The following is a 114,036-nucleotide window of genomic DNA, read 5'->3' as shown; positions in this document are numbered from 1 at the left end:
ATCCGCTGGTGAAAAATCTGCGCATTCGTATCTGGGAGTGCCCCGGGGGGTTCGCTTAGATAAAGATACCACACCAATCCCACGCTGACTTTTGCTCAACCGATACAGCCGGAGGGCTGGATAACAAGAAAAGGCGGTATGCGCCCCGTGGAGGGGTAGCGTACCGCCTTTTCTTGTGGGGGTTTCCAAATGGGGGCAAAGCCCCCATTTGGCACACGACTTTGCGAAGCAAAGTGTAGTGTGTTATACCTGCTGGCGTGGCTGACGGGGGAAACGGGGTGCGGTGCTTTTTGCGCCCCGTTTGCTCCGGTAGGAAAACAGGCTGACTTTTTGTGAATGGGAATGAACAAAAAATCGGGCTGGTTTCAGAGAACGGCGGCAGGTATATGAAAGCCCCCGTCCCTCGTCCTACGCTCCGACTTGTGGACAAAGTGTCCCGAAGTAGTGGCCACACTCCCGGAAAATAGCAGGACAGTGGGCAACCGTCAAGACTGAAATGAACGGGTTTGCACCCAGTCTTGACCGCCGCCCGCCGCCCCGTTGAATGGGTGGACAAGGCGGCCAATCCCTCAAAGTGCTTGGCCGCTCTCTTTCTGATTTTGGAGCGTTTCTTTTCTAAAAATTGAAATGGGCGTGAAGCCATTTTAGGGCTTTCCCGCCTTGATTACCCTTTAGCAAAGACGGGCGTGACTGGCTCGGCTGTCTTTGCTACTTGCTTGTATCAAGTATTAGCTTTTGGTTGAAGCAAGATTTTTGGCTAAATCAAAAGGAGTACAGAATGATTTTTGAGCATTCACTCTATTTCCAGCACCCCATTTTGCTAATCCAAAGTTTACATTTGCATGTTTAGCGCACTGCATGTCGTAGATACTATCGCCAATGTACAGTAACTCATTTGCTTGACATTTTGTCCATTCCATGTATTTCAAAAGCGGGTCTGGTTCTGGTTTGTGTTGTAGCGTATCATCAGCACAGACCACGGTTTCAAAGTAAGATGATATATCAAATTTCTGAAAATCGCTTCTAAATTCTTCATGGGTTTTAGAGGTAACAATTCCTATGCCTAATTTTAATTCCGAAATAGTCTCAAGCAATTCTTTTATCCCGTGAAATACAGTAATCGTGTCCCTGTATTTTTCCATGTTCTTGTCCCACATAAATAGTGCTGACGCTATATCACTCACTCCTAAACGCTGCAAAGCATTTTCGCCGGTAATTCCTAAAGCAAATGTTAATTCTTTATCGGAGATTATCTTTCCGTTTATTGCTCTTATAGTATCTTGCAAAGAATGAATGACGGCATATTCTGTATCAATCAGAGTTCCGTCTACATCAAAAACAATCTGCTTATAACCCATAGGACTGTTCCTCCTTTTCCCTCGGTCTAATCAAAAAGAGTTGACCAGTTTTTGGTTCGATATGCTTCAAAACACATTTTTACTTGCTCTTCATTATTCTTTTCCGTGGCCAGTTCCGGCAGTTCATTTTCTGAAAAATATGCAAAGCCCGTAGTTTCTATATTTTCTTTGAAGGCACCTCCGATAATGGTGCAAAGTACAAATATTTTACATACGCCATAAGCATATACTGGCAAGTTATGTTTAGAGCGGTCTTGAATTGCAATCACTTTATCAGCAGTTACATCTAAGCCTGCTTCTTCTTTGACCTCCTTAATAGTATTTTCTTTGACAGACACATTTACATCAACCCAACCTCCGGGAAGTGACCATTTTCCGCTATTCTCTTTAACAAGAAGAATTTTTCCATTTTGAAAAATAGCGGCTCTGGTATCAAGTTTTGGTGTCTGGTATCCTGTTTCATTACAGAAAAGGTCTTTCACTTTTTGAACAGGTATATCTGTCTTATATGCCATTATCTCAGCAGAAATTTCCCGTATCCTTTCATAGCGTTCTCTATCAAAAATATCTTTTCCATAGGTCAATCCTGCTTGTGCAAGACTCTGTAATTCTATTGCCCATTCCAGCCATTGTTCTTTCATGGTTATCCTCCCTTGCTACTGTGATTTTCTCTGATAAAATATCAGTCATTTTTTGGGTTCATCACTTTCTTTAACAACTTTTGGAACAAGTCGGCAGTTTCTTCATCCATCGGTGCAAGCTGTCCGATCTGTCCGGCTATCATCGCCGTTACATCGTCAATGGAAAGCGGGTTTTTCTTCTGTTCCGCCAGTGCGTCCCGCATGGCTTGGAACATAGCGGCGGTCACAGCTTCTCCCGGCTGTTCCCCGTTGTCAATATCTTTCTTAATATCCCGCAGGATAGCCAGGAACACATTTTTGATTTTTTCAATCTCTGCTTCATGTTCCCCCATCTTTTGGGTGTTTAAAAGCTGTAAATCCTGCTTTGCTTCCGCCCGGTGTTCCGGGTGTTCTTTCATCAGATCGGACAGGGAAGCCGTTGCTATCTCGATAAGCTGGTTTCTTGCTGTTATGCCCTTTGCCGCCGTGTCCTGAAAATAAATCCGTATCAAATCTATCAGCTTGGGAAAATTCCTGTGTTCCAACAGGCGGTTGAGGATTTGCACATCAACAGCACCCGTCACAAGCCCCCTCACGGCTCCCTCGGACAAGCCTAATTCAGAAATATCGTAGCTTTTACGGACGCTCACGGTAGACAAGCCCAGTATGTAGTCTGTCGATACCTTAAATTCCTTTGCCACACCTATGAGAATATCACTGCTTACCGTTCTTGTTTCGCCGCTGACAATGCGGCTCAACTGGGAAGCGGAAACGCCTATCTTCTCCGCAAGTTCCTTTTGTGTGATGTGGTTCCCATTGCATAAATCGGAAATCCGTTGTCCGGGTGTTCCGGGTAAAGCCATAAACACGCACCTCCTCCGCATACTTCCATTATACAGAATGATTGCAAAAATGCAATTTCCAAAGTGTAAACTTCATCAAAATGCAATTCTCGCAAAATTCCGGGAATTGCATTTTTTTCGTGTAGACTTAGGGTAGTTCATCGATGGACAGCACCTTGAAAACAGAATGACCGTCCGAAAAGGAATACCCCGGCTGGGGAAGCACCGCAAGGAGCCGGACTTCGGGACAAAATGTCCCGAAGTTGCGGGGAGCGTGCCAACGCCGGAACACGCCGCTATTGTCGGGGCCCCCGCAAAGCCGCATGGCTTTGTGGGGAGAGGAGGAGCAGCGGAGCGAGTGAGTTTTGCCGCTTGCGGCGAAACGAGCGATACGCAGCTTGCGACGACGAGGCAGGAAACCTTTTCGGGGAGAACGGCAACGGAAAGAAAAATGGAGGGAACGCATGAGAGATAACCCCTATAAAGACTTGCCGCCGCTGGAACGCAGGCCGAACGGTTCCCTTTACCGCATGACACCGGCGCAGAGGAAACAGGCGGCCAGCCTGATACGCCGAGAGTGCTGTAACTGTGAGGGCGGCAACTGCATTGCCCTTGACGATGGGGACACCTGCATCTGCCCGCAGACGATTTCTTTCTCGGTCTGCTGTAAGTGGTTCCGCTGGGCAGTCTTGCCGCTGGACGGGACGCTGGAAGCGGAACTTTTCCGGGATAAGGACTTGAAACGCTGTGCGGTCTGCGGCGGCGTGTTCGTCCCCAAATCCAACCGGGCAAAATACTGCCCCGGCTGTGCCGCCAGAGTTCACAGGCGGCAGAAAACAGAAAGTGAACGGAAAAGGAGGTCAGCTGTGGACAGTTAGGAGCGAAAAAAGCCTTGATTTATAAGGCTTTGCAAGCCCCAAACCGGGGCAGGTGGTATAAAGTATCGCCCGCCCCGGAAAACGGGCTTCTAACCGTCCACAAAACACGATATGACACACACGATTTACATTCACCAGCCGGAACAGGTGTTCAGCTTCACCCGGCTCCCGAATTTCCTCTTTGAAGCCCCTACCTTCAAGCCCCTGTCCAACGAGGCAAAGGTTCTGTACGCCTTTATCCTGCGCCGGACAGAGTTATCCCGCAAAAATGGGTGGGCGGATGACTGCGGACGGATTTTCCTGTATTACCCTATCTGTGAAGTGGTTGACCTGCTTCACTGTGGGCGGCAGAAAGCGGTGAACACCCTGCGGGAACTGCAATACGCCGGGCTGGTGGAGATCCAGAAGCAGGGCTGTGGAAAACCCAACCGCATTTTCCCAAAATCCCATGAAGCGGTTCCAAACACCGACTTCAAGAAATCCGGTTCTGGTACGCCGGAGGACTGAAAACCGTACCCATGAAGTACGGAAACCGCCCTCTTGAAGTACGAAAACCGAACGGTATATAGAAATACAAAGATTAAAATGATTGATTTATATTCTATCCATTCCAATCCTATCCGAGCTATTTTCTGTGGGATTTTCCCTGTGGAAAACCCCGGATAGGAAAGGAATGGGGAAAGGAGTAGAATGGCGCAACACGCAATCTTGCGGTTTGAGAAGCACAAGGGCAACCCGGCAAGGCCGCTGGAAGCCCATCACAAACGGCAGAAAGAACAATACGCCAGCAACCCCGACATTGACACCAGCCGGAGCAAGTACAACTTCCATATCGTCAAGCCGGAGGGACGCTATTACCGCTTCATTCAGAGCCGGATTGAACAGGCCGGGTGCCGAACCCGCAAGGACAGCACCCGGTTTGTCGATACGCTGATAACCGCCAGCCCGGAGTTTTTCAAGGGGAAATCCACAAAGGAGATACAGGCGTTCTTCCAAAGGGCGGCGGCTTTCCTCATTGGCCGGGTAGGACGGGAAAATATCGTGTCGGCGGTGGTACACATGGACGAGAAAACGCCCCACCTGCATTTGACCTTTGTTCCGCTGACAAAGGACAATCGCCTGTGCGCTAAGGAGATTATCGGCAACCGGGCAAACCTGACGAAGTGGCAGGACGATTTTCACGCCTATATGGTGGAGAAATATCCCGACTTGGAGCGTGGGGAGAGCGCCAGCAAGACAGGCCGGAAGCATATCCCCACCCGGCTTTTCAAACAGGCGGTTTCCCTCTCCCGGCAGGCCAGAGCCATTGAAGCCACCCTTGACGGCATCAACCCGCTGAACGCCGGGAAGAAAAAAGAGGAAGCCCTTTCCATGCTGAAAAAGTGGTTCCCGCAGATGGAGAATTTCTCCGGGCAACTGAAAAAGTACAAGGTCACAATCAATGACCTGTTGGCGGAAAATGAGAAGCTGGAAGCAAGGGCGAAGGCCAGTGAAAAAGGCAAGATAAAAGATACGATGGAACGGGCAAAGCTGAAAAGCGAATTGGACGATTTACAGCGGCTGGTTGACCGTATTCCGCCGGATATACTGGCGGAACTGAAACGGCAGCAGCGAACAAGAGAGAGGTAAACGCTATGAACAGAAATTCAAGCTGCATGATGAAAAATAATCATACGGAGGACACTGGATGGTAAAAAGCGAAAGCGACATTATTGATACAATACACACCGGGCAGGTCATTACTGACGAGAACGGCACACAGTATTTTGTATGTGGGAAAAACCGTATCAAAATCTCCGAACATTTCGCCGCTGGCGGTCGTCCGATTGGAGATCTGATCGTTGATGTAGTCCGGCACACGGCGGCAAAGGCCGCTTCTTCGTGACCCATCGTTGATACACGCCCACGCTTATGATATAATTGCCATAGAGCAAAAGTATTGTAAGCGTGGGTTGTTTCTTTAGAAGGAGGATTTTTACGGTGAAACAACCTTACAATACTACCATTCACAACACGGCTCTTTATATGCGGTTGAGCCGTGACGATGAAAGCTATGGCGACAGCGTAAGCATTGAAACGCAGCGGACAATCCTGCAACAGTACGCAAGGGAGCAGGGGCTTCATGTGGTCGGGGAATATGTGGACGATGGATGGAGTGGGACAAACTTCGAGCGTCCGAGTTTCCAGCGCATGATGGATGATGTGGAAGCCGGAAAAGTAAACTGCATTGTCACCAAAGACCTGTCCCGTTTCGGGCGGGAGCATGTGATGATGGACTACTATCTGGAATTTCTGTTCCCGGAAAAACGGGTGCGGTACATCGCCGTTGCGGAGAACGAGGACACAGAAAAGGGACTGTCCGATTTTGTGCCATTCAAAAACCTGTTCAACGAATGGTTCGCAAAGGACACCAGCCGTAAGGTAAAGACTGCTTTCAAGGCAAAGTTTGCCGCCGGACAGCGTATCAGCGCCTATGCTCCCCTCGGGTACAAGAAGCACCCGGAAATCAAGAACAAGCTGATAATCGACGAGGAAACCCGCTGGATCGTGGAGAAGATTTTTGACCTTGCTATTCACGGCAAAGGGGCGGCCAGCATTACAAGGATATTGATTGCGGAAAAAGTACCGACGCCGGGATTTATCAATTTCCAGCGTGACGGGACTTTCGCCAATATCTACGCTGGCGCACCAGAGGAAAAAGGCTACGCATGGACGATAGCGCAGGTCAAAAGCATTCTGAAAGATGAAACCTACATCGGCCATACCATCCACTACCGGGAGACCAATATTTCCTTTAAGAACAAGCGGAGGATACGCAAGCCCCAAAGTGAATGGGTGCGGGTGGAGAACACGCAGGAGCCGATTATCAGCGAACAGGTTTTCCGGCAGGTACAGGAACAGATTGCAAGCCGCCGGAGGGAGCGCAAGAATGGCACGACACAGATTTTTGCGGGACTGATAAAGTGTGCGGACTGCGGCTGGTCGCTGGCCTACGGGGAGAACAGGCAGAACAGCAAGCCCTATGGCTACTACCATTGCAGCAAGAACGGGCAAGGCACACGCCAATGCTCCATGCACTACATCCGCTATGATGTGCTTTACGCCTATGTTCTCTCCCGTCTGCAATACTGGTCGGGGCTGGTACAGCACGATGAAGAACAGCTTTTGAAGCGGCTGCTGAACGCCAATGACAAAGGACAGGCCGCCGCAAGGAAGAAGCAGGCCGCTGAACTGGAAAAAGCGGAGAAGCGGAAAGCCGAGGTCGATACCCTGTTTGCCCGGATGTATGAGGACTGGGCGGCGGGGCGTATCACGGAATACAACTTCAATATGCTGTCCGGGAAGTACCAAAGCGAACAGGCGGAACTGGAAGAAAAGATTGAACAGCTTCAATCCGCTATTGCCGCTGAAAGCCAGAGCACCGCAGACGCAGAAAAATGGATTGCCTTGATGAAAGAGTGCGTCAATCCCACGGAACTCACCGCCGAACTCTTGAACACGCTGATTGAGAAAATCCTTGTCCATGAAGCGGTCAAGAACGAGGACGGAAGCCGGGAACAGGAGGTAGAAATCTTCTACCGCTTTATCGGCAAAATTGATTGAATGACACCAATATCTTTAACTATGTGATACCGGTGTCACGCAGTTCATGACCGGGATACGAATGCAGGCATCAATATTTTGAAAAAAGCACTGCAGATGCAGTCTGCATAAAGATGAAAAGCTGTACCGTAGGGCATACGGGAACAGGATAAACATAGCTTGTGGACACTGTGTAAGACATTGCAGTACCGTAAGGTATTCGTCAATGCAGTAGTGGAAGAAACAAGAATCCCCCTGCTTTAGCTGTGGGGAGTGTCAAGAAGAATGGATGAAAAGCAATTATAACAAACCTCTTAAATAATGCAGTCCCTTTACAAATGAAGCTAGAAAACTGGTATTGGAGGCCTGGGATAAAACTCATAATGCCAGGGAAATTGCAAAATATTTTTCAGTAAATGAAAGCACCGTATACCGCCTTATAGAAGAGCGTGCACGCACTGGCAGTTATGAGACCAGAACGCAGCTGAGAGGCCGGAAAACAATTCTTACAGAAAAACAGCACCACGATATTCTGGAACTTGTACAAGAACAACCAGATATCACAATGAAGGAATTTGCGAGAAACATCAAAATGGAAGCAGAGTTTCCGAACTCGCAGAGGAATATGCTTTATCGGAAAAGAGCATTCAGCGGATCCTGCGCTGCACAGCAGCAGACGGAAAAAATACGGACTAAATACAAAAACGGAAAGACAGCCATGGAAGAACCCCCGGGCTGTCTTTTGTATTTCTGTTGCTTTTTTTCCGTTTTTCCTTGCATTTCAGAAAGATGCTGTTATAATAAGAGAAAGTGAATAAATATACATCACATGAGGAGAGAAGGAGATTATTATGAAAATGAATTTTGCAAAAAAAGCAACAGCACTTGCAATGTCCGTTTTGTTTGCTGTTTCGATGGCAGGATGCGGAAGTTCTGCATCTACCGCAAAGAAAGTAGAAGTAACATCCGTAGAGGATCTGGCAGATCTGAAGATTGGTGTACAGACCGGAACAACAGGTGATTCTCAGGCGAGCGATGCCGTTAATGCAGATTCCCAGATGCAGCGTTACAACAAAGGCGCCGATGCTATTCAGGCACTGAAAAATGGAAAGATCGACTGTGTGGTCATCGATTCCCTGCCGGCAGAAAAATTCGTTGCAGCAAACGATGATCTGAAAATTGTAGAAGGCATTTTTGATACCGAAGAGTACGCGATGTGCTTCAAAAAAGGAAATGAGTTAAGAGACGAGTTCAACACTGCATTGGCAGAGCTGAAAGAGGACGGAACTCTTGATGAGATCATGAGCAACTACATTGGTGATGAAGTCGGACAGCATCCGTATGAATCCCCGGCAGACGCAGACCACTCCAAGGGAACGCTTACCATGGCAACCAACGCAGAGTTCGAGCCGTGGGAGTACAAAGAGGGAAATGATATCGTTGGTATCGATGCCGACATTTCCAAGGCAATCTGCGACAAGCTTGGTTATGAGCTGAAAATCGAGGATATGTCATTTGAAACCATCCTTGCATCTGTCAACAGTGGAAAAGCAGATTTCGGCGCAGCCGGAATGACCGTTACTCCGGAGCGTGAGGAGAGTGTTGATTTCACCGATACTTACGCAAATGCAACGCAGGTTGTTATTGTAAGAAAGTAATCTAATAAGAGGAAAAAGAGCGGCTGTCCGCCAGGCAAAATGGTGCAGCCGCTCTTTTTGCAGGAAATGAAACCACAAAGGAGAGATGTATTCTATGGAAAATTTACAGCATCAGTTTAACCGCTACTTTGTAGACAACGGTGCTACAGAGTGGTGGCTGACCGGTCTGAAGACGACGCTGCTTGTCACGGTAATTGCACTGTGCATCGGTGTTGTGCTCGGACTTCTCATCGCGCTGATCCGTTCGACACACGAGCAGACCGGTAAATTAAAACTTCTGAACATTGTGGCACGCGTCTATCTGACGATTATCCGCGGAACGCCGTCCATGATTCAGATTCTGTTTTTCTATTCCGTTATTTTTGCAACCGTAAACCTGAACAATATCGTGATCGGCGGAATTGCATTCGGTATTAACTCCGGTGCGTACGTTGCCGAGATCTTCCGTTCCGGAATCATGTCTGTGGATAAAGGACAGACGGAAGCGGGACGAAGCCTTGGTTTAAATTCGGCACAGACCATGCGTCTGATTATCATTCCGCAGGCGTTTAAAAATGTTCTTCCGGCGCTGATCAACGAGATGATCGTGCTGTTGAAAGAGACCGCCATCATCGGCTATATTGGAACCATCGATATTACAAAAGCAGCAACTCTGGTACAGAGCCGTACGTACGATGCGCTGGTTCCGCTTCTCTCCGCAGCGATCTTTTATCTGATTCTTGTTATGATTCTGACCTATTTCATGGGCAAACTGGAAAGGAGACTGCGTAAGAGTGACCACTAACGAAAAAGTATTAATTAAAGTTGAAAATCTGCAGAAGAGCTTCGAGGATAATAAAGTTTTAGACGGAATCAGCACAGAGATCCGTCAGGGAGAAGTTGTCGCCGTTATCGGTCCTTCCGGTTCCGGAAAATCGACGTTTCTGCGCTCCTTAAACCGTCTGGAAATTCCAACCGGCGGAAAAATTTACTTCGAGGGCGTTGACATCACGGCGCCGGAAACTGACATTGACCATGTGCGTCAGAAGATCGGAATGGTATTCCAGCAGTTCAATCTGTTTCCGCACAAAACCGTTAAGGAAAATATCTTGCTCGCTCCGGTGACATTAAAACTAATGACACCGGAAGAAGCAGAGAAAAAAGCGATGGAGCTTCTGACCCGTGTCGGACTGCCGGACAAAGCAGATGCCTATCCGGGAAGCCTTTCCGGCGGACAGAAGCAGCGAATCGCCATCGCGCGCGCCCTTGCGATGAATCCGGATGTCATGCTGTTTGACGAACCGACTTCTGCACTCGATCCGGAGATGGTAGGAGAGGTTCTTGAAATTATGAAGGAACTTGCTGAATCAGGCATGACGATGGTTGTCGTAACGCATGAAATGGGTTTTGCAAGAGAAGTGGCAACCCGCGTGGTCTTTATCAACGAGGGAAATATTCAGGAGGAGAATACGCCGCAGGAATTCTTCGCAAATCCGCAGCACCCGCGCCTGAGAGAATTTTTATCGAAAGTATTATAAGGAAAAGAAATGAGAAAAACCGATGTTCTGTGAAAATAACACGCACAGAACATCGGTTTTTTGATGTTATAGAAAGAACTTATTTGGAAATTGGGCGGGTAGCTTCTTTCAGCCACTCTTTTTCGTCCCCTTCCAGATAAGGAGAAATCTTCTCATACACTTCTTTGTGGTAATTATTCAGCAGCTCGACATCTTTCTCCGTCATATACTGCGTATCGATACCGTCGAGGTCGATCGGAACCATGGTAACGAACTCAAAGCGCATGAACTGGCCATACATGTTCTTTTCTGCTTTGCGGCAGAGCATGAGGTTCTCGGTACGGATACCGTGGCTTCCTTCAATATAGATACCTGGTTCGTCGGAGGTCAGCATGCCTTCCTCGAGAACGGCATTTTCCATGCGCTCCGGAACCATTTTCCAGCGGAAACCGTTTGGACGCTCATGGACATTTAAGAGATAGCCGACGCCGTGGCCGGTTCCGTGATTGAAGTCAAGACCTCTCTCCCAGAATGCCTGTCTTGCGAGGTAATCGAGGTTGATGCCGATGCATCCATGGAGAAATTTTGCGTTTCCAAGACGCAGGGTTCCCATCGCGGTGATGGTGAAATGCTCTTTTTCTTCCTCAGTCAGCGGTCCGACAACAATGGTTCTTGTGATATCGGTTGTTCCTTCATAATACTGTCCGCCGGAATCCACGAGGTACATGCCTTTTGGCTGTAGAACGGAGAAATCTTCTTTCGTTGCCTGATAATGGCACATAGCGGCATTCGGGCCGTAAGCGGAGATGGTTCCGAAACTCGGCTCAATGTAGCCTTCCTGCTCTTTTCGGAAGGATTCCAGTTTCTCTGCAACGGAAACTTCGTCCATCGGGATTTTGCCGATGTTTTTCTTTAACCAGTAAACGAAACGGGTTACAGCAACGCCGTCTTTGACGTGGGCTTTGCGGATATTTTCCATCTCAACTGGTGTTTTCAATGCCTTTAAGGAGGAAGCCGGGTTCATCACATTGACAATCGTGTTTTCACCCATGACGCTCTGGCAGATCGTGTAGTTGACTTTGGCTTTCTCCAGAAGAATCGTTTTTCCTGTGATGCCGGCAGCGAAATCATAGACAGCATCGTATGGATGAATCGAAATACCAAGACCGGCAAGATACTGTTTTACTTCATCATTTAAAGTTGCTTCCTGAATAAACAGATGGCCTTCGGTTTCGGTCAGAATGAGGTAGGAGAGGACAACCGGATTGCACGGAATATCGTTTCCGCGGATGTTCAGCATCCAGGCGATATCGTCAAGTGCGGTCAGGATATGCACCTCGGCACCGTTCTCTTTCATCTTTTCGCGGACTTTTGCAAGACGGTCAGCAGCGGACTCGCCGGTATATTTGGAATCAAGAAGCCATACCGGTTCTGCAGAAAGTGCTGGGCGGTCGGACCAGATTTCACCGATCAGGTCACTTCGATAGGAGAGAAAACGCTCCGGAAGTGTCTTTTCCAGTGTCTCACCGAGCATCTCATTGACAACGCGGCCGTCGAAGCCGATGGTCATGCCTTCTTTTGTATTTGCCTGCAGGTATTCCTCTACGGTCGGAACACCTTCCTGGCCCATTTTCATTAAGGTAACGCCGGTTCCGGCAAGTTCTTTGGCTGCCTGTACGAAGTAGCGGCCATCGGTCCAGAGGCACGCTTCGTCCTGCGTAATTACAGCAGTTCCGGCAGAACCGGTAAAACCGGTAATATACGTTCTTGCTTTAAAGTAAGTTCCTACATATTCGGATTCATGATAATCGGCGGTCGGAACCAGATAAGCGTCCACGCCGTATGCTCTCATTTTTTCACGGAGAGCAGCTAATCTTTCTGGTATCATAGTTTTTTCCTCATCTTTCTTTTCGAAAAATAATGTCGGCATTTTTAAATGGGATGCCAACATTTTTATTCTATCACATTTTCCAAATCTGTCAAAGTGATGATTGAGAATTTGTCTCACTGTTTTCCTGTTTTTGCGAAAATTTTTGTGCATTTGGAGATTTTTCCTATTTTTCAAGAGCTTTTTTGTACCATTTTCTGCACAAAAGAAGTAAGATAGGAAGAAAGAAAAAGCGTGGTGAAACTACGCGAAGAAGCAGAAACTATGTAAGAAAGGGGGACATACTGTAATGCATACAATATGTCTGAAAGACAACTGGACCTTAACGGTCCTTGGAAAAAATGTTTACGATATTCCGGAGGCTCCAATTGAGACAAAGGTTCCGTCTACCGTTTACGGCACACTTCTGGAAAAAGGTCTGATCCCGGATCCGTTTTATCGTGACAATGAACTCGACGCACTGAAACTGATGGAGAACGATTTCGCATACGAGACAGAAATCGTGATCGGAGAGGAAGACAGAAAAGCGGATCGCCTGTTTTTACATTTCGACGGAATTGATACGATCGCGGATGTTTATCTGAACGGAGAGAAAATCGGCTCCGCAGACAACATGAACCGTGTCTGGGAGTACGATATTACCGATCTTGTTGCAGGTGATGCAGCCGATACCGTATATCAGGTAAAAGTGATTCTGCATTCTCCGACCAAATTCATTGCGGAAGAAGATACAAAATGCCCGGTTGGCGGATCCTCCGATGCAATGCCGGGATTCCCGCATATCCGTAAAGCAGCGTGCATGTACGGCTGGGACTGGGGCCCGCGTCTTCCAGATGCAGGACTGTTCCGTGAGGCTTCCGTTCTTGCTGTAAAAACAGCCCGTCTGGCACAGGTATTTGTAGGCCAGGAGCATCACGTAACCGGAAAAACGGTTCACGGAAATGTTGTTGATTCCGTGCGCCTGACGGCAGATGCCGAGATCGAGTGGATGCCGGGAGTTACCGACGGAAACGTAAAAATTGTCATGACGGTTACTTCTCCGGATGGAAAAACCGTTCTGACCGCAGAAAGCGGCAGCATCGATCCGCTGACCCATTCAGCACCATCAAAAAATCTGACCGGTCTTACATGTGAGCTTCGCAGCAACCGTGTACAGGCTTCTCTTACCGTAGAAAATCCGGAGCTGTGGTGGCCGAACGGTTACGGCGCACAGGCACTGTATCAGGTAAAGGTAGCGCTTGTTGCAGAGGATACCCTGGATACCTGGGAGAAGAAAATGGGTCTTCGCACCATCACGGTCAATACCGATCCGATGGAAGATGAAGTTTATGATGAACACATGACCGGACAGGCACCAGATTACGACGACGGCGACAACATGGTTATGACAAACGGTGAGAAGAAAGTAATTATCACCGATAAAGCAGCAAAGACGGTAAAAGGCCGCAACTTTGCATATGAAATCAACGGACTGCAGATTTTCGCGATGGGCGCGGATTACATTCCGGAGGATAATATTTTAACCCGCCAGACGAGAGAACGTACCGATCTGCTGTTAAAATCTGCACAGGAAGCAAACTTCAATTCCCTGCGTATATGGGGCGGCGGATACTTCCTCGATGACTTCTTCTATGATGTCTGCGATGAGAGAGGACTTCTGATCTGGCATGACTTCATGTTTGCCTGCGCTTCCTATGAGCTGTCAGATCATTTTGAGGAGAATATCTCCACAGAAATCCGTCAGAATGTACGCAGACTTCGTTCTCATGCAAGCATTGCTCTGTGGTGCGGAAACAATGAGATGGAGACACAGTATGAAATGCTGGCATGGCCGAAATCCAAGAAACAGTATTACGATTATATCCATCTGTATGAGTACATCATTCCGAAAATCGTCAAAGAAGAGGATCCGGAGAAATTCTACTGGCCGTCATCCCCGTCTTCAGGCGGAAATTACGAAAACAGCAATGCGGAAAATGTCGGCGATACCCATTACTGGGGCGTATGGCACGGAAGCGAGCCGTTTACCGCTTATCGTTCCCACCATTACCGTTTCCTGTCCGAGTTCGGATTCCAGTCCTTCCCGTCCCTGCAGACTGTAAAACGGTTTACGGAAGACGGCGACCGCAACATCTTCTCACGCGTTATGGAAATGCACCAGAGAAATACGGCTGCCAACGGAAAGATCCTGAACTATATCTCACAGACCTATCTGTATCCGAAGAATTTCGATGAGCTTCTTTACTGCTCACAGCTTCTTCAGGCAGATGCCATCCGTTACGGCGTAGAGCATTTCCGCCGCTTCCGTGGTACCTGCATGGGTGCTGTTGTATGGCAGCTGAACGATATCTGGCCGGTAGCATCCTGGGCAAGCGTCGATTACTACGGAAACTGGAAAGCCCTGCAGTACGCAGAGAAGAAGATGTTCGCACCGGTTCTGCTTTCCTGTGAGGAGCATGGAGAGATCGATCAGAAACCGTTTGTCAACACCCTGCCGCATCCAATCGATGTCAGTGCAGACCTTCACGTTGCGAATGAGACGGGTGAGCCGATTGTTGGAACCGTAAAATGGTCTCTGCGCCGTCCGGATTCTTCCGTAGTCAAAGAGGGAACCTTCGAGGTCAACGCACCGGCCTACGGCGGACAGTGGATGCCGCATCTTGATTTCAACGGTCAGGATCCGCTGGAAGTTCATCTGACGTATGAGCTGGTTGTCGATGGAAACGTCGTATCTTCCGGATCGACGCTGTTCTGTGCACCGAAGCATTACCATTTCGCAGATCCGAAACTTTCTGTATCGGTAGACGGCGATACCGTAACTGTAACGGCAGAGAACTTCGCAAAATCTGTCAGCGTAGAGACCGAAAACGGTGTGCTTCGCCTGGACGATAACTTCGTTGATATGGAAGCAGGAACAAAGACCTTCCGTATTCTGCCGACCGCAGACTTTACCGCCAAGGGAACCGGCGTATCGGGCGCATACCGCGTACGAAGCGTATACGAGACAGCAGAACGATAAGGCATGGAAAAAGGGCACGCAAAATGAATGCGTGCCCTTTTCTGCAAAATAACGTTATTTATTTTTTTCTGCCTGGATTTTTCTGGCCTGTTTCGGTGTGATTCCTTTTATTTTTTTATAACACCGGATGAAATAGCTGCAGTCCGGATAGCCGACTTCTCTGGCAATAAAAGAAACATCGTGACTGGAAAAAAGCAGCATGTTTTCTGCCGCATTGATTCGGGTTGCCGTAATATATTCTTTGCAGGTCATATTGTAGCGGCGGTAAAAATTCATGGAAAATGTGGAGTGCGACATGTTGCACATGGCGGCAAGTTTCTCTACGGTCAGTTCTTCAAAATAATGGGAATCAATGTATTCGGAAATCAGGTCAAAACTGATTTCGTAGGAAGGATGCACGCCGGGAGACGGAAAAGAAGTCCCGCTTTTTTGCCAGTTCCGTACAAAACGGCTGATGATTTTCCGAAGATCCGCTGTAAGAATCATGGAATAGCCAAGCTCTTTATCCCGGTATTCCTTAAGAATATCCGAAAAAAGAGGAAAAAGGTCCATTTTCCGTACCTGCTCCGGAGAAAAAATACAGGGGCAGCGGAACGTGTGGAGGCCGTGCAGAATCGAACGCAGATCCAGCTCATCCGTCTTGCAGGTGGGCAGAAGATTGGGGTCAAATTTAATCACATCATACTGCACCGGAACAGACCCTTTTGCAAGCGCGATGGAATGAACGCATTTGGGCGGAAAAAGGATCACGGATCCTTCTGTTCCGATGGATGTCACATTATCAAGGGAAACCTCAATTTCTCCTTTCAGAACGTAGAGAAGTTCTACATAATAGTGCCAGTGAGCAGGAATCGGAAGGGAGTCCCGCGTGCTGTCAAAAAGAAAAGCCTCATAAGGAGAGGCGATGGGGTCGATATATTCATATAAGTTATTCATAGATGTCTCACTTTTCGTTCGTAGTGGATGTTCCATACTGACTGTGGATGGAAACAAACTTCTTTTAGTATATAGTGATTTTATATGATTTGCAAGAAGGAATGAAGAAAGGAAAGGTTACAAGATTAACATCATGCAAAAAACAACAAATGATATGACGCAGGGCAACAGCATGAAGCTGATTTTTCAGTTTTTCCTGCCGATTCTGATCGGAAATCTTTTTCAGCAGCTTTACAGCTTTGTGGATTCCATGGTCGTTGGAAAGGGGATCGGAGATGTGGCTCTGGCAGCGGTTGGAAATACCAGTTCGGTACATTTTTTGATTCTCGGCTTTGCCATGGGGCTTACCGGAGGACTTGGGATCTGTATTTCCCACTCCTTTGGAGCGAATGATATCGAAAAACTGCGGAAAGAAATTGCGATGTCGGTTTATATCTGTCTTGCCATTGGAATTGTAATTACGGTGGGCAGTCTGTTTTGGATGCGCCGTCTGTTTGTCTTTCTCCAGACACCGGAGGATATGATGACAGACACTCTGGTTTATTTTGGAACCATTCTGGCGGGCAGTACCGTTACCATTTTTAATAACTTTGCCATGACGCTGCTCCGGTCCGTCGGAAACAGTAAAGTGCCGCTGGCTTCTATGATCGTTTCGTCGGTGGTCAATATTGTGCTGGATCTTCTATTTGTATTTCCGTTTGGCATGGGCGTGTTTGGAGCGGCGCTTGCAACGGTTCTGGCGCAGGTGGTTTCTGCCCTTTACTGTCTGGTATATATCCGGCGCGCCGCAGAACTGCTTCCGCGGAAAACAGACTGGAGGGCAGATGGTGTACTTCTTGGCGCACTCGTTGGAAAAGGCCTGCCGGTAGCTGTGATGAATTCTGTAACTGCGGTGGGCGGTATGGTCCTTCAGGTTTTTGTCAATCAGATGGGAACGGCTTATGTCGCAGCTTATGCTGCATGTATGAAGGTGTGCGGTCTGTTCGAGCAGCCGGGTATAACACTTGGACTTGCACTTCTGACTTTTACAGGACAAAATTATGGAGCCGGAAAATACGACCGGATCAAACAGGGAGTCAGGGCAGGTGTCGTGCTTTCTGTCCTTGTCAATCTTCCTTTTGCAGCACTGGAAATTTTCTGCCCGAAGTTTCTGGCATCCCTGATGCTGAATGATGCGACAGTCATTTCCTATACCTGTATCTTTCTGCCGGTTACCGGAGTTGCCCTGTTCGCCCTTGGCTGGCTGTTTGTCTTCCGAAACGCCTGCCAGGGAATGGGAAAAACAGTTCTGCCGATGGTGTCCGGGATTGTGGAGGTTGCCATGCGCGTCATGGTTGTGCTGCTTTTAGCACCGCGCCTTGCGTTCCGCGGAGTGGCATTCGCAGAAATTTCCGCATGGGTCGGAGCTGGAGTTATGCTTATGATTACCTACTTTTTTTATCAGAGGCGGCTCTCCGGGAAAACTCCAGATGTGAGAGGATAAAAGGAGAAGTTATATATAAAAACCCTGCCTGCACAGCTTTGTAACATAGTCTTTTCAAAGACTGAAAAACTGTGCGGGCAGGGTCTTTTGGTTAAACAAGCGTTCCCATATAGTAGAAGCCGCGGCATTCGTCCAGGGAAACGTTCTGCAGCGTTCCGATCATCGAAGCATCTCCCGGGAAATGAACCAGCGTATTGTTGCTCATACGGCCGGTGACAAGAGAAGCGTCCTGCTCATTGATACTTTCCACCAGAACTTCCTGTACGGTATGAAGATGTCTTGCGGTTACCTCGCGGGAAATTTCCTGGACCTCGGCAAGAAGACGGTCAAAACGGTCTTTTACAACATCCGCCGGGATCTGGTCTTCCATGGCAGCTGCCGGTGTTCCGGTTCTTCTGGAATACTGGAAGGTAAACGCGCTGTCGTAACGAACGCGGCGGACCACATCCAGTGTTTCCAGAAAATCTTCTTCGGTCTCACCAGGGAAACCAACGATAATATCTGTTGTCAGAGAAATATCCGGCACTTTTGCGCGGATTCGGTCTACCAGGTCAAGATACTGCTCTTTGGTATAACGGCGGTTCATCAGTTTTAAGATACGGCTGCTTCCGGACTGGAGCGGAAGATGAAGATGGAGGCAGACCTTCTCGCAGTCGCGCATTGCATCGATCAGTTCTTCCGAGAGATCCTTCGGATGTGAGGTCATGAAACGGATGCGTTTCAGCCCTTCAATCTGATTTGCCTTGCGCAGAAGCTGTGCAAACGTCATCGGCTCCTCGAGATTCTTTCCGTAGGAATTGACATTCTGACCAAGCAGCATAATTTCAACAACGCCGTCTGCAACGAGGCGTTTGATCTCTGCGATGATTTCCTCCGGCTTCCGGCTGCGTTCGCGGCCGCGCACATACGGTACGATACAGTAGCTGCAGAAGTTATTGCAGCCGAACATAATATTAACACCCGACTTGAACGGATATTTGCGGTCAACCGGGAGATTTTCCACGATTTTATCGGTATCTTTCCAGATATCGATCACCATGCGGTCCTCTGTCATACAGCGGACAAGATACTCGGCAAAGCGGTAGATATTATGCGTTCCGAAAATCAGGTTGACGAAATGGTAGCTTTTTTTGAGTTTTTCGACAACAAGCGGCTCCTGCATCATGCATCCGCAGAGGGAAATAATCATGCCCGGATTTTTCTTTTTGTACTTGCCAAGCTGTCCAAGACGACCGTAGACACGCAGATTTGCGTTTTCACGGACGGTACAGGTGTTGTAAACAACAAAATCGGCATCTTCGGTCTCCACAATGTGGTAGCCGACGGTTTCCAGAATTCCCTCCAGTTTTTCGGAATCACGGGCGTTCATCTGGCAGCCGAAGGTTGTGATGCAGGCAGTCAGATACTCTTTTCCGTTTTGTTTTGCACGCTCCGGTACGAGCTGCTGTTTTAAAAGTGCCATAAAGTAATACTGACGCTGCGGTTCTGTCTCCGGTGCCGGAACAGTAATGTCAACATTTGCAAGATCAATGCCGGAAACCTCGGCATCCGGAACGTTTCTGAGATCTATCTTCATAAATGAAACCCTTTCTTTTTCAATATAAAATGCTAAGTACAGTAATAATGAGACGGTATAAAATGCCGTGAAAAAAGACCCGTACAGCCGGATCTTCTTTTTATTTTAGCGTATCTGATACAAAATAGCAAGAAAAACAAGATTGAAAACAGTAAAAATCAGGATATATTTTTTGCGGCAGGAAGCGTCTGCGGCCGTAATCTGGCGATAGGAGATCAGGCTTGCCATAGATGCAATTAAAGTCCCGAGGCCGCCGAGGTTGGTTCCTACAATCAGTTCCGGGATTTCTTTTGTATATCCGGAAAGCAGCATGGCGGCAGGAACATTGCTGATGATCTGGCTTGTGAGGACGGAAAGAAGCCGTTCGTGTCCGGTAATCATCTGTTCCAGATAAATACGAAGCGCTGCCATTTGTTTCATGTTTCCAATAAAAAGAAAGAAAAACACAAAAGTGAACAAAAGAGAGTAGTCTGCTCTGCGGTAAAGGCTGCGGTTCACCAGGCAGATCCCGGCAATCGTGATCAGAAGCAGAATACTATGCGGGAGAAGTTTGGCAACCGTAAGAATACAGCAGAAAAAAAGAGCTGCAAAAACTGCGATTTGCCGCGGATGAGTAATCGCTTTTTTCTCCAGGGAAACGGAAATTTTCTTTCCGGAGAAAAACAGAAAAATGCAGATCAGAAAAAGAACTGCAGCACCCAGAGTATAAGGCAGCATCATAAGCAGAAACTGCAAAAGGGAAAGTCCGGAAAGCGAATACAGATAAAGATTCTGCGGATTGCCGATAGGAGTAAACATACTGCCAAGGTTTGCAGCCATGGTCATAAAGGTGACAAGAAGTATTTTTTTCTGCTCCATATGGCACATTCGCAGAAGCAGAATGCCAAACGGAACAAAGGTAATCAGAGCGACATCATTGGTAATCAGCATGCTGCAGAAAAAGCACAGGGAAATCAGAAGCAGAGCAACCATCCGTTCTGAGTTTACATGCCGGAGAAGACTGGTGCCAAGCCAGTCAAATACGCCACATTCCCGCAGGCCCGCGACAATCAGCATCAGACAGAACAGCAGGATCAGAGTATGAAAATCCAGATAGCCAAGATACTGTGGACCGGGAGGACAGAAAAAGCAGGAAAGCACTGCAAGAAAAAAAGAGACGGTAAGCACTGCATCTTTTTGAAAAAAGGAAATCAGTTTTTTTATCATAAAAATCATCCTTTCATGAATAAGCAGGACTGATGTTGGAAGATCGAGATGAAAAATCAGGCTGCATATTTCGGATACCGCAGATTATTATATAAAAGATATGGAAAAGATGCAAGAAAAAGGTCAGAAACCGAAAAAAATGCGGTTTTTCAAAAAATCGACAAATTTTTCCAGCCAATTCTTGACAATCAACAAAAATCGCGTTAAAATTGCTTCTGTCGTGTAAAAGCAAATTCTGAGAAAAGAAAAAGTAAATGCAGACAAATCGTTTTCAGAGAGCTGCCGGAAAGGTGCGAGACAGCAACGAATCTGGATTGAAAATCATCTTGGAGAAGGAAAGCCCAACGAATCGGCCGTGTATCGTACTATGTGCCGGAATTCCAGTAGGTTTTCACGGGAGTTTCCCGTTACAGAAACCGCGTATGCTTGTGCGTTGTATTCGTGCTTGTTTCAAAGAAGAGACAAGGGTGGTTGCGGGAAAAGAACAGTTCCGTCCCTCGTTGAGGGGCGGATTTTTTTGTTTGTCAGCTGCAAATTCACCCCGGTAATACAGCCTGGCAAAGAATAGATCCTGCTGGAACATTGTACCTGACAGCGGGAAAAGGGAGGAAACATATGAAAGTGTACAAAAAAATCATGAATGGACTGGCATTTGTTGAGAAACTGGTTCTCGTGCTGTCCACGATCCTGATTGTTGTGCTTACGGTGGGAAACGTTCTTTCCCGTAAGGTACTGCATCAGTCCTGGTCATTTACCGAAGAGCTTGTCGTTGCGGTATTTGTCCTGATTACACTTCTCGCAGCAGCGCTTGCTGCCCGTGACGGAGAACTGGTCAATCTTTCTTTGCTGCCGGACCGTCTTTCTGCGAAGGCGAGAAGAATCCTGCTGGTTGTCAACACAGCATTTAGTGTTGCCTTTACCGTAGTTCTGTTTAAATACGGCATGGACAAGGTACTGACCCAGCTTGCCAACGGAAAGAGAACGTTCGTTTTAAACTGGCCGGAATGGATTTTCTGGTCTTTCGTACCGATCGGCGCAGCCTGCATGACGCTGCACATGATCGAATATCTGATTGATACATTCGTAAAAGCAAAAGAGGAGGGACAGAAAAAATGATCAGTGCAATTCTTTTTCTTTCATTCTTTGTTTTTCTGATCCTTGGTATCCCGATTGGCATCTGCCTTGGTCTGTCTTCGATCTGCGCGATCCTGTACTCCGGTACATCCCTGACCATCGTAGCAACCAATATGTATTCCGGTATCAGTAAATTTTTGCTCCTTGCCATTCCGTTCTTTGTATTGTCCGGAAACATTATGGCAAAAGCGGGCATTTCCAAACGACTGATTCGTTTCGTCGACACCTGCGTCGGCCATAAAAAAGGCGGTATCGCCATCGTATGCGTTATTGTAGCCTGCTTCTTTGGTGCGATTTCCGGTTCCGGTCCGGCAACCGTAGCAGCACTTGGTATGGTTCTGATCCCTGCCATGATTGAGCGAAGCGGATTTTCTGCTCCGTTTTCCACGGCCCTGATGGCGACGTCAAGTTCGATTGCGATCGTCATACCGCCGAGTATTGCATTCGTTGTTTATGCATCCATCACAGGCGTATCCATTGCCGATATGTTCACAGCAGGTATCGTTCCTGGTATTCTGATGGGTGTGGCCCTTGTCATCGTTGTTCTTCTGGAGGCAAAGAAACACAACATTCAGCCGACCCAGAAAAAAGCAACAGCCAAAGAAAGATGGGATGCCTTTAAAGATGCTTTCTGGGGATTCTTAATGCCGGTCATCATACTTGGCGGTATCTATGGAAGTGTTTTCACCCCGACCGAGGCAGCTGCCGTTTCCGTTGTATACGGTCTGTTTGTCGGAATCTTTATTTATAAAGAGATCAAACTGAAAGACCTGTGGGATCTGATGGTAGATTCTGCCAAAACAACCGGTGGAATTATGCTGATCGTCGCAAGTGCTTCTCTGTTCTCCTTTGTCTGCACAAAGTTTGGTATTGCGCAGGCAGCATCGGATCTTCTTGGAAGCGTTGCTCATAACCAGTTTGTATTCCTTCTGATTGTCAATATCATTTTCCTGATTGCAGGATGCTTTATCGATGCAAACTCTGCCATGTATATTTTCATCCCGATTATGCTTCCGGTCTGCAAAGCCCTTGGCTATGACCTGATAGCATTCGGTATCGTGGCAACGGTCAACCTGGCCATCGGACAGGTAACTCCGCCGGTCGGTGTCAACCTGTTTGTCGCCATTTCCGTAAAACTGAAAAAAGGAATGGAAGTTACCATTCAGCAGATTTCCAAAGCCGTTATGCCAATGATCGCAGCATCGGTAGCAGTTCTGCTTCTGATTACGTATGTTCCGCAGATTTCCACGTTCCTTCCAAAAGCACTGGCAAAAGACGGAGCTTATACCGGAACGGTAGCTGCAGCAACGAATTCCGATACTTCCAGTGGCGATGGTTCGGATGGCAGCACAGCAGGAAATTCCTCCGGCAATGAGGATTACAATGATATCGCTGATTACAGTGACCTTGGATGGGAAGAGCAGACCTGGAACTTTACCTGCTCCACCACCGAGAACAGTACCTGGGCAGAAGGCGGACGCAAGTTCGGCGAGCTCATGGAAAAAGCAACCGGCGGCAAGATCAAAGTCAATGTATACGCCGCAGACCAGCTGACCAACGGAAACCAGTCCGAGGGAATCCAGGCACTGATGAACGGAGACCCGGTACAGATTTCGATGCACAGCAACCTGATTTACTCTGCGTTTGACCCGAGATTTAACGTCGTATCTCTTCCGTTCCTGTTTGATTCGGTAGAAGATGCGGATGCAAAACTGGACGGCGAGGCAGGCGAAAAATTAAAAGCAATCCTCGATGAGTACGGCCTGCACTGCATGGGAATCGCCGAGAACGGTTTCCGCCAGCTGACCAACAGCAAGCAGGAAGTAAAAACCGTCGATGATATGAAAAACCTGAAAATCCGTGTCGCAGGAAGTAACCTGCTGATGGAGTGTTACAAACGCTGGGGCGCCGATGCGACCAACATGAACTGGTCCGAGACCTACACAGCCCTGCAGCAAAAAACCGTAGAAGGTCAGGAGAATCCGCTGCCGGCTATCGACGCAGCCAGTGTACAGGAAGTACAGCCGTACTGCTCCATGTGGAATGCAATTTATGACTGCCTGTTCTTCTGCATTAACGGAGACATCTATAACAATCTGACTCCGGAACAGCAGAAAGTTGTCGATGAGGCCGGACAGAAAGCCGTCGATTACGAACGTGCGATCAACCGTGCCGGTGACGATGAGATCATGAACCGCTGGCAGAACGAGAACGGTGTCAAGATCACAAAATACGAAGATATGGACATCGATTCCTTCAAACAGGCCGTAGACGGTGTGGATGAGTGGTATCAGAAAGAGCTGGAAAGCCAGGGATATGATGATGCAAAAGACCTGATCGAAGTCTTTACAAAGAAAGATACTTCTTCTGCAGGTACATATGATGTAGAAGACAGAAGCGATCTCGACTGGCCAGAGCAGACCTGGAACTTCACCTGCTCCACGACAGAAACCAGTACCTGGGCAGAAGGCGGCCGGAAGTTCGGTGAGCTGATTGAAAAAGCAACCGGCGGCAAGATCAAAGTCAACGTATATGCCGCAGACCAGCTGACCAACGGAAACCAGTCCGAAGGTATCCAGGCACTGATCGATGGAGATCCGGTACAGATTTCCATGCACAGCAACCTGATTTACTCTGCATTTGATCCGAGATTTAACGTCGTATCCCTTCCGTTCCTGTTTGATTCCGTAGAAGATGCGGATGCAAAACTGGACGGCGAGGCAGGCGAAAAATTGAAAGAGATCCTTGATGAGTACGGCCTGCACTGCATGGGAATCGCTGAGAATGGTTTCCGTCAGCTGACCAACAGCAAGCAGGAAGTAAAAACCGTCGATGACATGAAAAACCTGAAAATCCGTGTGGCAGGAAGCAACCTGCTGATGGAATGCTACAAACGCTGGGGCGCCGATGCGACCAACATGAACTGGTCCGAGACCTACACGGCCCTGCAGCAGAAAACCGTAGAAGGCCAGGAAAATCCTCTTCCGGCTATCGATGCAGCAAGCGTACAGGAAGTACAGCCGTACTGCTCGATGTGGAATGCAATTTATGACTGTCTGTTCTTCTGCATCAACGGGGACATTTACGACAGTATGACTCCGGAGCAGCAGGAAGTAATCGATGAGTGCGGACGTCTGGCAACACAGTACGAGCGTGAAATCAACCGCGCCGGTGATGATGAAATCATGAACCGCTGGCAGAATGAAAATGGTGTTACCATTACCAATTATGAGGATATGGACATCGATTCCTTCAAACAGGCCGTAGACGGCGTGGACGAGTGGTATCAGAAAGAACTGGAAGGACAGGGATATGATGATGCCAAAGAGCTGATTGAGACGTTTACAAAATAGGCAGCTTCGTGAATATCTTTATAAGATTTGCTGAGTTTGCCTGAAAAAAATAATGTAACAAACTACATATTTGGTAGAAAATAAAAATCCATCCATGCCTTGGAGGTCTCCGGTGAGACTGTTTCCGGGCGTGGGTGGATTTTTTTATTTGAGTTTTCCAGGAAAACAGGTATACTGGATGGTATCAGAAAACGGGAGATTTGAATCAATGAAACAGAAAAAAGAACGGGAAAAAGAAATCAGCCAATGGCCATGGATTTCCATGCTGCCGTTTGGAATCCTGGCGGGATACTGGGGAGATAAGGAAGTGCGGATCACGGCAATTTCAGAATATGGCTTTCAGACCCGTCTTGCGGTACCGGCTACGGCGGAGCAGGAAAACGCACCGTGGGAACTGGCATTTTACGATCAGAAAACAGCATCCTACCAGCGGATTCTTCTTCGTGATGCGACTCTGCTACAGGAAAAAGAAGAGGATTTTGATACGATTTATACATTTGTGACAGACCAGGAAGACTACCGAAATGCGGTACAGCGCCTTGCCCTGCAATACAGCCAGTATATCCGGTGGAAAATGGAGGACGATGATGCCGCGCTTGCAGAAGAGATGACAGGATATCCTGCGGAGCAGGATGCGTTTCATCTGGAAAGTCTGGAAGAGCAGAAAAAGGTATGGTTTTCCGGAATTGAGAAGGAAACATTTGTGGCATTGCAAAATGGCTTTGCGGAATCCGAGCAGCCCGGGCAGCCGGTCGAGCTGGCGCTCGAACTGGACCGGCCAGAATGGTATGAGGCGTATCTTTCGATGGAAAGTGCGGTGTTTTTTGATGCTTATTTTCGGAGAAATCAGATTCCGAATCCGCCGGTTTTCCACCCGGACCGGCTCTATATAGGAAATGCTTTTTGCCCGCATCTGGCGCCGAAAGAAGAGGAACTGTTTGCACTGATGGACAAAGCCTGCCGGGAGTCATTTTCAATTACGCTTACTTTTCCATTTTTGCTGGAAGAAAATCTGACGGAAACGCAAGCACGTCTGCAGCATCTTGCCAGATGGTGTGAACAAAAGAACAAAACCATTGAGATTGTCGTAAATGACTGGGGAACGGCCCATCTGGCATCTCAGTTTCCGGTGTTTTCCCTCTGCCTTGGCGTGCTGCTCAACAAGCGAAAAAAAGATCCACGGATGGCCTATAAGCTGGGGAACCGGACGCTGTTTGAACAAAATAGCGTTCATGCGGCGTTTTACCAGGAATATTTAAAAGAAGAATTTCGGATGGAACGGTATGAATGGGAGAGCTGCGGCGATACCAGTACAAGGAAGTTTCCAGAAGGGAAAAACAGTATGCATCTTCCATTTTATCAGACCAATACCTCACAGTACTGTCCACTGTATGCAGCATGTACTAAAGGAAGCCGCGGCGCGCAGACGCCGGTGCGGAAGTGCCATAGATTCTGTGAAGAACAGGCGTTTTTGTATCCGGAGCATTTGCGGATGATGGGGAGGTATAATTCGTTGTTTGGGATTGATTTGTCGATCTTGCAGGAGCCGGAGGCGATGGGGAAAATGTATGGGCTGCGCGGGATAGACCGGATTGTAGTGAATTTGCTATAGTGACTTCTTAAGAAGGATGTTCGCAGTTCATATTTTCAACTTGATAGAGCTGCCAATTCGTGATAAGTTGAAAAACAACTGGAAGGGTGCAGACTTCTCTGAAATATTTTTGAGGAGGTGTATGCACATGGGAAAACCGGATATTGTTACCAAAGCATACATGCGAAAGAGTAACATTTTTGCAGATGCGTTCAATTATCTTATCTACAATGGAAGAAAAGTTATTAATCCAGAAAAACTGACAGAAGTTGATTCAACAGAGATTGCCATATCGTTTGGCGCAAAGAAAGAGAGAAAAGAGGCAAAAGAGATAACCGAAATGACAGAAGATCCGGTTCAGAAATATCGGGATATATTGAAAACAGCTGCGGTTATGCAGGAATCGGAAACGTATTATCTGCTTCTTGGAATCGAAAATCAGACAGACATTCATTATGCAATGCCGGTTCGAAACATGATATACGATGCTTTACAGTATGGCAAACAGGTTACAGACACTGCGGCAAGCATCATATCTTTCCGAAACATTATCTTGAAAAGATCGGGTACGATAATGACCGTGACAGAAACCAGATTGCGAACTTTACATACTTGGACTATACAACAAACATTGATATTTCCGATGAAGCTCCGGCGGAATATGTCTGCCGGTACCGAGAGAAATTAGGAGAAGAAGGATACAGGCTTGCCTGTGCTCAGAATGCATTACCTGAGAATTTTGAGCAGTTATCGTATCCTGAATTTCTGAAGCAGAGAAGATTATTGATGGCGCAGATCGTAAAAAAGGCATATAATGAACTTGACAAGTAAGTATCTATAAAATGTCTGAAGAAGTGTTTTCAGTTTAAAACAGAGAAAACAGTTTTGCACAGCACATGCTTTATATTTTCTATCAAGGAGATCATCACAATATGGAAAACCAAACAATCGCTTATTACAACCAAAACGCAGCTTCTTTCATACAAGGCACTGTTTCTGTAGATTTCCAGACGACGCAGGATAAATTTTTAAACGCTTTGCCGGGAAAGAGAGTGCTGGATTTCGGGTGTGGTTCCGGAAGAGACACGAAGTATTTTCTGGGAAACGGTCTTGTTGTTACGGCGCTGGACGGTTCAGAAGAACTGTGCAAATACGCCAGTGCCTATACCGGTATTCCGGTAAAAAACATGATATTTCAGGATTTGGATGAGATGAATCAATATGACGGCATCTGGGCGTGTTCATCGATTCTGCATTTACCGAAAAAAGAATTAAAAATGGTATTCCATAAGATGGTAACAGCGTTGGACACTAATGGGATTATTTATACCTCCTTTAAATATGGAACGTTTGAAGGCGAAAGAAGCGGCCGTTTTTTTACGGATTTCACACCGGATACTTTTTCTGATTTTATCAAGGATGTGGAGCAGATTCGAATAGAAGAAGAGTGGCTTACGGATGATGTAAGACCGGGAAGGGAGAAGGAAAAGTGGCTGAATCTGATATTGAAAAAGACAGGTTTCTAGCAGAACACGCAGATTTTAGATTTCGGGAACAGGTGTGTTATCCAAATGGCGGAATTTCCCGGTTTTATGATAATGGGATAGATATGGTTGTTATTGATGATGGTATCTGCTCTCATGAGCCAAAAGAGCCGGTTTTTCCCTATATGCTGATTACGGAGAAGCAGAATGATTATATGCATCGCTTTCAAAGGGTGTTTCGTTTTCTGGGATATGTGCGGGAAAATCTGGATTCATATCTTGCCAAAGATGGAATTGTCTTGGAAGGCGGTTATATACGAAACACAGGAGATCGGAGCGAGCAGGCCGATGCTTCTCCGCTGGAAATTCATTTCGAAGAGAATTTTTCAAGTGTTTATGGAATGAATGCGCTGAGATATCTGACGCGGGAATATGGAATCTGTGATGAAAATGGAAGGAATTATTTTCTCGATTATTTTGTCAGAACAAAGGATCAGAAATATGCGATCGAAGAAAACGGCCTTGATTACCATCATCCGCAAATTATTGGAGAGGAAAAATATCGCAATCAGCTCAAGAAACAAAATACGTGTGCCCTGTGGGGGATCAAGTTATTTCGCTTTTCCAAAGAGGATTGCGAATTTGCCAGTCGGATTGAGGATGATATCAAACAGTATTTTGGAAAAGATTCTTCGAATTTTGTGGATGACGGAATCAAAGTTGAAAGAAAAGTTGAGCTGTATGAACATCAGACTGTCAGCCTGCAGGAGATACAAAAGCGCAGAGATGCGGGTATCAAGGCATTTTTGATTGTGCTGCCTACAGCAGCGGGAAAATCGAAAATTGTGGAAGAAGATTTACGGACATTCGCGGAAGGAAAACAAAAGTTTCGTGGACTGATTCTGGTTCCGGGAGTCAATCTTTTGCTGGACTGGGAAGAAAGAATAAAGGCTTCGCTGCCAGAGTTAAAAGATAAGATTGATATTCGAACGTATGCCTTCGCGGCCAGACATTATACGGACACTACACCAGACTATTACAATTATCTTGTCGTGGATGAAGCACATCATGCGGTTGCGCCAGTGCTGAAAAGAGTTGTGCAATACTATCGGACAGCTTTTACGATAGGCCTGACGGCGACGGATCAGCGGCCGGATAAAAGAAAGCTGGAAACGGTGTTTGGATCGTATACGACTTCGTTATCCTTAAAAGAAGCGATGGAAAAGGGAGTGGTCGCGAAAGCGAATGTTTACCGGATTGAAACGAATCTTGATCTTTCCAGTGTAAGGTTCAATGGGCGGGATTATGTCAATGCGGATCTGGAAAAAAGAATCCGGGTCACTTCAAGAAATGAGCTGATTGTCCAGGTACTTTCAGAGTATTTTACATCCGGCGAAGCGGGCACGAGACAGGGTGTTGTTTTTTGTGTCAATGTTGCGCATGCGAACGAAATGGCAAAGCTCCTTAATAAGGCAAATATTTCAGCGGCCAGCTACACAAGACAGACGAAAAATCAAAGTTCTGTTATGAAAGCGTTTAAAGAAAAGGAAATCCGTTTCCTGTGTGCCTGCAATATGATTTCAGAGGGATGGGATTATCCGGAACTCGGCATTCTGGTGATGGCAAGGCCTACGCTTTCCAAGGTTCTTTATCTGCAGCAGGTCGGAAGGGGACTGCGGAAAACGGACACCAAGAAAAATGTGATTGTGATTGACGTAGTCGATGAGTACGGCGCCATGATCAAGCCCTGCAGTATGCATTCTGTTTTTGCCAATCCTTATTATGTTCCGTTTGGCGATATCATAAAAATGGATTATAAACCGGGAGATCTGGTGGTGATTGATGGAATGGAAGAGCGGATTGAGCGGATTACAGAGGTGGATATCCATTCTTTTGAAGAAAAATACGGCGATTATCTGAGCCAGGAGCAGGTCGCCAGGGAATATTTTGTGAATACGGGAACCATCACAAGCTGGATCAGAGCCGGAAAATTAACACCAGAAGTGCAGTACAAATTCGGCAGTAAAACGTTATACTTATTCAGTCCGGACGAAGTGGAAAAATATCGGAAGCAGCTTGGAATTAAGGAACACAACGATGCGACCATCAAAGAAGATTTTTTTGCGTTCCTGGAAGAAAGAGATTATTCACTTTCTTATAAAATGCCGTTTCTGCTGGCTTTTATCCGTCATGTGGATTCTATTGGAGATGCAAAAATAGAGGAGATTCTGGAGGACTATATTGCTTTTTACCAGAACAGAATAACCCGGGGACTTCCCGTAGACCGGAGTACATGCCCGTATAATGAAACGATGCTGCAGGATAAGAAAGCAATGCAGAGAAGTATGCTGACCAATCCGTTTGAGAAATTTGAGAGAAAACGGTTCTTGTATTATTCGAAGGATCTGAGTGTAATCTCGATGAATCATGCGCTGTACAGCCAGATGGAAGCAGGGGACTGGGAGCGGGTGAGAAGGCAGATGGAGGAAGATTTGGCGGAGTATTATGCGAAAGTGGAAGGAGCTGTGCTGGTGAAGAGATAGCGGAAAGAATTTCTTCCCCAGAGATTTGATTTGGAAAGGTACGTGTAAATATAGCAGGATACAAGAGATTACCGGTGGAATTTGAAGATTTTCAGGAAGTTTGAAAATCTGGATTTTACTATGTGGATAAAGCAAAGCTGATTGAACAGCTTTTTGAAAGTAAACGGTAAATTCCGAGTACCTTTTTATCCCACTACATTTATGCCATAATCACACTGACCAAATTAACATAGTCCAAAAAGTTCAGTACTCAATTTTTAGACTGACTATAATTAAGGGAGGGATGGTATGGCTACGCAAACCAGTCTTATAGCGTAGCAGGTCAGGATCCGGCAGTGGGCAGAACAAATTCGTGCCTGTCAGAACCGTCCGGCGGTCATGGATGTTGACACCTGGTGCGTACAGAACAATCTCACAAAATCTAATTCTCTGAGATTTCAAGAGACGATGTGTTAGATGCGTATGAGGATATGGAAGAGGATGCCGGATTATTAATCCCACATCCACAGAACGAACCGGTCATAGGTGTGATAGATACACAGTTCAATGAAAAAGTGTATTTTCACGAGTGGGTTGAATATAAAAATCTTTTGGATCCTAATATTCCTCTGTCCAGGAAAGATTATGAACACGGAACAGCTGTCAGCTATATTATCGTAGATGGTCCACAGGGAAACCCGGAGCTTGCGGATGGCTGCGGCAGATTTCGCGTAAGACATTTTGGAGTGGCAACAAATAACGGATTTAGTTCTTTTACTGTTCTGAAAATGATCCGAAATATTGTTGCGTCCAATCGAGATATTAAAGTCTGGAATTTATCGCTGGGATCAAAACTTGAAATCAAACCAAATTTTATTTCGCCGGAGGCTGCAGAGCTGGATCGTATTCAGAGTGAATATGATGTTATTTTTGTGGTAGCAGGTACAAATATTCCGGCAGGAGTTACCAAAAAGAATATGAGAATTGGATCTCCGGCAGATTCCCTGAATTCTATGGTGGTTAATGCTGTGGATTTTGCAGGAAACTCTGCTTCTTATACCAGGATTGGACCTGTTCTGTCGTTTTTTCATAAACCGGATGTCAGTTATTATGGTGGTGATGGAACGGTCTATACAGATAAAATGGTGGTATGCAAAGACGATATGGGAGCAGCATACGTAGCGGGAACTTCATTTGCAGCGCCATGGATTTCACGTAAACTGGCATATTTGATTCATATTATGGGATTAAGCCGGGAAGTGGCGAAAGCATTGCTGATTGATGCAGCTTCCGGATGGAATCGAAGAGATGATATTTCACATAGAATCGGATATGGTGTTGTGCCAAAGCATATTAATGAGGTTTTAAAAACACCGGATGATGAAATACGTTTCATTATGACAGGGGCATCGGAGGAATATGAAACTTATACTTATAATCTGCCAGTGCCTGTTGTAGATCATGCGCACCCGTTTTATGCAAGAGCTACCCTGGCATATTTTCCACAGTGCGATCGCAAACAGGGTGTTGACTATACGAGTACAGAAATGGATATTCAGTTTGGCAGAGTTGTTGCCAAAAGAGGGTCAACCATGATTAAAGCAATTGATGACAATCGACAGTCTGAAGAGAAACAGATTACTTTGTACGAAGAAGATGCAAGAAAAATGTATCGCAAATGGGATAATGTGAAACATATCAGTGAAAAAATAAAAGAAAAAAGGGTTCCCCGAAAGGCTTATGATTCTGGGTTATGGGGACTTAAGATTAATACGAAAGAATGCTTGCAGAAAAGAAAAGATTCTCTTCCGTTTGGTGTGGTTGTAACGTTAAAAGAGATGAATGGAGTAAATCGTATAGACGATTTTGTAAAGATGTGTTTTGCAAGAGGTTGGCTGGTTCAGAGACTTGATATTGAAAATCAGCTGGATTTGTATGCTAAGGCGGAGGAAGAGATTGAATTTGAATGAGGCGCAAGCGAAAGGATTTAACTTATGAAAATCACATCAGGCCTCGGCTCCATTGATGACTATCCCCGTTACGTCCGCGCCGGTGCAGACGAGCTGTTCTGCGGTTACGTTCCATTTTCCTGGTCAGAAAAATACGGAACGGTTCTGCCGCTGAATCGGAGAGAGGTTTTAAACTATAACGTACAAATTGGATCGTTCAGTGAACTGGAAATTCTGGCCAATATGGTGCAGAAATACCAGAAGCCAGTGCATCTGGCGTTCAATTCGCTGTATTACCGGCCGGAACAGTATGAAGAAATTGCACAGATCATCCAACAGTGCCGCAGCATAGGGTTTGACAGTTATATTCTTGCGGATCCCGCGCTGCTTGTGTACCTGCGAAAAGAAAAGATCGACTGTGAGGTGCATCTGAGCGGGGATTTGGGAACAGTGAATTCTGCGATGACAGAGGTTTTTGCGAAAGAATACCCGAAGAGGATCATTTTCCAGCGCAAAAATACGATCTCGGAAATGCGTGCAGTGATTCGGCATATAACTGCGCAGAAAGAAGCCGCTCGAAAAGAATGGACTTATCCAACGGAGTTCGAGGCATTTGCTTTGAATGAACTGTGCCAGTTCAGTGGTGCTTTCTGCAATTCCCTGCACTGCGATGAAATGGGATATCTTTGCCGGGTTCCTTACTGGAAGAAACCGATGTCGCTTTCAGAATCTAAATTAGAAAAACAAGAAAAAAATCGTCCGGGAGAAAATATTTCTATATCCGAATGGGATTCTGCATCAGAACTGATGAATCCTGTATCGGAAGATGGTTACCTCTGCGGCGCAACCGGCTGCGGCCTGTGTACATTAAAACAGCTTTCCGATGCTGGAATCACTCATCTGAAGCTGGTAGGCCGGGGAAATTATACCGATTTTATGGAGCGTGATATCCGAAATCTGCGCCGCACGCTGGAGATTCTGGAGGATTCTTCTACGGAAGAAGAATATATCCGAGCGATGAAAGCAGAGCTTTTTCCAAATGGATGCAGTCACATGTGCTATGCCAGATAAAATATGTCAATTCTTTCTGAATCTAAAGAGATAGTGGAGAACGTAATGAGAAATGTTTTCCCAGCACGCTTTAATAATTGACATAATGATGAATCGTCTTCTGCGTGATTATTTATAATAATTACGAAATGCGACGAAAATCAACCAGACGCTGCTGAAACGGATCGTGGCCGTAGCTTCGATTGCGATCGCGTGCAGCAAACTCTTTTTCTGATTGAAAAACCATTTCCGCAGCCTGCACGCCCCACTTTGCGGTATATTTTGCCCTCATTCAGTCGCCGTAGCCCGCTACGCCTCCTTCATTCAGACAAAATCTCCCACAAATTGGAACATGCAGACTACGAAAAGCCTTTTTCAAACACACTCTAGCGCTTTGCACACAAACTTTAGTTAGAAGCGTATCCCAATTGTTCTTATTGACTAAATATTTCCTTAGGGAATACAATATAGAAAAAGTAAAAAGGAGGGATACCATGCAGGCACTTTCAAAGAAAAAAACCGGTGATATCTGTACCATCAAATGGATGTTTGGAATCCCTGATGTTCTGGATTTCCTCCGAAGCCGTAAAATCAAAGAAGGCAGCACCGTACAGGTCATCCAGAGAATAAACGGTGGATTGATCCTTGGCATGGATGGAAAACGGATTGCAATGTGTGATGCAGCTGCAGACCGGATTCAGGTATGAAAGGAAGAAAAATCAAAATGAGCGGAACCTTGGAAGAGGAGCCGCTCATTTTGATTTTCCAAATACCCACAAAAGAATTTTCGTAGATAAGTGTGCAGACTGCGGAAATGATTTTTAATAAATACGCGCCAGGAAATTTTCAAGCTTTTCTTTACATAGAACCGTTGCGAAACAGCCGCCAGATAGAGTAAAATAGAGCAGATCTTAAGAAAAAGGAAGTTGGACTTTTATGATATTATTAGAACAGATACAAAAAGAACATGCCGCTGCTTTTACGCACGGCGGAAAATTTCATGCGGATGATGTGTTCTCTGCGGCACTGCTTCTGCATTTTAATCCGCAGCTTACCATCCAGCGCGGAAATCGTGTGCCGGAGGATTTTGACGGGATTGTTTTTGATATTGGAAGAGGAGAATACGACCATCACCAGAAAGACAGCCGGATCCGGGAAAACCAGGTTCCGTACGCGGCGTTTGGCCTTTTATGGGAGGCACTTGGCACAGAAATTTTAAGTCCGGAGATGGCCGCGCGGTTTGACGAGAAGTTTGTACAGCCGCTCGATCTCAATGATAATACAGGAGAAAAGAATGAACTCGCCAGTATGATCGGCATGTTCAATCCGGTATGGGATGATAACAGCGGAAGCGATGCTGCTTTCCTGGAAGCGGTGGCAGTGGCCGGACGGATTTTGGAACATAAATGGGAGCGTTTTCGTGCGGATGAGCGGGCGGAGCAGCAGTTTGCAGCTCTTCTTGCCGAACACAGGAAGCGGATCGCAGCGGAGAAAAAGGCAGGAACAATGGATGAAAAGATTCTGATTCTGTCGGAATTTTTTCCATGTCAGAAACAGCTTTCCGCGACTGAAATTGCATTTCTGATATTCCCATCGAACCGCGGCGGTTACTGCGTGCAGCCGGTTCGAAAAGAAAATTCATTCAATTACAAGTATGATTTTCCGGAAACATGGCTTGGTCTGGAAAAAGAAGCACTGCAGGAAGCGACGGGGCTTTCCGATGTGTCTTTCTGCCACAAAGGAGGATTTCTTCTCACCGCAGAAACGCTTGACGATGCCGTCGCTGCCTGTCGCATCAGCCTTACGGGAATGCCAAAAGCACCGGTTCTGATCCACATCGGTACCGATGCGATTGATGCGGATGACGCGCTTTTGCGGCAGATGCCGGGCATGGAGCATGCAGTTATTCTTCATAAACCGCTGCTGGAGGCCCCGGAACTGAACATCTGTGGCAGTTATGCCGTGTCATCACTTGAAAAAGCAGAATGGAAGATACGCCTGCGGGAATACCTGTCGGACCTGTTAAAAGAAAAGCCGGAGGCTGTCTGTGTCAGCGGTGATCTCTTTGCGGCCTATCCGGTCATGCACCAGCTCCGCAAAAAACATATTCCGGTTCTGACGGTATCAGAGCAGAATGGAAAACGGCTGCTGGTCCGCATTCCGTCCGGTTCCTGAGAATTTACAGAGAATCTCTCTCAATTTCACGCGTTAAACAGAAAAATTCCTCAATATGTGATTTGTTTCTTTGCATCTGCTGTTGTCTGTGATACAATATAGAAAATACGTGAAATTTTTGCACAATGAAAATAAATGATATCATTTTTGGTTTATCTTCAAAAAAAGAGGCCAGACTTTACAGGAACGATACGTTTTTGTGATTTCATCCGAACGGCCTCAAAAGCAGAAAATGGCAGGCAGAAATCGACAAACAGCAGAGAGGAGAGCAAAACATATATGATTTCAAAGAAAAAATTTGGCACAACGGTAACAGCGTTCGGCGTGGCAGCCGGAATGCTTCTCGGTTCGGCTGCACCGGCGCATGCAGAGGAGACAGCGAAAACGGTGCAGGAAACGCAGAAAGATCAGGCGGATGCACCGGCCATGCAAAGTGAAACGGAAAACGGAAACACAGAAGAAGCCGTTGTTACGGCTGTAGAAACACAGGAAACCGAGACACCAGCAGAAGAACCGTCCGTACCATCTCAGGATGAAAATGCCGCTTCCACAGAGGAGCCAGAAGTACCGGAAACGCCAGAACCGACAGAGGATCCGACTCCAACGGAGACACCGGAAGACCCGAATCCAGGCGAGATGCCGGAGCCATCTCCAAGTGAAACCCCGGAACCAACTCCAGGCGAAACTCCAGAACCGTCGGTAACGCCATCCCCAAGTGAAACGCCGACTCCAGCCCCGTCCGAAACCCCGGAACCAACTGAAACCCCGGTGCCAACCGAGACGCCTGCACCAGCACCGACAGAAACACCGAAAAATGATGAGACACAGGCGGATGACTGGATTCAGACGATTGATTACGGAAAATATATCAGCTCCATGAAAAAAGATCTCCGCGCAGGTTTCGCACAGGTCGACAAAGCGTACGCCTACGCAAAGGTCGATACCAGATTAAACGTCCGCGAAAGCGGTTCCACCAGCGCACGGATCGTGGGAACACTTCCGGCAAAGGCACTCTGCTTTGTGATCGCCGATGCGGATCAGGAGTGGGTTTATATTGAATCGGGCGACGTCCGCGGTTTTGTCCGTACGGATTATCTGCAGCAGGGAAAAGAGGCGCTGGAATATGTAACCGGCACCGGAGAGGATCAGATGAAACTGGCGGATCAGGTGATTGATCCGTCTGAAAATGAAGCCTTTCCCTATAAAAAAGAAACGGTTTATGAAGTAAAAACCTCAACCGGAAACGGTATTATCACATTTGCAAAACAGTTCGTTGGCAGACCATACGTCTGGGGTGGAAACTCCCTGACGGACGGTATTGACTGCTCTCATTTTGTATGGCAGATTCTGACCCGTTGCGGTGCGTACGACGGTGAATATACGATCTCCGGCGGATGGCGCAGCCTTGGAACGGAGGTTGCAAGCCTGGATGAGGCACGCGCAGGCGATGTTATTTGCTATAATGGCCATGTGGCGCTGTATGACGGAGAAGGAAAAATCGTAGAAGCGCTGAACGAAAACGCCGGTATCACCTGCGACCGCCCAGTGGACTGTGACACGATTCTGACGATCCGTCGTTTTGCAGCCGACGATGAAATCGGTGGAACGAACGCAGAAAAGATCTGGAATTACTTCCTGATGCACGGATTTACAAAAGAAGGAGCCGCCGGTATTATGGGAAATATTGCAAACGAGGCATCCACAGACCTCAATCCGACACTGCTTGAGTATGGCTCTACCAGCCGCACAAGCCTGAGCGGAGAGCAGTACACGAACCTTGTTGATGCCGGAATCATTTCCCGTGACGAAGTGATCCGAAGTTCCCGTTTTGGCCTTTACAGTGGCGGAAGATATGGATATGGTCTCTGTGGTTTTACAGATCCAACGATCAAAGAGTATCTGTGCCGATATACCATTGATCTTGGAAAGAGCCTTGGAAGCCTGTCCGGCCAGCTCGACAGTCTGATGGCCTACCTTTCCGACTACAATCCGAATCTGCTGGACAGACTGAAAAATGCCGAAGATGTTGACACCGCAGCAACTGCCTTTATGCGTGAATACGAAAAATGCGCAAACCAGAGCACACAGCAGAAACTGCGTACAACAGCAGCAGAACAGATCTACAATGTTATGGAATCGTATGATTCGCCGGTAGATATAGAATAAACGAACAGATGATGAAAACGTGTTAAAGAAAATCCTCCGCAGCAGAAAGATTCTGTGTGGAGGATTTTCTTACAGTAAAATAATTGAATTTATGTATGATTTTTTACTTCCAGCTTTTCAGTTTGTCCGCTTCCGGAGTCTGCAGCAGAATTTCTTTACAGGCCAAAAGAGAAGGACTCACATAATCACAAAATGGAAAAAGCTTTTTTGTATACGGTGTCAGATCCGGGATCATGCAGGAGATGGCACCAGCTGCACGCGCGGCCTTCAGACCATTGATGCTGTCTTCGGCTACCATGCATGCAGCAATCGGAACTTTCAGAAGAGACGCTGCTTTTAAGAAAATTTCCGGATCCGGCTTGCTGTTGATTACCTCATCTCCACAGACCGAAGCATCGATATACTGGTCAATGCCGGACTGTTTCCAGTATCCTTCCGCAACGCGCCGTGTTGTGGAAGTGGCAACCGCAACTTTAATCGAATGTTCCTTCAGCCAGGAAAGAAACTCGTGAAGTCCCGGCTTTTCCGGTACACCATTTCGCTGAATATAATCATTTAGATACGCCGTGCGGATTGCGCGTCCTTCATCGTATGTCACCTGTCCGTGAAACCATTCCTCAAACAGCTTTCTGCTCCGCGGAAGCGCGCTGCCGCGCATCTGTGAAAGATGTTCCTCCGTGAGCGTAAAATTCAGCTCCCGGGCAGCTTTTTGCCAGCCCTCTTTCATTACAATCTCGGTGTCAAACAGGATACCATCCATATCAAATAATACTGCCTTTATCATAAATGCGACCTCCCAGAGAGTAAAAGAAAACAGACGGTTTTCGTTTACTCTGTACTCTGATTTTTTTAAAACTACCTTCAGTATACGAAAAATCCTGAAAAAAGACAAGTGCATGACTGGATCCATGCATATTACAATCACACTTGACTTCAAGTAAGCTTAAAGTGCTATTCTGATAAAAAAGGACAAATTAGGAGGAATAACAGAATGGAAAAGTCAACGGTTTATTTTACCGACTTTCGATGTCCTGTGGGAACGAGTCAGCTTGACAAGCTGAAAAAACTCTGTATCGCTGCTGGCGTCAAAGACATTGATATGGAAGGTAAATTTGTTGCAATCAAAATGCATTTTGGCGAACTGGGAAACATGGCGTTTCTTCGTCCGAATTATGCGAAAGTGGTTGCAGATCTCTGTAAAGAGCAGGGAGGTCTTCCGTTCCTGACAGACTGCAATACGTTATATCCGGGCAGCAGAAAAAATGCCCTGGAGCACCTTGACTGCGCAAATCTGAACGGATTCAATACCATTACCACAGGATGCCAGATTATCATCGGAGATGGACTGCGAGGAACCGATGAAATTGAGGTTCCGGTTGTCAACGGAGAATACTGCAAAACAGCATTGATTGGCCATGCGATCATGGACGCAGATATTTTTATCAGTCTGAGCCATTTCAAAGGCCATGAAGCAACGGGCTTTGGCGGTGCACTGAAAAATATCGGTATGGGATGCGGAAGCCGCGCCGGAAAGATGCAGCAGCATGCCAGTGGAAAACCGGCGATCAATACGGATGTCTGTCGTGGCTGCCACCGCTGTGCAAAAGAATGCGGAAGCGATGCAATTTCCTATGTGGATAAAAAAGCAGTCATTGACTATGACAAATGCAAAGGATGCGGCCGCTGCATCGGTGCCTGCAGTTTTGATGCGGTTTATAATCCAAACAGCAGTGCAAACGAGCTTCTCGACCGGAAAATGGCTGAGTATGCACAGGCTGTCTGTCATGGACGTCCGTGTTTCCATATCTCTCTGGTACAGGATATCAGCCCGAACTGTGACTGCCATGGGGAGAACGATGCTCCGATCCTGCCGGATATCGGAATGTTTGCAAGCTTCGACCCGGTTGCTCTTGACCAGGCGTGTGCCGATGCCTGCCTGAAGGCAACTCCGATCGAAAACAGCCAGCTTGGCGAACATCTTGCAGAGCCGGGATGGCACTGCCACCACGATCATTTCAAGGATTCCAACCCGAACATTGAATGGCAGGCAACCCTTGACCAGGCAGAGAAAATTGGTCTTGGTACGAGACAGTATGAACTGAAACGTATCAAATAATAATACAAAAAAATGCTTTAGGGCAGATGAACAACAGCGGAAAGCTCCAGCTTCTCGAATGAAAAATCAACGAGAAGCTGGAGCCTTTTAAGGCCAGATTGTATTTTCTTCAGAAATAACAACGGTTTTTTTCATCCATTTGCGTGATCGCCACCGGATCAGATAATTTACACCACGGAACGCCTCATCCATGCCAAAAGCGATCCATCATCCGAATAATCCGAATCCCATTTTTACACCAAGCAGATAGGAGAAGAATACACTCATCAGCCAGCAGGAGAGAATGGAAACACCCATAGGGAAAACCACATCGCCTGCTCCGCGCAAGGAATTTTCCTCAATGTGATTAAAGCCTCGAAAAATTTCCACGAAAATATCAAAAAACAAAATGGTATGTCCGATCGAAAGGATCGCAGGATCGTCTGTAAAGATCCGCAGCAGCACGGAACCAAAGCAGGCAAGGAGCGTGGATAGGCAGGCATTCAGCAAAATTGTGATTTTTAAATTCTGCAAATTCAGCTGATAAGCCTGTTCGTATTTTCCGGCGCCGGTAAGCCAGCTGATCAGCAACGAGGTCGAAAGACCAAGGGAGAGGCCTAGGACATACACGTAAAAAACAAGTGTGGAAACATAAATTTTGGCGGAAACAGCCTGCACACCGACAAGTGCAATAATGGAGGTTGTCACTACCTGGGATACAGAATAGGAAAGCGTACTGATACCGCCTGGAATTCCGATTTGAAGCACTTTTGGTAAAATCCGGAAACTGCTGCGTATGGACTTATGACGGAAGTCAAGGCCAAACGGAAGAACCAGGAGCAGCAGAAGCATGGTAAAAGCGGCACAGCCCTCACTGAAGGCATAGGCACAGGCAATCCCTTCTACGCCGTGAAGCGGCAGTTCGACCGGCTGAAAGACGATCAGATAATTTAAAAGGGCATTCAGCGCATTCATTCCAAGGGTAACAAATACCGATATTTTGGGCTTTCCATAGCTTTTAAATATGGCACTGCAGATGGACACGAACGCGGCAAAAAAGGAAACACGAATGCAGATTCTCAGGTAAGAAGAGGCATATGTTAATACCTGGCCGGATAAATTCATCTGCCGCATCAGGGGCATGGAAAAGAACGAAAGTGTAGCACCAAGGAGAACGCTTAACCCGGCACCTGCAAACAGCGCACAGAAAGCAGCATCGGATGCATTTTTTTCCTTTTTGGCACCAAGATTCTGGCTGATTACGATGGACGCACCGGTACTGATTACGGAATAGAAATTCAGAATCATGCCCATAAACTGTCCGGCGGAACCAACGGCAGCAACTGCTTCATCGGAATAAAAGGACAAAGTAAAAGTATTGACGGTGCTCATCAGATTCATCAAAAACATTTCCAGAAACAGGGGAAGAAAAATCTTTGGGAGAGTCATCGTTCCCTGTGGCGTTTCTACTTTGCCCAGATCTGGATTGTAAAAGGATTTCCACATAAAGTCTGTCGTTACTCCTTTCAGAAAATAGTAACAGAATTGGATTTTAGCAGTTCTGAAGAAACCTGCACGGTAACCGGGTGATCTGCAAAAGAGCGGCGGACATAGAAAATCAGTCGTCCATGGTACAACCGGCGGCAGGAAGAAGCATACTCGGTGCAGTCTGCAGCATTTCCGTTTTCAATTCCAAGAAGGACGCCTCCGTCTGTCGTTACCTGAACCATGGAGGAATCTCCGAAGCAGAAAGCACCATCTCTGTCGGCGGCATAAACTTCGAACTGCAGAAGCGGATTTTCCGGTAAAACAGCGGAATTTTCTTTGGACGGCTTCCAGGGTCGGATCTGCAGGGCACAAGGCATAGAAGTCGTTTTCAGCTCATCCTTTGCTTCAAAAGTACAGGAAGCCCCGCCCTTTTGTGCCGCAAGCTTTCCAGAAGCAAGAACCATCAGCGTGCCCGGCTGAAAGGGAACGATCCAGCGAATCGAATCTTCAGTATAGGAAGCCTCCTTTTTGCCGAGACTGATTCCGTTTAAGAATAATTCCGCTTCGGAAAGGTTTGTGTAGCAGCGGACTTCGATATCTTCTCCATCACAGTAATTCCAGCTTTCGAATAATGGCTGCCAGCTTTCTCTCATGGAGTCTGCCCGCTGTGTGGAAAGATGGCACATCGGTTTGGATGACCAGAAGCTCATCCGCCGGTAAAACCCGGATTTTTCAAAGCCAGCCATCGTAAGAAGCCCGGCTTCAGAAGCTCGAAGCGGCCATCCGTGTGCCTCTCCCATATAATCAATGCCTGTCCAGAGAAACTGTCCGCTGATATATTCGTTTTCGGTTACCGCATGCCAGGCAGCAAGATCATGTCCGTTTTCGCTGCCTAAAAATGGGAGCGAAGGAAAATCACAGTGGCTTTCCTCGTATAAATGTTCTTTATAATTGTATCCGGCAACATCGAGGGCATCCAGAAAACCGATCTTTGCAGAGAGCTCCGGAAAAGCAGCAGCCAGTGTAACCGGGCGCGTAGGATCCACTGCGCGTACTTCGTAAGCAAGCATGGAAGCCAGTGCTTTTAATCGCTCTGCATTCGGCCGATCCGGATTGTATACGCGCTCTGCGGCAGGCTTGTTTGCATCATTGTTTCCGGTCATGCTCTGAAACAGAGGATGGCAGTAAGGATCATTTGGATAATCAATTTCATTTCCAATGCTCCAGAGAATTACACTTGGATGATTTCGGTCGCGCAATACCATAGCAGACAGATCTTCTTTCTGGTACTGAGGAAAGTACTTGTAATATCCCTGATGCTTTGGAGGATAAACATTATGACCGGTAGACCATTTGTTTTTTGGCCCTTCCCACTCATCAAATGCTTCATCCATAACAAGAAAGCCCATTTCATCACATAGATCGTACAGTTCCGGCATATGCGGATTATGGCTCATACGGATGGCATTGCAGCCCATTTCTTTGAGCTTTTCAAGGCGGCGTATCCAGATTTCTTTTGTAACGGCGGCACCGAGTGCACCGGCATCGTGGTGAACGCAGACCCCCTTAATTTTCATGGGGATTTCATTCAGAAAGAATCCATAATCGGCATCAAAACGGAAGGTGCGGATACCTACACGGAACTTGTCTGCAAGAAAGGCGGAGTCATCCTTGGCTTTGTGGAGCCATGTTTCGAGTGTATATAAAGATGGATGTTTCGGAGACCACAGTGTTGGCTGTGCTACCGTTCCTTCAGTCTTTAGTTTTGCGGTTTCTCCAGGAAGAAGAGTGGCTCTCTGCTCGGCGAAAAACACCGTGTTTCCATTTTGATCACGCAGATACTGGACCAGTGAAAAAGAGGTTTCCTGATCTTCCATATTACAGATCTCTGTTGTGATAGAAAGATCCGCTGAGATTTTATCTGCCCTGTTTATGGAAAAGCAGGTGCCATATGGTGTAACGTGAAGAAGATCTGTAACAAGGAGCGTTACCTTTCTTGTGATTCCGGAACCGGTAAACCATCGGGAATCTGAAATCTCTGTCCGGTCTACACGGACGCTGATTTCATTGATACCATCTGTACCAAAAACAGCCTGGGATGTTATGTCATAGAAAAAAGGTGTGTATCCATTGGGATGAAAGCCGTGATAATAACTGTTGAACCAGACCTGGCTTTCTTTGTAGACACCGTCAAACAGCAGCACGATGCGTTTTCCACGATACTTCTCAGGCAGGGAAAAGGTTCCACGATACCATCCGATGCCGCCGGCTGCATATCCGGTGCCGCTGGAATAGGATCTGGAAAATGGCATTGCAACAGACCAGTCATGTGGAAGCTCGACAGCTGTCCAGCCAGTATCATCATAGTCTTTTTTCCAGGCATCCGGCTCTTCGCCATAGTGAAATTTCCAGGAATGATGGAGATAAATTGTTTGGGTATTCATAGATTTATAACCTCCTGTTTTTATCATGATATTTCAATTTTTATACGTTCCTATGGTTTTTATTATAAAGAGTTCATCTGAAAAATCCATGGAAAAGAGAGGGATTTTTTGTAAAATAGCGACTTTAGGATTGACTTTTACGTGCAAAAAGTCTATCCTTGAATTTGAAATGAAAAGGGTTTCAAAAAATTGGAATAGAGTAAGAGTTTCAAGAGGGCGATTTATGAAAAAAGAAAAAAACATTTATACTATTGCAAAAGAAGCAGGCGTTTCGCCGGCGACGGTGTCTCGGGTCATGACGAAAAATGCCCGGGTAAGCGAGGAAAAAAGAAAAAAAGTGGAGGAAATCATACAAAAATATGATTATCGCCCCAATGCGCTAGCACAGGGGCTGACAAATGCAAGAACAAAAATCATTGGCATTCTTGCAGCGGATATGATGAATCCCTTTTATGCACAGCTTGTGGACGAATGCGTAAAGGAAATTGGTGCAAGTGGATATGTTCCCATGATATTTTCATCTCAGAGCAGTTATGAAATGGAAGAACAGTATTTGCAGAAGATGTTTGACCTGCGTGTGGATGCAATTATTTTAATGGGAGGAAAATCAGACCAGCTCGTTACAGATTTGGAATATGTGGATTTGCTTGATCGAATCACAGACACTACACCGATTATTACAACTGGAAAAATAGAAGGATCTCTTTGTTATCAGGTATGCATTGATGAAATGGCGAGTGTAGACCTTGCCATGGAGCATCTTTTTTCGCTTGGCCATCGGCATATTGCACTGATCGGCGGGAAAAATCACATCCGGTCAACATATGATAAACGAATGCGGTATCGTATGCTGCTTCGTAAAAATGGAATCACATACAGAGAACGCTATGTAACGGATTCGGATTACAACATCGAAGGGGGGTACCAGTGTATGGAAAAGCTCTTTCAGGAAAATCGTACGATGCCGACTGCCGTAATTGCAATCAATGATTTCAGCGCAATTGGAATTCTTCGGTGTATTGAGGAACATCATTTGTCTGTTCCGCAGGATATATCGCTTGTCAGCTTTGACGGAACCTTTCTGTCAGATATTGTTAACCCGAAGCTTACCAGCGTTTGCTATGATTATGCTTCTTTTGGAAAAATGCTGGCTGCGTCTGCGGTAAAACTTCTTTCAGGAGAAGGGATTCCGAAAATTCAGCAATGTGTGTCGCGTTTAATCGTACGCGAATCCACGATATTGCAATAATATCACATTATCGATTCAGAAGCATGTAATTTCATATAGCCAGATAATTCTTCTCTTTGATTTTAAAAGACCATCAGAGAGAAGAATTTTTTTGCACTAATTTTGGAATGTTTGCAGACATGGTGATATTGATCCTGGAACAGATTTTGGCTTTTGTAAGAGAGATACCGACAGATCAAAATGGCGGTAAATAGCGCGTTTTCAGAAAGAAAAAAAGTGGATATACATAGAGGAATAAAGGGGTGATTTGTCAAATTGTCAACTAATTCAGATGGCTTTAAAAAAAAGAAAGCAAATTATACAAAAAACAAGTTGACAAATCAAAGCGGAAGGAGTATAGTACGAAATATGAAAAGGGTTTCACGAAAGTGCCAATTAAAAAGATATGTGATTTGGAAAGATGTATAAGTTAAGTGCTTTTTAGATGGAATTATCGTTATAATATACAGGAAAAGCAGTAAAAACAAAGATACATTCATCATGATCACTTTTATTTTTGGAAAAACGTGAAAACGGTTTCATATAAAGGCTGCAAATTATGTGCAGACAAATTTTCACAAACTGCAAAATAGGAGGAACGCAACGTGAAAGGAAAAAGGAACCAAACGACAGCAGCTCTTCCGGCTGTCCCCAGTAAAAAGAATCGAGCATGGAAGACTTTTCGCAACAACAAAACACTTCTTCTGATGTGTTTGCCAGCAGTCATCTTTTTTATCGTGTTTAACTATTGCCCATTGCCGGGCGTATGGATTGCATTCACGAGTTACAATTTTCGGGATGGTATTTTTGGAAGCCCTTTTGTAGGATTATCAAACTTTGAATTTTTGATTTCTTCCGGTGAATTGTGGACTTTAACGAAAAATACAATTTTATACAATCTGGTTTTTATTCTTCTTGGAAATGTTTTTCAGATCGTAATTGCTCTTATGCTGAATGAAATCAGAAGTAAATTTTTTAAAAAGGTATCACAGACAATCATGTTCCTTCCGTATTTTATTTCTGCTGTACTGATTGGGGCGATCGCATTTAATATTCTGAATTATGACACGGGTGCATTAAATGCACTTCTTCGTGAAACGGGTGCTGACCCAATACAGATTTACAGCAAAGCTGGTTTATGGCCCTTCATCATTATTTTCTGTAACATGTGGCAGCAAACAGGTTATGGTTCTGTTGTTTATTTCGCGGCAATCTGCGGTATTGATTCCAGTATGGTAGAAGCAGCAGAGGTAGATGGCGCTACCAGCTGGCAGAGAATTCGTTACATCATTCTTCCTTCCCTGAAAGGAACCTTTATCATTCTGCTTCTGTTTGCGCTTGGCGGAATCATGAAAGGAAACTTTGGTTTGTTCTGGAACCTGACAGGTGGTGCGAATTCACAGTTGTTCCCGACAACTGATATCATTGAAACCTTTGTATACCGTACAATGACGACACAGAATAACTTTGCAACATCTTCTGCCGTAGGTTTGTATCAGTCTATTTTTGGATTTGTTCTGGTTATGTTCAGCAACTGGGTGGTAAAACGACTTGATCCGGACTATGCACTGTTTTAGGAGGAGAAGAAAATGAAAAATCGTAATAAAATCAAACTGGATCCAGGGACGCGAGCTTTACGAATTATCTCCTACGTATTTGTGAGTATTTGGGCGCTCATCTGCTTACTTCCATTTATCCTGGTTATTTCTGCATCTTTCAGTACCGAGAGTATTGTAGCGAAAGAGGGATTTGGGCTTTTACCCAAAGGGTTTACTCTGAGTGCATATGAACTGGTATTTCGTTCACCTAAAATGATTCTTGGCTCATACGGAGTTACCATTGCACTGACGGTATGCGGAACAGTTGTTGGTCTGTTTATCATTGCGATGACCGGTTATGCATTACAAAGAAAGGACTTTCCGTTTCGAAATGCATTGTCATTTTTTATTTACTTTACAACACTGTTTTCCGCCGGTATGGCACCAACCTATATCTGGGTTTCCAGGTACCTGAAATTAAACGGAAGTTATATGGCAGTATTTTTACAGCTGTTAATGTCTCCGTGGCTGATCATTCTGATGAAGAATTTTGCAAAATCGGTACCATATGAAATTACAGAATCCGGAAAAATTGACGGAGCGGGAGACTTTAAAATTTTCGTATCACTGATTTTCCCGATGTTAAAGCCGGCACTTGCAACGGTAGGACTTTTTCTGGCACTGGGATACTGGAATGAATGGTATCTTTCTTCTCTGTATCTGAACAGTTCTGTAACCTATAAGCCATTACAGTACTACTTATATCAGATCATCAATACAGCAAATGCACTGAAAAACTCTGTAGCAGGTGCAAATGTCAGTGTGGCAGACCTTCCATCTAACACATTGAAAATGGCAACAGCAGTTGTTGCAACCGGACCGATCATCTTTCTGTATCCGTTTGTACAGAAATACTTTATCTCTGGTATTACAGTAGGCGCGGTCAAAGGCTGACCATGGAAAAAGTATGATGTGAGATTCCCCTGTGTTTTGATGGGGATTCACATAAAATTCCGAAAAAGCAGGAAAAGAAGGAGGACGCTATGAGAAAACGCGTAACAGGTAAAAAGGCAGTAGCACTGGTAATGGCTTCCCTGATGATTGCAAGTATGGCAGGATGCGGAAGCAGTGGGTCCGAAAGCAGCGGATCCGGCAACACAAGCGTAAAGGAAGATGGAAGTATTGATACTTCCAAGCATGAAGTAATTAACATGCTGGTGCTGGGAAACAAACCGACCAATGGCAGACTGGAAGCCATGCTGGACAAACTGAATCCGATTTTGACGGAAAAAGTAAATGCAGAACTCGAGTTTACGTACATAGAATGGACAGACTGGCAGACACAGTATAATCTGAAGCTGTTGAGTGGAGACAGCAGTCTGGATTTGATTTGTACGGCAACGGACTGGCTGTACGGATGGGAAAATACAAAGAAGGGCGCATTTCTTCCACTTTCCGAGGATATGCTGAAAACATATGCGCCAAAGACCTGGGAACAGGTATCCGCAGACGGAGACTGGGATATCTGCAAATATAACGATGAAATTTATTTCATACCGGAAGATCACTATACACAGTATACGAACCATGGTATGTTCTATCGTGGAGACTGGGCAAAAGAAGCAGGTCTGGAAAATGGAAAAATTACAAAATTTGAAGATCTGACGACGTATTTCCAGTATATTAAAGATAATAAGGAAGATGTTATTCCGTGGGATATCGCTGGCAAAAACCAGACGGGAGGTATTCTTGGCGGCTATATTACTTCGAAAAAGGAATATACGGCATTCAATTGCGCCAGTGTTGGTATTTACACAGACTTCTGGGGTGTTATGCAGGACGATCCGACAACCGTTATGTCTCCGTATGTAGAGGATGACAGCCTTTATGATGCGGCAGAGCTGATGAAAGAATGGAATGACATGGGTGTATGGAGAAAAGATGTCCTGAACTTTGACGGAGACACCAGAGAAGAGTTTTATGCCGGAACAACCGGTGCGGATCAGCATCATGCCCAGACCTATTATTCTACGATTGTTCCGAATATGGAGAAGAAACAGCCGGGTTCCGATCCGCAGTTCTATTACTGGGGCGAAGAAAATCAGAACGTACAGCATCCGCTGAAAGAGCATGGTGCATGTGCTATCAGTGCAAACTCCACACATCCGGAACGCGCCCTGATGGTATATGATCTGTTAAGAAATGATGAAGAGTGCTATCGTCTGTTAAACTATGGTATTGAAGGTGAGGATTATATTGTAACAGAAGATGGCAAGCTGGGCAGACCAGATGGATTTGATTCCAGTACAGATGCCCTGGATTCCAATTTCTGGATGGGACGTAATGATGATCTGGAACTGCAGGATGAAAGCTGGTGGGATGGAACCGATGATCTGATCAGTTCGCTGGATAAAATCGGTTATGATTATCCATTTGAAAACCTGATTGTTGATACAACTGCAATTGAGGCAAAGCAGGCAGCACTGGCTAATGTTCTCGCAAAATATATCCCGCAGCTGGCATATGGTCAGGTAGATGATCCGAAGGCAACTGTCGATCAGATGAGAGAAGAACTGAAAGCGGCCGGTTATGACGATGTAAAGGCAGCAATTCAGAAAGATTTAGATGCTTTTGTAGAGGAAAATGGAACACCGGATTTCACAAGAGGTGAATAAAAAAGGTGTTCACTTGACCGTAGAACAAGAAAGGTTAGCGACAAAACCTGGCAGATAATTCTGTGATTTCATGATAAGCAAGATAAGGGAGATACCGGAAAAGACATGATGCCTCTGGTGTCTCCCTTTTGCGAGTCAAATGTTTCCGTTCCGGTCACGGGAAATTTGGCAGACATATTATTTTTAACATAAAAAAGATGGAAATTTCAGAAACAGGAGGAACTATGAAGACGTTTGAAGTAAAAGAAGATTTTTATCTGGACGGAAAGAAAGTAAAAATCATTTCCGGAGGTATGCATTATTTTCGTACTGTGCCGGAATACTGGCGCGACCGACTGGAAAAATTAAAAGCTCTGGGCTGCAATACGGTGGAAACGTATATTCCATGGAATCTTCACGAAAAAGAGAAAGGAAAGTTTGATTTTTCCGGAATTCTGGATATTACCAGATTTGTAAAACTGGCCCAGGAGCTTGGTTTGATGGTGATTCTCCGGCCATCTCCCTATATTTGTGCAGAATGGGAGTTTGGCGGATTGCCATACTGGCTGCTGAAGGAAGACGGCATGCGCCTTCGCTGTTTCTATCCGCCATTTCTACAACATGTGAAAGAATATTATGAAAAATTATTTGAAGTGATCGCACCGCTTCAGATTACACGGGGCGGTTCTGTTATTCTGATGCAGGTGGAAAATGAATATGGATATTTCGGAGATGACAAATCGTATCTGGATTACATGAAACAGCTGATGATTGACTGCGGCTGTGAAGTGCCGATGGTTACATCGGATGGTCCTTGGGGAGATGCTTTTGACTGCGGAAAAGTGGAAGGTGTTTTACAGACCGGAAATTTTGGTTCCAAAGGAAAAGAGCAGTTTGCCGTCATGAAAAAGAAAATCGGCGATAAACCGCTGATGTGTATGGAATTCTGGGTTGGATGGTTTGATAACTGGGGTGTAGAAACGCATCAGACCGGTGATTTAGAAGAACATGCAAAAGATCTGGACGAAATTCTTTCCGAGGGCCATGTGAATATCTACATGTTTGAAGGTGGAACCAATTTTGGTTTTACGAATGGATCCAATTACTATGATGAGCTGACACCGGATGTTACTTCTTATGATTATGATGCACTGCTGACGGAAGACGGTCAGATTACGGCGAAGTATACGGCATTCCAGAATGTAATCCGGAAATATACCGAAATTCCGGAAGTAAAACTTAGTACAGAAATTCGCAGAAAATCATATGGAAAACTTCGTGTCAAAAGAAGCACATCTTTATTCGGAAACAAAGACCGGATTAGTAAAGCGATGGAGAGTGTATACCCGGTGTCAATGGAAAAACTGGATCAGGGATACGGATATATTTTATACGAAAGCCAGTTGAAAGATGAAGGGCCATTGGAAACACTGCGGCTGTGGGGAGCTAACGACAGAGCTAACATTTTTGTGGATGAAATCCCAACTGTTACACTGTATGACAGAGAACTTCTTGATGAAATAAAATGGGAGGAGAATAAACCGGAAGGACAGAAACTTTCTATTTTGATGGAAAATATGGGAAGAGTAAATTTCGGTCCGAATCTCGAAAGACAGAGAAAAGGGATTGATGGAAGCGTACAGGTTAATGGTCATAATCACTATTATTGGAAAGAATATACGCTTCCGATGGAACATCTGGAACATCTTGATTTTACAATTCCATCCGTTCCTGGTACACCGGGATTTTATGAATTTAGCTTCGAAGCAGATGAGACGGGAGATACCTTCCTTGATTTTACCGGATGGGGAAAAGGTTGCATTCTTGTAAATGGATTTAATATTGGAAGATTCTGGGAAATTGGGCCACAGAAACGATTATATATTCCGGGTCCGCTTTTAAAAAAAGGAACGAATACGATTCTGATTTTTGAAACAGAAGGAAAAGTGCCGGGAATCATTACACTCTGCGATGAACCGGATCTTGGCTAAAAGAATGAAGGAAAACATTTATTATCAGTATGACAGCAGTCAACTACCGGAAATTAGCCTGGCAGATACGGCGGTGATTGAACCGCCGTATATTCATAAAAGAAGAATGCCGTTGGAATACATTATTTATCTGGTGCGTCAGGGTGAGATGTTTCTTTTGGAGGATGGTGTACGGTATCATTTAACACCGGGGGATTTTTTAATTCTGGATCCGGATAAAATACATGTGGGGGAAAGAGCAACACATTGTGAATACCATTATATTCATTTCCATCAGAAATCCATAAAAAAAAACAAGATGACAAATGAGCAGACAACTGCGATAATTTTAAGAAAGAGAACGCAGTCCATGCAAAGTGATTCCTGTACCCTTTCCGGACAGGAACGCGTCAGTCTTTCGCTTCTTGCGTTGCCAAAATATATGCATCTTTCCGACACTTCTTCTTATTCTGAAATTCTGCAGAAAATCAATGATGGAATTACCTGTCAGAAAAATCGTATGGAAGGTTATTACAATTTGTGTGCCTGTCAGATTTTGGAGATGATGATTTTGGTTTCCAGACAGTTTGTAACATCGCTTGCCCAGGAAAAAACCGGAGTGGTCGGAAGCTACCGGAAAATATATGATCTTTTGGATTATCTGAATAACTGCTATCGCGAGCCAATTTCCGGAGTATTGATTGAAGAGCAGCTTGGTGGAAACTTTGATTATCTAAATCGGATTTTTCGTCAGACAACAGGAAAAACGATTTTTCAGTACCTGACGGAAGTCAGAATTTCCCATGCCAAGGAGCTTCTTGGTACAACTTCGCTTAAAATTTCGCAGGTCAGCGAAAAAGTCGGATTTTCCGATGAAAGTTATTTCAGTAAAGTCTTTAAAAAAATGACTGGAATGACACCTATGAACTATATGAAAAGCAGATAAGGAGAACAAAATATGGCAGGCTATTTATTTGTACATTTTACCGGAGAACAAAAGGATGGAGAACAGATTTATTTTTCCATCAGCAGGGATGGACTTCACTGGGAGGATCTGAATGACGGACAGCCAGTCTTATATTCTCATCTTGGAATGCAAGGTGTTCGCGATCCGTTTCTGCTGCGTGATCCAAAGCAGAAGAAATTTTATCTGATAGCAACCGATTTACGGATCGAAGCAGGAGAAGGCTGGGATACGGCACAATATCGCGGAAGCCGTGATCTGATTGTCTGGGAATCGAAGGATCTGGTTCACTGGAGTGCGGAGCGTGCCAGTACCATAGGTGTTCCGGGAGCCGGATGCGTCTGGGCACCGGAAGGAATCTATGACTCAAAAAGAGAGCAGTTTCTGGTTTTCTGGGCATCTATGGTAAAACTTTCCGGTGATACGGAAGCCAAACAGCGGATCTATGCATCCTGGACATCTGATTTTCAAAGTTTTTCCGAGCCATTTATTTACATGGAGCGGAAAGAACATGTGATTGATACAACGATGGTAGAATCAGAAGGTGTATACTATCGGATTTCCAAGGATGAGACGAATAAATGTCTGCTGTTGGAGTCCTGTGACTCCCTGACGGGCAATTTTCAGGAGATCCCATCAGAAACACTTTCTTCGCTGTTTGGCGTAGAAGGACCGGAATGTTATCTGCTACCGGATCAGAAGACATGGTGTCTGATTGCGGATCAGTTTGCGGAGGGAAAAGGATATCTTCCTCTTTTAACGGATGATCTTTCTTCGGGAAAATTCCGTATTTTAAAGGAAAAGGAATATGCTCTTGGAAAAACAAAAAAACGCCACGGTGGCGTTCTTGCAGTTACTGACGAGGAGCTTGCCTTGCTGGAACGATTTTTTGATCACAAAAAGCCGGTCGTAGAAGGGCTCTTTGCAGATCCGGATCTTGCCTGTTTTGACGGAACGTATTACCTGTATCCGACAACGGATGGCTTTACCGACTGGTCCGGTACGAAATTTTCTGTTTTTGCATCGAAGGATCTGAGAAAATTTCAGAAGGCTGCTGATATTTTCGACATGGCAGATGGAGATGTTCCGTGGGCGGTAGGAAGTGCCTGGGCGCCATGCATTGCAGAAAAAGATGGAAAGTATTACTACTATTTCTGTGGAAAGCGTGTTGATGGCAAATCCTGCATTGGAGCAGCAGTATCTGATTATCCGGAGGGACCGTTTGTGCCTGCAGCAGAACCCATGATCACCATGGAAATGATGGAAACGTATCAGATCCAGATGAGTCAGACGATTGATCCGTCGATCTATCAGGAAAACGGCGAAACATATCTCCTGTTTGGAAATGGTTATGCGGCCATTGCAAAACTGACACCGGATATGATGCATATTGTTCCGGAGACGATGAAAAATCTGGAAGGACTGTACGATTTCCGTGAGGCGGTTACGGTTCTGAAGCGGGATGAAATTTACCATTTTACCTGGTCCTGTGATGATACAGGAAGTGAAAATTATCATGTAAACTATGGAACGTCCGATTCCCTGTACGGACCGGTTCGGTTTGAAAAGACGATTCTTCAGAAAGATGTGCAAAAAGGTGTTCTTGGAACGGGTCATCACAGCATCTGTAAGGTGCCTGGAAAAGATGCATACTGGATTGCTTACCATCGTTTTGGCACACCGCTTGCGCAGTATCCGGAGGGAAAGGGATTCCACCGGGAAACCTGCGTGGCCCCGCTGGAGTTTGACGAAGCCGGAAAAATGATGGAAGTGATTGTCTAGGTTTACGGAGAAAAAATATATGAACGGAAGAACAGAACAAGAATTGCAGCAGTATCTTTTCTAATATGAAACAGAGCTTTCAAGAGAAGCCGAAACGCTTTCTCTTTTGGATTTCCCTGTTTTGACAGAGGAGCTTTTTTCTCTGTTTGAAAAGACGGGGAACCGGCTGCGGTATGAAGAAGCTTACTTTGGACGCCGGAAATACCTCGTTGCTTTTGCGTTCAATGCATTGTTTGCAAAAGAGAGGGACATTTCTATGGATCTTTCCGGCCTGGAATGGGTTCTGGAGCAGATTTGTGCGGAAACTTGCTGGGCGCTGCCGGCACATGTGAAGCGGAAAAAGGATGAAAAGTGGAAGATTACATTGGATCTTTTTGCGTGCGAGACTGCACAGTCACTTCTGGAAATTGCGTTTCTACTTCGAAACGATCTGCGGCCGGAGTTACTGTGTCGGATCTGGAAGGAAAGCAGCAGGAGAGTGTTGCAGCCGTTTCTTATACAGGAAAACGGTGCATTCTGGTGGGAAACGAGTAAAAGTAACTGGAATGCTGTTTGCTGTGGATCCGTAGGAGCAGCCGCCTGCTATGCATCTGAGCTTTTTCCTGTTCTTTTTCCGAATGCGGAAAGCATCGAGAGTATCAATCAAAACTGTGAACAGATCTTGACGCGCGTGACCCGGGATCTTTCCTGCTTTCTTGCGAGCTTCGGCGAGGACGGCGCCTGCATGGAAGGTCTTGGCTATTGGGAATATGGAATGAGTTATTTTTCCATGTTCGCGGAACTTCTGAAAGAAAAAACGGGCGGGAAAACTGACTTGCTGGATGGAAAAAAGCAGCGGAAAATCATGGAATTTCAGCAGAAATGCTATTTCCCGGGCGGAAATACGTTAAGCTTTTCTGACGGAGACAGCAAAAGCCGTTACCGGATGGGACTTACCTGCCATTTTGCAATGCTGGATCCAAATGTTAAAATCCCGCCGCTGGTACGGGCAATGCATTTTGGGGAAGATCCGTGTTATCGCTGGAATGCCGCATATAGGGACTGGATCTGGACGAAGCAATATCTGAATGTGTTAAAAAGCAGGTCGGACGGTTCCGAGAATGCTGCAGAGGAACGGGTATGTTCCGGCACGTTTACTTATCTGGCGGATGCCGAATGGGCAATTGCAACTGGAAAGCATCAGACCGCATTCGCAATCAAAGGTGGAAACAACGGGGAGCCGCACAATCATAACGATGTCGGCAGCTTTCTGTATTTTATCGGGGAAGAAGAAATTATCAGTGATCTTGGAGCCGGAGAATACACGAAAGCATATTTTGGCCCCGAACGATATTCCGTACTCTGCTGTAGTTCACGTGGCCATAGCGTTCCGATTTTGGATGGAAAGGAACAGTGCAAAGGGGAAACATATCGTGCCGATGCAGTGAATTACTCCGAGACAGGAGAAATTTCGATTTCCTTTGCTGGGGCATATGAGAAAGAAAGCAGGAAAAAACTGATACGGACTGCTGTTTTTTGCAGGGAAACCGGTGAACTTCAGATCAAAGATTGCCTGAAGACCGCTCCTTTGGATAATGGCTTCACGGAAAATCTTGTCACACGGCAGAACGTAAGTCGGGAAAAAGACCGGATTCGAATCGGTGACAGGGGAACTCTGAAAATAGATGGTGTTTCTCCGGAAAAGATTCAAATTATTCCATGCATTCATAGAGATCATCAAGGAAAAATGGAAACTGTGTTTCTGATTCAATGGGAAGCTGACGGAAAAGAAAATATCTGGCGAAGCCGATTTGTACTTTGCCCGGAATAATACAAAAGCTCCTGACGTTGTTAGAAGGAAGATATTCAGTGAGGCTGCATTGCGGTACGAAAACAGAGCAAAAGATTGTGCAAATGAATTTACCATTTGCACAGTCTTTTGCTTTATACGTTGCTGATCATCGAAAGAAATGTCTTATGAATCCTCATATCCGGGTCGAGTTCCGGATGGAAGGAGAAGGCCATCTGGTTTTTGTATTTTACACCGACGATCCGCTCTTCCACAACCGCGAGCACTTCCACGCCGTCCCCCACAGATGCGATATACGGCGCACGGATAAACGTCATCGGCACTGTTCCAATGCCCGCAACCGGTGCTTCTGTGTGGAAGCTGCCCAACTGGCGGCCGTAGGCATTCCGCCTGATGCACATCGGAATCGTGCCGAAATACTGTTCCGGCTGTCCCTTGATCTGTCCTTCGATCTTTTCGGCCAGAAGAATCGCACCGGCACAGGTCGCGAGAACCGGCATACCGTTTTCAATCTGGCTTTTCATGGTATCGAACATGCCAAGCTCCTTTAAGAGCTTTCCCTGAACGGTACTCTCACCGCCCGGCAGTACAAGCGCATCGTAAGGCTCGGAAAGATCACGGGCCTGCCGCAGTTCGATGCATTTCGCGCCAAGCTGCTCTAATACTTTTTCATGTTCTGCAAACGCACCCTGCAGTGCAAGCACTCCAATTTTCATTATTTTCCTCTTTCTGCCATCAGTAAGGCGATTTCCTGCTCATTGATGCCGACCATAGCCTCGCCGAGATCAGCGGAGAGTTCTGCGATCAGTTTCGCATCGGTGTAGTTGGTAACGGCTTTTACGATGGAAGCCGCACGTTTTGCCGGGTTGCCGGATTTGAAGATACCGGAACCAACAAACACACCCTCTGCTCCAAGCTGCATCATCAGTGCTGCATCGGCAGGAGTTGCCACACCGCCGGCTGCAAAGTTGACAACCGGGAGACGGCCGTTGTCATGAACATACTGAACAAGGTCGTACGGAACCTGCAGGACCTTGGCTGCCTCAAACAGCTCATCCTCACGCATGGAGGTCAGTTTCTGGATTTCGCTGTTCATTTTTCTCATATGGCGGACGGCCTGTACGATATCGCCGGTTCCCGGCTCACCTTTGGTACGGATCATGGATGCGCCCTCATTGATCCGGCGGAGTGCCTCACCGAGATCCTTTGCACCGCAGACAAACGGTACTTTGAAGCTTCGTTTGTTGATATGGTAAACATCATCTGCCGGAGAGAGAACCTCACTCTCATCAATGTAGTCGATTTCGATGGCTTCGAGAACCTGTGCCTCTACAAAGTGGCCAATGCGGCATTTTGCCATAACCGGGATGGAAACGGCTTCCTGGATGCCACGGATCATTTTCGGATCACTCATACGGGAAACGCCGCCGGCTGCACGGATGTCTGCAGGAATCCGCTCCAGTGCCATAACGGCACAGGCACCAGCTTCCTCTGCGATGTGGGCCTGTTCCGGTGTGGTAACATCCATGATCACACCACCTTTTAACATCTGTGCCAGTTCTTTGTTCAGTTTGTATCTCTCATTTGTTGCTGTCATAATAATCTCCTCCCTGCCTGATAAATATCAGGTGATAAATTTTGTTTCTGTTTTGGCTTTACTTTTGTTATGCCTCACAGTATACTGGTAAAGTGACTATAAAAAAATTGCCAAAACAAATATATTCAGTAAGGTCAGATGAGAGGAGAACGGTTGGATGCTGACGTATAATTTTGCGAATATAGGGTCAGATTCCCTGTATGAATATTTATATAAATGTATCAAAAACGACATATTACTGGGAAACATCCGTCCGGGAGAGAAGCTGCCGTCGAAACGGACGTTTGCAAAAAATCTGGGTATCAGCGTCATTACCGTCGAGAATGCCTATGCGCAGCTTGTTGCGGAAGGCTATCTGTACTCCATGCCAAAGCGCGGATTTTATGCGGCTGAGCTGGAAATTGAGGATTCCATGCGGGATGCGGTGCCAAAAGAGATTCTGCAGGTGGCAAACGGGGAGACTTCCTATTTTGCGGATTTTTCCAGCAATCAGACGGACAGCGAAATTTTTCCGTTCACAATTTGGACGCGGACGGTGCGTGCTGTTCTGAATGATAACCGGATCCAGCTGATGATCAATTCCCCGTGCGCCGGGATTTTAAAGCTGCGCAGTGCGATTGCAAAATATCTGCGCGAGTTTCGTGGAATGCAGGTGCTGCCGGAGCAGATTATTGTCGGCGCAGGAACGGAGTATCTGCATAACATTCTGATTCAGCTTCTTGGGAACGATCTTGTTTATGGAGTAGAGGATCCCGGGTATCACAAAATTGCGCGGATTTATGAGAGTATGAAGGTGCGGTACGCGCCAGTGCCGCTCGACCAGGACGGTGTTTCGGTGCAGGAGCTGGAAAAAAGATCGGTTGATATTATTCATACATCCCCGTCCCATCACTTTCCGACTGGGACAGTCATGCCAGTCAGCCGCCGTTATGAACTGCTCGGCTGGGCGGCAAAATCAGAGCATCACTATATCATTGAGGATGATTACGACAGTGAGCTGCGTCTCGGCGGAAAGCCGTTTCCAACGCTGCAGAGCATCGATGTATCGGACAAGGTCATCTATATGAATACGTTTACAAAAACACTTGCTTCTACGGTACGGATCAGCTATATGGTGCTGCCGCAGACACTGGCAGAGAAATTTTACCGCGAGCTGTCGTTTTATTCGTGTACCGTTTCCAACTTTGAGCAGTACACACTGGCAGAGTTTATTGAGAACGGCAGTTTCGAAAAACATATCAACCGGCTGCGGAACTATTATCAGAACAAACGAGATCTGATTTTGCAGGCGCTTGAAAAGAAGCCGCTCGGTGATTACGTAACCATCGAAGAGGAAGAAGCAGGCGTCCATTTCCTGATGCATCTTTGCACCGATCAAAAAGAAGAGGAGATCGTCACGCAGGCGAAATCCCGCGGCGTAAAATTAAAGCCGCTCTCCGGCTATTACGCAGACACAGCGGAGGCGGCAAAGCAGGAAAATACGTATGTCATGAATTATTCCTCCATTGATCCGGCAGCAATGGAGCGGGCAGCGGGAGTGCTGCTTCATATTCTACGGGCGCATATGACGGAAAACACATTTGAGGCAGAGATGAAAAAGAGCCAGGAATAATCATAAATTGATCCACAAAAATAACTGCAGGGAATGAGCTTCTCTGATGCCCAGCAGTTTCTATTACAAACTCATAAAGGAGAAAAGCACATGACGAATCGTGAAATGATGGAGATTGCCATGAGGCAGTCTGCGGAAGATATGGGATGCCGCGTGGAAGATTTCAAGGCGGACAAAAATGTTGTTGTTCCCATAAAATTAGGAAAGAAGGCCCGCAAATATTTGAAAGAGCCTATTACCTGCAATCTGGTTTCCTATGGAAGTAATATCATGGCGGCTTCCATACCGGAGACTATGGATCTGGTATCTGCGTATGTAGACAAATTCGAATTTTACCACTGTTTTGAGACACCAAACATGCATTGGCTGAATGAACGTTTAGCTGAAAAAGGTCACAAAATATGTTTCATGGCAGAATACTATCTGCCGGACATCAGCCGGATACCGACTCTTTCCTGCGCCTATGAGACACGAGTATTGACACAGGAAGATTTTGCGGATTTGTATCGACCGGAATGGAGCAATGCGCTTTGCGAAGATCGGAAGAATCTGGATGTACTTGGCGTCGGCGCATATGATGGAAGCACGCTGGTGGGACTTGCCGCCTGTTCTGCCGATTGCGACGATATGTGGCAGATTGGTGTGGATGTCTTGCCGGAATACAGACGACAGGGGATTGCCTCTGCACTGACAAGCAGACTTACAAAAGAGATCATAAACAGGGGAAAAGTACCTTTTTACTGTACCGCCTGGTCTAATGTCAGATCTGTAAGAAACGCTGTTAAAAGCGGTTTTATTCCGGCATGGGTAGAAATGACTGCAAAACCGGCAAATATTGTTGATGAGATGAATTTATGAAGGAACCTTTCCTGTCGATTCCCGCTGAATCAGCTGTGCATGCAACAAATATGTACTGATCGGGATGTGATTGAGAAGACTTGACAATGCAAAAAATCCACTTTTTCCGAGCTCCAGCCGATCTTGTCTGATGGTCGTAAGGGGCGGTGACGTACAAGCGGCAATCGGCAGGTCATCAAATCCGATAATGCTGATATCATCAGGAACCTGGAATCCCAGCTGCTGACATTGCGTGAGCGTTGCACTAGCCAGGGTATCCTGGTTGCAAATAATAGCAGTGATTCCATTTTCCAGGAAACGGGGAAGGTGCTTTTCCATACATTCTGACAGATAATAAGAACAGCCGATCGTAGCAGGAGAAGTCTTCAGTCCGTGCTGGTGCATGGAACGGAGAAAGGCAGCATGGCGTGCCTGGAGAACCCGGGCACCGAGGGAACTGCTCAGATAGGCGATCTTCCGGTGTCCAAGTCCTGCAAGATAAGAGACGGCAAGTTCCATTCCCTCCTCATTATCAATACCTACATAAGCGGTGGAAGGATTCCCTACCATATAGTTGTCGAAAAGAACAGCCGGTGTGCGACTGACCTTAAAGTCCTGAATCCAGGGATCGCTCAGGGAAAAGCCGACTACAAAAGCTCCTATATAATCATGCTCCAGCATGAAAACATCATAATGCTGGCTTCTTTGGGTCTTAATATCAACAGGCACAATTTCAACATCAAATCCGGCCGGTTCTGCCATCTGACGAAAACCCACCAGGATATCATAGGCAAAATGATGCGGTTCCTGATACCGCATATTCTCTTTTTCTATTATAATACAGACTTTTCTTGTCGGTTTCTTATAACGCCGCAGCTTCGTATAACCCAGAGCCACGGCAGTTTCCAAAACCTGTTTCCGTAAAGCTTCGCTGATATCAGGCGCGTCATTGAGCGCTTTGGATACCGTGCTCTTGGAAACACCCATTTTATCAGCAATATCCTGAATGGTAGTCATAATCGGCAATCCTTTCACAAAACAAAAAATGTAAACTCCCAGCTATCATAGGTGTCAAAAGACCTTTTGATCCCGGTATCATTATATAAAATCATAAGATAAAAAGCAATCAATACCTTGAAAAAGAAATGTTTCGTTAAGTTTCGAAAAAAGAAAGCATCCTGCACAAAAATCATCCTGAAAATTATCTGAATTTTACGAAAGTGCAGGGGAAAATGGAAATTGATTGACGAAGAAATAAAAAAGGCTTATAGTAAAGATACGAAACAATACGAAACAAAAAAAGTGATCGTGTTTCTTACAAGGATGCAAAAACAGCCTTAGAGCTATGCGGGAGGAAAATGAGATGGAATTTAGCGGTGTATACCATAAAACTTCAGAACAGATGAGTTATGCTCTGGATGAGGACAGACTGATTGTCAATATCAAGACAGGATATGACGTAAAACAGGTTTTTATCCATTACGGCGATCCTTACGAAGCCGGAATTTTGGGCGGAAAAGAAAGGTGGATCGGGAAAAGAGAGGAAATCATATATAAAAAACGTCTGCCTTATCAGATCTGGTGGACAACAACGCTTCTTCCGGAATACAAAAGATGCAAATATTATTTCGAGTTGCGGACGGAAAAGGAAGTCTGGTATTATTTTGAGGATGGTTTCCTGACAGAAGAACAGCTCCGGATGGATGGCCGTATGCAGCAGTGCTTTATTGTACCCTGGATGAACCCGGCAGATATCAATCGCACACCGGCATGGGTAAACGAAACGATCTGGTATCAGATTTTCCCGGATCGGTTCTGCAACGGGACACCGGAAAAAAACGGAGATGATATCACACCCTGGAGAAATCACGGAACCGTAACAAACGAAGAAAAATTCGGAGGAAACCTGGAAGGGATCCGTCAGAGATTATCGTATCTGCAGGAACTTGGGATTACCGGTATTTATCTGAATCCGATCATGAAAGCAGAATCCAACCACAAATATGACACGACCGATTATACAAAAATAGATCCGTTTTTTGGCGATGCGGATACAATGAAAGTGCTTTGCAAAGAAGCACATGAAAAAGGAATCCGCATTATGGTAGATGCAGTGTTTAATCATAGTGGAAGAAAATTTGAGCCGTGGATAGATATCCTGGAGCATGGAAAAGAGTCTCGTTATGCGGACTGGTTTATGGTAGAGGACTGGGAACAGGTTCAAAAAAGGGGAGACACCAGAGACCGACGGTTCTATTCCTTTGCATTTACAGACGGGATGCCAAAGCTGAACACAAACAACGAAGAGGTGATACAGTATTTCTGTAAAATCTGTGAGGACTGGGTACGGGAGTTTGATATCGACGGAATTCGTTTCGATGTAGGAAACGAAGTGTCGCACAGGTTCTTAAAGCGGATAAGAGAGCATTTAAAAACGATAAAGCCGGATATTTATCTTCTGGGGGAAATCTGGCATGATGCAAGCCAGTGGCTGCAGGGAGATGAATATGATTCTGTCATGAACTACCCGCTGCTGAGTGGAATCCATGATTTCTTTCTTGATAAAACAATGAAAAAAGAAGAATTTGAATATATGGTAAACCGTTGCTATACTATGTATATGCAGCAGAATAACGATGTACTTTTTAATCTCCTGGATTCCCACGATACCGAGAGGCTGATGAACCGTTTTCACGATCTGGACAAGTTCTACCAGCAGCTTGCAATCCTTTTTACGCTTCCGGGAAGCCCCTGTATTTATTATGGAACGGAGATCGCAATGGAAGGCGCTCATGATCCGGACTGCAGAAGATGTATGCCTTGGAGTGAAATTGAAAGCGAAGAGAATCAGAAAAAAATTGCAACGATGCGGAAACTGATCATGCTTCGAAGAAATGAAAAAGTGTGCAGAAGCCTGCATTTCCATTTTCCGAATGGTTATGAAAATGATCGGTGTGTAGAGTATATTAAACTAGACGAAGAGGGAAATAAAATCGAAGTTCTGCTCAACGCATCGGATGAGGAGATAAAAGTAAAAGGAGACGGGGAAGTACTTTTTGCCCGGGAATTTGATGGAGAGATACTTGGTGTAAATGGAACGTTAATTCGCAGGATGTAAGGGTTTCACCTGTTAGAAATATGTGCAGACAGGCACAAAAAAAGCATGTTTTCTGGAAAAGCCACCGGAAAACATGCTTTTTTGATCTCTTGCCTCGCCAAAAACATAAGTAAGGAGCCATTTTTCGAAGGAAAATGAGCGGATTACGAATGTTTTTGAAGATTGCGTGAGTGCAAAGCACATAGCAATCTGGTATCGCAGTGATCAGACGTTTAAAATACCGAACGACTGCAGCAGCAGTGCGGCAAGGAGCACGGGTGCAATAAACTTCACCATGACGATATACAGCCTCTTTCGACCGAACTTATATCCTCCCAGCGTCACCTCATCGATGATGACCTGCGGCTTTACAACCCATCCGATCAGAATACAGGAGAGAAGTGCGACAAGCGGCATCAGAAGGTTATTGCTGATGAAATCCATGACATCCAGGATCTGAGCCGTTGCGCCATTTGGAAGCTTCAGTTCAAAATAAAGCGCATTGTAGCCGAGGCATACGATGATACCGACGAGACATGCATAAACGGTTACAATAACCGTGCTTTTCTTTCTGCTGATGTGAAATTTGTCGATCATACAGGAAACAATGGACTCCATGACCGATACGGAAGATGTAATGGCTGCAAAGGAGACCATAAGAAAGAAAATGGTTCCGATTACGCCGCCTGCTGCTCCCATGGACTGAAAGACCTTCGGCAGGGAGACAAACATCAGACCAGGGCCAGCGGACATACCCTCTGCTCCCATAAAGGTAAATACAGCAGGAACGATCATCAAACCGGCAAGCAGCGCAACGATGGTGTCAAAAATCTCAATCTGATTGATCGATTTCATCAGGTTTGTTTCTTTTTTTACGTAGGAACCGTAGGCAACCATGATACCCATCGCAACGCTGATCGAAAAGAAAAGCTGTCCGAGTGCATCGACAAAGACGGTGAAAAATTTCTGCGGCGTCATTCCTTTAAAATTTGGAACAAGATAAATTTTCATACCCTGCAGTCCCGTACGGACGACACCGTCTGCGTCGGTATGGGTCAGGGTCAGAGAAAAAACAGAAATTCCGATGATTAAAATCAGAAGGATCGGCATCAGAATTTTGCTGTAGTTTTCAATTCCCTTATTGACACCACGATATACAACGAATGCGGTAAGAAAAAGATAGATTCCCAACCACACAATCGGCTGCCATGTACCGGTAATATAGCCGGTAAAGTAACCATCCTCGGCAGCAGCAGTGCCATGTCCGGTGAGAAACACAGACAGATATTTTAATACCCAGCCGCCAATGGAGCAGTAGTAAGGCAGGATGACAACCGGCACGATACTGGCGAGAAGGCCAAGACCGTTCCAGCCCGGGTGAATCTTACCGTAAGCGACAAGCGGACTTTGTCCGGTTTTTCTTCCGATGGCAATATCAGTTGTCAGCAGGGTAAATCCAAAGGTCAGAGCCAGTACGATATAAACTAAAATAAAGGTTCCGCCTCCGTCTTTTGCGGCAAGATAAGGGAAACGCCAGATATTTCCCAGTCCAACCGCGCTTCCTGCAGCAGCAAGCACGAAGCCGATCGATCCGGTAAAGCTGCCGCGCGTATGTTTCTTTTCCATATAAGATACATCTCCTTATTGATAGACTGACTGTTTTTAACAGCCGAATACTTCTATTATAAAGTTCGGACGATACTTCGTCAACCAGAAGATCTATAGATTGACAATTTCAATTAGTTGTACTATCATCTAATTAGTTGTATATGCATCTATTTGAAACAGATCGAGAATGGACAGGAGGAACAGAAAAATGGATCCAACAGAACGGAAAATAACAAAAATAGCGCGGGAAGCCGGGAAATTTACGGTGCAGGCAATGAAAGAAGAAGGCATCGGTACGGCAGAATTTGACTTTATCCATCTGGTGCGCCATCATCCGGGCATCACGCAGACGGAAGTGCGCGAACAGTTAAAGATTGATAAAGGAGCTGCTGCAAGACGCGCTGCAAGCCTTGAGGCAAAGGGATATCTGATCCGGAAACCGAATCCGTGGGACGGCAGAAGCCAGCTTCTGTATGCTACGGAAAAAGCAGAAACTTTGAAAAATTCCAAAGCAGAAATTGAAACGGTTTTTTATGAATGGCTGCTTTTGGAGCTTCCGGAAAAGGAGGCAGAAAGCTTCTGCGAAACACTGGACAAGCTGTACTGGAAATCGAAGAGAGAACGGCAGAATCATTTTGCGGAACTTTCAAAAATTTTAAGTGAAAAAGCAGATAAAACAATAAAAGTAACAGCAGAAGGAGGCAGCAGCGATGAAAGATGAAACCTTTCGCCCGAACCGGATGCTCTCTTACTTTCAGGAAGAATGGAAAATTCTCTTTTTTGTTACGGTTTCCGGTCTCATCTATAACCTGGGACTTCTTGCAGGCCCCTGGTTTGAGGGAAAAATGACAGGAAAGCTGGTTGATCTCCTCGGCGGCACAGGAACCTTCCACCAGATGCTGATGCTGGTCACGGCCTATGTCGTGAGTATTGGCATTGTGCAGGTTTCCCGCTATTTCAAACGGTTCTATGTCAGAAGATTTGCCAACAACGTCAACCGGCATATGAAGCAGATTCTTTACGGAACGCTGGTTCGCAAAAGCCGTTTGGAGCTGGAAGCAGAAGGTACCGGAAATGTACTGACGAAGGCCATTCTCGATGTAGACGATTGCGTAGAAGGAATGCGGAAATTTACAACGGAAATCTTTGATACCGGTGTTGCTCTTCTCGCCTATGCGTGTATGCTGCTCTGGTACGACTGGCGCCTGGCGCTGCTCTGCATGATTTTCCCACCCATTTCCTACGTGATTGCCGAAAAGATGAAGGTCATGGTACAGAAAACGGGCGCTGCCTATAAGGTACAGTCGGGTGCATTAAGTGCTGCAACCCTGGAACGTGCGACAAATGCCATCACGTATCGTGTCTTTGGCTGTGAGGAGGACAGAAAGGCCGCTTATGAGGAGAATCTTTCGGCTTACGAATCTGCCGCTGTGCGCGCCAATATCTGGAACACAGCTATGCCGCCGATTTATCGTATGATCTCGATGACGAGCATTCTGTTTATCCTGTATTTTGGAGGCAGGAACGTCCTGCATGAGGGGTGGACACCGTGGAACATCGCCGTATTTACCACGTTTTTGTCCTGCTACACAAAGCTTGCCACCAAATCATCGAGCGCTGCGAAGCTTTTTAATGCGGTACATAAAGCGCAGGTTTCCTGGAAACGAATCAAACCTTTGCTGCAGAATTCCAAAACAGAACCGGAGCTTCCAGCCGCAGCGCCTGCAGAGCTTAACGTCGATCACCTGCATTTTGCCTATCCAAACGGAAAAGAGATCATCCATGACCTGTCGTTTCAGGCGGCTCCTGGCCAGATCATCGGTGTGACGGGACCTGTCGCATGCGGAAAGTCAACGCTTGGAAAGACTTTTCTCTGCGAGTCGCCGTATGAGGGAAGCATCACCTTCGGCGGAAAAGAACTTGAAAAAATGGAAAAAGCAGACCGGAACCGCATGGTCGGTTATCTTGGCCATGACCAGGAGCTGTTCCATGGAAGTGTGGAAGAGAATATCCGTCTCGGGGGAAAAGAGGGCGCAGAGGAGATGATCCGAGTCGTCTGCCTGGAAGATGAAGTGAAAGCAATGGAAAACGGAATCCATACTCTGGTCGGAACGGGCGGTGTCCGCCTCTCCGGTGGTCAGGCGCAGCGCCTTGCCCTTGCGCGAACCCTGTACCACAAACGGCCGGTTCTGGTTCTCGACGATCCGTTTTCGGCACTCGACAAAGAGACGGAGGCACAAATTTTTGTAAATTTAAAGGAGCTGGCAAAAGACTCTATTATAATCCTCATTTCCCATCGCCTCTATCTGTTTGATCAGATGGATCAGGTCATCTGGATGGATGAGCGCCATGCGAAAGTCGGCACACATGAGGAACTCCTTGCAACAGTTCCGTCTTACGCAGAGCTCTGCAGCAATCAGAGGAAGGGAGGCAGCTTTTGATGCAAAAGAAAGAATCTGTATTGCGGGTAATCAAAGAAACCGTTCGAAAACACGGCGTTTTATCAGCCGCACTTTTGGGAGTCGTCTGCGGTGCGGTTATTTTCGCACTGCTCCCGCCTCTTGTGCTGGCACAGCTGATTGACCTTTTGACAAAGAAGCATACCCTCTGGATGGAAGGAATTCTGCTGTATTTCGGACTTCTTGCTCTGACGGGTCTTCTGGAGTCGGCACGAGAGAGTCTTCTGACGGTATTCGGCCAGAAAATTACACATGCACTCCGAAGCAGTCTGATGGAAAAGTTCGGACGCCTTTCCACCAACGAGCTGAACCGCCAGGAGCCGGGCGCTCTCGTATCAAGATTTGTCGGTGACGTCGACACAGTGGAAAACCTGTTTACCTCCGGGATCATCAGTATGTTTGCTGATGCGTGCAAAATCTTAAGCATTCTTGCCGTCATCTGGGTGACTAATCGTGGACTTACGATTGTTCTGATTATTTTACTCCCTGTTCTGTTCCTCTTTACCCGTTACATCCAGAAAAACATGCTGGCCTCCCAGATTGCCAATCGCCGTGCAGTCAGCCGTGCTTCGGGTCACGTTCCGGAGACGCTGCACAACATCCGTACCATCCACTGTCTGCAGAAAGAGACGTATATGGAGCAGCAGTATGCGCACTATATTGATGACAGCTACAGCGCAATGGAGAAGACCAATTTTTACGATGCCGTCTATTCTCCGGTCATCCTGATTTTAAATGCCATTGTTGTTGCTGTTGTCATGCTGCTTTCGGCCTCCGGCAATCCGACCGTTTTAAAGCTGTTCGGCATGTCCGCCGGAACCGCCGTTGCTGTTATAAACTATATTTCCCAGATCTTTGCTCCGGTCGAAAGTCTTGGTATGGAAATCCAGACAATTCAGTCTGCGTTTGCCGGTATGGAAAGAATCAATGAATTTTACAGCCTGGAAGAGAAGAAAGAGCCGGCTGCGCTGACTGAAAATACAGATTACGGCATAGCGGCTGAGCTAAAAAATGTGACGTTTGGATATGACGAAAGCCAGGTCATCTTAAACGATGTAAGTCTGCAGATCAAAAAAGGCGAGCAGGTAACACTTTTGGGACGAACGGGTGCCGGAAAGAGTACTATTTTCAAACTGCTGCTCGGTTTATATGAGCCACAGAAAGGAATGGTTCTGATTTGGGGCGTTCCATCTGTCGATCTGCCGGATGCGAAGAAACGAAAGGTTTTCGGCTATGTGGAGCAGTCGTTCCACATGGTGCCGGGATCGGTAAAAGACCAGATTACTTTGTATGATGCAAAGATTTCGGATACAGATGTAAAAAAAGCAGCAGAGCTGACCGGACTTGCAAAGACCATCGAGGCGCTTCCGGACCAATATGATACGATCTGTACACAGGATCTCTTCTCACAGGGTCAGTGGCAGCTCCTCTCGATTGCCCGTGCAGCCGCAGCGGAGCCTGAAATTCTGCTCCTCGATGAGATTACCGCAAACCTTGATGCAGAGACGGAAAAAATGGTATTAAATGCATTGCAAAGGGTTTCCAAAAACCGTACCGTAATTTCCATTTCCCACCGAACTATGGCAGAAACGGGACGCGTGATTCCAATTTCATAATTTCTTTTCGTTCATTAAATTTTTGAAACAAAGCGTGCCGGATGCATTCTGACAAAAAAAGATGCGCCGACACGCTTTCTTTGTCCCGCCAGGCAGAACAAAATAGAGCGGAGGAGCGAGTTTCAATTGACACAAAAAAGGGGAGCAAGTACAATAAAAGTAACGAAAAGAGAGGAGGCGGTATTCAGTTGAAAAAGAGAAAATGGAAATTCCGCATCGCAGGCGGCGCTGTCACGCTGCTGGGCATCTATCTGATGGCGGTCGGCTACGGAGAGACGATCACACTCACCATCGCCACGGTTGTCCTGATTTTCGGCATTGCCATCTGGTCCATGGCAACCCCGGAGAACTACAATTCCATGACGGATATGATTGCCATGATCTCCATGGAGAAGCCGCGGAAAATCGAAGAATTTTATGAGGCTTACAAGAACGTCGATACACCGTTCGGTTCTGCATGGCTTGCAAAATTCTACACGATGCGGCAGAAAGCACTCGTTTTCGGACCGGACGCCAAGGGAGAATATCTCTACTTCTGGCTGACCAAAGACGGTCATGTCGGTTATTTGGGATATTCCTTCATCGAAGGCTTTATCAAAAAGAAACTCACCACACCCGTGTATCCGATTCATGAAGATGTTGCAGAGAACCTCGCAGACCATCTAAGCTACCATTCCGATCTGATGATGTTCCAGAGCGAATTAAAAGCGAATCTGGAGCATTTCGTCAAAACTGGAACGGTACAGCCGTTTCAGAAGATTTCGGCGTCCCAGATTTACACTTTCACGGAGGATTACCGCCTGACGGGCCAGCATTTCGATCTGGAGGATACAGACGGAAACCTGGTTTACGAGATCGACAGCACCGTGCCGCTGAAAACATTTTATATCTACGATGCGATGCACACCGAAATCTTCCGTATGACGAAGGAACTGCTCCACGCGCTGCCGACGTACCGTTTTTATCTGTACGGCGAGCCGTATGGTGTGTTGAAAAAGCAGTTTGCACTCGTACGGGATCAGTTCTCGATGGAACTGCCGGAGGGAAAACTGGAACTCCGGGAATACGCCGGCTCCATCGGCCACAATTACTCGGTAAAACTGAACGGAACTATGATCGGCGCCATCGTCGACAATATGGATCTTACCGTCGGAAACATCATGTTCGACAATGCGTTTCTGATTGTCTACGATGCAAAATATCTGCCGCAGCTGACCGCACTCGCTGTGATGGCGGCAAGAGAACTGGCACGCGACAAGGACGGCGGTCTTTCCAATCGGTCCTGACAAAAGAAAGAGAGGGGAATCTATGAGAAAAACGACAAAATTGTTTTTGGGTTTTACAGCAGGACTTCTGCTTCTGTGCGGCTGCTCGGCGGCAGAAGAAAAGTTAGGGTATGAAAACGCGGATGTGGCAAAAGAAGCCCTTGCATCGGCTTCGTCCGTCCGCATGCGCTGTGATCTGGATAACGTTGACGCTTCGGGAAACATTTATGCGGATGAAAAGGTTGCCGCGTATATGAAAAACAGCGGTCTCTTTGATCAGACCTGGACGATCTCTATTTCCGGCGAAGAATGGTTCCATATGAAAATTGTGACGGACGAAGAAATCAATAAGATGACAAAATCTGCTACTACCTATGCATTCTATGATCCGGACAACAACCTGCTTGGCTATGCACAGGAGCGCGTGACGACACCGGATCAGATGCCGGAAGCGTATTACATTATTTTTCTCGATGCAGATCTGAACGAAAAACCATATTACGCATCAGAGGATGGACATACCATTTATACAGAGGGCGGAACGGTGATCGGTTCTGCGAAAAAAGAGATGGACTGGTCCGGTTCACAGTGCAATCTCTATGTGAACCTGGAGGATAACGGTACGCAGGTGATGGATTTCCAGGATAAATACGCCTTGCTCGATATGATGTACGATGAGGCAAATGAGTATTACAAAGATAACAAGTAAGGCGGAGGAAAAAGGCAGTTGAAAAAGAGAATATATACAGCCGCTGGTCTTTTTCTTGCCGCCGCTCTGGTGCTTGGCGGCTGCGGAAAAGAAAAAGTGCCGGAATCTGAGTTTGCAACTGCGGATGAGGCAAAAGAGGCGCTTACATCGGCAGAAACCATAGAAATCTACTTTGACCTGTATGGAAGTAAACGAAAGACGAAGATTGTGGCAGACGGAAAAGTGGCGGGCTATCTTCAGAAGAATACGGTCTATATCAACGAGGAGGAGTGGTTTTCGATTGACTATGTGGAGGATGAGCCCATCAATGACAGAGAAGGCTCCGGCACGACGTACGGCTATTACGACGCATCCGGTACGTGTCTTGGCTATGCGCAGGAGCAGTATGTAGATACCTCCTATGGAAAAGATACAAGACTGATTTTCCTTGATGTAGATGAAACGCCGCTCGATTACCAGAGTTCGAGAAGCGGCAGGATTCTGTATGATGAAAATGACGAGGAGATCGGCAGCGGAAAGATCGGGCGATCAGGGGTCAGTCTTCTTGACCAGTGGTACACGAATCTTTACTGTGCCGTCTTTAAGACCGAGACGGACGGCGCGCGGCAGATTGATTTCATGGACCGGATGGCGATGCTGTGGCGTCTGGAGCGCGATTACCGCTCAATTGACGACAATCCTGTCAACACCGGCGTGCAGATTTATGAAACGATTGCCGTTGTTTTTGTGCTGATCCTGTTGATTGGTTCGTCTTTCTCAAAATGGAGACAAAAAAAGAAAAATTAAAGGGAATGCTCGCTTCCTGGACGGCTGGTTTTGAGAAAAAACCACTGACAGGAAGGGGGCATTTTATACGCTTGTGAATCTTGCACAATTTCTGGTTTCATGCTAAAATTGTGCAGGTATGACGTTTGTTATACTTCTTATATTTATTTTTGAGAAAAGGTATGAAATACAAATGAACGATACAGAAACAAAAAACACAGCGGTAAAAGCGCCGGCACTGATGTCCACGCGGCCTGTGACAGCACAGGATGCGCTGGATCAGTGTGAGAAGCTTTCGCCTATGATATACTACTCTTGTTAAACGAAACTGTTTTAAGGCTTAAATACAGTGTTTTAGTGGAACCACAGATATTTAAGAAGAATTCAATGTTGCACCAAATTGCACCGAGTTGCAGGAAACGGAAACGTGTCAGTGGTACAAAGATGGTCGGAAAATGAAACTCGTTATATTTTTTTTACACGATTACGCGCACACGAAAGTTGTTTATTTTAAGGCAAAATTTTATTCTATGGGCTAGAAATCTGATAAATTATGGAGCAGATTGGAGTGTCACAGACATCTAATCAGATGCAGTTCAGGAATAAAAAGATCTGCGGAAAGCTATACAATAGCATAGAATGATTCTGAGCTAATATGGTATGGGAAGGCCTTGGAACATTGAAAGACCGTTCAAAATGCCATATACTAAGCTTGGTGATCGTTCTGTAGAAACTTGTGAAGCCTACAGACGGGGGAGGAGCCTGCGGGACTCTCCCTCCTTTACTCTGAGGAGAAATTTTATCGTATGAAATGAAAACATTGAAAAGGACGACAGTACCTATGGCTGCCGTCCTTTTTCTTATCCCTTAATTTCAACATCGTTCACACGAAAGTTGTTCGTGATGGGGATACAAAGATATGTTTGTCCATCAATATTTCTTGTTTCGAGCAGATCCAACTGATCTCGGTCGATTTTGAGCGTCATGCCATAGGCGGATATGGTGCATTTGCGGGTATCAATGATGCTGTTTGAATGTAAGACAACATTATCTGGGAACTCCCTGTCAAATGCGTTTAAATCGTCTTCCGTAGCGCCGCATTGTTCCAGAATATGATGTAAACCGTTTTTAGAGATTGTTGGATCTTCCAATTCTTCCGCTTTTTCACAGATGTTCTGATAAAGTTCAATGGCTGTTTCTACAGTGTACTGTGACGAAAAGGCAGTATCAACAGCTGTCTGAAAATACTGTTTTTGATCGGGTTCCCATAACGGGAGCTGACAGTTAAGTCCGTTTGCAACGAACTCCGCGTGCATATCCCTTCTTGAATAATAGAGAAGAGAATGGCAGTTTGAAGCGCGATCATCGAAAGAAGGAAACAAAAACGCATTTTCAGGCGGAGCGACCTTTTCTAGTCGGACGAGATTTTCAAAAATGGCTTCCTTCTCATTATATCCGAGATCATTGCTTGTCTTTTTAACAGGGCAAATACAGCAGATTATGAAGCAATAAGTGGTTTCGGAGGCATCATCCATTATCGTTCCGTCCGTAGCCTTTCCCGGTACATCATAAGCCCCCAGAGCGACAAGGATAGCATAGTTTTCTACTGTAGTATAATTTTCTACGATGATTCCATACAATTCTTCCAACGCATCTTCCTGAATATCACCCGTTCCATTGCAGAATTGATATAAAAAGTGTTGTGTTCCACCGGCAGATTCTTCCGACAGAGGAAAATCCACCTGTGTTAAATTTTTTTCCTTCTTTCCGGCAAGAGCTTTTCTGAAGATGTCCAGATATTTGAAAAGTTCATCCTCTGGAAGGGATAAGGCCGGATGCTTGAATTCAGATAAGAGATCTTTCTCAGAATTAACATAACATCCGTAGATAGTGTGAATTGGGTTTCTTTGCATGCAGAGCAGCTTTCGAATTTCTGCGATTTCTTTTCTATTCATTTATAGTGGCCTCCTTTATATATGTATATCTATAGTATTGAAACTATTTAAAATAATAAATTTCACGTAGGAGATTTTTCTTATCTTTGCCGCTTTTTGACATTCTTATATGGAAAAGAAAAATGATATGAAAGGTGTGATCATATGTCAAAGAAAATAATCGTTTTTGTGGTGCTGAGTACATGTTTGACAGCATGTTCTATGGAACCAGCAAGCCCTCCGGCTATTGTTGTTCCGGATCAGAAGTCTGTAGAACAGCAAATGGAAAAGAATGTTGAAGCAAAAGCTGAAGAATATCATGTTACTCCCGAATTATCCGATGATTTTATCCAACAATATTTGGATATGGATTCCTTTGAAGAATTAAGGGAAAGAACTTTGGAAGGAATATGGATTACACAGGATCAGGCCAATATGACCAAAGATGAAATCAATTTATGGGAGCAGGTAAGCCAGGCGGAAGGCTTTACGCAATATACTTCCAAACACTTTGAAGCGAAAAAGCAGGAACTTAATATGATCTTAGAAGATCTCGCTGCCGAGCAACAACAGACGATAGAGGAATTTGCAGAATCGTATCATATGAGTGAGGAAGAAATTCAGCAATTTATGGAGCAGCAGGCCCAAAAATATATTTCACAGGAAGAAAATGGCGCTGAGTCCTAAGAACATTTGTTTTTAATAAGATTTTCCATTCTATTCATATCAGATCAAATATCAAGAAAGGAGAACGAAATCAGATCTGAAAAACAATTTGTCTAAAAGGAGGAAAATCTATGTACTTAGGATTAAAAAAATCTGCTTCTTTACATGATCCATTTGCTTTTTGATGGAAATAAATCAATCAAAAATGGAGTGATGATTGTAAAGGAGAAAAAATTATGTTAGACTATTCAAAAGAAAAGGAATCTATGGGAGAACAAGTTGATCCCTTTGATCTTACGAAAAAGCAAGAAGCTGATTTGCAACGTATCCGTCAATTTCGCTTGATTGATGATGTGTTTATGAATAAAGTGTTTGAAGACAAAAGCTGTGTCGAACTACTGCTTCAAATCATCTTGGACAGGACGGATTTGCATGTGGAAAATGTTAATTTACAGCATGGGATTAGCAATCTTCAAGGAAGAGCTGTCCGGCTGGATATTCTGGCGGTAGATGATTCTGGAAAGATATACAATATCGAGGTCCAGAAAAATGATCATGGAGCGCAGGCCAAAAGAGCGCGCTATAATAGCAGCCTCTTAGATGCGAACATAACGGAGGCTGGTAATCAATATGAAAACCTCAAGGAAACGTACGTCATTTTTATCACAGAAAATGATGTTATGCAGGCAGGGCATCCTATTTATCATATTGACAGAATCGTGAAGGAAACAGGCAAAAACTTTAATGATGAGGCACATATTATTTATGTCAATGCTCAAATCCAAGATGAAACAGCGTTGGGAAAGCTAATGCATGACTTTTTCTGCGTCAATGCGGATAACATGAAGTACAGTATCTTAGCTGAACGTGTACGATATTTTAAAGAAACGAAGAAAGGGGTCGTGGACATGAGTAGTGTAATGGAAGAACTTATAGAAGAAGGCCGTGAAAAAGGAGAAAAAGAAGGTATTGTAAAAGGTCGTGAAATGGAAAAGGCAGAAGAAAGAAAGAGATTTAATAGAATGATTGAATCTCTAATAGAAAACAAAGTTTCAGACGTACAAATCATGAAAAGCACAGGAATGACTCCAGAAGAGTTAGATGAAATCAAGAAGAAAAAAGGCTTTTTGATGATTTAAACAATAGATACCCGGATACTTCTCAAGAGAGGAGGTATCCGGGTGTCTTTTATTTATGGGTGATTTCTACATACTATATATAATCAGATCAATAAGCATGAGAGGAGCTTAAATATCATATGGTCTGGAAAACAATTTGTCTTAACAAGAAAGAGAGGAAAAAATTATGTATCCAAAGTTCAAAGAAATCTCCCTCGACACAGCCACATGGACCGTCGCATTCCTTGGAGCCATCGAAGAGAGGGAAACAAAATCTAAAAAGCCATTTTGCACGTTTCATCTGTTAGATGGAGCCATCGCCATCACAGCAAATCTGTGGAACACTGAGAAAAAAGACATCTACAAAGTGCAGGAAAAGAGTGTAATTTCCGTTCAGTTGTACAAAAAGCTGTATAATGGAGTGGAAACATACGAAGTCAAAGAGTATCAGGCTGCTCCGGATGATGCAAAACTGGAAGATTATCTTCTGACAGCACCTATTCCGTCGCAGGACATGATGGACGAAATCAAGAGTATCCTTTCAAAAGAAATCTCTGAAACGGAGTTATATCCGCTGGTTATGGAGATTTTGGATGAAAATGCGGATAAGCTGCTGTATTGGGCAGCTGCAAAGACGATCCATCATAACTGCTATGGCGGCTTGCTGTATCACATGCTCAGAATGCTCAAAACGGCAGTCATTTTATCAAGAGTTTACCGTTTTGATAAAGAACTGCTGTATTCAGCAGTCATTCTGCATGATATTGGCAAACTGCAGGAGTTAGATACAGATGCAACAGGTGTGGCTGAATATACGGTTGATGGAAATCTGTTTGGGCATACATTGCTTGCTATCGAAATGATCGACCGCAAGAATTTTGAAAACCCTACATATCCGGCAGAAAAAATCCGTCTGTTAAAGCACTGTATTGCTGCACATCACGGACAGTTAGAGTATGGTGCAATTACCATGCCTGCAGTCAAGGAAGCAATGCTGTTACACGAAATTGACGTAATTGATGCGTCTATGTATCAGTATGAGCAGGCCGAAAAGACACTTAATCCAGGCGAAATGTCAGATCGTATTTTTGGCCTTGGCGTAAAAGTGTATAAACCAGCTGCAAATGCGGAGGAAAAAGCAAATGTTTAACGAAGAACAGCAAAAAGCAATTGAGACAATTAAGGGGCAGCTGATTTTAGTGGCTTGCCCCGGCAGTGGAAAAACAACAACTCTGCTGGGAAGAATCCATGAAATGATTCAGCAGGGAGTCCCTGCAGAGAACATTTTAATGGTAACATTCACAACCGCTGCTGCTGGAGAAATGAAGCAAAGATTCTGGAAGAAGTATGCAGAGGATGGAATGGTCACTTTTTGCACGATCCATTCTTTTTGCCTGGCTACGTTAAAGAAATTCGCACATTTTGATGCGGAATGTGTTTTGGCAACAGGTGATATCTACGAATTTTTCTTTCAGCAGCTGGTCCGCCACAAAGAAATCGTGGATAAAGTGGAATATATTAAAGCGCTGCTCTTAGACATAGCTGTTTGCAAAAACAGTATGTGTCCATTAGCCCAGTTTGAACCAAATTGCGGTGAAAAAGAACTGTTCGATGAACTGTTTAAGGCGTACGAAAACTGGAAAGATGCTTTAGGTAAGATTGACTATGATGACATGTTGCTGAAAGCATATGAATTGATGAAAAACGATAAAACGTGTTTGGAGTGGCTACAGGAAAGGTATCAATACATTCAGATTGATGAGTTTCAGGACACAAATTATCTTCAGCGAGACATTCTGTATCTTTTGGCAGGAGAAAATGGAAATATTGCTGTTGTTGGCGATGATGATCAGTCAATTTATGGATTTCGTGGTGCAAAGCCAGAAATCATGCTTAAATTTGCCGAACATTATCCTAATGCAATATCCTTGCATCTGTCCATGAATTATCGTTCGGATCGTAAGATTATTGAGTGTGCATCAAATTTGATCCATCACAATAAGGAAAGATTCGATAAGGAATTTCTGGCGAGTCATGAGGAAGAGGGGATTGTGCATCATCAGACCTATAATGATATAGATGCTGAACAACGGGGCCTGGTAAAAATGATTCTTGAAAAGAAAATGTCAATGGACGAGTATCGTAATACCAGCATATTATACCGAACCAATAAAGAAGCAGTGCAGGTAAGTGACCTTTTGATCACAGAAAGAATCCCATTTTGGTGTACAGAGCCTATACAGGATAAGTATGACCATTGGATTTATCGTGATATTTTGAGTTATCACAAATTGGGAAACGGTATAGGAAACAAAATGGATTTGAATAGAATTCTAAATCATCCTCAAAGATTTCTATTTGATTCGCGTTTCTTCAAAACGGATGGGTCACTGAAACAACTGATGCATGTGGCAGCCACTCTTCCAGACGGAAAATGGAAAAGATCAAAGGCAATGGATAGCGTGGAAGATATGTTTTATCTGTTTAAAAAGCTTGAAGATAAAAATCCGGTAGATACCTTAAAGATTTTAGAAAGTTTTGGCAGGTACAAAATATTTCTCCATGATTATGCAGAATACCGAAATATGTCTCCGGGAGAATTATATTTTTACTGGAACAGTTATAAAGCGGATGCAGAAAAACATAATGATTGGAAAGAATGGGATGCGTACGTTCGAAAACATAAAATCATTTTACAGGAACAACTGCGAAAGCATGATGGAATCGCTTTGTCAACACTTCACCGTTCAAAAGGTCTGGAATGGGATCGTGTATATATCCTCAATTGTGTAAAGAACACGATTCCATTTGCAAAACAGGGGACTGTAGAGGATCTGGAAGAGGAACGCCGCTTGTTCTACGTGGGCTGCACAAGAGCAAAAAAAGAATTGCAGTTATTGTCTTATCAGGGAAATTCAGGGGAAATTTCTCCGTTTATTAAAGAGTTGAAATCCTCAGAGTCAGACACAGGTGACAAGGTAGATCTTGACGTACATCTTAAATACTGAAATCAAAAAGCAAAAGGATCGGGAATAATCCCGGTCTTTTTGTTTTGCGATCAATTAACAATTCTATAAATATCAGGTCAATATGAAAAGAAAGGAGTAGCTATAAATAGATCTGAAAAACATTATGTCCAGAAAGGAAAATAAGTATGAAAGAGTATACCAAAAGAGATTCTTGCATGACAATGGAAGAAGTTATTGAACGAAACACAGGAATGTCACTGAAAGCATTTCTAACACCACAGCCAAATCCTTATATTCATAATATGGATCGGGCGGTTTACTTTTTTAAGAAAAAAGTAAACGATGCTGCAGAAAAAAAAGAAATACTGCAGATCAAAATCGTGGGTGATTATGACGCAGACGGGATGAACGCATCAGCAATTCTGTATGATGCAATCATTTCATATCTTAAGGCAAATTCCCTTGCTGAATACGCAGAGGTGTCTGTAAGGCTGCCAAGAAGGTATTCAGAAGGTTATGGACTATCTGAAAAAATCATCGACGAATCAGAAAGTGGGTTAATTATCACGGTGGATAATGGAATCGCAGCAATTGATGCCGTAAAGAAAGCAAAAGATAAAGGTATCGATGTTATTATTCTGGATCACCATTTAGGCGGAGAGAAACTTCCGTGCGCGGATATTATCGTGGACCCACACTGTGAAGGAATGTCTACTTTTAAACATTATTGCGGAGCAGGCCTCGCATACCGCTTTGCGGAAATGCTTATAACAAATAAGGATTTATTGGATAAGTTGCTGGTATTAGCTGGAATTGCTACAGTGGCAGATGTCGTTCCGCTGATCGGAGCAAACCGTTATCTGGTTCGGCAGAGCCTGAAGCTAATCAATCGCGGAATTGCTACGTCTGGAGTTCTTGCGCTAGTCCGAAAAATGCGACTGGAGAAGATTACAGCCGAAGACTATGGCTATAAAATAGGTCCGGTATGCAACGCATCCGGTCGATTGCTGGATGATGGGGCGATGGATATTTTCCATTTGCTGTCGCAAGAATTGGATGTTTTTGCACTGGATTACGACGAACAGCTTTTGAAGTTGCATGCGCTTGCGGATACTGTTATTGAAAGAAATATAGATCGTAGGCGTATTACAGAAGAAGCATTGGAAAGGTCTGATGCATTAATATCTCAGCAATGCTTGGCTGACGATGCGGTATATATCATCTATGATACACAAGTGTCGGAAGGTGTTATGGGTATTGTTGCCGGAAAACTGGCGGAAAAATATATGCGTCCAGTAATTGTGTTTGCGCATGCACAGGATGGCGAGAAATTGAAAGGATCTGGAAGAACATATGGAAATATCCATCTGAAGAACCAGGTTTTAGATCCGTGTAAGGAGTATTTTTTTGCCTACGGCGGACATGCCGGCGCTGCAGGAATGACAATACCAGAAAAAAATCTTATGTTGTTCCGAAACAAGGTGAGAAAACTTGATATTCCAGTGCTGTATCGAGAAAAGCGTATTTTGTACGATTTGGAAGTTACAAAAGAAGAAATTCCGGAACTGTATGAAAAAATGGAGTTCTTTGCACCATTTGGCGAAGGAAATCCGGAACCTGTATTTTTTATCCGGAATCTTGAATTAAGCCCGGTGCGTGGAAAATTTTATGAGCAGAATGGAAGCGACGGTAAGAGTATCAAACTCTTTACCATGCCGTATCCAAGTTCTGGTTATCAGATGGCAGCAGAATATTTGCTGATGGATGCTCCCAAGAAGATTGATATGACATTTGAAGTGTATACAATATATTCTCATGGAAAAGAGCATCGGAGATTACGTATGTTGGATTTTTGCGCAAGTAAAAATGCTGAGACGGAGACAAGTTTCAAAAAAGAACTCTCCGCGATGCTGAATTTTATGTAGATGAGGAGTAACAATAAAATGGCAAAAAATTATAAAGAAACGACAACACAGGCAGCAGTATTGCGGACAAGCACAAAAACATTGAGTTTTTGGTGCAATATCAGGGAAGCCCCACTGGAACGTTTTGCAGAACTGATCGAAGGGAATATTCGGATTGCCCTGCAGGATTTTAGCGGCGGAAAGGGCGATAAGTCTAAATTCGCATATTTTAACCTTGAAATTTCTGATATTTATGAAATTAAAGATTGTATGCAAGCAAAAAAATCCTTTTTCGCCCAGAAAATCTATGGCAAACACCCAGAAACAGGTGGTCAGTTCAACGGAATGTGCAAGTCCTTCCATTTTGCGCTGCAGTACACAGAAAAAGCTCAAAATGGAGAACTGAGTCGAAACCCATATTATCTGTGCATAAAAAATGGATTTGCTCAGGCGGCTCCTGGACAGATTGCAGGATCATTCTACGAAAGAAAAGGGACTTTTCAGGAAGGAGTTGCTGTGTTTATCCGGTTAAGCGAAAGAGATCTGAAGAATCTTTTACGGAAAGTGACTGATTATATCCGTGTTTTTCAAATGCTTGCGGGTCAGCATCTGATTCCTCTTGGACTGGCACAGATGGAAAATGAATATAGTCAGAGGAAGAATGGCTATAATTACAATGATAGTTACACGAATCCAACCGATTATTATAGTCCTGATTATTATAATCAAAACGGACAAGGAAATCCTTCACAGCAGTCTTATGGATCAGTAGGGCAGCGAGAAATGCCTGCTCAAAATACACCGCCATCCATGCAGCCACAAGGATATGGACAAGCTCCTAATTCAAATAGTGCGAATTTGCAGCAGAATAATGTGCGTGTATATAAAAAAACAGTAACCGTATTGACCTTTCCAGTAGCCACTACAGAAGGTTATGTTGCAAAGATCCTGATGGATACGAAGCAGTGGGTATGCTTTTTTGACCAAAATACAGCCGAAATTGTATCTCAGGCATGCAATTCAGGAAAAACACAAATAAAAATGAGGGTAACTCCGTACAGAGGCGGAGCAAAATGTCTTGAAATCATTGAGTAAAACGAATTGCAGGGCGTATGAATTTAATCATGCGCCCTATTTTACAATACTAATCTGGAGGAGGCCTTTTTATGAAAAAATTATTCTTTACTTTTATAGCACTGCTTATTGTATTTTTCTCAGCGTGGGGGATTAAACTCCGAATGCCCATTAATCGTCCCAATAATGTGCAAGGCGAGCAGCAGGTGGCATGGTATGAAACGCGGTATACTGCTCCAACAGCTGAAGAAGAATGGACACTAGACCCGGAAATCCCAGTTAATTATCTTCCCGTAGCTGGTGAGGATGAGGTCTATATGGTATTGGATGATTCGGGAAATATCGTTGGATACCGTCATCGAACACAGCAGGAAGACGGTTCTTGGTTATGGACGGATATTGAAGATCCTAATGCAGAGCATTATGAGAAAGTGGATGGACTGGATCATGTATACAAAGTAACGGATAAAGATGGAAATTCTTCTTATCAGCAATATGTACGTAATGGAGATGGATCGTACGCATACGTGCCTGTAAACGAAAACGGGGTTCCGTTGGATGATGGAGCCGATGCCACGACAATTGATACGACGCATTATGTGCATAAATCAGGAAATGTGTATGGACTATACAATGATAATGGAGTCCTTACTGGGTATCGGGAGAGAGTAAAGGATGGGGAGAACTATGTATGGAAGGTAACAGATCCCCCACAAAGTTCCACCTCAGACTTACAGGAATGGTCCGAAGCAAAAAAAGATAACGCAAATCAGGGTGACCTATCGGCAGATTCCAGTGATGGAACTCAAAGTTCAGAAAATAACGGTGTTATCGTAGGCGGCAGTGGAGCAGAATCCAGCCAGATTGATAATGGTGATGGTACTTATACGAAAACAGAAACCAATGTAAGTACCAAAACAGAAGATGGATATTGTATCACATATAAGACCACCGTTACAAGCGTATATGACACAAATGGAACCCTTATAAGCACCCAAAAAGACGGCCCATATGAGGTAAGCCGGGAAAAGCTTAATGTTTCAGAAGATCCTTCCGCGGCATCAGCAGCAGACACAATAGATGCTGAAGTAGCAAGAGTGTCGGGAAAAGTAAGTTATGACACAACAAAAGCGGCTGAACTGTTGGCAAAATTGAATGCAGATCGTGCAAGTGCCGGATTAGGGCAATTGCAAATGAACACCAATAGTCTTACCTATAAATTGGCTGTTTTGAAAGCCGCTGATATGGCTATATATGATTATAGCTCTGATGATTCTCCACTATATGGAACATTGTCGGAGATGGCTCAAAAATATGGTGGAAATGGCGATGATATTTCTGAAAATGTGTGGAAAGTCAGCGTGAAATCAGCCGATGAAATCGATGCTAAGTTCCAATCAAATGAGGGAAGCAGAGATTTGAGAATGTCTACCGGCTATACGCAGGTTGGTATCGCCATTGTAGAGAAGAATAATCAGGACTATATTGCAGAAGTGTACTTGGAGTAAACGAATCGTTTATTCCGGAGAAAGGGCGGGGATATGACAGAAACGGTAATGCAATTTAAAACAGTAGATGATATTATTCGATTTTCAAGAGCTGCAGAACAATGCACATCTCATACATATATAATGCAGGGAAAAACAAAAATTCGCGCAGACGATTTGCTGGCAATTTTTTGTGTAGATTATACAGTTCCTGTTGTAGTGATCTATGAAGATGCGACAGAATTTGCACATGCTATGATGACTGAAAAAGCAAAAGTAAAAAAGAAAAAGAGATGAAAGAAAGCTTCCGGAAACATAAAAAAGTTCCGGAAGCTTTCTTTTATACATATTCTTTCTTGATCTGACCATTTCCCTGCACTTTAAGGATAATACTATCCGAAAAATCACCGTCGATAGTTACGCTAAAGGAAATGCGTTTCTTAGGAGTTCGTGCTTTGGATGTCGGCTCTTCAGGAGAAATTCCGATGGACACCATAATATCGTTATCCATTTCTTCATAATCATTTAACTGCTCATCTGATAATCCGAGTCCAACCAAATCACCGTCAACGCTGTTGTAGTCATTATTCTGGTATTCGAACCAATCTTTTAATCCATCATCATTACGCAAAATTCGGAGAGATCTGGTAATAGACCGTTTGACTTTGGAGACTGGAAGCCCCAGCTTTTTTGCTGTTGAAGCATAGGAAGCCTCTCCGGTTTCAGAACTGTCAAATTTTGTCATTAAAATTTTAAGGTCTGTAGGATTAAGCTTTGTAAGGGCCGTGTTTAAGAGTAGCGAAGCCTGACCCTCAATATATTCTGTCTCCGGGTTTTTGACATAAGATGTCATTTTTGCTTCCAGATGATCCTGTTTGGACTGAGAATCTTCGTCATCGGTACCGTCATAGGATACTTCGTCAATATAAGTCAGCCTGAATAAAATATCATGAACCTGACGGAGCGAATAATTCGTATATAACGCAATATTTGATTCAGTAGTGCGTTTTCCTTCTGTTTCCAGAACGTGAATAGCATGTCTTACATCATCCATCTGTTTGCCATAGTATGAATTGGAGCGATTAGTTAGGCTGTGGATGTATGCGGACATTGCCCGGTGGAGTGGTTTTGTCAGATAAGTTGATAATGTCGCACGTTCAGGATTAAATTTGGGGATAGCATCGTACAGAGCGACCATACATTCCTGATACAATTCATCGTAGTATCTGGGTATATATGTAGGGTAGTATTTTTTGATCATAAATGTGATCAGGCGCTGCGCTTTGCTTAAAATCTGCTCTTTTGCTGACGCCACTTTCCGCGGGTCGCCTGAATGATAATCTGCCATAATTTCTTTCATCATTTCTTTTTCAACATCTACCATAGTATCCTCCTTAATTAGATAAATCCATCAATTTGTGCTAATGCCTTCATGACATTCCGATCTTCATGTTTCTTAGCATGCACATATTCTAAAAGTGATGCAACAAAAGTATCATCGACGAGAAAATTTCCGCTCATGTTGCGCCAAACTTTGTAAATTTCTACATCAGATGCACTTGTATTTTCAGGAACCTGATACAAGAGGAAAAGAGTAATGCTTTTATATAAATCATACTTTGTCATTGTGGCCTCCTTCCGACATTATGTAAAAAAGCATTTTGCTACTATTTTCCGTCTCCGTGAGTTCATTATATTATATCCAGCTACCATTTTCAAATTTTCGGTATTCACGTACGAAAAAAATGGAAAAAAAATGGAAAATCCCGTTTTTTCTCGTACGTGAAAACAAAATTTTTATTTTATTTTCAATACTATCTATGCACCTAAAAATTTATAAAGGAGGAATAGGTATGGTATTAAGAGGGTATCGCTTACGAGGTACGGACTTGGCATGCATGATACAGGAAATCAAAAAGATAAGCATGTCTGTCAACAAAATCAGGGCGCGGACATACGCGAAACTGTTAGGCAATGAAATTGCTTTTTTGGTGGACAAAGTTGCTTTGAATGTGTATACGCGGGACCCAACGGTTTCCATTTACGCGTGTGCCTGCAACCGCATTGAAGAGGAGATTCGTGTGGCACAATTGCAGGGGTTAAAGACTCAATATAATCTGCAGGTTTATGGACAGGTGTTTACAGAGGCAGATTACACCTATTTTGCAATTTCTTGTATGCAAAATGAATTTTTGAAAGCTTTTCATCGGCTGGAAGAGTATTCCGTTAGTGAAGCGGAATATGAAGATCCGAATAATGCTAAGACGAAATTGTGGAAATCGCTGATGGAAAAAACGGCCACGCCGATGACGATTAACTTTGGAAATGGAATTCCGCAAATCACAAAGGATCAGATTGTCTATCCAACCAAAAAAGAACGTTGCAGAACGGAAGCAAGGCATCAAGTGTGTAATCGAATTTTGAATCAGGTTTCCTTGGGAAAACAAATTCCACCTGAATGCCTCATGAAAAACATAGATCAGATGATGGAAATTCTGTTACAAGAAGAAAGCCAAAAGGAAATTGCAGCAAAAGAAAAAGAATTGATGAACATTTTGCCGGAATTAGAAGGGGCCGACTTTATCTTTTCAGTACCTTCCGCGGATGTTCCAGCGCAGTCATAAGGAGAAAAAAATGAAAACATGGAAATCAATTTTCAAATCTAAACAGGTCAGAAAAGAATGCCTGTATTCTTTCATGATTTTAATGGGAATTCGCTTATTGGCAACGATTCCTACGCCGGGAACAAATCCGGATTACTTTAAAACACTCATTCACAACAATTCCGCATTAACTTTTATCGATGCCATGACGGGAAATGGTCTGTCCGGGATGTCTATTATGGCATTATCAATAACTCCATATATTACAGCGTCTATTATGGTTCAGCTGGCTGGAGTCATCTATCCTCGCATTCACGAAATGGAAAAGGGCATGGAGGATGAACGGAAGCGGATTCATATCATTACTCTTGTGCTGGGTGGCTTTGTGGCATTGATGGAGAGCAGTATGATTGCCTTTTCGTTCGGCAAAAAAGGACTGCTTGTTTCGGCAAAAGGGTATTGGATCTTACTTGTCATGCTTATCTGGACGGCTGGATCAGTTGCTGCAAGTTTAGCAGGTGAGCTGATTCGTAAGAAATATGATTTCAATGGCTCGTCGCTGATCTTATTATTCAATATTCTGGCATCGTATCCGAGCGATGCATTGTCTGTATATCAGACGATGATTTCTGGAAAGCAAATGGTACATAAAGTGATTTCAAGTATCCTGATTGTCCTCTTTGTTATTGCATTATTTGCGTATACCGTATGCCTGCAGGCTGCCGAAAGACGCATTCCGATTACGCATTCACAGAAAATTAAAGGGACATCTATGAAAAGTACCTTGCCACTTAAAGCCTGCCCGGGAACCGTAGTTCCAATTATTTTTGCATCATCTATTTTAACATTTCCTTCTATGATTGCTGCATTTATTGGGAAGGAAAATTTAACTGCCTTAAAGTTTTTGAATACATCGTATTGGTTTCAGAAAGATAATTTCTACTATAGCATCGGAGCGATATTCTACATTGCGATGATTATTGGATTCTCTTCCTATTATGCAGAAATTATTTTTAACCCAACGGAGGTTGCTATGGACCTCAAAAAGAAGGGGGCAAACATCTATTCTATCCGTCCGGGTAAGGAAACAGCAGCATACCTGCATAAAAAATCGAACGAAGTAGTTTTGATTGGAGCAGTTGGATTGTGCGTTATCGCAATGGTTCCGGCAGTATTATCCGGTATTTGGCATTTAAGTGGAATCGCTTTTCTCGGAACATCTATCGTCATAACTGTGGGTGTGAGTCTGGAATTTCGAACCCAGTGCATTGCCAAGTCTCAGAATGGAAAATACAGTTCTATGTTGGAAAAAGGAGGAATTTTCTGATGAAAAAACCAGAATTTAAAAAAGGAAAGAAACTCGCAGCAATCCTGCAGAAGATGTATTTTCCAAAAGGAAAAGAGCTTTTTTTTGATACATTGTATGTTCTTCTCTTTTGCATTGTCCTTTCTGCGTTTTTATTTGGATTCCATGAAGGAATTACATTCATCTTCCGAGTCCTGTTTTAACGATGAGACACCAGGGAAAAGCTCTGGTGTCTTTTCGGACTTATTTTTGGAGGTTTTCGGAATACTATTACTGAACCGCAAAAGAAACAGATGACAGGAGCATGAAAACGAAAGGAGAAAAACATTATGTCAAATGGGAAAAAGTTAGGTGTTAAAAGTAAGGTAAGCGACAATTATCTTGTGACAGGAAATGACTATGAGAAATTTCAAGAAGCGTTGCACGACATGGACAACCGAACAGTGATTATTCCGGTACGAAATCCAGAAAGCATGAGGATTCATTGTGTGATTGCAAAATCAGACAAAGAGCATGCATCTCCAAGATTTGTGGTATTGGACCCTATGGAAATGAAAGACTCTATTCTGCTGAGTGATGAGTCTATTTTTTCAGCCGAAAAATGCAATATCGGAAGATACAAACCAACATCAGAAGTATTCTTATCCTTGCAGAACCAGATAAAAGAAATTGAGCAGATCGGTTTCTTCTTGACCGTACATGATCAAAAGAAAATCATCGTGACTCCATCAAAAAAATTTCTTACGGCCTTATGTCAGCGCTTGGAAACAGGGACATTGGCGAAAGGAACGAACATTTTTGCGTACTGTTATTTAGCGTCCCGCTGCGTTCAGGCAAAAGAGTTTATTATCATTGGGCGGAAGGAAGAAAAGGACAGTTCCTGGGTGAAAGGATTTCATGCAGCTTCTACCAAATATGCGTATATTCCACAGCACTTTATTTTGAGAGAGCTTCAGAATTTTCAGGAAAATCATGATGTTACAACATTGGGCTGGGAATTAAGTAATTATTATACGACGATTGAACTGATCTTTCAGGATAAAACAGTTGATATGGGCAAGACGCAAGTTAAACTGGGAGTAAAATATTCGTTGTCTGATGTCGGAACATCTTCTCAGACAGTGCAGCCTATCTTGGTCTATGGCGATAATTCGGTTCTTATCGGCAAAAGCTTTTCTTCTCCTCATCGGAGCAAGAAAGCTCCAGAAGAAATCGGTAAAGAGTTGGTAAATGCTATTGAAAAGCAGTTGCCGGAATTAGAAGCTAAAATTACAGCCACCTTTAAAAAGGCATCGACCATTTCTGTAAGCATGGATGATCAGGAAAAAATCATCTCAAAGATCATGAAAATGATACATACGGAAAAAGTAGGTGTCAGAAGGAAACAGTATATAACGCAAAATTGTCCGTATTTTCCTACTGTTTTAGCCGCTTTTCAATGGTTGTTACAGTTCCCAGCGATGTATCCCGGAAAAATGGGGTATGAAACCAGAAATTATTTCAAAAAGGCGATGGGAGAAATCTGTACGCTTAGTATGAAGGAGCTGGAGGCACTTACGGAGGAATGATAGTTACAACAGAAGATAAGAAGAATGTGTTCCTTGGCGTTATACAAAAGATTAAAAAAGGATTAGGAAATGAAGAAAATGAGCTTGTAATTATCAAAGCAAAAGAAATTCAGCTTTTTCAAAATGAAGAATCGAAACAAAGCTACACATTTTTATGTTGGCGGCACGTAGCAAAACAAGCAGCGAAAAAGAATGCTGGAGATTTTTTGTGTGTTCAATTCCGAGCGGATACAGGAGATCCATTTCGGGGGATAGCAGAACGCTTCCCCCGAAGCGGAAAATTCTTATCAGGTCCCGGGCAATCCTTGATTTATGCACCGATAATGAACAAATATTATGAAAAAAATGTCTGCTCCTGTGTGTTGGAATTCTGGACAAGGCTGGACGGGCTTCGATATGAAATTTGTTCTTATTCAAATCACATGGCTGTGAAAGCAGCAGCCAAAATTGATCTGAAAGATTCGGTGCTTTGCTTCATGACTACACACAATGGAGTTTCTACTCCGTATGCAACAACGACAATACATAACAATCGAATAGGAGAGACATTTTATGAGGACGCTAAAAACTAAGAATCGTATGCTTAGTCTGTTTCAGGATGACCGTATCATTGCGGTTATTGACACTGAAACGACCGGAATCAATTCCAATAAAGACCGCATTGTTCAGTTTTCGGGTAAGAAATACAGAATTCGGGACCAGAAAATGGAACAAATAGCAGAAATGGATATCTACATTAAGGCTCCTTTCCCCATGCCGGAAGCAGCTATGAGAGTGAACGGGATCACAGACGAATTTTTGGCTGATAAGCCATCGGAAGAAGATGTAGTGGCAGAGATTTGCGGATTCATGGAAGGCAGTATCCTTGTTGGATATAATGTTGATTTTGACATTCGCATGATCTCAGCGTTATGCGACAGAACGCATACTCCGTTACAGTGTAGTGGAAAAATGGATGTGTTGGAGGTAGCACGCGATCTTGTAGAAAAAAAAGAAGTGCAGAATCACAAACTTGAAACAATATCCAAATATTTTGGTATTGATGAAGGAATTACGTTTCATTCGTCGATTGATGACGTAGAAGCTACCGCACGTTTACTGTTATTGTTCTATACAATGTATTGTGAACAGGATATGCATGGAGAGGGAAAAACAAAATTATTTATCGAGTATACATATTTTTGGAAGGGCTATCGAAAGGAACAGGCCGGCGTATATGTACAGACAAATTTAGGAAAAGTATATTTTTCTACCTATAAAAAAGAGTGGTGTTCTTTCCAGTTGGATTTAACCCAAATTGATCTGGATGCTTTGGAGACAGATATTCTTGTCCGTTTAGGAATCACCTATGATGAACTTTCAAAAATGACGGAAAAGAAATACCATCTGTTGGAGAAAAATGCATGATCTACATAACACATATATTACTTATAATGGCTGCAATATGGGATATTAAAAAAATGGAAGTTCCGCTCACCATATCTGTGATGCTTTATCTTGTACATACTTGTGAGCTTTTATCAAGTAATTATTGGAAAATAGATTTTATTGGAATGATTTTGTGCTTTTCAATTTTTGCTTTCGCAATGATCTGGTCTAATATAGGCGGCGCAGATGCCCTGATTGCTGGAGTCATTGGATACAATCTTGGACTATATGGACTTTATGCGATTATATTAGCCTTATGTATATGCATTCCCTATCTTTTGTATATGCATGTTAAGCACAAAGAACATGATTACCCATTTGTGCCGTTTCTGACGGTCGGATATTTTATTGTATACTTTATAAGCAAAAAAGCCGGGCTATAAGCTCGGCTTTCGCTTTTGAAAATGCTCATCAAGACTCCTCTAAACGCAATGCATTTTCAGCAATGCGTTTTTCTTTCTGATAGATGCAGACCTGTTTTACTTCTTCTGCATCTTTCTGGATATCTTCCTGTAAATTGACTAAATTTTCTTCATATGTTTTTTTCTCCTCGTTGTTCATAATAAAACCTCTTAGCTTTCTTTGATGTTTAGTAATTCTCTTCCTCAGTGTCAACAATGTCAGTCAAAGATGGGACAGTGGTGATCACCTTGTACGTCCCGTTTGCAATTCTCCGCAAATCTTCCAATTGAAGATCATGCAATTGCATATCCAGTGCAGAAACGGGTTCAGCATTTACTTCTAAGTATTCCGCCAGTGTCTTCATCGCTGCAGTAACGGATTCGGGAAGCTTTGTGTCGAAACCGTTCATTCGCAATAACATTCTTGCAATTCTTTTATCTGTCAACGATACATGAGTCTGTGCAAGAAGCATCTCGTTTTTATACACCGTTTCGCTTTCGGAATTTTTAATAGCCGCGGTAAACAGAAAGGGGATATTATTCAATCCACATTCTTTCTTTAATTCGCTTACAATTGGCTTGACGTATTTGGTATATTCCTTGGTTTTGTCGTAATTGTCCATAACAGACCCCCTTATACAATTAATCCGGAAATTGCTCCGAAAATATCAAATCCATCGCTGTCATCTTCGGAAGAACTTCCAGAAGGAGTCTCGGAGGTTGCTTGCGTGGAACTATTTAATGGATTGACAGTCTCTTTGGAGAGAGCAGGAATGTTTTCCGGTTCAGCCTTTTCAGCAGGTGCAGAGAAAATTGCTGTTTCAACAACAGGTTCTGGTTTGGGCGGAGCTGGAGTTGGCGTAGCTGCGCTTTTGCTTTCAGAAGAAAGATTTAAAGTTTTCTCCGGAGCAGAAATCTGCCGGGCTGGGCGAACCTGAGCATCTGCGGACGCGTTCGAAAGGGCGTCCGGTCGAAAATATTTCTCGGCAACGGTAATATTTCGCTCTTTACGCTCTGATGACTGAACGCTATAAGTGTATTGAGCCAAATACGGAGCAATGTAAGGCTTTTGAAAATAAAACCGTAAAATATTTTTAATGGCATTATCTCTGGCTGAAGGGTGTATTGAAAATAAAAAACTTGAAATTGTTGCATCTGTTTCTTGCGCTAAGTCCAAAGTAAAGGACATAGTGTCTGCATTGATGGATGCGGCTATTGCTGGTGTATCAATAGAGAATTTGGCTTTATGCACGTATGCACTCAGCGTTTTCAGTGTCAATTCTTGCATGTCCTGCGTCTGTGCAAGGATGATCAGATCCAAATCATCCGGCCAACAAAGATTGACCCGAAGGGGAAAAACATTGTTCTTCAAAGGTTCCATAATAGGAGCAGTAAAATAGGAACGTAAAATGTTTTTGATAACTACAGTTTTATAACCATTGCGAATGCTCCTCAGAAAAGCGATAACATCTCCGTCTTTATCAGAATTAAGAATAAAATTGACGGAAGTATTCTCTGTATTGATACATTTTATTGTATTGGGCATAGGTACATAGAAAATCTCTTGTCGTACATATGCCCGCAATACATCTCGAATAACAAGCCCCATCCGAACTCCAGAATGAACTAATGCAATCAAATCAAGATCTTCTGGCGCAGTAAATCGGACTTTAATATTCATTTAACTCCTCACTTTCTAACGCAGACGATTGACGAGGGAGAAATAATATCCGCGTACGTTCGAGAATACGTTGGTAAGGGTTGGATCATTTACATTGGCCGGAATCACAGAAAATCCTTCCATATTGGCAAACACAGCGTTGAAGTCAGTCGCCCAAGCGTCGTATGTACCGCCTGTAGCAATGATGTAGTCATAAGATGAAAAGTAATCATAAATAGATTTCATCTTTTCAATTACTTCATTGCATACATCTTTTGAGCAAACGGCTAGAATTTCACTGAAGTTGCAATTCTTGAAAACCATCTTTTTCTTGTCTTTAACGCGAACCTCACCGCTTTCCAGCAGATTCTGCAGTTCGAAGATGTTGCGTTCTTCGTGATACTTGTTCTCAATCTGATCACAGGTTCGAGAGAAAACTTCACGCATCGAATATTCGCTGAATGTTTCTGTTCCACGTTCCGAAACATTTCCATGCAGAACATTGTAAATATCGGTAGTACCAAAGCCCGGATCAAAAACAAGAAGATTGGAACTCCAGAATTTCTTGGCGATAGGAAGCTGATAACCGTTGATGTCAGTTGACGCAGACAGTAATGCTCCGAGCGGCTGCGGCATGATGGAAATGTTCTGCTCGTCAAGTGAGAACGTGAACGTTTGCCATGGTGCAGTTCCGATTTTCAGCTCAAACATGTGGATACCTTTGAAAACCTCTTTAAGATCTTCCGAATCTCTCATGAATTTCGGCGGTAATCCAGTCTGGACGTACAGCTTTTTGCCGTCGGACGATTTTTCTTTTCCTTCCATCAGGGCAATACCCAGTCCAGTTCGTACGATGACTTTAAACATAGGTGAATAGTAACGTTTGCGACCGAAAACTTCTTCTTCACTTTCTGTCATCTTGGAAGCATCCATTTCCTCATAAGCCAAATTTCCGACAACCCATTCGCCTTCATTGTCGCGGTAACGAATATCTGTGTCAGCAGCTTCCTTGAGCAGCGGACGATTCTCTGGGATCTTTTTTGCGTATGCCGGAAAGCAGAAATAATGTGCAGGAGAGATTCCTTTGACGGCTGAATAGCCGATATCTAATCCGACAGCCCAATAGTTATCGCGGCAAGGGAAGTCGCGCTCCACAACCATAGTTTTTGTTTTGTAATCCTTTGTGTTCATACTCATAATAGTCCTCCTAAAATGTTTTTTTGTTTACGCTTATAGTATTGTAAATGACTATAAAATTGAATTCTCACGTACAAGAAAAAATGGAAATTTATTTTTTTTTGCGTTCGCAATACTTTATGTATCAGATTAATCCAAAGAAAGGAGTTTTCACATAAAATAATCTGAAAAACAATATGTCAGGAGGATATAAACATGAAAATCAAAGAAATTATTGTAAAAGACTTTGGAGGAATTGAAACACAGATAATCGAACCGCAAAAGATCACCTGCCTGTTAGGTAAAAATGGGGCATCGAAAAGTACCATTTTAACTGCCATCAAGAGGGCTTTCATTGGAAAGATGGAGCCAGATGATATTCGAGTTGGAGCATCAAAAGCGCATGTGACGATTGTATTCGATGACGGTACAAGCATCGAACGAATTCGTGGAAAAGATCGTTCCGTTGTTAAGGTGAACGATAAGACTACGAGTCAGGAATCTGCCAATGAGTTTTTGGTAGGAAAGCTCGGCGTTCCACTTTCCATCTATGAAACGATGTTTGGCACCGACTATTTTGCGGAACTTTCCAAAAAAGATCTTACGGCTCTTTTGCTATCTATGCTGCAGGTGCAGATTGATTATAAAAAAATTATCGAAGCTGCAGAAAGTCGCATGGATACATTGCCGGAAGCTGTCAAGGAGTACCTGAAGAAAATGTTTCCAACGGGCGTTTTTGGGTTGGAGACTATCGATGAAGTTGCTTCTAAAGTGGCAGATGCAAACAGAGCAGAGAAAAAGATTCTGGTGACGTATACAGAAAAGTCCAAATACGAAGGAGAAATCCCGAAGGATTCAAAAGAAGAACTGGAGAAGCTTCTTTCTGAGAACATGCAAAAGCAGGCCGAGTGGAAAGAAATCCAGAAAACATTGCAGAAGTATCAGATCCTTATCCAGCAAAGAGAGCAGGCTTTAAAAAAGAAAGAAAGTATCCAACATGAGCTTGAGTCATTAAGTAATGTGGCTGAGATTCCGAGGGAAGTATATGAGCAGGCAGTTAGTGACCGCCAGAAATTTTTAAATGCCAGCAGAATAGCGAATCAAAATATCGCGGCTGCAAATGCCAACATAAAATTTCAGGAACAAATCTTACATAATATTAGTTCTTTTGAGCAGAACAATCACAGTTGTCCAATATGCCCGTCAGTACATTGTAATGCAGATTTATCAGCATACGTAAGGCAGGGGCAGGGACTTGTACAAAAGAATAAAGATGTGGTTAAACAAAATAAGGATTTTTTGGTACGTTGTGATGAACAGATCGCTAAAAGAGATCAAATCATTGAAAAGTATCAGAAGAATCAGGTGGAAATTACGAAAAAACAGGCTCTTAAGAAACAACTTGAAGAGTTTGTTATTCCGCAGCTTCCAGAAAAGCAGACAAATGTTCCAAACGAAGAGGAGCTGCGTCTATTGGTAGAGCAGCAGAAGTTAATTCAGCAGCGTATGCGGACATTAGAAGAATATGAAACCACCCGTAAATACAGTAAGTTATGCAGGGAGCAGCAGGATAAAGTAGATATGCTTTCCCTTGCGGCAAAAACACTGGATGCGAAAGTAGGCGTAAAAGGCATCATTTTGCAGCGAATTTTACATCCATTTGAAGAAGCCTGCACAGCATGCATGCAGAAATTATCGCGGAATACCAAGATCAAATTCATATACGATGGTGGCGTAGAGCTGTATTGTGAGAAAAATGGTGGCAAAATGGTTCCAATGAAAAAGGTATCTACAGGTGAATTTGTATTTGTTGCCTTTACCTTAATGTCCCTTATCAGCCAGATTACAGGAACGAGATTGCTTGTATTAGATAATCTCGATTCTCTGGATAATGATAATCTCAAGACATTGATTGATCTTCTGCAGAACGAGAAGCAATACGAAAATGTATTTGTTGCTGCCGTAAATCATGATGATACTTGCGCCACAATAGCCCAGTATGATGAAGTCGAAATTATCGAACTATAACTATCCAATGCGACATAACCCCGTTGTTTTAGCTGCGGGAGTATCAAGAAAGGATTCTAAACCATGATATTGTTATCTGATAACGAAGTTATACAGGAAATAAAATCATATTCCAATCCTAATTGGATTTGGATAGAAATATGGGAAATGTCTCAATATGAAGTAAGAGTGGTAGTTTCAGTGAATGAAGAAGAAGCTTGTCACTTGGGACAAAATAAAGTTATTTATATCTATTCAGCACAAACAAAGAGTAATTGTGATGAAATAGGCGAATTAAAAGCTTATGGGAGAAAAATAACAAGGTTGATAAGAAAACATTTTCCGTATAGTGAAGTTCATAGCCGACTTTATTATAAATAAAATATTTCAAAAACAAAAAATGAAGGATAACCAACGTGTTTTACGACACGTTGGTATCTTTCACAGAAAGGTGGACTATAAAGATGGAAAAATCTAAAAATTTAATTGTCCTCTCAGGGACAATTCTTAGTATTCGGGAAAATAAGAAGAATACTGTTTTGATTGTAAAAAGTAAGGGCGAATCAAAAGAAGCAAATGTAGAATTTGTTTTTTATGATACGTCAGTTTTGAAGGGGATTACTCCCAAAATGAAAGTAAAAATCCGAGCGCATGGAGAAAACAGGAAATCTGAAGATGGATTCGGAAATGCATATTATGTTAAAGAATTTGTCGGAGACAAAATCGAACAGCAGAAACGGATGCTTGCCCCGTATGTGACCAATGAAGCTATTGACGCAACAGGCGGATATCCACGAGACACCAATGTTGTCCTTTATATTGGTACTGTTCGGCATGTGTATTGTCCGACCAATGAGCTGACTATTTTAACAATCAAAATACCAAATCAGGACAAATCAAATCAGGTAGAGATTTGCTGCTTTGCGAGTCAGGCAGAGGCAGCACGTAATCTGAAAATAGGAGATGCAGTAGCTGCGGCAGGATATATAACCAGCAATACGCGGTCTGTTAATGATCGCGTAGAGTTTCGGCAATCCGTAGTATGCCGCGATATTTCACAAATTGATGGAGTCCTTGGCTAAGGAGAAGATAAAAATGAATGAAAGACAATGTGTCCCTGCCCCGGAATCTCTTCTGATAGGATGTATGCAAACCTATCTGTGGAGAGATGAACGTTCTGGACGGTGTTATTTCCGCTTGGAAACGAGGCAGGAAATGCCAATGAAAGAAATGATTCGAGATTCATATGTTAAAAATAATTTAGATAACAAAGAGATCCGATGGAATGTCATAAACTGTGATGCAACACAAGCAGGTATTTCCTTTTTTAAGGAAAGAACTCCAATTAAGGTATATGGATACTTTTCCTTGGATTCCATGCCGGATGGTGTTGCCTATGACTTCATAGTAACGCGTGTAGAAGAAACTGATGCAGAAGAAATGACGATTTTGGAGTATTTGATTACTTTTCCAGGTATCAATTTTTCGGATGCGGTTGTTATTGTGAAAAATCATGGAACGGATATGTTTCGAATGGTCCATCAGCCAGGCATTGTTAATCGGCTAGTTGCAGAAACACGATTGCCGAGCAATGTAATTTCAAATCTGTGTAAAAGCATTGCATCTACAACGGAGGAGCGAAAAGTATTTGAATTGCTGCATGACTGCGGAGTTTCTTATGCAGCGTGTGCAAAAGCTGTGAAATTGTATGGAAGCAGTGTAGAAGAAAAGATTATGGAAGATCCGTATTCTTATGGAAAAAAGCTTGGGCTTGGTTTCTTGACATGCGATAAATTAGGGGTTAAATTTCATAAGCCTGCTGAATTTTTCGGCCGGATCAAATTAGCTGCTTTCGAGGCAGCTAATATTTTGAGTGCAAATGGACATACTTATTATACTGGTGAACTATTTCATTATAATATTCAGCGGATCTTAAATTCTGGATGTTATGCAGAACATGTTCCAACGTCCGCGGTCTTAACTGCAATTGGGAAAGATTATTTGCAGGAAGTAGACGGACAAAAATGTATTATTCATCCGCAAAAATATTTGACTGCTGAAAAACGAATTGCCAAAAATATTCGTAGATTAGCATCTGCATCATGTGAAAACCAAAGCTTTTCACCGGATCTTATTCTATATGCTGCGCGTGCATGTAAAATGAACTATGGAGAACAGCAGAGATCTGCCTTCCCTATGGTTTTACGAAAAAAGGGAGTTAAGATTCTTACCGGCGGACCGGGTACAGGCAAGACAACGACGATCTTGGGCATATTGCTGGCTTATAAAAGAATGCATCCGAAAGATACGATACGTCTTTGTGCTCCAACTGGACGCGCTGCCCAAAGAATGGCAGAATCGACACATATGGAAGCAGTTACGGTGCATCGGTTGCTTGATTTGAAGCCATACGGAGATACAACTGTATGTAAAGATTCTAGCGACCCAATAGATGCAGATCTTATTGTGGTTGATGAGATGAGCATGATTAATATTGAAGTTTTCGATCTGCTGTTGGAGGCAATCAAAACCGGAACAACATTGGTTCTGGTAGGAGATATTAATCAGCTGGAATCCGTTGGTGCCGGAGCGGTGTTACACGATTTGTTGGAGGCTCCAGAATCTTTGATTCCGCGGACTATGTTGACAGATGTTTTTCGGCAGAAAGGTGATTCTTCCATCATTTCTAATGCTATCCGGATTAATGCCGGAATCACTACGCTGGATGAACGACCGGATTTCCAAGTCATTCATACAAAATCTGCGGAAGAGTCTTTAGAACAGGTTAAATCCCTAATGAAAAAGTTATACAATCCAGAAGAACCTTTTTCAACCCAAATTCTTTGCCCTGCACGGAAAGGTATTTCTGGGGTTGAAAATATGAATATTGCTTTACAAGCGTTACTAAACCCTCAAACGAAGGGAATCACATATGGTTCAATAAAGTATCGTTTGAACGATAAAGTGATGTTTTATAAGAACAATTATTCTATTTCTTCCTACGAAGGGGAAATTGGCTTGTACAATGGAGATATTGGAAAAATTGTAAAGGTGTCAGAAAGTGGTCTTACGGTTAATGTACGTAATTCACATTACGAAATTACCAGAGATCTTATGGATAATTTGGGGTTATCTTATGCTATGACGATCCATAAATCCCAAGGATCTGAATTTTCTTGCATTATCGTTGTTATGCCGGCAGAACCAACGAACATGTTGGTGCGAAATTTGTTTTATACAGCTGTGACAAGGGCAAAGAAAAAGGTATATGTGATTGATGAATCCTATGCTATGGAAACATCAATTCGTATTGCCAAAGCAGGAAAAAGGCTCACCAATTTGGCAGAATATTTGAAATCAGAATAAGAAAAGCGGCTTCCGGTTTGAGGGAGTCGCTTTTTCTTATGAGACTATTGTTGTTCAGAACTGTCTGGCGTATCGTTAGAATTTTGGTTTTGTGTGGTCAGGGATGTAAGCGGAATATCATCACCAGAATAATCCGTAATATTAACCAATTTCCCTTGGATAATCATGCGGGTAGATCCGTGGGCAGCAACACAGGTCGATAAGGAAACAATATGATCTGTTTTGGAAGGCCAGGCATCCGGAATCGTATAGGAAGATTGATTTTTCATATCGTTTAAGTACGTTTCAAAGTCATCATCCGACGCAAACTGAGTATCATAAGCTTCCGTTGCATCTGTTACCCTCATGACATCAAAAATTCGATAGGTGTATTGTCCATTTTCTCTATAGATCCAGAAATAGGGATGCTCAAGGCAATACGATTTTTCATAGTAATAATCATTATCACCAAACATATCTCCGTTCCGCATGTTATGACCATAAACAATAGAATTTTTGTCCGAAAAATCGGAACTGTTCACGGAAGAAAGGAAAATGCTTCCGTTGATATTATAACTGCGCCCGAATCCTTTATAGAGGTAATAATCATTATCTTGTGCCTGCATAATAGGATAATCACAGGTAGGGTCCATGCGTATCCAGCCAACAATATCAGGATTTTCTGCTTTTAAAGCAGTCCAATCTGGACAAAAAGGAAGTTCTTTCGTTGAGTCTGAGTCGTTTTCCGGCGTAGATTCGTTTTCCGGTGTATTTTGAGCTTGGAGTTTTTCATATTCATCGTGTCCTTGCTTGTATTTATTAGACCATTCAAGTGTTTGGTATCCGAAAAACAATGCTGCACATAAAACTAAGATGCTTAATAATCTGAAAAATTTTCTTATCATGGTTCATACAACAGAAAAGCCCTCATGTCTTGAGAGCTTTCCCGTTTTTTCTCCTTTCTGATTAGCTGAATGGAAGTTCTTCGTCAATTCCATCAGGGATATTCATAAAACCGCTGTTCATCCCAACTGTGGGATCATTGTAACTGTTACCCTGCTGCATATTGTTGCCAACTGGCGGCTGGTTCATGAAGCCTGTTGGATTGTTGTATGTTGGTGCAGATTCAGAGTTCCGGGAATTTGCAGAATTTCCGTAATTCATGGATGCGCCATTCCCCTGTGGACCCGGGAAGTTTCCGGTCGGAGGCTGTGGTGTGCCTGCTGGCGGATTCGGGTAATTTCCATTTGGGTTTGTGGAAGTTGACTGCTGGCGATAAGTTCCGCTTGGAGCTGAACCTGTTGGCTGTGGAGAATAAGCAGCTCCTGCTGCCTGTCCCGCAGATGCTTTGCTTTCTGCAAATTCCTGATCTTCGACAACGACATCGGTTGTGTATACTTTTTGACCATCGCGGTTTGTGTAGCTTCCGGTTTGAATGCGGCCACGAATAGTAATCTTTGTTCCCTGTTTAAAATACTTTTCCGCGATTTCTGCAAATTTTCCAAATGCCAAACAACTGATATAGTCGGCTGTTGGCTGATCGCTATTCTGCGATCTGTAGCGGCGATCTACAGCAAGAGTATATCTTGCAATACAGTTCGGCCGTTCTCCCTGCGAATAACGCACTTCTGGGTCCCTCGTTAATCTTCCCATTAATACAACTGAATTCATACTTGTCCTCCTAATTCTTATGGAGGCAGAAAGGAGTCTTTTGTGGTTCTCCTTTCGCCCGATTTAATGTTCAAATATAGTATATAGAAATCAGAAAAAAATAAATTTCTTTTTTCTATGAGTATAGAATAGCAAAAAATATTTTTTCCCATTTTCACGTACGAAAAAAAATGTATTTTTATAATACTATAATTAAAATCAAATGATTAAAAAAGGATGGATAGCAGAATGAGCAGATTAAAGCAAATAAAAGCACAGCAAAAACAGGTTCGCACCCCTAAAAAAGAGCATAAAAAGCAGACCGGACTTCCCGTATATAATAGTCGTGGAAAAAATATAACACCCAGTAGAAAGCAGAAGCAAAAAAAGCTGGGGATCACTTTGATCATCTGTTCCGGAATTTTCGCATTTATTTATCTGCCGCAGTATTTTTATGTGCCTACGGCACAAACCGTTAATGTCAGCACAGACATAACAGCGATCAGAAAGGCAAATACGGTATTAAGAGAAGATCCTTCTGGCGATTATGATGGGGACGGGTTATCAAATGCAGACGAAGAGACGAATGGAACAGATCCATGGAATATTGATACAGATGGAGACGGCGCTACAGATTATTGTGAATTGAAAGTTACAAATACGAATCCGTTAAAAGCTGAAACTGTTCTGGCAGATAAACAGAAAAAGACGGATCAGGAAAATGGGAAGGAAGTTGGATCTCCTTATCAAATAGGAAACGTAATCCTTTGGGCAGACGATTATGCATCAAAATCATATGGTTCTGTTGTGGAAACTATTACAGGGTATAGGTTTTGTGGATTTACAGGATACGCTCAGTTTCCAGATTCGAAAAACAAATACGTCTACAAGAACATAAATGGAGTCCGGACGTTGCTGGATAAAAAAACGGAAGAAAATGCGTGGCGCATTGATGGAGATATGTCTGTTGAGCTGTATGATACAAAGTTAAAGCAGATTTCTGAATTTTCCTTTTTCGGACATTCCATATATCCAGATAGCAATCTCTTTTTCAAGGGTTTAACAACGATTCTTCCAGATACGGGCTTTATAACTGGAACAGAAAAGACAGCAATGGATATTGATCCAGATACACGAGCAAATACAATCACAGACATCAAGAAAATTTCATATGACGCAGATGACACAAAAAGATACACACAGAACAGCAATACATTAAATGACCTTCAGTTCGTAAGACAATCCATAGCCGAGGATAATGCATGCATCTTGGCATCACTTATGAGCGCTGAACGAGGAGAGTACATAGTTCTTATTTATGGATACGATTACGAGGGAAATTTACTTTGCGCAGATAATTCAACGGGACAACGAATTGGAACAATCCAAATCACGGAAAAAGCGAAAAAAATCTTAAACAAATCTGGAGAAATTGTATCTATCTCATATTTTGATTTCAAAGGGTTTGGCTTCAACTCAATATCCGGAGATCGAATCAGCTTTTTCGCTTCCGCTGATGGATCACAGACATCAGAAAGTAACTTCTCAAAAGAAGCAATTTCAGAAAAACAGGATGATACAGATGCGGAAAAAGAAGCAACACCTACTCCGTCCGCAACGCCAACACCATCACCTGATGTGTCTGAACAGCCCGTTTTAAGTGAATCAGAACAGACGAAAACTTCAGAAAAGAGCGATTTGACGACAAAAGAAGCTCGTGAACAGATGCAAATAGATCAGATGGAAGATGATTCGGCGGATCATCCGGAAGAATAAGAGAGGCTTTTGGCCTCTTTTATTTTTGCAGATATTTTCTATTCTATCCATAACTGGGATGGATGACGAAAGGAGCAAACAATATAATTTGAAATCCATGCCCGCCAATTATTAAAGAAATGGAGGGAGTCACAATGAAATCGATTAAATACGATAAGGAAGAATTTCAAGATCTTGTAAACAGTGTTACACCGTTACAGGCAGTAGAATGGTTATTGATGAATGGCTATCCAATACAGGTTAGAAACTTAGGAAAAAGTACAGTAGATATCTTATGTCCATCTCCGGATCACAATGATACGAATTTTGGAAATTGCAAAATATCAACGAATCGTTACGATGGAAGAGCAGGCAGCCGATGTCATTGCTACTGCTGCAATATGTCATATGACAGCTACGACATCTTAAAGCAATTTCTTTCCTATAGACAATCCATCGAAGCCTTGATCGAGATTTCTGGAAAAGTAGATTATTATCAATCTTCAAAAAAAATAAAGAAAAAGAAAGATCCTGTAGCTAAAGAAACCAAAGAATTGTTAGGTCTTGCGACATATCCGAGCTTCAATCTGGTAAAAAATTGTACTTTCGAGGAACCAGCGGGATGTTATTTTCGAAAATGCGAGAATGGCTCCTATCTGATTATGGAGCAGCCCAAATGGAACCCTTGGATAGATTTGGATTTAGAAACCCGACAGTGGATTTTGAGAGAAAAGTCGAAAGAAAAAATGATTCAAATTGGACGTTTGGCACGCCAATTAACAGGATCGGAGTTTGTTTCAACCGATACACAGGAAATTTTTCAATATTTTGATCAATACGGAAGAAATGAGTTGTTAAGAGAATTAGATGGCATTTTTCGTGAATGCCAAAAGGTATATCGTAGAAATGGAGGAAAAATCCATAATTCACAAGAACTTATAAATAGCCAGAGTGTTTTGGCTTAGGCAAAAAAGTGGGTTGAGAAAATGAAACCCACTTTTTTTATATGTGAATTTCTGAAAAATAGAAAATAATGATACTAATCTTAGAATGGAGGATTTACTTTGAAAGCATATGGATTTATTCATTGTCACTCAGACTATTCATTAAAGGATTCGACGAATAAGATTGAAAAACTGTGCCTTGCAGCAAAGGAAATGGGTGCAAAAGCGATTACACTGACAGATCATGGAGTGTGTGCGGGACATGTTGAATTCTTAAATGCCTGCAACGCAATAGGGATAAAAGGAATCCCCGGCGTAGAAGCATACGTTCAGACGGATTATGCAGATCATGCACATTTAATACTGCTTCCCATGAACTATGAAGGATATCAGGAGCTATGCAAAGCGGTCACTTTATCAAACCAGCATATGCTTACTCTTGGACGTATTCCGTCGCCCGTTATGAACTACGAAATCTTAGAGTCTTGTTTTGCAAGTGGAAATGTAATTGCGTCAAGTGCTTGCGTAAATGGAGTTTTAAGCTGTATTCTGTTGCATAATAAACATATCCTACATGAAATTGATCTGTTAAAAAGGAGACAGAAAAAATATCCAGCTCCAAATACGCTGGAAATGAAATTATTATTGTTCGAAATTGAAAAAACGTCTATTGAAGTAGAAGCATTGAGATCTGAAAAAGAGTAGACTAAGAAATTGGCAAAAAAGACGTATAAAAAGAGGTTGCAAGGGTTAGCGTCATTGCAAGCGGATTCGCAGGTATACATAGCAACGAAACAGAAACTGGAAAACGAAATGCGAGAAACCGAAAACGCGAAAGAAAAGCTGCAGCATATCTCTGCCGAACTCAAAAGAAAGTCATCTGAAGTGACCAGAAACAAGGAACGTGTGAAAAAAGCCCAAAAAAGTCTCGAACAATGGTACAAATATGAAAGCCAAATTCAAGAAAAAAATCGGGAAATAGAACCGGATGGGAAACTGATTTCAATGGCAGAGAAGGAATTACTACGATTTCAGAAGATTTTCAAGGGGAATTTCTATGTGGAACTGCAGTATCATGGTATGGAAGATGAAGCCTATGTGATGCCAATTCTTGCTGAATTAGCGTATAGGAATGGCGTTTCCGTTGTCGCAACAAATGATGTGCATATCATTCGGCCAGAAGATGCTGAGGGACGCAGCTACCTGAAGTCATTGCGTTTTGAAAAGTTTGAACCAGTGACGGATTCGGACAGGGAATTGTATTTAAAATCAGATACGGAATTATCTCAAAAATTGTGTGAGATAATTCCAGAAAACATTGTAAAGTCAGCTATCGCTAATATCAGGGTAATATGTGACAAATGCAATGTTGATATTCCGCGTGTGCCTGAAGCACAGCATTATCCGGTTTTTCTGGACGAAATGGGACAGCGTGTCGATGCTCCGAAATTATTGCGGCAAAAGGCTTATTGCGGATTGAAAAGAAAAGTAAGTACAATTTCACAGAAATATATAGATCGAATGGAATATGAACTTAATACGATTATTGATATGGGATATGCAGATTATATTCTGATCGTAGCCGATTATGTGCAGGAGGGAAAACGGATTGCCAAGATGAATAATCCATATAAAATGGGATATGGGGTTGGTCCAGGCCGCGGTTCGGGAGCAGGATCTCTTGTGAACTATTGTATGGGAATAACTGCATTGGACCCGTTGCAATATAATTTACTGTTCGAACGATTTTTAAATAAAGAGCGAGTTTCCATGCCGGATATTGATGTGGATTTTTCAAATGAAATTAGAGACAATTTGGTTCAATATGTGAAGAAAAAATATGGCAGTTCTGCGGTTGCGTATATTCGGACGGTTATGACGCAGCTTGCAAAAGCCTGTATACAGAATATGGCAAGAGTCAGGGGATATGAAATGTACCCAATGCCAGAAAAAGAACAAGGGAGAAAATCGAAAGAAATCTGTGAGCAGGGAAGAAAAGAGATCCGTAGGATCGGAGAAGAACTCTGCAAAAATATTTCAAATAAAACAGGCACATTGTCAGAAAATCGAGATGATATATTAAAAGACTATGAAACTTCGAAAGAACATAGAATCATCTTGGATCGTGCCGTATCAATAGAAGGTACTATTACAGCATTTTCTGTACATCCGGCGGGCATTATTATCGGCGATGGAAAGCCCCTTTCCAGCTATATTCCAATGTATTATAATACCCAGAAAGAGCAATGGGCAGTATCCTGCAACATGGTCGAAGCAGAAGAGATTGGGTTATTGAAAATGGATTTTCTTGCTTTAAAGAATCTGGATATCATCTCTGAATCTATTCGAAGAATAAAGAAAAACTATGGAATTGAAATTGATCCAGAGAAACTTCCATTTGAAGATGAGGTTTTTTCTCACATATTTGCAGAGGGCAGAACATCCTTTATATTCCAATTTGAGTCTGATGGCATGAAAAAAATGCTGCGTGAGTTTAAACCAGACTCATTTGAAGACTTGATCTTACTGGTTGCCGCATATCGTCCCGGCCCGATGGATTTTATTCCGGATATTATAGCAGCAAAGCATGGAAAGAAAGAAACTCACTATATTATCCCTCAATTGAAAGAAATATTGGGGACAACATATGGGCAATGTATCTATCAGGAACAGTTAATGTCCATTTTCCATGAATGTGCAGGCTTTTCTCTCGGACAAGCAGACATTATTCGACGATATATGTCGAAAAAGAAAGTAGATAAGTTTCTAAAGTATAAATCCCAGTTTGTAGACGGTGTTGTTTTAAATGGTGCCGACAGAACGGATGCAGAAGCACTCTGGGAATCTTTGGAAGGTTTTGCGCGGTACGCATTTAACAGGTCTCATGCTGCGGTTTATGCGCTGATTTCATATATGACTGCATGGCTTAAATTCCATTATCCAGTAGAATTTATGTGTGCGATTTTGAATGCTTCTGAATTAGACAGGATTTCGCTTGCAGTTAAGGAATGTTCAACAATGGGAGTTTCGGTGATTTCACCAGATATTAATCGTTCAGAAATGCAGTTTTCTGATTACAATGGAAAAATCTTGTATGGGTTGGCTGCAATTAAAGGAATATCAAGTGCCAGTATGCAGGAAATGATAGAAGAAAGGAAAAAGGGAAAATTTCAGAATTATTGTGATCTGCTTGCAAGAGTTTCTATTGGAAAAGCCGACATGGAAAAACTGATCGTTAGTGGTGCATTAGATAAATGTGGTTTTTCACGCACTGCACTAAAAAATGCAATTCTTCCGGCATTTGCTATAAAAAACAAATATATCAAAGATTATACAACAGAAGAAATCTGCCGAAAATTAAAAGAAGAGATTTCCCTTTCACAAAGCTCAGATAAAGAAAATTGGCTGCTCCAATTAAATGAAGAAAAGGAGCTTTTGGGAGCTTATATATCTGGACATCCATTGGAACAATTTAAACTCTTAAAAGCAGATAAATCAATTACACCTTTATCACATGCTGAAGCCGAAAAACCACAAATTTATATGGGGGTTATATCCAATATTAAGGAATTTCGGCAGCGGAATGACGGAATAGGTGTTACATTTGATTTGGAAGATTGGGACGGATTGGCTTCATGCATTGTTTTTGCCCAACACTACAAACAAGTCCAAAAATATATCAAAGATGGAAATGTTATCAAAGTATACGGGTATTTTAATAAACAAGACGAAGAATCCTTTTCAAACGAATTGATTGCAAGGCAGATATTTCCATGTCATCCTTACAGCAACCATGTTTTTATCAGCTTCCAATCCAGGACAGAATGGCCGGATGTATGCCAAAGTTTGAAACCGTATCTGGTTGAGCAGGGACATCCTGTAATATTCTACGAATGCGACAATGGATCTATTCGTGAACACTTACAATTTAAGGGAAAGGAAATCTTTTTAAATGACGATGTATTGCATCTTAAAACAGATGCTATACGTAATATTCGAAAATTGAATTTTTGAAATCCACTCATGGGCCGAAACAGAAATGTTTCGGCCTAAAATTTTCGGACATTTTACAATACTAATAGTAAGGACCTTATTTTGAGGTTCAAAATCAGATAAGGAGAAGAAGAACATGGAAAACACAAAAACTGTTCTGAAAAATGAAATCCATATCGCAGGCACAGTAGTGTCTATGCGTATGGAAGAACGCGGAAACTGCATCTTAGTTATTCGTTCCAATGCAGAAAGGCAGATTCGGAATATTCAACTGAGATTCTATGACATTAACCAGGCAATTATTTTCCGCGTTGGTGATCATGTCCGAATTGCTGGGCATATGCAGAACCGTAGAACACAGGATGCGGAAGGAAATTATCATTCCACACCAACAATTGTTGGAGACAGCATCGCTGTTTCCAAACGTAGATTAACACAGATTCTTGATGAATCAATTCCGGAGCAAGGCGGTGGTGCGCAGGCTGATGAAAACTGGGGAGTGCTTGCCGGTATCGTAACATCGATCAGAACGCCTACGGACAAAGTTACCTTCCTGAATATTCGCATTCCCTCTGGAAGAAGAGATTATAATTGCAGAGTAACGTGCCTTGGCAGATTTCAGCGGGCAGCAGCAAATTTGAAGGAAGGAGAAAATGTTGCTGTATCATGCTATGTATCTGTACTTGACGATACCCAAAGGGAAAGCCGTCAGAGCCTTGTTTGCACAGATCTGTTCTCTTATGGAGAAAGTGACGAAGCCCCGAAAGCCCCGGAAGAGCCGACAGAAAGTCTTCAGCCAGAAGAAGAGGCGAATAATGACAAGAATGAGTCCTTTGATCCCCCTGCTGTTCCAGCAAATCCGGAAACAGGCGTTGACGCTTTCTCTGAGAAAACGCTGCAAACGGCAAATAGTAATTATGAAGAGCGGCATTCTGAGAACAATCCGGCACATGTGGAAACCGCTAATGCTCAGATGCAGTATCCATTTCAGAGAGCGCAGAACAATTACTATGAAGAGACAACCTAAGATAATAATCGCATGTTTGGTGATGGCAGTCGGGTTGACCAGTTGTACGGTCACGCCAGCAGAACCATCGACTGGTAAATATGCTACACAATATCCGCAGACAACATTGGAATATAGCATCTATATTAACAAACAGATCACTGTGTTTGTTAATGAACTATCTACGCGTCTTAACCAAGCGGTACATTCAACGGATGGCGTGTATGAGAACGAGACTGAAGCCACGGAGCAGAGTATACAGTTACTACAGGAAACACTGGATAATGTAACTGCTATGCAGCCGTCCGTCGGTAAAGAGGATGATAGATTATCCTTAATAACAGCGATGCAAACAGCACTCGATCATATGAAAGAGTATAAGGAATCTGTTGAAAGTGGAGAAACCGATCTGACGAATTATAGCCATATATTCGAAACAGACATTAATGTGCTGACGGGGATGGCCTCTCTATATAATCAATAGAAACAGGAGGGCATTATGGCGAAAGAGAACACAGTATATCTATATGGACGTGTCAAACAACCACCTCGGATATACAAGAATAAAGCAGGACAATATGTCTTGGGAAAGATTGTTGTCGATACGAACCGAAAATCTTATGCTACAGAAGAATTGTTGCTTAGAGGAGAGATTCGTAGAGATAGTATTCTTGTCCGTACAGAACATGAAGAGATGATTCGGGATGTATATACGCTTATCAATGAAGGAGATTTTGTCCAGATCAAAGGCACATTATGCACGAAAGAATACCAAAGAGAACCTTTATGCATGCACTGTCATGAAGTAATGGAACCGTATATTGAAGATGGTGTTCAGGTATATGTGAATCCAATTGCTGTAAATATTATGGAACGTGGTGAAGTCTCCTTCCATGAATTTGTCGAGCAAAACAATTTAGACCATGATATGCAGAACATGTTACTAAGTACGGGATTCTTTGCCCTTTCAGAACGTGATATTTGGCAACATCTGGAGAAAGAAATTGAATTTTCAAACCAAATATTCCTGGATGGGCAGTTATGTCGGGAACCTGTTTTTCAGCCTGGCGGAGAAAAAGGGAAACCACCATCCATGATTCAGTTTCAGATTGCTTCAAACCGTAAACGCCGGATTGTTGAGGATGGCGTAGACAAAAAGACAGATTATGTATGGATTAAAGCCTACGGTCTCAAAGCAGCAGAATATGCCGCGGCGCTGCATATCCATTCCAATGTGAGCATAAATGGGGCAATACAAACAAGGTCTTATGTGAAAGAATATGAGTGTCCATATTGCGGTCAGATCAGTAAAATAGCATATTTGGCTGTTGAAGTAATTCCGTATTCTATTGAGTATGGAGCAAATTGTACATTACCAGACCCACAAGAAAGGGGAGAAGAGTCTGATGAAACAGACGAGATTAGCGGATCGTTTGACAGCGAATCAGATTGAAGCCAAAAACGTCGAAGAACGTAACCTTTCGGAAATGAAAAGAGATATGGGAGATTCTCATATCTCTTTTCAACGATCCCGGCGTATTAAAAATAAAACATCTGTGAAATTAAAAAGGAGCAAAGAAAAGAGGTTAGCTTCGATCCGGCGGGAGCCTGCAGAGCCGGAAGAATTATATTCAGAGGATTCGTTGGAGATAAATGAATTATTGCAGCAACGGCAGGAAGAGAAAAGTCAGAAGCATCAAAAGATTTTTTCAAACATTATGAGCGGTGTATTGATTGCAGGATGCGTTTACGTATCTATTCTTATCTATGGAGTTATGGTGACCGATTATAATTACAATGAAAATGGAGAAATTGTACCGGAAGTTGTATCGGTACAAGACATCAAAGAAGAAAAAGCTTACGATACAATTCTGTATCAATACTTACAATGCCGATCGTTATATGAAGAAGTGCTAATGCTGGATTACAGATTAGGGAAGGGAGAGGAAGATCCTTTGACCTTGGCACCGCTATATGAGGAAAAATTGGATACGGTATCCTCATTATCCATAAAAACAGATGCTTTAACAGTTGAGACAAAATATTCCAAAGTGAAGGATATGCTGCTATCTTGGATCAAAAATGATATTGCAGTCTATTTGCAAAACATGTCTTCGGCTATATCTCAAAATAATTCCGAAACGGCTCAGAATGCGTTACAGGATAAAGACAGGGTATATTCTGATTTTTCGCTGATAACGCAGAATTTGGTTGCTATGGGAGAAAATCTGCAAGGAGTTGACCTAACTGATGTAAAGCAATGGACACCCGAAGACTATGTTGATGAACAGATTAATGGAGAGTAATCATGGGATCAGATAAATCATTTGATACACTATTAAATAAATATAACATTCTTCTGGCACAGACAAGAGATTTGAAAGAACAGCTGAAAAATTCTCAAGAGAAGAACCAACAATTATTATCTAAATTTGATGTTGTAGAAAAGAATGTTCGGGAATTATGCGAAGATATACTTGCCAAAGATCCTAAAGAAATGAAACTTGGAATTGAATATTCTTGGGATAAAATCGAGTTATTGGAGCTTATCCGGAAAAGCAAAAGTGCATTTCATGTATATATCAGCGCCCGGAAAGATATTTTGGAGAGAATGGCAGATTTATGTGAAGAACGCGGAAATCAAATAGAAAGTTTGAAACTGCAGATACAAAAATTACTTGAAGAGCCAACTGCTAGAACTCTGACAATGGAGGAATTGGAAAAAAGGTGTAATGAAGTCAAAGAAAAAGAAGAAATGATGACTAAGTTATCACCTAAAATGCAAGAGAAAGTGGCAAGCGGGAAAATTGAATTGATTGAAACGGAAGCAAATGATCCGGTAATTAATGAAGAAATGGATGTTGTCGTCGATGCAGAGGATATGGAGGATGAATTGATTCGAAAAAAACTTATGAGCAGTTCTATTCCTGGAACTGATCATAGAAGGACATTTCAAGCTGCTAAAAGTAAGCGGAAGGAACGCGCCAATAAGTATGCATTGGAAGATTATGACGATACGTTAAAACAATTATCTGATGAGGATAAAATGTTAATTCGTATTATTGGGACAAAAGGATATTCTCTTTACAGTGATATTTATACTGAAATTTCAAAAGAAATGCCGGAAATTACAAACGGAAAGACAAGGAGTTCGTTAAAGTTTTTAGTTGGATGTCAAATTTTACAAGAAGAAAAGGTGAAAGTCAAAACCACAATCAGTTTTTTTTATTTTTCAATAAAGGGAAGCCGAATTTTTGAAATTTTATTTCAAGAGAAGCCAATTATGTCTATGGCTGAAAAATTAATTGCAGAACATGACAATCTTGTTCATGGATATGGAATCTTTTTGACAGCAGAAATTCTTAAAGAAAATGAACGATTTCGTAATGTGAATATATGGAACCGTAAACATCCATTAAAAATACGCGAAGGTATGTCATATATTCCAGATATTATCTGCACTACACTAGATGGCAAACAAATGTACATTGAGTATGAATGTGGAAATCATACCCAGACAAATTTTAATGGAAAATGCAATAAAATGTTGAATTTCACCAATACATTGAACTTTATTGTTCCAAATCGTAAAGGGGAAGAGATTATTAATTCACAGGTACGCAAGTGGATCGATAATAAAGGAATTGAAGCACTGAATTACGTAAAAATACGTGTAACATCTGCTGCAATTATAAAAGATGTGAATCTGTTAGAGGATTCAAGTTGGCATTTTGTATACAATCTTTCTAAGCGTGAAATCCCAGAAGTAAATTAAATATTTGAGCCTAAAGAGTCGAGAAGGAGTCTTGTAGTCATGAAAAGCATGCTGACTACAAGGCTCTTTTATTTTTTCCCTTTTTTTTAATTCTATTGTTAAAGAACTTTTTAACTGGGAGGTGAACTACGTGAAATCATTTTTAGCATTTAATCAAAATGCTGTTAGCAATTTTTTGTATTTGTTGAGTAGTAATGGATTTTCCTTTTTATTGGTGTTTGGAGTCCTTGGAACCATATTATTGCTGCTCAAAGAAGAATATGACATTGCTGCCAGAGATGAACATGGAGTAATTTGAAAGGAGGCACGTTATGCGTAACGATAACGAAATCGTATATCGCCAAAACATGACGAGAAATGAAGCAGTGCATATCTTGAAAGCAATTGCTTTCCCGATAGCAGTGTTTTGTCTTGGATTATTTACGATCAACATGTTTGGTGAGTTCGGAAAAAAATTGATTTGTCCATTATCGGGCGCTATGTGGGATGTTGGTGTTTTAGTCGCGCTTTTAATGCCTAGTCAGAGAAAGGATGCTCTAAACCACATGTTAATTGTATGCGCGACATATTATGGCACGTTGATTACGGTTCACGCAGTATTAAGCGTTGTGTCTGGAGTCTCATCGGAAATGATAGCAGCATCTTTCGAACAAGCCATTCCGACATCAACAGGAAATGCTATTCCTGGGTATTTACAGACGATGATGTGGTTTACTGGCGTTTTAGTTCCTCTTGGCGAGATTGGATATCAACTGAAACGATTATTTCAGTTTAAAAAGCAACAGACATTGGCAAAAACCTTTGCACAAAAGCGTGGCCTTCGAAATGGAGGGCGAAGCAACAGCAATATTTTATAAAATGAGAAATGAGGTGAAAATGTGCTTTCACTATTCCAAATCAAGCAAATATTACATCCGGTTACAGAGACTCTTCCGACAGATGACTTTCGCATTCTGGATTCGTGGGCTGAATATGATGAAAACTCCTCGAAAGATCCAGAAAAACGCAATCTGCAATATCTGTGTTATGAGATGGAAGTTATGAATCCATCTACTGGCGAACGTATCCATTGCTATAAGGCTATAAAAATGGCACGAGTAATCCGGCTGCCGGCGGATGCCAAACAGTCAACAGCACTAATGGATATGCAGGAACAAGTATTAACTGCAGTCAATCAGCAGAATGCCAACTTAATTACAATTATCGCCAATGTACTAAAACCAGTAGCGGTTGGATTGCTATACATCTATGGAATTCAAGGTGTAGCGTCTACGATCAACAAAGCAAAAGAAAAGGCAAAACACGGATTCCTTGGCTTTGTCGGATCAATGCAGGGAACTTTTCGGGTATTAGAGATGCGATGTGCAAATGCCGAAGAAACCGAATGGTTGAGGGAAAAGATGTACAATATGGATTACCTCACCGTAGTCCGCGGTATTCCCAAAGCAAATAAAGCTGGGGAGGATGCCGGAAATAAAGGAATGGGCGGATCTAATGTAAACCCAGATTCACAAGGTACCTTGGAAGAAATTATTACAGGTATGGCAGATTATGAGTACGTTCTGGAAATCCTTTCAACTCCTGTACATACAGATACATTGATGAGCTGGCAGCGCCAATCTCAGGTTGAAATGACAGATTGGTATGGACAACTGCAGGGAACGAAATCCTTAAACCTAAATTTGTCAATCCCGATGATGTATATGGCTAATGCATCCCAAAGTCAGGGATGGAGCAAAGCATATACGGATGCCAATACAGTAAGTTATGCACGAGGAGAGTCTTTTACGACATCCCAAGGACAGTCTGTGGGACAGTCATTATCTCAGACTTATGGACAATCTATGGGGCAGAGTCAGGGACAGTCTATTTCTAATTCCTACTCTCAAGGAGTATCACATACACAGGGGGTAAGCTTTGGTCAGACCTTTGGTCACTCAATTGGGCAGAGCAGCGGATTTTCCATAAATCAGTCGCACGGAACTTCTTCCGGAGTATCTTTTGGGCAGAGCCAAGGGGTTTCAAATGGGTCCTCCTTTGGACAGAGCCAAGGGTCATCGAGTGGAACCTCCTTTGGGCAGAGTCATGGAACTTCAAGCGGAACTTCTTTTGGGCAGAGTCATGGAACTTCATCGGGATCTTCCTTTGGCGTATCGCAAAATGAATCGACAAACGTTGGAACTTCTGTGAATCATGGCGTAAGCCAGAATACAGGAATTTCTCAGGGACAATCCCAATCTTTCAATCAAGGAATTTCTCATAGCTATGGAACCTCTCAGAATCAAGGGATTTCCCAAAGCACCAATATTTCTCAGGGACATTCGGTATCGCAAGGAAATAGCTATAATATGAGTTATGGCCAAAATACTTCGCAATCACATAGCGTTGGGAATAGTCAATCCTATGGCTGGAGCCAAGGCCAGAGTATGAATCGGGGACAATCTGCTTCCTTTGGACAATCTTCATCTTCAAGTTTGAGTCAGGGAGTCTCATCCTCATCCTCATTTGGTATGAGTGAAGGTGTTAATAGCAGCCATGGAAGTTCTGCTAACTACGGACAATCATCTTCAGCAGGACATAGTTCAACATTTGGCGGCAATTTTGGCGGTTCATTGGGGCTTCCGTTTGGAACAGCCAGTGGAAATGCGTCTATTTCCGGTAGCAGCAGCGATTCAGCGTCATTTGGAGAATCATCATCCAATGGCATCAGCAATAGCGTTGGACAAAGCCATGGTACAAGCTTTGGGACATCCTCTGGTTCCTCTATGAGCAGCGGAGTCTCAC

General features: G+C 43.6%; 92 protein-coding genes, 4 pseudogenes and 1 other annotated feature (1 of these 97 cut by a window edge). Of the genes and pseudogenes, 72 read left to right on the top strand and 24 right to left on the bottom strand.

The window, feature by feature from the left end; translation table 11 throughout:
• Positions 1-728 precede the first annotated feature (728 nt).
• From DWY63_RS12310 to DWY63_RS12300, 3 genes are read right to left on the bottom strand one after another with little or no spacing between them, the layout of a single operon-like run.
• The gene (locus DWY63_RS12310) at positions 729-1,358 is read right to left on the bottom strand and encodes an HAD family hydrolase (protein WP_117802311.1); all 630 of its coding nucleotides are present in this window, start codon (positions 1,356-1,358) and stop codon (positions 729-731) included.
• Between the two features lie 26 nt (positions 1,359-1,384).
• The gene (locus DWY63_RS12305; RefSeq protein ID WP_117802310.1) at positions 1,385-1,999 is read right to left on the bottom strand and encodes an NUDIX hydrolase N-terminal domain-containing protein; all 615 of its coding nucleotides are present in this window, start codon (positions 1,997-1,999) and stop codon (positions 1,385-1,387) included.
• Between the two features lie 41 nt (positions 2,000-2,040).
• Positions 2,041-2,841: a helix-turn-helix domain-containing protein gene (locus tag DWY63_RS12300; protein WP_117802309.1), complete on the bottom strand. Its 801-nt coding sequence runs from the start codon at positions 2,839-2,841 to the stop codon at positions 2,041-2,043.
• A 443-nt stretch (positions 2,842-3,284) separates the two neighbouring features.
• Here DWY63_RS12300 and DWY63_RS12295 point away from each other — a divergent pair, with 443 nt between their 5' ends.
• The 8 genes from DWY63_RS12295 to DWY63_RS12250 all read left to right on the top strand — a co-directional run bounded on the left by DWY63_RS12295 (position 3,285) and on the right by DWY63_RS12250 (position 10,455).
• Positions 3,285-3,698, top strand: coding sequence for a cysteine-rich VLP domain-containing protein (locus tag DWY63_RS12295; protein WP_117802308.1), 414 nt, complete (start codon positions 3,285-3,287; stop codon positions 3,696-3,698).
• A 111-nt stretch (positions 3,699-3,809) separates the two neighbouring features.
• Positions 3,810-4,205 (top strand): replication initiator protein A, encoded by a 396-nt coding sequence (locus tag DWY63_RS12290; protein WP_117802307.1) that lies wholly within the window; start codon positions 3,810-3,812, stop codon positions 4,203-4,205.
• A 183-nt stretch (positions 4,206-4,388) separates the two neighbouring features.
• Positions 4,389-5,327 (top strand): MobV family relaxase, encoded by a 939-nt coding sequence (mobV, locus tag DWY63_RS12285; RefSeq protein WP_117802306.1) that lies wholly within the window; start codon positions 4,389-4,391, stop codon positions 5,325-5,327.
• Positions 5,328-5,385: 58 nt separating this feature from the next.
• Complete coding sequence (locus tag DWY63_RS12280) at positions 5,386-5,583, top strand: hypothetical protein (RefSeq protein ID WP_009271129.1); 198 nt, start codon at positions 5,386-5,388, stop codon at positions 5,581-5,583.
• Positions 5,584-5,723: 140 nt separating this feature from the next.
• Complete coding sequence (locus tag DWY63_RS12275; protein WP_117802315.1) at positions 5,724-7,301, top strand: recombinase family protein; 1,578 nt, start codon at positions 5,724-5,726, stop codon at positions 7,299-7,301.
• Positions 7,302-8,137: 836 nt separating this feature from the next.
• A complete protein-coding gene (locus DWY63_RS12260) occupies positions 8,138-8,938 on the top strand; it encodes a transporter substrate-binding domain-containing protein (RefSeq protein ID WP_306665737.1) in 801 nt (266 codons plus the stop codon).
• Between the two features lie 94 nt (positions 8,939-9,032).
• Positions 9,033-9,722 carry an amino acid ABC transporter permease gene (locus DWY63_RS12255; RefSeq protein WP_055217777.1) on the top strand — a complete coding sequence of 230 codons (690 nt, stop codon included), beginning with the start codon at positions 9,033-9,035 and terminating at the stop codon, positions 9,720-9,722.
• Positions 9,712-10,455, top strand: coding sequence for an amino acid ABC transporter ATP-binding protein (locus DWY63_RS12250; RefSeq protein ID WP_055217779.1), 744 nt, complete (start codon positions 9,712-9,714; stop codon positions 10,453-10,455). The genes DWY63_RS12255 and DWY63_RS12250 overlap by 11 nt, the downstream gene beginning before the upstream one ends.
• A gap of 79 nt (positions 10,456-10,534) precedes the next feature.
• On the opposite strand, the gene DWY63_RS12245 is transcribed toward DWY63_RS12250, so the two are convergent.
• Complete coding sequence (locus DWY63_RS12245) at positions 10,535-12,322, bottom strand: aminopeptidase P family protein (protein ID WP_117802314.1); 1,788 nt, start codon at positions 12,320-12,322, stop codon at positions 10,535-10,537.
• A 289-nt stretch (positions 12,323-12,611) separates the two neighbouring features.
• Here DWY63_RS12245 and DWY63_RS12240 point away from each other — a divergent pair, with 289 nt between their 5' ends.
• Complete coding sequence (locus DWY63_RS12240; RefSeq protein ID WP_117802305.1) at positions 12,612-15,341, top strand: beta-mannosidase; 2,730 nt, start codon at positions 12,612-12,614, stop codon at positions 15,339-15,341.
• 54 nt (positions 15,342-15,395) lie between these two features.
• Here the strand turns inward: DWY63_RS12240 and DWY63_RS12235 are convergent, their stop codons facing one another.
• Entirely contained in the window at positions 15,396-16,277 is an 882-nt protein-coding gene (locus tag DWY63_RS12235; RefSeq protein WP_158568370.1) for an AraC family transcriptional regulator, read from the bottom strand.
• 133 nt (positions 16,278-16,410) lie between these two features.
• Here DWY63_RS12235 and DWY63_RS12230 point away from each other — a divergent pair, with 133 nt between their 5' ends.
• The gene (locus DWY63_RS12230; protein ID WP_117802303.1) at positions 16,411-17,760 is read left to right on the top strand and encodes an MATE family efflux transporter; all 1,350 of its coding nucleotides are present in this window, start codon (positions 16,411-16,413) and stop codon (positions 17,758-17,760) included.
• A 91-nt stretch (positions 17,761-17,851) separates the two neighbouring features.
• On the opposite strand, the gene miaB is transcribed toward DWY63_RS12230, so the two are convergent.
• Positions 17,852-19,336 (bottom strand): tRNA (N6-isopentenyl adenosine(37)-C2)-methylthiotransferase MiaB, encoded by a 1,485-nt coding sequence (gene miaB, locus DWY63_RS12225; protein ID WP_055266015.1) that lies wholly within the window; start codon positions 19,334-19,336, stop codon positions 17,852-17,854.
• Between the two features lie 105 nt (positions 19,337-19,441).
• Entirely contained in the window at positions 19,442-20,542 is a 1,101-nt protein-coding gene (locus DWY63_RS12220; protein WP_117802302.1) for an SLC13 family permease, read from the bottom strand.
• Between the two features lie 48 nt (positions 20,543-20,590).
• Here DWY63_RS12220 and DWY63_RS18035 point away from each other — a divergent pair, with 48 nt between their 5' ends.
• From DWY63_RS18035 to DWY63_RS12175, 9 genes and pseudogenes are all read left to right on the top strand, one after another.
• The gene (locus tag DWY63_RS18035; protein ID WP_156327599.1) at positions 20,591-20,749 is read left to right on the top strand and encodes a hypothetical protein; all 159 of its coding nucleotides are present in this window, start codon (positions 20,591-20,593) and stop codon (positions 20,747-20,749) included.
• Between the two features lie 21 nt (positions 20,750-20,770).
• Positions 20,771-21,043: a binding site (T-box leader), on the top strand.
• Positions 21,044-21,157: 114 nt separating this feature from the next.
• The gene (locus DWY63_RS12215) at positions 21,158-21,658 is read left to right on the top strand and encodes a TRAP transporter small permease (RefSeq protein ID WP_055228267.1); all 501 of its coding nucleotides are present in this window, start codon (positions 21,158-21,160) and stop codon (positions 21,656-21,658) included.
• The gene (locus DWY63_RS12210; RefSeq protein ID WP_117802301.1) at positions 21,655-25,029 is read left to right on the top strand and encodes a TRAP transporter large permease subunit; all 3,375 of its coding nucleotides are present in this window, start codon (positions 21,655-21,657) and stop codon (positions 25,027-25,029) included. Before DWY63_RS12215 ends, DWY63_RS12210 begins: the two co-directional genes overlap by 4 nt.
• A 208-nt stretch (positions 25,030-25,237) precedes the next feature.
• Positions 25,238-26,641 carry a hypothetical protein gene (locus DWY63_RS12205; protein WP_147343072.1) on the top strand — a complete coding sequence of 468 codons (1,404 nt, stop codon included), beginning with the start codon at positions 25,238-25,240 and terminating at the stop codon, positions 26,639-26,641.
• Positions 26,642-26,768: 127 nt separating this feature from the next.
• Positions 26,769-27,146: pseudogene (locus DWY63_RS18030) on the top strand (transposase); the annotation flags it as partial.
• 406 nt (positions 27,147-27,552) lie between these two features.
• Positions 27,553-28,146: a class I SAM-dependent methyltransferase gene (locus DWY63_RS12195; RefSeq protein ID WP_117802299.1), complete on the top strand. Its 594-nt coding sequence runs from the start codon at positions 27,553-27,555 to the stop codon at positions 28,144-28,146.
• On the top strand, positions 28,110-30,647 hold the full coding sequence (locus DWY63_RS12190; RefSeq protein ID WP_117802298.1) for a DEAD/DEAH box helicase: 2,538 nt from the start codon (positions 28,110-28,112) through the stop codon (positions 30,645-30,647). The genes DWY63_RS12195 and DWY63_RS12190 overlap by 37 nt, the downstream gene beginning before the upstream one ends.
• A gap of 449 nt (positions 30,648-31,096) precedes the next feature.
• Entirely contained in the window at positions 31,097-32,596 is a 1,500-nt protein-coding gene (locus DWY63_RS12180; protein WP_243001887.1) for a S8 family peptidase, read from the top strand.
• 24 nt (positions 32,597-32,620) lie between these two features.
• Positions 32,621-33,646: a U32 family peptidase gene (locus DWY63_RS12175; RefSeq protein ID WP_117802297.1), complete on the top strand. Its 1,026-nt coding sequence runs from the start codon at positions 32,621-32,623 to the stop codon at positions 33,644-33,646.
• A 121-nt stretch (positions 33,647-33,767) separates the two neighbouring features.
• Here DWY63_RS12175 and DWY63_RS18925 read toward each other — a convergent pair.
• Positions 33,768-33,953 (bottom strand): annotated as a pseudogene (locus DWY63_RS18925) (DUF6783 domain-containing protein).
• Between DWY63_RS18925 and DWY63_RS18920 the strand changes: the two are divergent.
• The 4 genes and pseudogenes from DWY63_RS18920 to DWY63_RS12155 all read left to right on the top strand — a co-directional run.
• Positions 33,921-34,040: pseudogene (locus DWY63_RS18920) on the top strand (DUF6783 domain-containing protein); the annotation flags it as partial. The pseudogenes DWY63_RS18925 and DWY63_RS18920 sit on opposite strands and share 33 nt — an antisense overlap.
• A gap of 79 nt (positions 34,041-34,119) precedes the next feature.
• Positions 34,120-34,332 carry a ferrous iron transport protein A gene (locus tag DWY63_RS12165; RefSeq protein WP_022461118.1) on the top strand — a complete coding sequence of 71 codons (213 nt, stop codon included), beginning with the start codon at positions 34,120-34,122 and terminating at the stop codon, positions 34,330-34,332.
• A 229-nt stretch (positions 34,333-34,561) separates the two neighbouring features.
• Positions 34,562-35,800, top strand: coding sequence for an MYG1 family protein (locus tag DWY63_RS12160; protein WP_117802296.1), 1,239 nt, complete (start codon positions 34,562-34,564; stop codon positions 35,798-35,800).
• A 279-nt stretch (positions 35,801-36,079) separates the two neighbouring features.
• Complete coding sequence (locus tag DWY63_RS12155) at positions 36,080-37,966, top strand: phage tail tip lysozyme (RefSeq protein WP_117802295.1); 1,887 nt, start codon at positions 36,080-36,082, stop codon at positions 37,964-37,966.
• 103 nt (positions 37,967-38,069) lie between these two features.
• Here DWY63_RS12155 and DWY63_RS12150 read toward each other — a convergent pair whose 3' ends face one another.
• Positions 38,070-38,750 carry an HAD family hydrolase gene (locus tag DWY63_RS12150; RefSeq protein ID WP_117508899.1) on the bottom strand — a complete coding sequence of 227 codons (681 nt, stop codon included), beginning with the start codon at positions 38,748-38,750 and terminating at the stop codon, positions 38,070-38,072.
• Positions 38,751-38,957: 207 nt separating this feature from the next.
• Here DWY63_RS12150 and DWY63_RS12145 point away from each other — a divergent pair, with 207 nt between their 5' ends.
• Positions 38,958-40,082 carry a DUF362 domain-containing protein gene (locus DWY63_RS12145; RefSeq protein ID WP_117802294.1) on the top strand — a complete coding sequence of 375 codons (1,125 nt, stop codon included), beginning with the start codon at positions 38,958-38,960 and terminating at the stop codon, positions 40,080-40,082.
• A 207-nt stretch (positions 40,083-40,289) separates the two neighbouring features.
• Here the strand turns inward: DWY63_RS12145 and DWY63_RS12140 are convergent, their stop codons facing one another.
• Both DWY63_RS12140 and DWY63_RS12135 read right to left on the bottom strand, forming a co-directional pair.
• Positions 40,290-41,567 (bottom strand): MATE family efflux transporter, encoded by a 1,278-nt coding sequence (locus DWY63_RS12140; RefSeq protein WP_243001886.1) that lies wholly within the window; start codon positions 41,565-41,567, stop codon positions 40,290-40,292.
• A gap of 20 nt (positions 41,568-41,587) precedes the next feature.
• Positions 41,588-43,993 carry a glycoside hydrolase family 2 TIM barrel-domain containing protein gene (locus DWY63_RS12135; protein WP_117508902.1) on the bottom strand — a complete coding sequence of 802 codons (2,406 nt, stop codon included), beginning with the start codon at positions 43,991-43,993 and terminating at the stop codon, positions 41,588-41,590.
• An 88-nt stretch (positions 43,994-44,081) separates the two neighbouring features.
• Here DWY63_RS12135 and DWY63_RS12130 point away from each other — a divergent pair, with 88 nt between their 5' ends.
• The 8 genes from DWY63_RS12130 to DWY63_RS12095 all read left to right on the top strand — a co-directional run bounded on the left by DWY63_RS12130 (position 44,082) and on the right by DWY63_RS12095 (position 55,939).
• The gene (locus DWY63_RS12130) at positions 44,082-45,242 is read left to right on the top strand and encodes a LacI family DNA-binding transcriptional regulator (protein ID WP_243001885.1); all 1,161 of its coding nucleotides are present in this window, start codon (positions 44,082-44,084) and stop codon (positions 45,240-45,242) included.
• Positions 45,243-45,826: 584 nt separating this feature from the next.
• Positions 45,827-46,798, top strand: coding sequence for an ABC transporter permease (locus tag DWY63_RS12125; RefSeq protein ID WP_117508904.1), 972 nt, complete (start codon positions 45,827-45,829; stop codon positions 46,796-46,798).
• A gap of 12 nt (positions 46,799-46,810) precedes the next feature.
• Positions 46,811-47,713, top strand: coding sequence for a carbohydrate ABC transporter permease (locus DWY63_RS12120; protein ID WP_117508905.1), 903 nt, complete (start codon positions 46,811-46,813; stop codon positions 47,711-47,713).
• Between the two features lie 89 nt (positions 47,714-47,802).
• The gene (locus DWY63_RS12115; protein ID WP_117508906.1) at positions 47,803-49,434 is read left to right on the top strand and encodes an extracellular solute-binding protein; all 1,632 of its coding nucleotides are present in this window, start codon (positions 47,803-47,805) and stop codon (positions 49,432-49,434) included.
• A 224-nt stretch (positions 49,435-49,658) separates the two neighbouring features.
• Entirely contained in the window at positions 49,659-51,404 is a 1,746-nt protein-coding gene (locus tag DWY63_RS12110) for a glycoside hydrolase family 35 protein (RefSeq protein WP_117508907.1), read from the top strand.
• A complete protein-coding gene (locus DWY63_RS12105; protein ID WP_158568368.1) occupies positions 51,397-52,329 on the top strand; it encodes an AraC family transcriptional regulator in 933 nt (310 codons plus the stop codon). The genes DWY63_RS12110 and DWY63_RS12105 overlap by 8 nt, the downstream gene beginning before the upstream one ends.
• Before the next feature lie 12 nt (positions 52,330-52,341).
• Complete coding sequence (locus DWY63_RS18460; protein ID WP_117508909.1) at positions 52,342-54,129, top strand: family 43 glycosylhydrolase; 1,788 nt, start codon at positions 52,342-52,344, stop codon at positions 54,127-54,129.
• A 121-nt stretch (positions 54,130-54,250) separates the two neighbouring features.
• On the top strand, positions 54,251-55,939 hold the full coding sequence (locus tag DWY63_RS12095) for a heparinase II/III domain-containing protein (RefSeq protein WP_117508910.1): 1,689 nt from the start codon (positions 54,251-54,253) through the stop codon (positions 55,937-55,939).
• A gap of 113 nt (positions 55,940-56,052) precedes the next feature.
• Here the strand turns inward: DWY63_RS12095 and pdxT are convergent, their stop codons facing one another.
• Both pdxT and pdxS read right to left on the bottom strand, forming a co-directional pair.
• Complete coding sequence (gene pdxT, locus DWY63_RS12090) at positions 56,053-56,634, bottom strand: pyridoxal 5'-phosphate synthase glutaminase subunit PdxT (protein ID WP_117508911.1); 582 nt, start codon at positions 56,632-56,634, stop codon at positions 56,053-56,055.
• Positions 56,634-57,515, bottom strand: coding sequence for a pyridoxal 5'-phosphate synthase lyase subunit PdxS (gene pdxS, locus DWY63_RS12085; protein ID WP_117508912.1), 882 nt, complete (start codon positions 57,513-57,515; stop codon positions 56,634-56,636). The genes pdxT and pdxS overlap by 1 nt, the downstream gene beginning before the upstream one ends.
• Positions 57,516-57,672: 157 nt before the next feature.
• On the opposite strand from pdxS, the gene pdxR reads away from it, so the two are divergent.
• Entirely contained in the window at positions 57,673-59,127 is a 1,455-nt protein-coding gene (gene pdxR / locus DWY63_RS12080) for a MocR-like pyridoxine biosynthesis transcription factor PdxR (RefSeq protein ID WP_117508913.1), read from the top strand.
• Between the two features lie 90 nt (positions 59,128-59,217).
• Positions 59,218-59,985 (top strand): GNAT family N-acetyltransferase, encoded by a 768-nt coding sequence (locus DWY63_RS12075; protein ID WP_117802291.1) that lies wholly within the window; start codon positions 59,218-59,220, stop codon positions 59,983-59,985.
• Here DWY63_RS12075 and DWY63_RS12070 read toward each other — a convergent pair.
• Positions 59,980-60,981, bottom strand: coding sequence for a LacI family DNA-binding transcriptional regulator (locus tag DWY63_RS12070; protein WP_117802290.1), 1,002 nt, complete (start codon positions 60,979-60,981; stop codon positions 59,980-59,982). The genes DWY63_RS12075 and DWY63_RS12070 overlap by 6 nt on opposite strands.
• Before the next feature lie 346 nt (positions 60,982-61,327).
• On the opposite strand from DWY63_RS12070, the gene DWY63_RS12065 reads away from it, so the two are divergent.
• Positions 61,328-63,082, top strand: a complete 1,755-nt coding sequence (locus DWY63_RS12065) for a glycoside hydrolase family 13 protein (protein WP_117802289.1) — start codon at positions 61,328-61,330, stop codon at positions 63,080-63,082.
• A 204-nt stretch (positions 63,083-63,286) separates the two neighbouring features.
• Here DWY63_RS12065 and DWY63_RS12060 read toward each other — a convergent pair whose 3' ends face one another.
• On the bottom strand, positions 63,287-64,687 hold the full coding sequence (locus tag DWY63_RS12060) for a sodium-dependent transporter (protein ID WP_117508917.1): 1,401 nt from the start codon (positions 64,685-64,687) through the stop codon (positions 63,287-63,289).
• A gap of 190 nt (positions 64,688-64,877) precedes the next feature.
• Here DWY63_RS12060 and DWY63_RS12055 point away from each other — a divergent pair, with 190 nt between their 5' ends.
• The 6 genes from DWY63_RS12055 to DWY63_RS12030 all read left to right on the top strand — a co-directional run bounded on the left by DWY63_RS12055 (position 64,878) and on the right by DWY63_RS12030 (position 71,504).
• On the top strand, positions 64,878-65,390 hold the full coding sequence (locus DWY63_RS12055; protein WP_117802288.1) for a MarR family winged helix-turn-helix transcriptional regulator: 513 nt from the start codon (positions 64,878-64,880) through the stop codon (positions 65,388-65,390).
• The gene (locus tag DWY63_RS12050; RefSeq protein ID WP_117802287.1) at positions 65,380-67,110 is read left to right on the top strand and encodes an ABC transporter ATP-binding protein; all 1,731 of its coding nucleotides are present in this window, start codon (positions 65,380-65,382) and stop codon (positions 67,108-67,110) included. The genes DWY63_RS12055 and DWY63_RS12050 overlap by 11 nt, the downstream gene beginning before the upstream one ends.
• Positions 67,110-68,744: an ABC transporter ATP-binding protein gene (locus tag DWY63_RS12045; RefSeq protein WP_117802286.1), complete on the top strand. Its 1,635-nt coding sequence runs from the start codon at positions 67,110-67,112 to the stop codon at positions 68,742-68,744. Before DWY63_RS12050 ends, DWY63_RS12045 begins: the two co-directional genes overlap by 1 nt.
• Before the next feature lie 188 nt (positions 68,745-68,932).
• Complete coding sequence (locus DWY63_RS12040; protein WP_117508921.1) at positions 68,933-70,030, top strand: hypothetical protein; 1,098 nt, start codon at positions 68,933-68,935, stop codon at positions 70,028-70,030.
• Positions 70,031-70,052: 22 nt separating this feature from the next.
• Positions 70,053-70,718 carry a hypothetical protein gene (locus DWY63_RS12035; protein WP_117802285.1) on the top strand — a complete coding sequence of 222 codons (666 nt, stop codon included), beginning with the start codon at positions 70,053-70,055 and terminating at the stop codon, positions 70,716-70,718.
• Positions 70,719-70,736: 18 nt separating this feature from the next.
• Complete coding sequence (locus DWY63_RS12030; protein WP_117802284.1) at positions 70,737-71,504, top strand: hypothetical protein; 768 nt, start codon at positions 70,737-70,739, stop codon at positions 71,502-71,504.
• Positions 71,505-72,343: 839 nt separating this feature from the next.
• On the opposite strand, the gene DWY63_RS12025 is transcribed toward DWY63_RS12030, so the two are convergent.
• Positions 72,344-73,438, bottom strand: coding sequence for a DUF4317 family protein (locus tag DWY63_RS12025; protein ID WP_117802283.1), 1,095 nt, complete (start codon positions 73,436-73,438; stop codon positions 72,344-72,346).
• A 144-nt stretch (positions 73,439-73,582) separates the two neighbouring features.
• Between DWY63_RS12025 and DWY63_RS12020 the strand changes: the two genes are divergently transcribed.
• The 8 genes from DWY63_RS12020 to DWY63_RS17885 all read left to right on the top strand — a co-directional run bounded on the left by DWY63_RS12020 (position 73,583) and on the right by DWY63_RS17885 (position 82,932).
• Complete coding sequence (locus tag DWY63_RS12020) at positions 73,583-74,104, top strand: hypothetical protein (RefSeq protein ID WP_117802282.1); 522 nt, start codon at positions 73,583-73,585, stop codon at positions 74,102-74,104.
• 215 nt (positions 74,105-74,319) lie between these two features.
• Positions 74,320-75,222 (top strand): Rpn family recombination-promoting nuclease/putative transposase, encoded by a 903-nt coding sequence (locus DWY63_RS12015; protein ID WP_330415480.1) that lies wholly within the window; start codon positions 74,320-74,322, stop codon positions 75,220-75,222.
• A gap of 166 nt (positions 75,223-75,388) precedes the next feature.
• The gene (locus DWY63_RS12010) at positions 75,389-76,351 is read left to right on the top strand and encodes a 3'-5' exoribonuclease YhaM family protein (RefSeq protein ID WP_117802281.1); all 963 of its coding nucleotides are present in this window, start codon (positions 75,389-75,391) and stop codon (positions 76,349-76,351) included.
• The gene (locus DWY63_RS12005) at positions 76,344-78,209 is read left to right on the top strand and encodes an ATP-dependent helicase (protein WP_158568367.1); all 1,866 of its coding nucleotides are present in this window, start codon (positions 76,344-76,346) and stop codon (positions 78,207-78,209) included. The genes DWY63_RS12010 and DWY63_RS12005 overlap by 8 nt, the downstream gene beginning before the upstream one ends.
• A 176-nt stretch (positions 78,210-78,385) precedes the next feature.
• Entirely contained in the window at positions 78,386-80,095 is a 1,710-nt protein-coding gene (locus tag DWY63_RS12000) for a single-stranded-DNA-specific exonuclease RecJ (RefSeq protein ID WP_158568366.1), read from the top strand.
• A gap of 18 nt (positions 80,096-80,113) precedes the next feature.
• The gene (locus tag DWY63_RS11995; protein ID WP_117802278.1) at positions 80,114-81,169 is read left to right on the top strand and encodes a hypothetical protein; all 1,056 of its coding nucleotides are present in this window, start codon (positions 80,114-80,116) and stop codon (positions 81,167-81,169) included.
• Between the two features lie 71 nt (positions 81,170-81,240).
• Positions 81,241-82,656: a CAP domain-containing protein gene (locus tag DWY63_RS11990; RefSeq protein WP_117802277.1), complete on the top strand. Its 1,416-nt coding sequence runs from the start codon at positions 81,241-81,243 to the stop codon at positions 82,654-82,656.
• 33 nt (positions 82,657-82,689) lie between these two features.
• A complete protein-coding gene (locus DWY63_RS17885; RefSeq protein ID WP_147343071.1) occupies positions 82,690-82,932 on the top strand; it encodes a hypothetical protein in 243 nt (80 codons plus the stop codon).
• Between the two features lie 43 nt (positions 82,933-82,975).
• Here the strand turns inward: DWY63_RS17885 and DWY63_RS11985 are convergent, their stop codons facing one another.
• Together DWY63_RS11985 and DWY63_RS11980 are read right to left on the bottom strand one after the other, a co-directional pair.
• Positions 82,976-84,019 carry a sigma-70 family RNA polymerase sigma factor gene (locus tag DWY63_RS11985; RefSeq protein WP_117802276.1) on the bottom strand — a complete coding sequence of 348 codons (1,044 nt, stop codon included), beginning with the start codon at positions 84,017-84,019 and terminating at the stop codon, positions 82,976-82,978.
• A 14-nt stretch (positions 84,020-84,033) separates the two neighbouring features.
• Positions 84,034-84,261 (bottom strand): hypothetical protein, encoded by a 228-nt coding sequence (locus DWY63_RS11980; protein ID WP_117802275.1) that lies wholly within the window; start codon positions 84,259-84,261, stop codon positions 84,034-84,036.
• 227 nt (positions 84,262-84,488) lie between these two features.
• On the opposite strand from DWY63_RS11980, the gene DWY63_RS11970 reads away from it, so the two are divergent.
• The 7 genes from DWY63_RS11970 (at position 84,489) to DWY63_RS11940 (ending at position 89,923) form a co-directional block, all read left to right on the top strand.
• The gene (locus DWY63_RS11970) at positions 84,489-85,259 is read left to right on the top strand and encodes a hypothetical protein (RefSeq protein ID WP_117802273.1); all 771 of its coding nucleotides are present in this window, start codon (positions 84,489-84,491) and stop codon (positions 85,257-85,259) included.
• Positions 85,260-85,269: 10 nt separating this feature from the next.
• Complete coding sequence (locus DWY63_RS11965; RefSeq protein WP_158568365.1) at positions 85,270-86,565, top strand: preprotein translocase subunit SecY; 1,296 nt, start codon at positions 85,270-85,272, stop codon at positions 86,563-86,565.
• Positions 86,565-86,747 (top strand): preprotein translocase subunit SecE, encoded by a 183-nt coding sequence (gene secE, locus DWY63_RS19130; RefSeq protein WP_117802271.1) that lies wholly within the window; start codon positions 86,565-86,567, stop codon positions 86,745-86,747. Before DWY63_RS11965 ends, secE begins: the two co-directional genes overlap by 1 nt.
• A gap of 126 nt (positions 86,748-86,873) precedes the next feature.
• Entirely contained in the window at positions 86,874-88,112 is a 1,239-nt protein-coding gene (locus DWY63_RS11955; RefSeq protein ID WP_117802270.1) for a hypothetical protein, read from the top strand.
• The gene (locus DWY63_RS11950) at positions 88,109-88,684 is read left to right on the top strand and encodes a hypothetical protein (RefSeq protein WP_117802269.1); all 576 of its coding nucleotides are present in this window, start codon (positions 88,109-88,111) and stop codon (positions 88,682-88,684) included. The genes DWY63_RS11955 and DWY63_RS11950 overlap by 4 nt, the downstream gene beginning before the upstream one ends.
• Complete coding sequence (locus DWY63_RS11945) at positions 88,665-89,519, top strand: 3'-5' exonuclease (RefSeq protein ID WP_117802268.1); 855 nt, start codon at positions 88,665-88,667, stop codon at positions 89,517-89,519. Before DWY63_RS11950 ends, DWY63_RS11945 begins: the two co-directional genes overlap by 20 nt.
• The gene (locus tag DWY63_RS11940; RefSeq protein WP_117802267.1) at positions 89,516-89,923 is read left to right on the top strand and encodes a prepilin peptidase; all 408 of its coding nucleotides are present in this window, start codon (positions 89,516-89,518) and stop codon (positions 89,921-89,923) included. The genes DWY63_RS11945 and DWY63_RS11940 overlap by 4 nt, the downstream gene beginning before the upstream one ends.
• Positions 89,924-89,951: 28 nt before the next feature.
• Here DWY63_RS11940 and DWY63_RS18020 read toward each other — a convergent pair whose 3' ends face one another.
• The 4 genes from DWY63_RS18020 to DWY63_RS11925 are packed head-to-tail and all read right to left on the bottom strand — an operon-like array spanning position 89,952 to position 92,798.
• Entirely contained in the window at positions 89,952-90,101 is a 150-nt protein-coding gene (locus DWY63_RS18020) for a hypothetical protein (protein ID WP_158568364.1), read from the bottom strand.
• A 28-nt stretch (positions 90,102-90,129) separates the two neighbouring features.
• Positions 90,130-90,564: a hypothetical protein gene (locus tag DWY63_RS11935; RefSeq protein WP_117802266.1), complete on the bottom strand. Its 435-nt coding sequence runs from the start codon at positions 90,562-90,564 to the stop codon at positions 90,130-90,132.
• An 11-nt stretch (positions 90,565-90,575) separates the two neighbouring features.
• Entirely contained in the window at positions 90,576-91,622 is a 1,047-nt protein-coding gene (locus DWY63_RS11930) for a hypothetical protein (RefSeq protein WP_117802265.1), read from the bottom strand.
• Between the two features lie 15 nt (positions 91,623-91,637).
• Positions 91,638-92,798 carry a ParM/StbA family protein gene (locus DWY63_RS11925; RefSeq protein ID WP_117802264.1) on the bottom strand — a complete coding sequence of 387 codons (1,161 nt, stop codon included), beginning with the start codon at positions 92,796-92,798 and terminating at the stop codon, positions 91,638-91,640.
• A gap of 195 nt (positions 92,799-92,993) precedes the next feature.
• On the opposite strand from DWY63_RS11925, the gene DWY63_RS11920 reads away from it, so the two are divergent.
• The 4 genes from DWY63_RS11920 to recD2 all read left to right on the top strand — a co-directional run bounded on the left by DWY63_RS11920 (position 92,994) and on the right by recD2 (position 98,150).
• On the top strand, positions 92,994-94,805 hold the full coding sequence (locus DWY63_RS11920) for an AAA family ATPase (protein WP_117802263.1): 1,812 nt from the start codon (positions 92,994-92,996) through the stop codon (positions 94,803-94,805).
• Between the two features lie 63 nt (positions 94,806-94,868).
• Positions 94,869-95,165, top strand: coding sequence for a hypothetical protein (locus tag DWY63_RS11915; RefSeq protein WP_117802262.1), 297 nt, complete (start codon positions 94,869-94,871; stop codon positions 95,163-95,165).
• Positions 95,166-95,248: 83 nt separating this feature from the next.
• Positions 95,249-95,866, top strand: coding sequence for a hypothetical protein (locus DWY63_RS11910; protein ID WP_117802261.1), 618 nt, complete (start codon positions 95,249-95,251; stop codon positions 95,864-95,866).
• A gap of 13 nt (positions 95,867-95,879) precedes the next feature.
• A complete protein-coding gene (recD2, locus tag DWY63_RS11905) occupies positions 95,880-98,150 on the top strand; it encodes an SF1B family DNA helicase RecD2 (protein ID WP_158568363.1) in 2,271 nt (756 codons plus the stop codon).
• Positions 98,151-98,194: 44 nt separating this feature from the next.
• Here recD2 and srtB read toward each other — a convergent pair whose 3' ends face one another.
• Positions 98,195-99,034, bottom strand: coding sequence for a class B sortase (srtB, locus tag DWY63_RS11900; RefSeq protein WP_117802259.1), 840 nt, complete (start codon positions 99,032-99,034; stop codon positions 98,195-98,197).
• Positions 99,035-99,380: 346 nt separating this feature from the next.
• Positions 99,381-99,800: pseudogene (locus DWY63_RS19125) on the bottom strand (single-stranded DNA-binding protein); the annotation flags it as partial.
• A gap of 228 nt (positions 99,801-100,028) precedes the next feature.
• On the opposite strand from DWY63_RS19125, the gene DWY63_RS11890 reads away from it, so the two are divergent.
• From DWY63_RS11890 to DWY63_RS17880, 12 genes are all read left to right on the top strand, one after another.
• The gene (locus DWY63_RS11890; protein WP_117802257.1) at positions 100,029-101,555 is read left to right on the top strand and encodes a thrombospondin type 3 repeat-containing protein; all 1,527 of its coding nucleotides are present in this window, start codon (positions 100,029-100,031) and stop codon (positions 101,553-101,555) included.
• Positions 101,556-101,689: 134 nt separating this feature from the next.
• The gene (locus DWY63_RS11885; protein WP_117802256.1) at positions 101,690-102,499 is read left to right on the top strand and encodes a hypothetical protein; all 810 of its coding nucleotides are present in this window, start codon (positions 101,690-101,692) and stop codon (positions 102,497-102,499) included.
• A 99-nt stretch (positions 102,500-102,598) separates the two neighbouring features.
• Positions 102,599-103,183: a PHP domain-containing protein gene (locus DWY63_RS11880; RefSeq protein WP_117802255.1), complete on the top strand. Its 585-nt coding sequence runs from the start codon at positions 102,599-102,601 to the stop codon at positions 103,181-103,183.
• A 9-nt stretch (positions 103,184-103,192) separates the two neighbouring features.
• Positions 103,193-106,492, top strand: a complete 3,300-nt coding sequence (gene dnaE, locus DWY63_RS11875; protein WP_117802254.1) for a DNA polymerase III subunit alpha — start codon at positions 103,193-103,195, stop codon at positions 106,490-106,492.
• Between the two features lie 115 nt (positions 106,493-106,607).
• Positions 106,608-107,498 carry a hypothetical protein gene (locus tag DWY63_RS11870; RefSeq protein ID WP_117802253.1) on the top strand — a complete coding sequence of 297 codons (891 nt, stop codon included), beginning with the start codon at positions 106,608-106,610 and terminating at the stop codon, positions 107,496-107,498.
• Positions 107,482-107,961 (top strand): hypothetical protein, encoded by a 480-nt coding sequence (locus DWY63_RS11865; protein ID WP_117802252.1) that lies wholly within the window; start codon positions 107,482-107,484, stop codon positions 107,959-107,961. The genes DWY63_RS11870 and DWY63_RS11865 overlap by 17 nt, the downstream gene beginning before the upstream one ends.
• Positions 107,962-107,976: 15 nt before the next feature.
• The gene (locus DWY63_RS11860; RefSeq protein WP_117802251.1) at positions 107,977-108,930 is read left to right on the top strand and encodes a single-stranded DNA-binding protein; all 954 of its coding nucleotides are present in this window, start codon (positions 107,977-107,979) and stop codon (positions 108,928-108,930) included.
• Positions 108,884-109,783 carry a hypothetical protein gene (locus DWY63_RS11855; protein WP_117802250.1) on the top strand — a complete coding sequence of 300 codons (900 nt, stop codon included), beginning with the start codon at positions 108,884-108,886 and terminating at the stop codon, positions 109,781-109,783. Before DWY63_RS11860 ends, DWY63_RS11855 begins: the two co-directional genes overlap by 47 nt.
• A 2-nt stretch (positions 109,784-109,785) precedes the next feature.
• Positions 109,786-111,252 carry a hypothetical protein gene (locus DWY63_RS11850; protein ID WP_117802249.1) on the top strand — a complete coding sequence of 489 codons (1,467 nt, stop codon included), beginning with the start codon at positions 109,786-109,788 and terminating at the stop codon, positions 111,250-111,252.
• A 130-nt stretch (positions 111,253-111,382) separates the two neighbouring features.
• Positions 111,383-111,550 (top strand): hypothetical protein, encoded by a 168-nt coding sequence (locus tag DWY63_RS18015; protein ID WP_158568362.1) that lies wholly within the window; start codon positions 111,383-111,385, stop codon positions 111,548-111,550.
• A 13-nt stretch (positions 111,551-111,563) separates the two neighbouring features.
• Complete coding sequence (locus DWY63_RS11845; protein ID WP_117802248.1) at positions 111,564-112,109, top strand: hypothetical protein; 546 nt, start codon at positions 111,564-111,566, stop codon at positions 112,107-112,109.
• A gap of 21 nt (positions 112,110-112,130) precedes the next feature.
• On the top strand, positions 112,131-114,036 hold the 5' end (the start) of the coding sequence (locus tag DWY63_RS17880; protein WP_147343069.1) for a serine-rich protein. The gene runs 2,573 nt beyond the window's last position; only the first 1,906 of its 4,479 coding nucleotides appear in the window; it begins with the start codon at positions 112,131-112,133; its stop codon lies beyond the right edge, outside the window.

The sequence above is a fragment of the Blautia sp. AF26-2 genome (assembly GCF_003460955.1).
GTDB lineage: Bacteria > Bacillota > Clostridia > Lachnospirales > Lachnospiraceae > Fusicatenibacter > Fusicatenibacter saccharivorans.
The sequence above is the reverse complement of the archived record's forward strand: the minus strand, read 5'-3'. Positions and strand labels throughout refer to the sequence as shown.

Excerpts from the sequence above, each read along its gene's own strand:
- DWY63_RS12165 (WP_022461118.1), top strand. The coding sequence starts at position 34,120 with ATGCAGGCACTTTCAAAGAAAAAAACCGGTGATATCTGTACCATCAAA.
- DWY63_RS12060 (WP_117508917.1), bottom strand. The coding sequence starts at position 64,687 with ATGGAAAAGAAACATACGCGCGGCAGCTTTACCGGATCGATCGGCTTC.
- DWY63_RS12205 (WP_147343072.1), top strand. The coding sequence starts at position 25,238 with ATGAAACAGAAAAAAGAACGGGAAAAAGAAATCAGCCAATGGCCATGG.
- DWY63_RS11885 (WP_117802256.1), top strand. The coding sequence starts at position 101,690 with ATGAAATCGATTAAATACGATAAGGAAGAATTTCAAGATCTTGTAAAC.
- DWY63_RS11935 (WP_117802266.1), bottom strand. The coding sequence starts at position 90,564 with ATGGACAATTACGACAAAACCAAGGAATATACCAAATACGTCAAGCCA.
- DWY63_RS12310 (WP_117802311.1), bottom strand. The coding sequence starts at position 1,358 with ATGGGTTATAAGCAGATTGTTTTTGATGTAGACGGAACTCTGATTGAT.
- DWY63_RS12020 (WP_117802282.1), top strand. The coding sequence starts at position 73,583 with ATGTCAAAGAAAATAATCGTTTTTGTGGTGCTGAGTACATGTTTGACA.
- DWY63_RS12235 (WP_158568370.1), bottom strand. The coding sequence starts at position 16,277 with ATGAATAACTTATATGAATATATCGACCCCATCGCCTCTCCTTATGAG.
- DWY63_RS11845 (WP_117802248.1), top strand. The coding sequence starts at position 111,564 with ATGCGTAACGATAACGAAATCGTATATCGCCAAAACATGACGAGAAAT.
- DWY63_RS11870 (WP_117802253.1), top strand. The coding sequence starts at position 106,608 with ATGGAAAACACAAAAACTGTTCTGAAAAATGAAATCCATATCGCAGGC.
- pdxS (WP_117508912.1), bottom strand. The coding sequence starts at position 57,515 with ATGACAGCAACAAATGAGAGATACAAACTGAACAAAGAACTGGCACAG.
- DWY63_RS12280 (WP_009271129.1), top strand. The coding sequence starts at position 5,386 with ATGGTAAAAAGCGAAAGCGACATTATTGATACAATACACACCGGGCAG.
- DWY63_RS12215 (WP_055228267.1), top strand. The coding sequence starts at position 21,158 with ATGAAAGTGTACAAAAAAATCATGAATGGACTGGCATTTGTTGAGAAA.
- DWY63_RS12260 (WP_306665737.1), top strand. The coding sequence starts at position 8,138 with ATGAATTTTGCAAAAAAAGCAACAGCACTTGCAATGTCCGTTTTGTTT.
- miaB (WP_055266015.1), bottom strand. The coding sequence starts at position 19,336 with ATGAAGATAGATCTCAGAAACGTTCCGGATGCCGAGGTTTCCGGCATT.
- DWY63_RS12000 (WP_158568366.1), top strand. The coding sequence starts at position 78,386 with ATGACAATGGAAGAAGTTATTGAACGAAACACAGGAATGTCACTGAAA.
- DWY63_RS12045 (WP_117802286.1), top strand. The coding sequence starts at position 67,110 with ATGCAAAAGAAAGAATCTGTATTGCGGGTAATCAAAGAAACCGTTCGA.
- DWY63_RS12175 (WP_117802297.1), top strand. The coding sequence starts at position 32,621 with ATGAAAATCACATCAGGCCTCGGCTCCATTGATGACTATCCCCGTTAC.
- DWY63_RS12295 (WP_117802308.1), top strand. The coding sequence starts at position 3,285 with ATGAGAGATAACCCCTATAAAGACTTGCCGCCGCTGGAACGCAGGCCG.
- DWY63_RS18035 (WP_156327599.1), top strand. The coding sequence starts at position 20,591 with ATGAAAAATCAGGCTGCATATTTCGGATACCGCAGATTATTATATAAA.
- DWY63_RS11955 (WP_117802270.1), top strand. The coding sequence starts at position 86,874 with ATGTCAAATGGGAAAAAGTTAGGTGTTAAAAGTAAGGTAAGCGACAAT.
- DWY63_RS12195 (WP_117802299.1), top strand. The coding sequence starts at position 27,553 with ATGGAAAACCAAACAATCGCTTATTACAACCAAAACGCAGCTTCTTTC.
- DWY63_RS11920 (WP_117802263.1), top strand. The coding sequence starts at position 92,994 with ATGAAAATCAAAGAAATTATTGTAAAAGACTTTGGAGGAATTGAAACA.
- DWY63_RS11860 (WP_117802251.1), top strand. The coding sequence starts at position 107,977 with ATGGCGAAAGAGAACACAGTATATCTATATGGACGTGTCAAACAACCA.
- DWY63_RS11855 (WP_117802250.1), top strand. The coding sequence starts at position 108,884 with ATGAAACAGACGAGATTAGCGGATCGTTTGACAGCGAATCAGATTGAA.
- secE (WP_117802271.1), top strand. The coding sequence starts at position 86,565 with ATGAAAAAACCAGAATTTAAAAAAGGAAAGAAACTCGCAGCAATCCTG.
- DWY63_RS12130 (WP_243001885.1), top strand. The coding sequence starts at position 44,082 with ATGGAAAAGAGAGGGATTTTTTGTAAAATAGCGACTTTAGGATTGACT.
- DWY63_RS11995 (WP_117802278.1), top strand. The coding sequence starts at position 80,114 with ATGGCAAAAAATTATAAAGAAACGACAACACAGGCAGCAGTATTGCGG.
- DWY63_RS11850 (WP_117802249.1), top strand. The coding sequence starts at position 109,786 with ATGGGATCAGATAAATCATTTGATACACTATTAAATAAATATAACATT.
- DWY63_RS11865 (WP_117802252.1), top strand. The coding sequence starts at position 107,482 with ATGAAGAGACAACCTAAGATAATAATCGCATGTTTGGTGATGGCAGTC.
- pdxR (WP_117508913.1), top strand. The coding sequence starts at position 57,673 with ATGCTGACGTATAATTTTGCGAATATAGGGTCAGATTCCCTGTATGAA.
- DWY63_RS12070 (WP_117802290.1), bottom strand. The coding sequence starts at position 60,981 with ATGACTACCATTCAGGATATTGCTGATAAAATGGGTGTTTCCAAGAGC.
- DWY63_RS12120 (WP_117508905.1), top strand. The coding sequence starts at position 46,811 with ATGAAAAATCGTAATAAAATCAAACTGGATCCAGGGACGCGAGCTTTA.
- DWY63_RS11965 (WP_158568365.1), top strand. The coding sequence starts at position 85,270 with ATGAAAACATGGAAATCAATTTTCAAATCTAAACAGGTCAGAAAAGAA.
- DWY63_RS12240 (WP_117802305.1), top strand. The coding sequence starts at position 12,612 with ATGCATACAATATGTCTGAAAGACAACTGGACCTTAACGGTCCTTGGA.
- DWY63_RS12155 (WP_117802295.1), top strand. The coding sequence starts at position 36,080 with ATGATTTCAAAGAAAAAATTTGGCACAACGGTAACAGCGTTCGGCGTG.
- DWY63_RS12160 (WP_117802296.1), top strand. The coding sequence starts at position 34,562 with ATGATATTATTAGAACAGATACAAAAAGAACATGCCGCTGCTTTTACG.
- mobV (WP_117802306.1), top strand. The coding sequence starts at position 4,389 with ATGGCGCAACACGCAATCTTGCGGTTTGAGAAGCACAAGGGCAACCCG.
- DWY63_RS11925 (WP_117802264.1), bottom strand. The coding sequence starts at position 92,798 with ATGAGTATGAACACAAAGGATTACAAAACAAAAACTATGGTTGTGGAG.
- DWY63_RS12025 (WP_117802283.1), bottom strand. The coding sequence starts at position 73,438 with ATGAATAGAAAAGAAATCGCAGAAATTCGAAAGCTGCTCTGCATGCAA.
- DWY63_RS12230 (WP_117802303.1), top strand. The coding sequence starts at position 16,411 with ATGCAAAAAACAACAAATGATATGACGCAGGGCAACAGCATGAAGCTG.
- DWY63_RS12290 (WP_117802307.1), top strand. The coding sequence starts at position 3,810 with ATGACACACACGATTTACATTCACCAGCCGGAACAGGTGTTCAGCTTC.
- DWY63_RS11890 (WP_117802257.1), top strand. The coding sequence starts at position 100,029 with ATGAGCAGATTAAAGCAAATAAAAGCACAGCAAAAACAGGTTCGCACC.
- srtB (WP_117802259.1), bottom strand. The coding sequence starts at position 99,034 with ATGATAAGAAAATTTTTCAGATTATTAAGCATCTTAGTTTTATGTGCA.
- DWY63_RS12300 (WP_117802309.1), bottom strand. The coding sequence starts at position 2,841 with ATGGCTTTACCCGGAACACCCGGACAACGGATTTCCGATTTATGCAAT.
- DWY63_RS12110 (WP_117508907.1), top strand. The coding sequence starts at position 49,659 with ATGAAGACGTTTGAAGTAAAAGAAGATTTTTATCTGGACGGAAAGAAA.
- DWY63_RS12065 (WP_117802289.1), top strand. The coding sequence starts at position 61,328 with ATGGAATTTAGCGGTGTATACCATAAAACTTCAGAACAGATGAGTTAT.
- DWY63_RS12275 (WP_117802315.1), top strand. The coding sequence starts at position 5,724 with ATGCGGTTGAGCCGTGACGATGAAAGCTATGGCGACAGCGTAAGCATT.
- recD2 (WP_158568363.1), top strand. The coding sequence starts at position 95,880 with ATGAATGAAAGACAATGTGTCCCTGCCCCGGAATCTCTTCTGATAGGA.
- DWY63_RS11970 (WP_117802273.1), top strand. The coding sequence starts at position 84,489 with ATGGTATTAAGAGGGTATCGCTTACGAGGTACGGACTTGGCATGCATG.
- DWY63_RS12050 (WP_117802287.1), top strand. The coding sequence starts at position 65,380 with ATGAAAGATGAAACCTTTCGCCCGAACCGGATGCTCTCTTACTTTCAG.
- DWY63_RS11990 (WP_117802277.1), top strand. The coding sequence starts at position 81,241 with ATGAAAAAATTATTCTTTACTTTTATAGCACTGCTTATTGTATTTTTC.
- DWY63_RS18460 (WP_117508909.1), top strand. The coding sequence starts at position 52,342 with ATGGCAGGCTATTTATTTGTACATTTTACCGGAGAACAAAAGGATGGA.
- DWY63_RS11910 (WP_117802261.1), top strand. The coding sequence starts at position 95,249 with ATGGAAAAATCTAAAAATTTAATTGTCCTCTCAGGGACAATTCTTAGT.
- DWY63_RS12115 (WP_117508906.1), top strand. The coding sequence starts at position 47,803 with ATGAGAAAACGCGTAACAGGTAAAAAGGCAGTAGCACTGGTAATGGCT.
- DWY63_RS12255 (WP_055217777.1), top strand. The coding sequence starts at position 9,033 with ATGGAAAATTTACAGCATCAGTTTAACCGCTACTTTGTAGACAACGGT.
- DWY63_RS12010 (WP_117802281.1), top strand. The coding sequence starts at position 75,389 with ATGTATCCAAAGTTCAAAGAAATCTCCCTCGACACAGCCACATGGACC.
- DWY63_RS12005 (WP_158568367.1), top strand. The coding sequence starts at position 76,344 with ATGTTTAACGAAGAACAGCAAAAAGCAATTGAGACAATTAAGGGGCAG.
- DWY63_RS12075 (WP_117802291.1), top strand. The coding sequence starts at position 59,218 with ATGACGAATCGTGAAATGATGGAGATTGCCATGAGGCAGTCTGCGGAA.
- DWY63_RS11985 (WP_117802276.1), bottom strand. The coding sequence starts at position 84,019 with ATGGTAGATGTTGAAAAAGAAATGATGAAAGAAATTATGGCAGATTAT.
- DWY63_RS11945 (WP_117802268.1), top strand. The coding sequence starts at position 88,665 with ATGAGGACGCTAAAAACTAAGAATCGTATGCTTAGTCTGTTTCAGGAT.
- DWY63_RS12035 (WP_117802285.1), top strand. The coding sequence starts at position 70,053 with ATGAGAAAAACGACAAAATTGTTTTTGGGTTTTACAGCAGGACTTCTG.
- DWY63_RS11915 (WP_117802262.1), top strand. The coding sequence starts at position 94,869 with ATGATATTGTTATCTGATAACGAAGTTATACAGGAAATAAAATCATAT.
- DWY63_RS12220 (WP_117802302.1), bottom strand. The coding sequence starts at position 20,542 with ATGATAAAAAAACTGATTTCCTTTTTTCAAAAAGATGCAGTGCTTACC.
- DWY63_RS12245 (WP_117802314.1), bottom strand. The coding sequence starts at position 12,322 with ATGATACCAGAAAGATTAGCTGCTCTCCGTGAAAAAATGAGAGCATAC.
- DWY63_RS17885 (WP_147343071.1), top strand. The coding sequence starts at position 82,690 with ATGACAGAAACGGTAATGCAATTTAAAACAGTAGATGATATTATTCGA.
- pdxT (WP_117508911.1), bottom strand. The coding sequence starts at position 56,634 with ATGAAAATTGGAGTGCTTGCACTGCAGGGTGCGTTTGCAGAACATGAA.
- DWY63_RS12150 (WP_117508899.1), bottom strand. The coding sequence starts at position 38,750 with ATGATAAAGGCAGTATTATTTGATATGGATGGTATCCTGTTTGACACC.
- DWY63_RS12055 (WP_117802288.1), top strand. The coding sequence starts at position 64,878 with ATGGATCCAACAGAACGGAAAATAACAAAAATAGCGCGGGAAGCCGGG.
- DWY63_RS11930 (WP_117802265.1), bottom strand. The coding sequence starts at position 91,622 with ATGAATATTAAAGTCCGATTTACTGCGCCAGAAGATCTTGATTTGATT.
- DWY63_RS12145 (WP_117802294.1), top strand. The coding sequence starts at position 38,958 with ATGGAAAAGTCAACGGTTTATTTTACCGACTTTCGATGTCCTGTGGGA.
- DWY63_RS18020 (WP_158568364.1), bottom strand. The coding sequence starts at position 90,101 with ATGAACAACGAGGAGAAAAAAACATATGAAGAAAATTTAGTCAATTTA.
- DWY63_RS12015 (WP_330415480.1), top strand. The coding sequence starts at position 74,320 with ATGTTAGACTATTCAAAAGAAAAGGAATCTATGGGAGAACAAGTTGAT.
- DWY63_RS11940 (WP_117802267.1), top strand. The coding sequence starts at position 89,516 with ATGATCTACATAACACATATATTACTTATAATGGCTGCAATATGGGAT.
- DWY63_RS11980 (WP_117802275.1), bottom strand. The coding sequence starts at position 84,261 with ATGACAAAGTATGATTTATATAAAAGCATTACTCTTTTCCTCTTGTAT.
- DWY63_RS11950 (WP_117802269.1), top strand. The coding sequence starts at position 88,109 with ATGATAGTTACAACAGAAGATAAGAAGAATGTGTTCCTTGGCGTTATA.
- DWY63_RS12305 (WP_117802310.1), bottom strand. The coding sequence starts at position 1,999 with ATGAAAGAACAATGGCTGGAATGGGCAATAGAATTACAGAGTCTTGCA.
- DWY63_RS12135 (WP_117508902.1), bottom strand. The coding sequence starts at position 43,993 with ATGAATACCCAAACAATTTATCTCCATCATTCCTGGAAATTTCACTAT.
- DWY63_RS12140 (WP_243001886.1), bottom strand. The coding sequence starts at position 41,567 with ATGTGGAAATCCTTTTACAATCCAGATCTGGGCAAAGTAGAAACGCCA.
- DWY63_RS12210 (WP_117802301.1), top strand. The coding sequence starts at position 21,655 with ATGATCAGTGCAATTCTTTTTCTTTCATTCTTTGTTTTTCTGATCCTT.